This window comes from Nocardioides hwasunensis, assembly GCF_014779665.1.
GTDB lineage: Bacteria > Actinomycetota > Actinomycetes > Propionibacteriales > Nocardioidaceae > Nocardioides > Nocardioides hwasunensis.
Genome location: NZ_JACXYY010000004.1, coordinates 1 through 112744, shown reverse-complemented (window position 1 = coordinate 112744; position 112744 = coordinate 1). Strand labels below are relative to the sequence as shown.

The 112744-nt window shown below is 71.7% G+C and carries 111 protein-coding genes and 1 other RNA gene (1 of these 112 cut by a window edge); 84 read left to right on the top strand and 28 right to left on the bottom strand.

The window, feature by feature from the left end; translation table 11 throughout:
- A protein-coding gene (locus IEZ25_RS10490) for a hypothetical protein (protein ID WP_191199380.1) crosses the window boundary here: on the bottom strand, positions 1–188 show its start. 793 nt of this gene lie to the left of the window's left edge; the window shows 188 of its 981 coding nt (coding positions 1–188); the start codon lies at positions 186–188; its stop codon lies off the left edge, out of view.
- 170 nt (positions 189–358) lie between these two features.
- On the opposite strand from IEZ25_RS10490, the gene IEZ25_RS10485 reads away from it, so the two are divergent.
- From IEZ25_RS10485 to IEZ25_RS10470, 4 genes are all read left to right on the top strand, one after another.
- A complete protein-coding gene (locus IEZ25_RS10485; RefSeq protein WP_191199379.1) occupies positions 359–1975 on the top strand; it encodes a CHAP domain-containing protein in 1617 nt (538 codons plus the stop codon).
- 31 nt (positions 1976–2006) lie between these two features.
- Positions 2007–3383, top strand: a complete 1377-nt coding sequence (locus IEZ25_RS10480) for a ferredoxin reductase family protein (protein WP_191199378.1) — start codon at positions 2007–2009, stop codon at positions 3381–3383.
- 90 nt (positions 3384–3473) lie between these two features.
- Positions 3474–4100, top strand: coding sequence for an NADPH-dependent F420 reductase (locus IEZ25_RS10475; protein WP_191199377.1), 627 nt, complete (start codon positions 3474–3476; stop codon positions 4098–4100).
- 55 nt (positions 4101–4155) lie between these two features.
- The gene (locus IEZ25_RS10470; protein WP_191199376.1) at positions 4156–5001 is read left to right on the top strand and encodes an alpha/beta fold hydrolase; all 846 of its coding nucleotides are present in this window, start codon (positions 4156–4158) and stop codon (positions 4999–5001) included.
- A gap of 40 nt (positions 5002–5041) precedes the next feature.
- On the opposite strand, the gene IEZ25_RS10465 is transcribed toward IEZ25_RS10470, so the two are convergent.
- Genes IEZ25_RS10465 through IEZ25_RS10455 form a run of 3 tightly spaced genes read right to left on the bottom strand, consistent with a single transcriptional unit; the run spans position 5042 to position 6704 of the window.
- Entirely contained in the window at positions 5042–5719 is a 678-nt protein-coding gene (locus IEZ25_RS10465) for a class I SAM-dependent methyltransferase (RefSeq protein ID WP_224748834.1), read from the bottom strand.
- A complete protein-coding gene (locus IEZ25_RS10460) occupies positions 5716–6288 on the bottom strand; it encodes a GNAT family N-acetyltransferase (protein WP_318152162.1) in 573 nt (190 codons plus the stop codon). The genes IEZ25_RS10465 and IEZ25_RS10460 overlap by 4 nt, the downstream gene beginning before the upstream one ends.
- Complete coding sequence (locus IEZ25_RS10455; protein WP_191199375.1) at positions 6285–6704, bottom strand: VOC family protein; 420 nt, start codon at positions 6702–6704, stop codon at positions 6285–6287. The genes IEZ25_RS10460 and IEZ25_RS10455 overlap by 4 nt, the downstream gene beginning before the upstream one ends.
- On the opposite strand from IEZ25_RS10455, the gene IEZ25_RS10450 reads away from it, so the two are divergent.
- Positions 6703–7146 (top strand): YccF domain-containing protein, encoded by a 444-nt coding sequence (locus tag IEZ25_RS10450; protein ID WP_224748833.1) that lies wholly within the window; start codon positions 6703–6705, stop codon positions 7144–7146. The genes IEZ25_RS10455 and IEZ25_RS10450 overlap by 2 nt on opposite strands.
- A gap of 10 nt (positions 7147–7156) precedes the next feature.
- On the opposite strand, the gene IEZ25_RS10445 is transcribed toward IEZ25_RS10450, so the two are convergent.
- Genes IEZ25_RS10445 through IEZ25_RS10430 form a run of 4 tightly spaced genes read right to left on the bottom strand, consistent with a single transcriptional unit; the run spans position 7157 to position 10561 of the window.
- Entirely contained in the window at positions 7157–8059 is a 903-nt protein-coding gene (locus tag IEZ25_RS10445) for a pseudouridine-5'-phosphate glycosidase (RefSeq protein WP_191199374.1), read from the bottom strand.
- Positions 8043–8981, bottom strand: a complete 939-nt coding sequence (locus IEZ25_RS10440) for a carbohydrate kinase family protein (protein WP_191199373.1) — start codon at positions 8979–8981, stop codon at positions 8043–8045. The genes IEZ25_RS10445 and IEZ25_RS10440 overlap by 17 nt, the downstream gene beginning before the upstream one ends.
- A 34-nt stretch (positions 8982–9015) precedes the next feature.
- On the bottom strand, positions 9016–10242 hold the full coding sequence (locus tag IEZ25_RS10435; RefSeq protein ID WP_318152161.1) for an MFS transporter: 1227 nt from the start codon (positions 10240–10242) through the stop codon (positions 9016–9018).
- Positions 10229–10561 carry a DUF3054 domain-containing protein gene (locus tag IEZ25_RS10430; RefSeq protein WP_191199372.1) on the bottom strand — a complete coding sequence of 111 codons (333 nt, stop codon included), beginning with the start codon at positions 10559–10561 and terminating at the stop codon, positions 10229–10231. The genes IEZ25_RS10435 and IEZ25_RS10430 overlap by 14 nt, the downstream gene beginning before the upstream one ends.
- A 33-nt stretch (positions 10562–10594) precedes the next feature.
- Here IEZ25_RS10430 and IEZ25_RS10425 point away from each other — a divergent pair, with 33 nt between their 5' ends.
- Genes IEZ25_RS10425 through IEZ25_RS10410 form a run of 4 tightly spaced genes read left to right on the top strand, consistent with a single transcriptional unit; the run spans position 10595 to position 14533 of the window.
- Positions 10595–11278, top strand: coding sequence for a lysoplasmalogenase (locus IEZ25_RS10425; RefSeq protein WP_191199371.1), 684 nt, complete (start codon positions 10595–10597; stop codon positions 11276–11278).
- Positions 11275–12618 (top strand): cytochrome P450, encoded by a 1344-nt coding sequence (locus IEZ25_RS10420; protein ID WP_191199370.1) that lies wholly within the window; start codon positions 11275–11277, stop codon positions 12616–12618. The genes IEZ25_RS10425 and IEZ25_RS10420 overlap by 4 nt, the downstream gene beginning before the upstream one ends.
- A 9-nt stretch (positions 12619–12627) precedes the next feature.
- Positions 12628–13677, top strand: coding sequence for a glycoside hydrolase family 43 protein (locus IEZ25_RS10415; RefSeq protein WP_191199369.1), 1050 nt, complete (start codon positions 12628–12630; stop codon positions 13675–13677).
- A 25-nt stretch (positions 13678–13702) separates the two neighbouring features.
- Complete coding sequence (locus IEZ25_RS10410) at positions 13703–14533, top strand: thioesterase family protein (protein WP_191199368.1); 831 nt, start codon at positions 13703–13705, stop codon at positions 14531–14533.
- A 1-nt stretch (position 14534) separates the two neighbouring features.
- Here the strand turns inward: IEZ25_RS10410 and IEZ25_RS10405 are convergent, their stop codons facing one another.
- Positions 14535–15638 (bottom strand): hypothetical protein, encoded by a 1104-nt coding sequence (locus tag IEZ25_RS10405; protein ID WP_191199367.1) that lies wholly within the window; start codon positions 15636–15638, stop codon positions 14535–14537.
- Positions 15639–15707: 69 nt separating this feature from the next.
- On the opposite strand from IEZ25_RS10405, the gene IEZ25_RS10400 reads away from it, so the two are divergent.
- From IEZ25_RS10400 to IEZ25_RS10380, 5 genes are read left to right on the top strand one after another with little or no spacing between them, the layout of a single operon-like run.
- Positions 15708–15998 (top strand): hypothetical protein, encoded by a 291-nt coding sequence (locus IEZ25_RS10400; RefSeq protein ID WP_318152160.1) that lies wholly within the window; start codon positions 15708–15710, stop codon positions 15996–15998.
- A gap of 5 nt (positions 15999–16003) precedes the next feature.
- Positions 16004–16915, top strand: coding sequence for an N-acetyl-1-D-myo-inositol-2-amino-2-deoxy-alpha-D-glucopyranoside deacetylase (gene mshB / locus IEZ25_RS10395; RefSeq protein WP_191199365.1), 912 nt, complete (start codon positions 16004–16006; stop codon positions 16913–16915).
- On the top strand, positions 16912–17262 hold the full coding sequence (locus IEZ25_RS10390; protein ID WP_191199364.1) for a hypothetical protein: 351 nt from the start codon (positions 16912–16914) through the stop codon (positions 17260–17262). The genes mshB and IEZ25_RS10390 overlap by 4 nt, the downstream gene beginning before the upstream one ends.
- 9 nt (positions 17263–17271) lie before the next feature.
- Positions 17272–19023, top strand: coding sequence for a VanW family protein (locus IEZ25_RS10385; protein WP_191199363.1), 1752 nt, complete (start codon positions 17272–17274; stop codon positions 19021–19023).
- Positions 19024–19075: 52 nt separating this feature from the next.
- Positions 19076–20080, top strand: coding sequence for a DUF389 domain-containing protein (locus IEZ25_RS10380; RefSeq protein WP_191199362.1), 1005 nt, complete (start codon positions 19076–19078; stop codon positions 20078–20080).
- Here the strand turns inward: IEZ25_RS10380 and IEZ25_RS22235 are convergent.
- Positions 20065–21003, bottom strand: coding sequence for a GNAT family N-acetyltransferase (locus tag IEZ25_RS22235; protein ID WP_191199361.1), 939 nt, complete (start codon positions 21001–21003; stop codon positions 20065–20067). The two genes, IEZ25_RS10380 and IEZ25_RS22235, sit on opposite strands and share 16 nt — an antisense overlap.
- Before the next feature lie 66 nt (positions 21004–21069).
- Between IEZ25_RS22235 and fdxA the strand changes: the two genes are divergently transcribed.
- The gene (gene fdxA, locus IEZ25_RS10370) at positions 21070–21396 is read left to right on the top strand and encodes a ferredoxin (protein WP_191199360.1); all 327 of its coding nucleotides are present in this window, start codon (positions 21070–21072) and stop codon (positions 21394–21396) included.
- Entirely contained in the window at positions 21396–22499 is a 1104-nt protein-coding gene (gene dapC, locus IEZ25_RS10365) for a succinyldiaminopimelate transaminase (protein ID WP_191199359.1), read from the top strand. Before fdxA ends, dapC begins: the two co-directional genes overlap by 1 nt.
- A 175-nt stretch (positions 22500–22674) precedes the next feature.
- Here the strand turns inward: dapC and IEZ25_RS10360 are convergent, their stop codons facing one another.
- Positions 22675–23643, bottom strand: coding sequence for a hypothetical protein (locus IEZ25_RS10360; RefSeq protein WP_191199358.1), 969 nt, complete (start codon positions 23641–23643; stop codon positions 22675–22677).
- Between the two features lie 251 nt (positions 23644–23894).
- Between IEZ25_RS10360 and IEZ25_RS10355 the strand changes: the two genes are divergently transcribed.
- Positions 23895–27311: a M14 family zinc carboxypeptidase gene (locus IEZ25_RS10355; protein WP_191199357.1), complete on the top strand. Its 3417-nt coding sequence runs from the start codon at positions 23895–23897 to the stop codon at positions 27309–27311.
- A gap of 87 nt (positions 27312–27398) precedes the next feature.
- On the opposite strand, the gene dapD is transcribed toward IEZ25_RS10355, so the two are convergent.
- On the bottom strand, positions 27399–28346 hold the full coding sequence (gene dapD / locus IEZ25_RS10350; protein WP_224748874.1) for a 2,3,4,5-tetrahydropyridine-2,6-dicarboxylate N-succinyltransferase: 948 nt from the start codon (positions 28344–28346) through the stop codon (positions 27399–27401).
- 134 nt (positions 28347–28480) lie between these two features.
- Between dapD and IEZ25_RS10345 the strand changes: the two genes are divergently transcribed.
- Entirely contained in the window at positions 28481–29668 is a 1188-nt protein-coding gene (locus IEZ25_RS10345) for a hypothetical protein (RefSeq protein WP_191199355.1), read from the top strand.
- The gene (locus IEZ25_RS10340) at positions 29665–30879 is read left to right on the top strand and encodes a hypothetical protein (protein ID WP_191199354.1); all 1215 of its coding nucleotides are present in this window, start codon (positions 29665–29667) and stop codon (positions 30877–30879) included. Before IEZ25_RS10345 ends, IEZ25_RS10340 begins: the two co-directional genes overlap by 4 nt.
- A gap of 10 nt (positions 30880–30889) precedes the next feature.
- On the opposite strand, the gene IEZ25_RS10335 is transcribed toward IEZ25_RS10340, so the two are convergent.
- Positions 30890–31420: a DinB family protein gene (locus IEZ25_RS10335; RefSeq protein WP_224748832.1), complete on the bottom strand. Its 531-nt coding sequence runs from the start codon at positions 31418–31420 to the stop codon at positions 30890–30892.
- Positions 31421–31660: 240 nt separating this feature from the next.
- Between IEZ25_RS10335 and IEZ25_RS10330 the strand changes: the two genes are divergently transcribed.
- Entirely contained in the window at positions 31661–32698 is a 1038-nt protein-coding gene (locus IEZ25_RS10330; RefSeq protein ID WP_191199353.1) for a hypothetical protein, read from the top strand.
- 175 nt (positions 32699–32873) lie between these two features.
- Here the strand turns inward: IEZ25_RS10330 and IEZ25_RS10325 are convergent, their stop codons facing one another.
- On the bottom strand, positions 32874–33071 hold the full coding sequence (locus IEZ25_RS10325; protein ID WP_191199352.1) for a helix-turn-helix transcriptional regulator: 198 nt from the start codon (positions 33069–33071) through the stop codon (positions 32874–32876).
- Positions 33071–33478, bottom strand: a complete 408-nt coding sequence (locus IEZ25_RS10320) for a hypothetical protein (protein WP_191199351.1) — start codon at positions 33476–33478, stop codon at positions 33071–33073. Before IEZ25_RS10320 ends, IEZ25_RS10325 begins: the two co-directional genes overlap by 1 nt.
- 366 nt (positions 33479–33844) lie before the next feature.
- On the opposite strand from IEZ25_RS10320, the gene ileS reads away from it, so the two are divergent.
- The 8 genes from ileS to IEZ25_RS10280 are packed head-to-tail and all read left to right on the top strand — an operon-like array spanning position 33845 to position 42880.
- Positions 33845–37060, top strand: a complete 3216-nt coding sequence (gene ileS, locus IEZ25_RS10315) for an isoleucine--tRNA ligase (protein ID WP_191199350.1) — start codon at positions 33845–33847, stop codon at positions 37058–37060.
- Positions 37061–37079: 19 nt separating this feature from the next.
- Positions 37080–38348 carry a hypothetical protein gene (locus IEZ25_RS10310; RefSeq protein WP_191199349.1) on the top strand — a complete coding sequence of 423 codons (1269 nt, stop codon included), beginning with the start codon at positions 37080–37082 and terminating at the stop codon, positions 38346–38348.
- Positions 38345–39040 (top strand): hypothetical protein, encoded by a 696-nt coding sequence (locus tag IEZ25_RS10305; protein WP_191199348.1) that lies wholly within the window; start codon positions 38345–38347, stop codon positions 39038–39040. Before IEZ25_RS10310 ends, IEZ25_RS10305 begins: the two co-directional genes overlap by 4 nt.
- The gene (locus IEZ25_RS10300; RefSeq protein ID WP_191199347.1) at positions 39040–40236 is read left to right on the top strand and encodes a hypothetical protein; all 1197 of its coding nucleotides are present in this window, start codon (positions 39040–39042) and stop codon (positions 40234–40236) included. The genes IEZ25_RS10305 and IEZ25_RS10300 overlap by 1 nt, the downstream gene beginning before the upstream one ends.
- 50 nt (positions 40237–40286) lie before the next feature.
- The gene (gene dapE / locus IEZ25_RS10295; RefSeq protein ID WP_191199346.1) at positions 40287–41354 is read left to right on the top strand and encodes a succinyl-diaminopimelate desuccinylase; all 1068 of its coding nucleotides are present in this window, start codon (positions 40287–40289) and stop codon (positions 41352–41354) included.
- Entirely contained in the window at positions 41351–42121 is a 771-nt protein-coding gene (locus IEZ25_RS10290; RefSeq protein WP_191199345.1) for an LOG family protein, read from the top strand. Before dapE ends, IEZ25_RS10290 begins: the two co-directional genes overlap by 4 nt.
- A 5-nt stretch (positions 42122–42126) precedes the next feature.
- Complete coding sequence (locus IEZ25_RS10285; RefSeq protein WP_191199344.1) at positions 42127–42441, top strand: DivIVA domain-containing protein; 315 nt, start codon at positions 42127–42129, stop codon at positions 42439–42441.
- A gap of 16 nt (positions 42442–42457) precedes the next feature.
- The gene (locus tag IEZ25_RS10280; protein ID WP_191199343.1) at positions 42458–42880 is read left to right on the top strand and encodes a hypothetical protein; all 423 of its coding nucleotides are present in this window, start codon (positions 42458–42460) and stop codon (positions 42878–42880) included.
- Between the two features lie 19 nt (positions 42881–42899).
- Here IEZ25_RS10280 and IEZ25_RS10275 read toward each other — a convergent pair whose 3' ends face one another.
- Positions 42900–43691: an enoyl-CoA hydratase/isomerase family protein gene (locus tag IEZ25_RS10275; protein ID WP_191199342.1), complete on the bottom strand. Its 792-nt coding sequence runs from the start codon at positions 43689–43691 to the stop codon at positions 42900–42902.
- A gap of 181 nt (positions 43692–43872) precedes the next feature.
- Between IEZ25_RS10275 and IEZ25_RS10270 the strand changes: the two genes are divergently transcribed.
- From IEZ25_RS10270 to IEZ25_RS10260, 3 genes are read left to right on the top strand one after another with little or no spacing between them, the layout of a single operon-like run.
- Positions 43873–44040 (top strand): DUF3117 domain-containing protein, encoded by a 168-nt coding sequence (locus tag IEZ25_RS10270; protein ID WP_090967556.1) that lies wholly within the window; start codon positions 43873–43875, stop codon positions 44038–44040.
- A gap of 2 nt (positions 44041–44042) precedes the next feature.
- Positions 44043–45581: a leucyl aminopeptidase family protein gene (locus IEZ25_RS10265; protein ID WP_191199341.1), complete on the top strand. Its 1539-nt coding sequence runs from the start codon at positions 44043–44045 to the stop codon at positions 45579–45581.
- Positions 45581–45919 carry a hypothetical protein gene (locus tag IEZ25_RS10260; RefSeq protein ID WP_191199340.1) on the top strand — a complete coding sequence of 113 codons (339 nt, stop codon included), beginning with the start codon at positions 45581–45583 and terminating at the stop codon, positions 45917–45919. The genes IEZ25_RS10265 and IEZ25_RS10260 overlap by 1 nt, the downstream gene beginning before the upstream one ends.
- Before the next feature lie 43 nt (positions 45920–45962).
- Here the strand turns inward: IEZ25_RS10260 and IEZ25_RS10255 are convergent, their stop codons facing one another.
- Positions 45963–46628: an O-methyltransferase gene (locus tag IEZ25_RS10255; protein WP_318152159.1), complete on the bottom strand. Its 666-nt coding sequence runs from the start codon at positions 46626–46628 to the stop codon at positions 45963–45965.
- Between the two features lie 203 nt (positions 46629–46831).
- Here IEZ25_RS10255 and sigE point away from each other — a divergent pair, with 203 nt between their 5' ends.
- Genes sigE through IEZ25_RS10240 form a run of 3 tightly spaced genes read left to right on the top strand, consistent with a single transcriptional unit; the run spans position 46832 to position 49562 of the window.
- Positions 46832–47413, top strand: a complete 582-nt coding sequence (gene sigE / locus IEZ25_RS10250) for an RNA polymerase sigma factor SigE (protein WP_318152158.1) — start codon at positions 46832–46834, stop codon at positions 47411–47413.
- A complete protein-coding gene (locus tag IEZ25_RS10245; protein ID WP_191199339.1) occupies positions 47413–47940 on the top strand; it encodes an anti-sigma factor family protein in 528 nt (175 codons plus the stop codon). Before sigE ends, IEZ25_RS10245 begins: the two co-directional genes overlap by 1 nt.
- Complete coding sequence (locus tag IEZ25_RS10240) at positions 47937–49562, top strand: S1C family serine protease (protein ID WP_191199338.1); 1626 nt, start codon at positions 47937–47939, stop codon at positions 49560–49562. The genes IEZ25_RS10245 and IEZ25_RS10240 overlap by 4 nt, the downstream gene beginning before the upstream one ends.
- Before the next feature lie 8 nt (positions 49563–49570).
- Here the strand turns inward: IEZ25_RS10240 and IEZ25_RS10235 are convergent, their stop codons facing one another.
- Positions 49571–49810 (bottom strand): helix-turn-helix domain-containing protein, encoded by a 240-nt coding sequence (locus tag IEZ25_RS10235; RefSeq protein ID WP_191199337.1) that lies wholly within the window; start codon positions 49808–49810, stop codon positions 49571–49573.
- A gap of 102 nt (positions 49811–49912) precedes the next feature.
- On the opposite strand from IEZ25_RS10235, the gene IEZ25_RS10230 reads away from it, so the two are divergent.
- The 3 genes from IEZ25_RS10230 (at position 49913) to IEZ25_RS10220 (ending at position 52888) form a co-directional block, all read left to right on the top strand.
- Positions 49913–50602: a CpaB family protein gene (locus IEZ25_RS10230; protein ID WP_191199336.1), complete on the top strand. Its 690-nt coding sequence runs from the start codon at positions 49913–49915 to the stop codon at positions 50600–50602.
- Between the two features lie 3 nt (positions 50603–50605).
- Positions 50606–51859, top strand: a complete 1254-nt coding sequence (locus IEZ25_RS10225; protein ID WP_191199335.1) for an AAA family ATPase — start codon at positions 50606–50608, stop codon at positions 51857–51859.
- A 114-nt stretch (positions 51860–51973) separates the two neighbouring features.
- Positions 51974–52888: a calcium-binding protein gene (locus tag IEZ25_RS10220; RefSeq protein WP_191199334.1), complete on the top strand. Its 915-nt coding sequence runs from the start codon at positions 51974–51976 to the stop codon at positions 52886–52888.
- Here IEZ25_RS10220 and IEZ25_RS10215 read toward each other — a convergent pair.
- Both IEZ25_RS10215 and IEZ25_RS10210 read right to left on the bottom strand, forming a co-directional pair.
- Positions 52851–54188, bottom strand: a complete 1338-nt coding sequence (locus tag IEZ25_RS10215) for a hypothetical protein (RefSeq protein WP_224748830.1) — start codon at positions 54186–54188, stop codon at positions 52851–52853. The genes IEZ25_RS10220 and IEZ25_RS10215 overlap by 38 nt on opposite strands.
- Entirely contained in the window at positions 54185–54571 is a 387-nt protein-coding gene (locus IEZ25_RS10210) for a hypothetical protein (protein ID WP_191199333.1), read from the bottom strand. Before IEZ25_RS10210 ends, IEZ25_RS10215 begins: the two co-directional genes overlap by 4 nt.
- 236 nt (positions 54572–54807) lie before the next feature.
- On the opposite strand from IEZ25_RS10210, the gene IEZ25_RS10205 reads away from it, so the two are divergent.
- From IEZ25_RS10205 to IEZ25_RS10190, 4 genes are read left to right on the top strand one after another with little or no spacing between them, the layout of a single operon-like run.
- Entirely contained in the window at positions 54808–56265 is a 1458-nt protein-coding gene (locus tag IEZ25_RS10205) for a wax ester/triacylglycerol synthase family O-acyltransferase (RefSeq protein ID WP_191199332.1), read from the top strand.
- Positions 56262–56603, top strand: a complete 342-nt coding sequence (locus IEZ25_RS10200; RefSeq protein ID WP_191199331.1) for a DUF6912 family protein — start codon at positions 56262–56264, stop codon at positions 56601–56603. Before IEZ25_RS10205 ends, IEZ25_RS10200 begins: the two co-directional genes overlap by 4 nt.
- Positions 56604–56652: 49 nt before the next feature.
- Positions 56653–58293, top strand: a complete 1641-nt coding sequence (gene pruA, locus IEZ25_RS10195) for an L-glutamate gamma-semialdehyde dehydrogenase (protein ID WP_191199330.1) — start codon at positions 56653–56655, stop codon at positions 58291–58293.
- Between the two features lie 36 nt (positions 58294–58329).
- Positions 58330–58551, top strand: a complete 222-nt coding sequence (locus tag IEZ25_RS10190) for a hypothetical protein (RefSeq protein ID WP_191199329.1) — start codon at positions 58330–58332, stop codon at positions 58549–58551.
- On the opposite strand, the gene IEZ25_RS10185 is transcribed toward IEZ25_RS10190, so the two are convergent.
- Positions 58548–59015 carry a DUF2505 domain-containing protein gene (locus IEZ25_RS10185; RefSeq protein ID WP_191199328.1) on the bottom strand — a complete coding sequence of 156 codons (468 nt, stop codon included), beginning with the start codon at positions 59013–59015 and terminating at the stop codon, positions 58548–58550. The genes IEZ25_RS10190 and IEZ25_RS10185 overlap by 4 nt on opposite strands.
- Positions 59016–59088: 73 nt before the next feature.
- Between IEZ25_RS10185 and IEZ25_RS10180 the strand changes: the two genes are divergently transcribed.
- A complete protein-coding gene (locus IEZ25_RS10180; RefSeq protein ID WP_191199327.1) occupies positions 59089–63942 on the top strand; it encodes an NAD-glutamate dehydrogenase in 4854 nt (1617 codons plus the stop codon).
- Positions 63943–64058: 116 nt separating this feature from the next.
- On the opposite strand, the gene IEZ25_RS10175 is transcribed toward IEZ25_RS10180, so the two are convergent.
- Both IEZ25_RS10175 and IEZ25_RS10170 read right to left on the bottom strand, forming a co-directional pair.
- A complete protein-coding gene (locus tag IEZ25_RS10175; RefSeq protein WP_191199326.1) occupies positions 64059–64829 on the bottom strand; it encodes a sulfite exporter TauE/SafE family protein in 771 nt (256 codons plus the stop codon).
- Entirely contained in the window at positions 64826–65527 is a 702-nt protein-coding gene (locus IEZ25_RS10170) for a FadR/GntR family transcriptional regulator (RefSeq protein ID WP_191199325.1), read from the bottom strand. The genes IEZ25_RS10175 and IEZ25_RS10170 overlap by 4 nt, the downstream gene beginning before the upstream one ends.
- A 117-nt stretch (positions 65528–65644) precedes the next feature.
- Here IEZ25_RS10170 and IEZ25_RS10165 point away from each other — a divergent pair, with 117 nt between their 5' ends.
- Genes IEZ25_RS10165 through IEZ25_RS10155 form a run of 3 tightly spaced genes read left to right on the top strand, consistent with a single transcriptional unit; the run spans position 65645 to position 69617 of the window.
- On the top strand, positions 65645–67006 hold the full coding sequence (locus tag IEZ25_RS10165) for an SLC13 family permease (RefSeq protein ID WP_191199324.1): 1362 nt from the start codon (positions 65645–65647) through the stop codon (positions 67004–67006).
- Positions 67007–67014: 8 nt separating this feature from the next.
- Complete coding sequence (locus IEZ25_RS10160; RefSeq protein WP_191199323.1) at positions 67015–68196, top strand: CaiB/BaiF CoA transferase family protein; 1182 nt, start codon at positions 67015–67017, stop codon at positions 68194–68196.
- On the top strand, positions 68193–69617 hold the full coding sequence (locus IEZ25_RS10155; RefSeq protein WP_191199322.1) for a carboxyl transferase domain-containing protein: 1425 nt from the start codon (positions 68193–68195) through the stop codon (positions 69615–69617). The genes IEZ25_RS10160 and IEZ25_RS10155 overlap by 4 nt, the downstream gene beginning before the upstream one ends.
- A 165-nt stretch (positions 69618–69782) precedes the next feature.
- Here the strand turns inward: IEZ25_RS10155 and ku are convergent, their stop codons facing one another.
- Positions 69783–70727 (bottom strand): non-homologous end joining protein Ku, encoded by a 945-nt coding sequence (ku, locus tag IEZ25_RS10150; RefSeq protein WP_191199321.1) that lies wholly within the window; start codon positions 70725–70727, stop codon positions 69783–69785.
- Positions 70728–70800: 73 nt separating this feature from the next.
- On the opposite strand from ku, the gene ligD (IEZ25_RS10145) reads away from it, so the two are divergent.
- The 5 genes from ligD (IEZ25_RS10145) to IEZ25_RS10125 all read left to right on the top strand — a co-directional run bounded on the left by ligD (IEZ25_RS10145) (position 70801) and on the right by IEZ25_RS10125 (position 74382).
- A complete protein-coding gene (gene ligD, locus IEZ25_RS10145) occupies positions 70801–71715 on the top strand; it encodes a non-homologous end-joining DNA ligase (RefSeq protein ID WP_191199743.1) in 915 nt (304 codons plus the stop codon).
- Entirely contained in the window at positions 71712–72632 is a 921-nt protein-coding gene (ligD, locus tag IEZ25_RS10140; RefSeq protein ID WP_191199320.1) for a non-homologous end-joining DNA ligase, read from the top strand. Before ligD (IEZ25_RS10145) ends, ligD (IEZ25_RS10140) begins: the two co-directional genes overlap by 4 nt.
- Positions 72633–72786: 154 nt before the next feature.
- Positions 72787–72933 (top strand): hypothetical protein, encoded by a 147-nt coding sequence (locus tag IEZ25_RS10135; RefSeq protein WP_191199319.1) that lies wholly within the window; start codon positions 72787–72789, stop codon positions 72931–72933.
- Positions 72934–72955: 22 nt separating this feature from the next.
- Positions 72956–73645 (top strand): response regulator transcription factor, encoded by a 690-nt coding sequence (locus IEZ25_RS10130; protein WP_191199318.1) that lies wholly within the window; start codon positions 72956–72958, stop codon positions 73643–73645.
- Between the two features lie 14 nt (positions 73646–73659).
- Positions 73660–74382, top strand: coding sequence for a DUF6891 domain-containing protein (locus IEZ25_RS10125; RefSeq protein WP_191199317.1), 723 nt, complete (start codon positions 73660–73662; stop codon positions 74380–74382).
- A gap of 13 nt (positions 74383–74395) precedes the next feature.
- Here the strand turns inward: IEZ25_RS10125 and IEZ25_RS10120 are convergent, their stop codons facing one another.
- Positions 74396–75253, bottom strand: a complete 858-nt coding sequence (locus IEZ25_RS10120; RefSeq protein WP_191199316.1) for an NmrA family NAD(P)-binding protein — start codon at positions 75251–75253, stop codon at positions 74396–74398.
- Between the two features lie 81 nt (positions 75254–75334).
- Between IEZ25_RS10120 and IEZ25_RS10115 the strand changes: the two genes are divergently transcribed.
- From IEZ25_RS10115 to IEZ25_RS10060, 12 genes are all read left to right on the top strand, one after another.
- Positions 75335–76060, top strand: coding sequence for a TetR/AcrR family transcriptional regulator (locus IEZ25_RS10115; protein ID WP_191199315.1), 726 nt, complete (start codon positions 75335–75337; stop codon positions 76058–76060).
- A gap of 711 nt (positions 76061–76771) precedes the next feature.
- Positions 76772–77188, top strand: coding sequence for a hypothetical protein (locus tag IEZ25_RS10110; protein WP_191199314.1), 417 nt, complete (start codon positions 76772–76774; stop codon positions 77186–77188).
- Positions 77189–77225: 37 nt separating this feature from the next.
- Positions 77226–78518: a CpaF family protein gene (locus IEZ25_RS10105; protein ID WP_191199313.1), complete on the top strand. Its 1293-nt coding sequence runs from the start codon at positions 77226–77228 to the stop codon at positions 78516–78518.
- On the top strand, positions 78518–79372 hold the full coding sequence (locus IEZ25_RS10100) for a type II secretion system F family protein (RefSeq protein WP_191199312.1): 855 nt from the start codon (positions 78518–78520) through the stop codon (positions 79370–79372). Before IEZ25_RS10105 ends, IEZ25_RS10100 begins: the two co-directional genes overlap by 1 nt.
- A complete protein-coding gene (locus IEZ25_RS10095) occupies positions 79369–80310 on the top strand; it encodes a type II secretion system F family protein (RefSeq protein ID WP_191199311.1) in 942 nt (313 codons plus the stop codon). The genes IEZ25_RS10100 and IEZ25_RS10095 overlap by 4 nt, the downstream gene beginning before the upstream one ends.
- A gap of 37 nt (positions 80311–80347) precedes the next feature.
- Positions 80348–80548, top strand: a complete 201-nt coding sequence (locus tag IEZ25_RS10090; RefSeq protein WP_224748829.1) for a hypothetical protein — start codon at positions 80348–80350, stop codon at positions 80546–80548.
- A gap of 8 nt (positions 80549–80556) precedes the next feature.
- Positions 80557–80955: a TadE/TadG family type IV pilus assembly protein gene (locus IEZ25_RS10085; protein WP_318152157.1), complete on the top strand. Its 399-nt coding sequence runs from the start codon at positions 80557–80559 to the stop codon at positions 80953–80955.
- Positions 80952–81410: a hypothetical protein gene (locus IEZ25_RS10080; protein ID WP_191199310.1), complete on the top strand. Its 459-nt coding sequence runs from the start codon at positions 80952–80954 to the stop codon at positions 81408–81410. Before IEZ25_RS10085 ends, IEZ25_RS10080 begins: the two co-directional genes overlap by 4 nt.
- Positions 81407–81862 carry a Tad domain-containing protein gene (locus tag IEZ25_RS10075; protein WP_191199309.1) on the top strand — a complete coding sequence of 152 codons (456 nt, stop codon included), beginning with the start codon at positions 81407–81409 and terminating at the stop codon, positions 81860–81862. The genes IEZ25_RS10080 and IEZ25_RS10075 overlap by 4 nt, the downstream gene beginning before the upstream one ends.
- Positions 81863–81909: 47 nt before the next feature.
- The gene (locus IEZ25_RS10070; RefSeq protein ID WP_191199308.1) at positions 81910–83007 is read left to right on the top strand and encodes a hypothetical protein; all 1098 of its coding nucleotides are present in this window, start codon (positions 81910–81912) and stop codon (positions 83005–83007) included.
- Complete coding sequence (locus IEZ25_RS10065; protein WP_224748828.1) at positions 83004–83993, top strand: ABC transporter ATP-binding protein; 990 nt, start codon at positions 83004–83006, stop codon at positions 83991–83993. The genes IEZ25_RS10070 and IEZ25_RS10065 overlap by 4 nt, the downstream gene beginning before the upstream one ends.
- Positions 83990–84811 (top strand): ABC transporter permease, encoded by an 822-nt coding sequence (locus tag IEZ25_RS10060; RefSeq protein ID WP_191199307.1) that lies wholly within the window; start codon positions 83990–83992, stop codon positions 84809–84811. Before IEZ25_RS10065 ends, IEZ25_RS10060 begins: the two co-directional genes overlap by 4 nt.
- Before the next feature lie 3 nt (positions 84812–84814).
- Here the strand turns inward: IEZ25_RS10060 and IEZ25_RS10055 are convergent, their stop codons facing one another.
- On the bottom strand, positions 84815–85621 hold the full coding sequence (locus tag IEZ25_RS10055; RefSeq protein WP_318152156.1) for a lipase family alpha/beta hydrolase: 807 nt from the start codon (positions 85619–85621) through the stop codon (positions 84815–84817).
- A gap of 122 nt (positions 85622–85743) precedes the next feature.
- On the opposite strand from IEZ25_RS10055, the gene glgX reads away from it, so the two are divergent.
- The 7 genes from glgX (at position 85744) to IEZ25_RS10020 (ending at position 96688) form a co-directional block, all read left to right on the top strand.
- Positions 85744–87924 (top strand): glycogen debranching protein GlgX, encoded by a 2181-nt coding sequence (glgX, locus tag IEZ25_RS10050; protein WP_191199306.1) that lies wholly within the window; start codon positions 85744–85746, stop codon positions 87922–87924.
- The gene (gene treY, locus IEZ25_RS10045) at positions 87924–90203 is read left to right on the top strand and encodes a malto-oligosyltrehalose synthase (protein ID WP_191199305.1); all 2280 of its coding nucleotides are present in this window, start codon (positions 87924–87926) and stop codon (positions 90201–90203) included. The genes glgX and treY overlap by 1 nt, the downstream gene beginning before the upstream one ends.
- A gap of 5 nt (positions 90204–90208) precedes the next feature.
- A complete protein-coding gene (gene treZ, locus IEZ25_RS10040) occupies positions 90209–91981 on the top strand; it encodes a malto-oligosyltrehalose trehalohydrolase (protein WP_191199304.1) in 1773 nt (590 codons plus the stop codon).
- A 64-nt stretch (positions 91982–92045) separates the two neighbouring features.
- Positions 92046–92828 (top strand): NPCBM/NEW2 domain-containing protein, encoded by a 783-nt coding sequence (locus tag IEZ25_RS10035; protein WP_191199303.1) that lies wholly within the window; start codon positions 92046–92048, stop codon positions 92826–92828.
- 119 nt (positions 92829–92947) lie between these two features.
- A complete protein-coding gene (locus IEZ25_RS10030; RefSeq protein WP_191199302.1) occupies positions 92948–94006 on the top strand; it encodes a hypothetical protein in 1059 nt (352 codons plus the stop codon).
- 1245 nt (positions 94007–95251) lie between these two features.
- Positions 95252–96367, top strand: a complete 1116-nt coding sequence (gene prfB / locus IEZ25_RS10025) for a peptide chain release factor 2 (protein ID WP_191199301.1) — start codon at positions 95252–95254, stop codon at positions 96365–96367.
- A gap of 18 nt (positions 96368–96385) precedes the next feature.
- Entirely contained in the window at positions 96386–96688 is a 303-nt protein-coding gene (locus IEZ25_RS10020) for a hypothetical protein (protein ID WP_191199300.1), read from the top strand.
- A gap of 40 nt (positions 96689–96728) precedes the next feature.
- On the opposite strand, the gene IEZ25_RS10015 is transcribed toward IEZ25_RS10020, so the two are convergent.
- Both IEZ25_RS10015 and IEZ25_RS10010 read right to left on the bottom strand, forming a co-directional pair.
- On the bottom strand, positions 96729–97469 hold the full coding sequence (locus tag IEZ25_RS10015; protein ID WP_191199299.1) for a hypothetical protein: 741 nt from the start codon (positions 97467–97469) through the stop codon (positions 96729–96731).
- On the bottom strand, positions 97462–97980 hold the full coding sequence (locus IEZ25_RS10010; protein ID WP_191199298.1) for a SigE family RNA polymerase sigma factor: 519 nt from the start codon (positions 97978–97980) through the stop codon (positions 97462–97464). The genes IEZ25_RS10015 and IEZ25_RS10010 overlap by 8 nt, the downstream gene beginning before the upstream one ends.
- Before the next feature lie 125 nt (positions 97981–98105).
- Here IEZ25_RS10010 and ftsE point away from each other — a divergent pair, with 125 nt between their 5' ends.
- From ftsE to ssrA, 15 genes are all read left to right on the top strand, one after another.
- Positions 98106–98795: a cell division ATP-binding protein FtsE gene (ftsE, locus tag IEZ25_RS10005; RefSeq protein ID WP_191199297.1), complete on the top strand. Its 690-nt coding sequence runs from the start codon at positions 98106–98108 to the stop codon at positions 98793–98795.
- A gap of 54 nt (positions 98796–98849) precedes the next feature.
- Positions 98850–99761 carry a permease-like cell division protein FtsX gene (ftsX, locus tag IEZ25_RS10000; RefSeq protein ID WP_191199296.1) on the top strand — a complete coding sequence of 304 codons (912 nt, stop codon included), beginning with the start codon at positions 98850–98852 and terminating at the stop codon, positions 99759–99761.
- 89 nt (positions 99762–99850) lie between these two features.
- Complete coding sequence (locus IEZ25_RS22230) at positions 99851–101113, top strand: peptidoglycan DD-metalloendopeptidase family protein (protein WP_191199295.1); 1263 nt, start codon at positions 99851–99853, stop codon at positions 101111–101113.
- Between the two features lie 27 nt (positions 101114–101140).
- Complete coding sequence (gene smpB / locus IEZ25_RS09990) at positions 101141–101620, top strand: SsrA-binding protein SmpB (RefSeq protein WP_191199294.1); 480 nt, start codon at positions 101141–101143, stop codon at positions 101618–101620.
- Between the two features lies 1 nt (position 101621).
- Positions 101622–102491 carry an amidohydrolase family protein gene (locus IEZ25_RS09985; protein ID WP_318152155.1) on the top strand — a complete coding sequence of 290 codons (870 nt, stop codon included), beginning with the start codon at positions 101622–101624 and terminating at the stop codon, positions 102489–102491.
- 5 nt (positions 102492–102496) lie between these two features.
- Positions 102497–103033: a VanZ family protein gene (locus IEZ25_RS22225; RefSeq protein ID WP_191199293.1), complete on the top strand. Its 537-nt coding sequence runs from the start codon at positions 102497–102499 to the stop codon at positions 103031–103033.
- 111 nt (positions 103034–103144) lie between these two features.
- Positions 103145–104278, top strand: a complete 1134-nt coding sequence (locus IEZ25_RS09975) for an ROK family transcriptional regulator (RefSeq protein WP_191199292.1) — start codon at positions 103145–103147, stop codon at positions 104276–104278.
- Between the two features lie 106 nt (positions 104279–104384).
- On the top strand, positions 104385–105677 hold the full coding sequence (locus tag IEZ25_RS09970; RefSeq protein WP_318152154.1) for an extracellular solute-binding protein: 1293 nt from the start codon (positions 104385–104387) through the stop codon (positions 105675–105677).
- A gap of 101 nt (positions 105678–105778) precedes the next feature.
- Positions 105779–106687, top strand: a complete 909-nt coding sequence (locus IEZ25_RS09965; RefSeq protein ID WP_191199290.1) for a carbohydrate ABC transporter permease — start codon at positions 105779–105781, stop codon at positions 106685–106687.
- Between the two features lies 1 nt (position 106688).
- On the top strand, positions 106689–107528 hold the full coding sequence (locus IEZ25_RS09960) for a carbohydrate ABC transporter permease (RefSeq protein ID WP_191199289.1): 840 nt from the start codon (positions 106689–106691) through the stop codon (positions 107526–107528).
- Positions 107525–108973 carry a glycoside hydrolase family 3 protein gene (locus IEZ25_RS09955; RefSeq protein WP_191199288.1) on the top strand — a complete coding sequence of 483 codons (1449 nt, stop codon included), beginning with the start codon at positions 107525–107527 and terminating at the stop codon, positions 108971–108973. Before IEZ25_RS09960 ends, IEZ25_RS09955 begins: the two co-directional genes overlap by 4 nt.
- Positions 108970–109887, top strand: a complete 918-nt coding sequence (locus IEZ25_RS09950; protein WP_191199287.1) for an ROK family protein — start codon at positions 108970–108972, stop codon at positions 109885–109887. The genes IEZ25_RS09955 and IEZ25_RS09950 overlap by 4 nt, the downstream gene beginning before the upstream one ends.
- Positions 109887–110672 carry a glucosamine-6-phosphate deaminase gene (locus tag IEZ25_RS09945; protein ID WP_191199286.1) on the top strand — a complete coding sequence of 262 codons (786 nt, stop codon included), beginning with the start codon at positions 109887–109889 and terminating at the stop codon, positions 110670–110672. Before IEZ25_RS09950 ends, IEZ25_RS09945 begins: the two co-directional genes overlap by 1 nt.
- Positions 110673–110716: 44 nt before the next feature.
- On the top strand, positions 110717–112036 hold the full coding sequence (locus tag IEZ25_RS09940) for a hemolysin family protein (RefSeq protein WP_191199285.1): 1320 nt from the start codon (positions 110717–110719) through the stop codon (positions 112034–112036).
- Positions 112037–112228: 192 nt separating this feature from the next.
- Positions 112229–112599: a transfer-messenger RNA gene (gene ssrA / locus IEZ25_RS09935) on the top strand.
- Positions 112600–112744: the final 145 nt, after the last annotated feature.

Sequence of the window (112744 nt, the reverse complement as noted above, 5' to 3'; positions counted from 1 at the left end):
TCGAACCAGCCCTCGAGCGACACGAGTCCGAAGACCGGCCCGAGCACCCGGCTCCCGGGGTACGCCGTGAGGTGCGGCCGGCTGTCGCCCCCGCCATGACCCTGAGCCTCCATCCAGGTCCACGCAGCCTCGAGCTCGCGCGGAATGGCGACCGGGTGCGGAGGCAGCGAATCGTGCAGACGAGACATGCGAGCAGCGTACGGGCGACGTAGCCGTCGGAATTACACAATTGTTCTTCACTCATCGGCGTGGCGGGCTTGACTGAAGGCCCATACGATCACTCATCGTGCAACATCAGCCTCAGCGGTCACTGCCGTCACAGCATCCCCGGACGCCTCGGCGCGCGCGCGAGCGTGCGGTGCGTCGTGCCGGTCACCTGGTCAAGCTGGTCGTCGGCGCCCTGGCGCTCGTCCTGCTCGTCACGCCGACGACGGTCGAGCGGATCAACCTCTCCACCTCGACCTACTTGTGCTCGGGCTATGCCGGGTGCCAGGCGGCCGGGTACGGGAACTACGGCTACCGCCAGGCGTCGGGGACGTCGTACTGGCAGATGTACGTCGGCCACAACTGCACCAACTACGTGGCCTACCGGCTGATCCAGACCGGCATGCCGGACCTCCGGCCGTGGAAGGGCAGCGGCAACGCGTCGAACTGGGGCGTGGCCATGGCGAGCATCACCGACCAGACGCCCACGGTCGGGTCCGTCGCCTGGTACGGGTCGAGGGTGGCGCCGGCGGGGGCGAACGGCCACGTCGCCATCGTGGAGCAGGTCATCTCCGACACCGAGATCGTCGTCTCGGAGGACTACTGGGGCGGCGACTTCCACTGGCGGCGCGTCACGAAGACGGGCGGAGGCTGGCCCTCGGGGTTCATCCACTTCAACGACCGCGTGGTCGCGCCCACCACGGCCCCGGCCATCGTCGGGTCTCCCGCGGTCGGTGCACCGCTGGAGGTGGCGGCCGGCGCCTGGACGCCGACGCCCACCAGCGTCACCGTCCGCTGGCTGGCCGACGGTGCAGCCATCCCCGGTGCCACCTCGGCCGCCTACGTCCCCACGCCCGACGTGAAGGGCAAGGCGCTCGCCGCCGAGGTGACGGCGTCGTTGGACGGCTACACCGCAGGGCGGGCGGTCGTGGCCACGGCTCCAGTGGCGCCGGGGGTGTTCCAGCCCGCCGCGCCACCGACGATCCAGGGGACTCCCGAGGTCGGCCAGACCCTGACGCTCGGCGCCCCCTCGTGGTCGCCGCAACCCGCGAAGGTCGCGACCCAGTGGTACGCCGACGGCAAGGCTCTGCCGAAGGCCACCGGGGGCTCCCTCGTCCTGACGCGCGACCACATCGGCGCGCTCATCAGCGCGCGCACCACCGCGAGCGCGAGCGGCTACAAGAAGTCGCGCACGACCGCGTCCGCGCCCGCGGTCGTCGCCGCCAAGGCCATCGCGATCACCAGCCCGTCCCGCATCAAGGGCACACCACAGGTGGGGAGTCGGCTCGTCGCCCGGGTCGGGACCGTCCGACCGGGTGATGCGAAGGCGACCTTCACCTGGCTGCGCGACGGCCGGCGCATCGCCAAGGCGACGAAGCCGACCTACACGGTCCGCAAGGGCGACGTCGGTCGCCACCTGTCCGTCCGGATCACCCTGGCTCGGCGCCACTTCCGCGACACCACGCAGGACGTCGCCGTGGCGACACCCGTGACGACCGTGCCCGAGGTGAAGGTGCGCTCCGACGCCTCGCGCAAGCGCGTCGCGGTGGACGTGCGCGTCCGTGCTCCCGGAGTGCCGCGGCCCGAGGGGACGGTGACGGTCACCGTGGGACGACGTACGGTCGAGGTCCAGCTGGTCAAGGGCAAGGCCCGCGCCGTCGTGCGCGGTCTCCGCCCGGGGACGAAGCCGGTCGTCGTGCGCTACGCGGGCACGGACGTCGTGCAGGCCAAGGTCGCGCGCTCGCGCGTGACGGTGCCCTCGCGCCGCTAGCCCCCTCGCCCCGCCGTGGCAGACTCGCGCGGTGGGACAGCCGATCGATCGCGTCTCGGCGTCTCCGAGCCTGGACAGGGCCGTCGCGCGGGTGCTCGTCCTGGCCGGCGTGGCGACGATGGTCTTCACGACCGCCATCGCCTATCGCTCGATCGACGAGGTGATGGGCTACCTGGCGAACCCCCTGACCCTGAGGATCCAGGAGGCGGATGCCGCCGGCCTGTGGTCGGCGAACCTGATGCTGCTCCAGGTGATGCTCCTGGCCCGGTTGCCGTGGCTCGAGCGGGCCTGGGGTCGTCAGGTCCTGACCCGCTGGCACCGGCGCCTCGGGTCGTGGTCGGTCTGGCTGATGCTGCTGCACGTGCTGCTGTTCGTGGTCCAGCGCGTCTCCCGCGAGCCCGAGGCCGTGGGCCCGGCGCTGTACCGCCTCTTCGTCGCGGAGCCGTGGATGTGGGCCGCCAGCCTCGGCACCGTGATGGTCGTCCTGGTCGTGGTCTCCTCGATCATCGAGGTCCGGCGCTGGCTGCGCTACGAGACCTGGCACCTGGTCCACCTGTGGGCCTACGTCGGCATGGCGCTCGCGCTGCCGCACCAGCTGGTCGAGGAGCTGGGCCGAGGCGCGAGCGGCGTCTACTGGTGGAGCCTGTACGTCGTCACGCTGGCCGCGATCGTGTGGTTCCGCGTCTTGGTCCCACTGCGCCGGACCCGGCGTTCGGCCCTGCGGGTAGACCGGGTCCACGAGGAGCAGCCGGGTGTCGTGTCGATCGAGGTGACCGGCCGACATCTCGACGAGCTGGGCGCCCGGCCCGGTCAGTTCCTGGTCTGGCGCTTCCTCGCAGGTCGCGCGGGCCTGCGGGGCCACCCCTACTCGCTGTCGGCTGCCCCGAGCGAGGACCGCCTGCGGGTGACCGTCTCCACCGCCGGTGACGGAGGTCGCCACGCCGCCGCACTCCTGCCGGGGACCAGGGTGGCCATCGAGGGACCGTACGGCGCACTCGGCGATCTTCCCCGCCGGCACCCGCGGCTGCTGCTGATCGCCGCGGGTGTCGGGATCACCCCGTTCCGGGCACTCGTCGAGGGCGGCGGGTTCGCGCCGGACGAGGTGAGGCTGCTCTACCGCGTCGCGGACGCGGAGCAGGTCCTCTTCGGAGACGAGCTGCGCGAGCTCGCAGCGGACAAGGGGATCGCCGTGGAGATCATGGCCGGCCACCGGCGCGCCACCGGCTCCTGGCTTCCCGAGGGCACCGACGGGTCCGACCACGACGTGCTGCTGGAGCTGGTGCCGGACCTGCTCGAGCGTGACGTGGTCGTCTGCGGACCGTGGGGATGGTCGGCGGCAGTGCGTCGCGCCGCACACGCGGCGGGGGTCGTCGGTCGCGACGTGCACACCGAGGAGTTCGGCTGGTGAGGCACCGAGGACGAGTCCGTCGACCCCTGTGAGTGTCCGCACAATGACCCCGCTGGGGGAACACGGCGCAGCCCCAGGCGTTCCACCATCATGACGACCATCGGACTCATCGGCAGTGGACACATCGGCACGGCGATCGCTCGGCGCGCCATCGAGCAGGGACACGACGTCGTGCTCAGCAACTCGCGCGGCCCGGAGACGCTGGTCGAGCTGGTGGCGGAGCTCGGCGACCATGCGAGGGCGGCGACGGCGCAGGAGGCGGCCGCGGCAGGCGACCTGGTCGTGGTGACCGTTCCGTTCAAGGCCTACCTCGACGTCCCGGTCGAGCCCCTCGCCGGCAAGGTGGTCATCGACACCAACAACTACTACTTCGAGCGCGACGGTCGATACCCCGAGCTCGACGAGGGCCGCACCAGCGTGAGCGAGATGCTGGCCGCCCACCTGCCGACCTCGAAGGTCGTCAAGGCGTTCAACGCCATCCAGGCCGCGCACATCGTCACCGAGGGTGCCCCTGCCGGCGCCGGTCGGCGTGCGCTGGCGATCGCCGGCGACGACGCGGAGGCCAAGCAGGTCGTCACCGACCTGATCGACTCCTTCGGCTTCGACGTCGTCGACGCCGGGCCGCTGGCCGAGGGCAAGCGCTTCGACCGCGACAAGCCTGCCTACGGCGCCGAGGTCGACGCCGAGGGCATGCGCGCCGCCCTCGCCGCGGGCTGACCCGGCCCACCGTGACGCGACCACCTCCCCACCCACTGCGGCAAGGATGACGACCATGACCCGGCTGACCCCGCAGACGGTCGAGCTCCACGGGCACGAGCTGTCGTACGTCGACAGGGGCACCGGGCCGGTGGTGCTGTTCATCCACGGCATCCTGGGGTCGCAGCGGCAGTGGTCGCACCTCGTGGACCGCATCGACGACGACCAGCGTGTCGTCGTGCCGGACCTGTTCGGGCACGGCGACTCGGCCAAGCCGACCGGCGACTACTCGCTGAGCTCGCACGCCGCGACCCTGCGCGACCTGCTCGACCACCTCGGCATCGAGCGGGTCACGCTGGTCGGACACTCGCTCGGCGGTGGGATCGCGATGCAGTTCTACTACCTGTTCCCCGACCGGGTGGACCGACTCGTCCTCGTCTCCAGCGGCGGCCTCGGACGTGAGGTCAGCCTCGCGCTGCGCTCGGCCACCCTGCCGGGCGCCCAGCAGGTGCTCGGAGTGATCGCCTCCGCTCCGGTCCTGGGACGGGTCGAGGCGCTCGGCCGGGGTGCGCAGAGGGTCGGGTGGAAGCCCGGGGCCGACATCGGCGCGACGTGGCGCGGCTTCACCTCGCTCGGCGACCGCGCGAGCCGCCGGGCGTTCCTCGCCACCACCCGTGCGGTGATCGACTTCGGTGGCCAGAGCATCAGCGCCCACGACCACCTCGCCGGCGCGACGGCGCCGCCGACGCTGATCGTGTGGGGCTCGAAGGACCGGGTCATCCCGGCCTGGCACGCCCTCAGCGCCCAGCAGGCGCTGCCGGACTGCACGGTCGAGCTCTTCGAGGGTGCCGGCCACTTCCCGCACCTCGACGATCCGGACCGCTTCGCCCGGGTGCTGCGGGACTTCATGACGAAGGACTGACCCCGGCCCCGGGCATGGTGCGCCCGTGTCGGGGCCGAGGTCAGGTCGTGGGCTTCGTCCACGCGATCGTGTGACGGAAGCCGAGCCGGCGGCGCATCGAGGCGCCGGGCATGGCGACCTCGACACGCCGGCGCAGGTCGTCGTAGGCCAAGGTCGGGTCCTGCACCGGGTACGCCGGTGGCTGCACGCCGCCCCGGTCCCGCCGCGGGTGCTTGGCGAGGCCGATGACGGGGTTCGTGACGATCGAGGCGGCGTCCCAGAGGTGGTCCGCCAACGACACCGGCGGCGCGAGCCCGACCGCGAGGAATCGGCCGCCGGGCGCCAGGACCTCACGCACGTGCGCGAGGGCGGCGTCGACATCGAGGTGGTGGAGGACGGCGATCATCGTGACGAGGTCGAACGGACCGTCGAGGTCGCTCCAGTCGCTGCCGTCGATCACGACGTTCGCGAGACCCGCGCACCGGTCGGCCGCCTGCCGCTGCATCGTGCGGTCGGCGTCGTTTCCGAGCACGGAGCCGAAGTGCGGCGCCAGCGACTCGACCAGCGCGCCCTGACCGCAGCCGACGTCGAGGGCCGTACGCCGCCGGGCGGGGAGGTTGGCCAGGATCCAGCGGTGGAAGTGGTCGTTGTGGCTCCACGGGTGGCGGGCGTTGAGCCGTGCCATCGCCGTCGACAGGGCGCCCCCGGCACAGGTGCGAGCAAAGGTCCGGAGGGTCATGTGGTCGGGTCGCCGGCGGAGCGCCACTCGTCCTCGAGCATCGCGAAGACCAGCTGGGTGGCCCACTCGCCCTTGAAGACGACGTTGTCGACGAGGCGGGCCTCCTGGCGGAGCCCGAGTCGTGCCAGGAGCCGGGCCGAGGCGTCGTTCTCCGCGATGCAGACCGCGGTGATGCGGTGGAAGCCGAGGTCGTCGAAACCGAGCCGGAGCACCGCGGTGGCGGCCTCGGCGGCGTACCCCTGCCCCTGGGCGTCCCGGGCGAACGCGAAGCCGACCTCGCCCTGCCGGTCCGAGGCCCACTTCAGCAGCACCTCGCCGATGACGGCCCCGCTCGAGCGCAGCTCCACGGCGAGCACGAGCCACTGGCCGGGTGCGACGAGCTCGGTCTGCGTCAGCTTGACCCGGAGCGTCTCCTCGGTGGCCTCCCGGTCGCGCACCGGCCAGGGGACGTAGCGCACGACCTCGGGGTCGCCGTGGAACCGGGCGAGGTCGTCGAGGTCGTCCATCCGGTGCGCGCGCAGCACCAGCCGCTCGGTCTCGATCGGCAGCTCGACGGGCAGTGCGCTCACAGCGAGAAGTGACCGGGCGCGAGGCTGCGGAGCACGCAGAACTCGTTGCCCTCCGGGTCGGCGAGCACGACCCACGACTCCTCGCCGCTCTGGCCGACGTCGGCTCGCGTCGCACCGAGCGCGAGCAGCCGCTCGACCTCCTCGTCGCGCGAGCGGTCGACGGGGGAGAGGTCGAAGTGGATGCGGTTCTTGGCGACCTTGTCCTCGGGCACCCGGGCGAGGAAGAGGGTCGGTGGCACGGGTCCGGACCGCACCGCGTCGAGCAGTGCCTGGTCGTTCTCCCGCGCCGGCCCGATCTCGACGAGGCCGTCCGCCTCGCGGTCGAGCACCACCCAGTCGAGGGCGGCGGTCCAGAAGTCGGCCAGCAGGTCGGGGTCGTGACAGTCGATCGAGAGCTCGGTGATGCGAGAGGCCATGAACCGATCCAAGCACGGCTCGACGGGACTCTGGTTGGATCGACGGGTGCGACTCCTGCTCAACGTCATCTGGCTGGTCTTCGGCGGGTTCTGGCTCTTCCTCGGCTACCTGCTCGCAGGCGTGCTGCTGTGCATCCCGATCATCACGATCCCGTGGGCCATCGCGTCGTTCCGGATCGCCACCTTCGCGATCTGGCCCTTCGGTCGCACTGTCGTCGCCAAGCCGTCGGCCGGCGTGGGCTCGTTCCTCGGCAACGTGATCTGGTTCGTGCTGGCCGGCTGGTGGCTGGTGATCGCCCACGTGCTCTCGGCGATCGCCCTGGCCATCACGATCATCGGCATCCCGCTGGCGCTCGCCGACCTGAAGCTGATCCCGGTCTCGCTCGCGCCGCTGGGCAAAGACATCGTCCCGACCCGCCGCGGCGAGTTCGACGTCCGGTAGCCGACGGCGCTCAGCCGGCGGCGTACTCCCGCGCGATCGCCGCACCGAGGCGTGCGTTGTGCTCGACGAGCGCGATGTTGGCCGTCAGCGACTCACCGTCGGTGATCTCGACGATGCGACCGAGGAGGTACGGCGTCGCGTCCTTGCCGCGGATGCCGAGACGGTCCATGTCGCCGAGCGCCCGGTCGATGATCGCGCCGATCTCGTCGGCGGGGATCTCGGCGTCGGCGGGGATCGGGTTGGCGACGACGACACCGCCGTCGAGCCCGAGGTCCCACTTGGCTCGCATCAGCGCGGCCACGTCGGCGGGGGTGTCGACGCGCATCGGCGCGCCGAAGCCCGAGGACCGGGAGAAGAAGGACGGGAACTCGTCGGTGCCGTAGCCCAGCACCGGGACGCCGAGGGTCTCCAGCTTCTCGAGCGTCAGGCCGATGTCGAGGATGCTCTTCACGCCGGCGCAGACCACGGCCACCGAGGTGGTGGAGAGCTCGGTGAGGTCCGCCGATACGTCGTACGTCGTCTCGGCGCCGCGGTGCACCCCGCCCAGCCCGCCGGTGACGAACACGCCGATCCCGGCGAGGGCGGCCAGGCGCATCGTCGATGCGACGGTCGTCGCGCCGTGGAGACCGCGGGAGACGACGTAGGGCAGGTCGCGGATGGAGACCTTGATGACCGAGGTGTCGGAGGCGAGCAGCTCGAGGTCGTCGGGGGAGAGGCCGATGGTCGGCCGGCCGTGGAGCACCGCGATCGTGGCAGGCACGGCGCCGCCCTCGCGGACGATGTCCTCGACCGTGCGCGCCATCTCGACGTTGGCCGGGTAGGGCATGCCGTGGCTGATGATCGTGCTCTCCAGCGCGACGACGGGCCGGCCGGACGCGAGCGCGTCGCGCACCTCGTCAGTGATCGTGAGCATCTCTCACCTCTCGGGGGATCGGGGACTCGAAGGTGGCCATCGCCTCGGCCAGGTCCGGACGGACGGTGTGGCGGCTGGTGATCGTGGCGGCGGCGGCGCGGTGGCCGTCACGCGCGGCCTCGACCGGATCGGCGCCGCCGAGCCAGGCGGCGACCCAGGCGGCGAGCATCGCGTCGCCCGCGCCTGTGACGTCGACGACCTCGACCGGGATCGCCGGCAGGTGGTGGGTGGGCCGGCCCGCGCTGCAGACGTAGGACCCGCGGACACCCTCGCGCAGCCAGACGTGCTCGACGCCGCGCGCGTGCAGGTCGCGGATGCCGCTCCACGGGTCGCGGAGGCGGCCGGTGAGGGCGTCGACCTCGTCGGAGTTCGGCGTCACGAGGAACAGGTCGCGGACGAGGTCGTGGAGCCGACCGCCCTTCGCGACCGAGACCGGCTCGAAGGCCACCGGGACGTCGGCCGCGGACGCGGCGGCGAGGACCTTCTTCACCTGCGCGCGCGAGAGGTTCCCGTCGACGACGACCAGCGCCACGTCGTCGAGGTGGAGGGTGTCGAGCTCGAGCTCGTCGATGATCGCCATGTCGGACACGGCCGAGACCAGCTCGCCGCGCTCGTCGAGCACGGCCGTGTAGGTGCCGGTCCGACCCGGCGCACGGCGTACGGCCGACACGTCGGCGCCACAGCCGGCGGTCAGCCGCAGCACCTCGTCGCCGAAAGCGTCGTCACCGACCGCCGAGACCAGTCGCACCGGAGCGCCGAGCAGGCCGAGGCACGCCGCGATGTTGCGGCCGACGCCGCCGGGCGAGATCCGGGTGCGACCCGGGTTGCTGGTCGCGGCGACGAGCGGCGCGGAGGTCCGCGCGACGACGTCCATGTTGGTCCCGCCGACGACCACCACCCACTGTCTTCCCTGCCGTCTCACGGGGCAGATCCTGACAGAGGCCAGTCGGTCATCGTCAGAGCTCGTCATCGACGTACGTCGGGCGTGCGACGCGCAGCGCCGCCAGGGTCAGCGGCACCGAGGTCAGCGCGAGCAGCACCAGGATGAGCGACCAGCCGCCGGTGGCGTCGTGGATGAGGCCCACTGCGAAGGGCCCCAGGGCGGCGAGCGCGTAGCCGACCGACTGCACGAGGCCGGAGAGCTGTGCGGTCACCGACGGGTGGCGCGTGCGAGCCGTGATGAGCGCGATGGCGGTCGGGAAGGCCAGCCCGGCGATGCCGAGCATCAGCGCCCAGAGCCAGGGCACCGTGGCCGGTGCGGCGAGCAGCCCGGCGTAGCCCAGGGCGAGCATCACCCCGAAGGAGATCATCAGCGCAGGAAGGCCGCGCCCGCGCGCGATCACGGTCGGCATGACCAGCGCACCGACGATGCCGACGCTGGAGAGCAGCGCCTGGAGCGCGCCGGCCGAGGAGGCTGAGATCCCCGCGTCGCGATAGATCGAGGGCAGCCAACCGAACTGCACGTAGGCGTGCATCGACTGCACGCCGAACAGGACGGTGAGCGCGACGGCCGTCGGGGACTTCACGATGCGTCCGGTGGGGGCAGGCCCGTCTCCCACCTGGCGCTCGACGGGGGAGCGACGCTCCCGCAGTGCGAGCCAGGCCCACAGGGGCACGGCGGCCAGCATCAGCAGGCCCCACATGCCCAGGCCGGCACGCCACGTCCCGGACGCCTCGGTGACGGGTGCGGTGGCCGCCGAGCCGAGGGTGCCGCCGACCACCAGCCCGGTCCCGTAGACCGTCATCAGCACGACGGTGTGCCCCCGTGCCTTGATCCACGCGGGCGCGACGACGTTGCCCACAGCCATGCCGGCGAGTGTGACGACGGTGAGGAACAGGAAGAGGGGGACGCTGTCGGTCACCGCGCGGAGCAGCAGCCCGACGGCGGCCACCGCGAGACCGAGTGCGATCGCGGCGGTCGCGCCGACCTTGCGTGCGAACCAGACCGAGAGCGCGCCGAACAGGCCGAAGCACAGACCCGGCAGACCCGTCATCGCTCCTGCCACACCCGCGCTCATGCCGAGGCCGTCGCGGATCTCCTCCAGGATCGGACCGGGCGACGAGGCCGCCGGGCGCAGGTTGACCGAGACGAGGACGACCGCGGCGACCAGGATGCCGAGAGGGGCGGCGGCTCCCGCGGCGGCGCGGATCGGGGGCTGCTCAGGGGGTTCAGCGTCGGACACGTGCACCGACTCTAGGGAGCACGAGCAGCGCACCGAGGACGAGGGTGGCCACGACGACGAAGGCCGTCGCGGTGCCCTGCCCGCTGAGGTGACGCAGCACCATGCCGCCCGCGAGCGCGCCGAGCCAGACCAGCACCCCGGAGGTGACCGCGGCCGGTGGGCGCCTCGTGGCCGTCAGGACGGCCCAGGCGAGGAGCGTCCCGACCAGGAACGGCCAGGCGGTGGTCCACCAGCCACCCGCCGTCAGCGTGCCGTAGTGACTGAGCCGGCCGATCACCGCGAAGACGCCGACGAGCACCAGGTCGACCACGAGCCACATGGTCGCGAGCCTAGATCGTGGCAGGCTGCGCCCATGGTGGTGCCCCGCGCGGTGTCGTACGCCGTCCTCGTCGTGCTCGGTCTCGTCCACCTCGCCGCCCAGCTCGCCGCCCCCGACGGCACCGTCGCGTCGATCACCCAGCCGCTGCTGATGCCCGCCCTGGCGACGGTGCTGCTCACCGGCACCGCGGCGCCGCGCTCGCTCCTGGTGAGGTGGGTGCTGGTCGCGCTGTTCTTCTCGTGGCTCGGCGACACGGTGCCGCGCTTCGTCGGTGGGGACGGTGGCTTCCTGGCGCTGGTCGGCTGCTTCCTGATCGCGCAGGCGGCGTACGTCGTGGGGTTCTGGTCCCTGCGCGACCGCTCGCTCCTGGCGCGACCGGTGCTCGTGTGGCCCTATCTCGTGGCGCTGGTCGTCCTCGTGCTGCTGTGCCGCCGAGGTGCCGGCGGCCTGCTCCTGCCGGTCGTCGTCTACGGCGTGGCCCTGGCGGCGATGGCGATCCTGGCCACCGGGCTGGGGCTCCTCGCGGGCATCGGGGGTGCGGTCTTCATGCTCTCCGACTCCCTGATCGCGCTGCATGCCTTCGCCGGCGTGGAGCTCCCCGCGCAGGCGTTCTGGGTGATGCTGACCTACGTCGTCGGGCAGACGCTGCTCGTCGTCGCGGTCCGGGCCCAGGCCGATGTCGCGGTGGGTAAACCGGGGTTACAGTCGACGCCATGACGTCGATCGCCGACCTCCCGGTCGGTCGCACCCTGGGTGACGAGGCGCGCGCGGGCGTCCACTGGGGCGTGGCCCACGCCCTCCCCACGCTCGTCCTGCGCCGCGCCGCCGGCCGCGGCGACCTGCAGGCCCGGCTGATCCGCGTCGGCTCGATGGGCACCGAGGAGGTCTTCGACCTGGTCGAGCAGATCCGCTCGAGCGGGCCGCTCTACCGCTCGCGCCTCGGTCACGTCGCCACCAGCCACGCCGCCGTGCGCCACGTCCTCACCAGTGACGACTTCCGCACCGGGTTGCCGACCGCCGACGGGCCCCTCGGCCGGATCTCGCGGTGGTCGGCGCCGAGCACCCTCCACCCGGTCGAGCCGCCGTCCCTGCTGGTGACCGAGCCGCCCGACCACACGCGCTACCGCAAGCTGGTCACCCGGGTCTTCACCATGCGGGCCGTCGAGAGGCTGCGCGAGCGGACCGAGGAGATCGCCTCGGACCTGCTGGACCGGATGGGGCCACGGGCGGGCCGTCCCGTCGACCTCGTCGAGGCCTACTGCGCAGCCCTGCCGGTCACGGTCATCGCCGAGATCCTCGGGGTGCCGGAGTCGGACCGCGGGCAGGTGCTCGACTTCGGTCAGGCGGCGGCGCCGAGCCTCGACCTCGGACTCGGCTTCCGGCGCTACCGCTCGGTCAACCGGGCGCTCACCCGGTTCGACGCATGGCTGGGTGAGCACCTCGACCACCTGCGCCGCAACCCGGGCGACGACCTCCTGAGCCAGCTGGTCGCGGTGCGCGAGGACGGTCAGGGGTTGAGCGAGACCGAGCTGCGGGCGACCGCCGGGCTGGTGCTCGCCGCAGGATTCGAGACGACGGTCAATCTGCTCGGCAACGGCATCGCCCTGCTGCACGCCCACCCGGGCGAGCGGGCGCGCGTGGACGCTGATCCGAGCCTCTGGGCCAACGTCGTCGAGGAGACCCTCCGGCTCGACCCTCCGGTCCTGCTCACCGGACGGATGGCGGTGCGCGACACCACGCTCGCGGACCAGCCCGTGCGGGCCGGGGCGATGGTCACCGCCATCCTCGGTGGCGCCAACCGCGACCCGGCGGTCTTCGAGGACCCGCTCCGCTTCGACGTCGGCCGGTCCAACGCCCGTGACCACATCTCCTTCTCGGCCGGCCGGCACCACTGCCTCGGCGCGCAGCTGGCCCGGATGGAGGGCGAGGTCGGGCTGCGCGCGATCTGGCAGCGCTACCCCGACCTCCGGCTCGAGCCCGGCGCGCGCCGCCGCGAGACCCGCATCCTCCGGGGATTCCAGGCGCTTCCGGCGACGCTGGGGCCCGGGAGCCGATAGGTTCCCCCGGTGCCGAACCGGGGAGCCCTGCGCCTGCTCGTCCTCGTGCTGTGCGCGGGGGCGTTCGCCGTCGTGGCGCCGGCATCCGCCACCGACCAGGTCCCGCGACCCGTGCTCAACCTCGACTTCCCCGACCCTGCGGTCGTGTCGACGCCTCGCGGCCTGGTCGCCTACGCCACCGGCGACCGGGTGCCGCACGCCTGGTCGCAGCGCGCCGACGGGCCGTGGCGACGCGGACCCGGCCTGCTGACCCACCGACCGAAGTGGTCGCGCGACGGAGGGGTCTGGGCCGTCGACGTGGCGCGCGTGCGCGGGCGCTGGCTGCTCTACTACGCCTCGCCGGTGCGCGGGATGGGCGAGCACGGACGGTGCATCGGCGTCGCGCGATCCTCCTCGGCGCGGGGACCGTTCCGACCGGTCGGCAGCCGACCGCTGGTGTGCCCGGCGTACGCCAACGCCCCCACCGCAGGGGATCCGCTGCTGCCGCGCGACCCGACGCTGCCGCGGGCCGGGGTGATCGACCCGTCCTGGTTCCGCGACACCGACGGGTCGTCGTACCTGCTCTACAAGACCGACCGCACCCCGTCGACGATCCGCGTGGTGGCGCTGACCCGCGACGGCCAGGCGGTGAAGCGTGGGGCGACGAGCATCGAGCTGCTGCGGTCCGCGGGGGTCCTCGAGAACCCGGTGCTGACCCGACGCCCGGAGGGCTACGTCATGCTCGCCTCCGAGGGCGACTGGACCCGGTGCGGCTACCGCACCACCTGGCTGCGCTCCCCGAGCCTGCTGGACTGGACGGCCGCGGTGTCGGGGCCGCTGCTCGACGCCGACAGCACGCGGCTGTGCGGTCCCGGTGGCGCTGACCTGGTCGAGGGTCGCGGCGGCCGCACCCTCGTCTTCCTGCACGGTTGGACCTGTCGTGCCACGCCCCTGCCCTGCTCGGGCACGGGGAAGTGGGACCACAAGCCGCGGGAGCGGGGCCGACGGGCCATGTACGCCGCCCGGCTGCGCTGGGTCGACGGTGTGCCGGAGGTCACCGGCTGGCTCCCGTCGCGCTGAGACCGCTCACGCCTAGGCTCGCGGCATGGCTTCCGAGAGGTCTTCCGAGAAGGTGTCCGAATGGGACGCACACACCGCGATCGACGAGATCGGCGACGGCCTCTTCGGAGCCGAGCTCGACCCGGGCTGGGTGGTCGGCGGTGGGGTGAACGGCGGCTACGTCCTCGGGGTCGCCGGCCGAGCGATCGCCGCCGCGGTGCCGACCAAGCCGCACCCGCTCGCGGTCAGCGCCCACTACCTCTCGGCCTCACGGCCCGGCCCCGCCCGGGTCGCCACCCGGGTCCTGCGCGAGGGCGGCACGGTGGCGACCGTCGCCGCCGACGTCTCGCAGGAGGGCACCACCCGGATCTCCGTGCTGGCGACGTACGGCGACCTCGCCGCGATGCCGTCCGACGTGGAGACCACGGCGGTCGAGCCGACGCTGCCCCCGCTGTCGGAGTGCGTGGCGGGCTCGCTCGCGCCCGAGGACTTCCGTCGGATCGCGCCGGTGATGGAGCGCTTCGACATGCGCTTCGACCCGGCCTGCATCGGCTGGGCGACGGGGGAGCCGAGCGGCAACGGCCACATCCAGGCGTGGATGAGGATGGCGGACGGCCACGAGCTCGACCCCGTCGGCCTGCTGATGGCCTGCGACGCGCTGCCGCCGGTGACCTTCGACCTCGGGCGCCCGGGCTGGGCGCCGACCCTCGAGCTCACCGTGCACGTCCGGGCGGTCCCGGCCCCGGGGTGGCTCAGGCTCTCGCACCGCACGCGCAACGTCGCCGGCGGGATGTTCGAGGAGGACTGCGAGGTCTGGGACTCGGCCGGTCGGCTCGTCGCCCAGAGTCGTCAGCTGGCCATGCAGCCGCGCGCCTGAGTCAGGAGAAGAAGGCCCGGTCCATCGACACGATCCAGCGCCGGCGGGGGTGCTCCGTGATCGACCAGAGACGGTCCGTCGAGGGCCAGTAGGACAGGTCCTCCGGACCCATCGGCAGCGCCCAGCGGTGCCTCTTCATCGAGCCGGGGCGACCGGCGTACACCGTGCCCGGTCCCCAGGGGCCGTTGGACACCGTGACGTGGTAGCGGCCCGCGGCGATGACCGCGCCCTGCATCCGGCGTACGCCGCCGTCGTCGAGGGCCAGCGGCCGGGAGAAGCCGTCGTCGCCGACCGACAGCTGCCACGTCGACGGGTCGAGGCGGTAGCGGGCCAGCCGGGTCGTCGCGTCGGGGTTGGCGGCGTACTCGCCCGCGACCAGCCCGGGCGGGTCCGAGCTGCGGTCGAGCGACATGAAGGAGTAGCGCAGCTTCTCGTGGCCCTCGTCGGTGTGGGCCTGGTAGGTGAACCGCACCGGCAGCACGTAGCGGTGCCCGAAGGAGTGGAGCAGCCGCCCCTCGATGCCCAGCTGGTCGGGGTGGTCGTCGTCGCCGGGGACACGCATGATGTCGTCGACCCGCGCGGTCACGAAGCCGCGGTTGGTCGCGGCGACGTGGAGGTAGGGGCCGGCCCAGACGATGCCGCCGGCGTGGATGTTCATCGGCTTCAGCACCAGCTGACCGGTCTTGTCCAGGACCGGGACCACGAGCAGGACGTGGCGGTAGTTTCCCGCGTCGAGGTCGACGAAGGTGACCCGGGACCCGCGCTTGATGCCGTCCTTGCCGGTGGAGTACCACGTCGTCACGACGACGCGGCGGCCCTGGATGTCGCCGGTGTCAGAGGAGTCGGCGCTGGTGGAGATGCCTTGGGGGTACCAGAGCTCGTCACGCTCGTCGTAGTCGTCCCAGCGCCAGGCCTCGCGCACGGCCCGGCCGAGCAGCCGCGGCGCCCGCGAGCGGCGCGCGGGCCACTTGAGGTCGTCGAGCAGCCCGCCGATCCCCGCCGGCTCTCCCAGCACCCCCGCGAGGGCGGCGATCTCGCGGACGTTCTCGTCGGTGCGCTCCAGGTGGACACCCTGCACGTACGGCGACTCCGAGGCTGTCGACATGCTCCGACAGTAGCCACCGCGCCCCGTCGACCCCGCGGGGGACGGGAGGGCCCGCGGCACAATGTGGGCGTGAGGGCGATCTTCTTCGACGAGGACGACGCGCGGGCGGTCGTGGCACGGTTGCAGGCCGACGGCTTCGAGGCGCGCACGGAGCGCGAGCGGCTGTCCGGCGAGGACGACGACGAGGACCACCCGTGGGCGGTCGTCAGCGACGCGCCGGCCTTCATGCTGGAGGTGCTCGTCGACACCCACGACGGGTGGCTGGACGAGGAGCCGGATGCCGGGGAACAGGAAGCACCCCTGCCGCCGTTGGACCTGCCGATGGCGCCCAAGCGGATCAAGCGCCCCGACCTAGGCTGAGGTACATGTCCCACACCCCCGAGCACCGCATCCTGCTCGTCCACGCCCACCCCGACGACGAGTGCATCGGCACCGGCGCGACGATGGCGCGCTACGTCGACGAGGGCGTCGGCGTCACCCTGGTGACGTGCACCGCCGGCGAGATGGGAGAGGTGCTGGTCCCCGCGCTCGAGCACCTCGCCTACGAGAAGGACGGCGGCCTCGGCGAGCACCGTCGCGGCGAGCTCGACGAGGCGATGAAGGTCCTCGGCGTCACCGACCACCGCTTCCTCGGCGGCTTCGGCAGGTTCCACGACTCGGGCATGGCCTGGCACGAGGAAGGGCATGCCGTCGCCGCCGAGAGCATCCCCGACAACGCCTTCTGGACCGCCGACCTCAACGAGGCCGCCGACGAGCTGGTCTCCGTCATCCGCGAGGTCCGCCCGCAGGTGCTGGTGACCTACGACCAGTTCGGCGGCTACGGCCACCCCGACCACATCCAGGCCCACCGCGTCGCGATGTACGCCGCCCAGCTGGCCGCCGTGCCGTCCTACAAGCGCGAGCTCGGCGAGCCCCACGACATCGCGAAGATCTACTGGACCGCGATGAGCGAGTCCCGGATGCGCGCGAGCCTGCGCCAGCTGCGTGAGTCGGGCGACACCGAGACGTTCAAGGGCATGGAGCCCGACGGCAAGCTGCCGCCCTTCGTCACGCCCGACGAGCTGATCAGTGCCCGGGTCGACGGCAAGGCCACGGTCGACCGCAAGATGGCCGCGCTGGCCAAGCACGACACCCAGGTCGAGCAGGACGGTCACTTCTTCTCCGGTGCCGAGAGCGGGCACTCCTGGTGGTCCGACGAGTACTACCGCCTGGTCAAGGGGCACGCCGGGAAGATCGGTGCCGACGGGTTCGAGGAGGACCTCTTCGCCGGGCTGTGACCGCGCTGCTCGCCCTGCTCGCCGGGGTGGTCGGCATGCTGTCCGGCGCCGCCGGCACCCTGCTGCACCACTACTGGTGGGGGCTGCTGCTCGCGCTGGTCGCCGGTCTCGGCGCGCTGGCCTGGCTGCCGCCCGGCGGCGTACGCCTCGGCTTCGCGATCGGGTGGTGCCTGCCCGTCGTGCGAGGTGCCGTCGAGCGTGCGGGCGGGGGTTTCCTGATCGCGTCGGACGCGCAGGGGTGGTCGTTCCTCGCCGGCTCGTTCGTGCTGCTGGTGGCGGCGCTGGTCACGGTGGCGTCCGGCCGGGGACGCGCCGGGGATCCCGGAGTTCGACCGCCCGCCACCTAAACTCGCCGCGTGCCGAAGAAGCCGCGCAGTGACGACCAGCCCCGCGACAAGGTGGGTGCCAAGGTCGTCCTGTGGCTGCTCTTCGGCCTCGCGGCCCTGTTCGGCGGGCTCTACGTCGGTGCGCACTACGCCGCCGGCGACAAGGTGCCGCGCAACACCACCGTGTCCGGCGTCCGGATCGGCGGGCACTCCCAGGCCGAGGCAGCGCAGCGCCTCGAGGCCGGGCTGGCCGACAAGGTGAACCGCGGGATCGCGGTCACCGTCGACGGCGACGACACGACGCTCGACCCGGCGGCCAGCGGCCTGTCGGTCGACTACGAGGCGTCGGTCGCCGAGGCCGGCGGCGAGGAGAGCTGGGACCCGGTCCGGCTCTGGAACTACTTCACCGGCGGCAGCTCCTCCGAGGCCCAGGTGCAGGTCGACAACGACGCCTTCAACGCCTCGCTGCTCGCCCTCGACGACCAGTTCGGCACCCAGGCGGTCAACGGCACGGTCGGCTTCGACGGCGCCGAGATCACCCGGACGGACCCGGTCACCGGGCAGGCGCTCGACCCGGCCGACACGCTGGCCGCGCTGCGCTCGGCGTACCTCCAGGACGACCCCGCGCCGGTCGCGCTCGAGATGAGCGACGTCGTGCCCGACATCGACTCCTCCGACGTGCAGGAGGCGCTCGACTCGTTCGCCTCCCCGGCCGTCGCAGCACCGGTGACGCTCGGCTTCGAGGGCTCGAACGTCAAGGTCTTCCCGGCCGACTACACCCCCGCGCTGAGCCTGGTCGCGACCGACGGCGAGCTGGTGCCGACGCTCGACGCGGCCACCCTCACCGAGGTCGTCGGCTCGAAGGTCACCACGGGAGCTGCCGTGGACGCGACCGTCCAGCTGGTCGATGGCAAGCCGCAGGTCGTGCCGGCCAAGCCCGGTGTCACCTTCGACGCGGCCGAGCTCGAGGCCGGCTTCCTCGCCGCGGTCGCCAAGCCGCAGGGGGAGCGGACGCTCGCGCTGTCCTCCCAGGTCTCCCAGCCCGAGTTCACCACGAAGGACGCCCGCGCGCTGAAGATCAAGGAGCGGGTCTCGACGTTCCCGACCTACTTCCCCTACGCGGAGTACCGCAACATCAACATCGGTCGCGCCGCCGAGCTGATCAACGGCACCGTGCTCAAGCCGGGCGAGACCTTCTCGCTCAACGACACCGTCGGCGAGCGCACCAAGGCCAACGGCTTCACCGAGGGCTTCATCATCAGTGACGGCATCCTCGTCCGGGACCTGGGCGGTGGCGTGTCCCAGATGGCGACGACGACGTTCAACGCGATGTTCTTCGCCGGGCTGCAGGACGTCGAGCACAAGCCGCACTCGTTCTACATCGACCGCTACCCGATCGGCCGTGAGGCGACCGTCGCGTGGGGCGCGGTCGACCTGCGCTTCACGAACGACACCCCCTACGGCGTCCTCATCCAGGCCAACGTGACCCCGTCGACCCCGTCCTCGTCCGGTGTCGCGACCGTGAGCATGTGGTCCACCAAGTACTGGGACATCACCACCACCACGGGCAACCGCTACAACCCCACCAAGCCCAAGACCCGCGAGATCGACACCGTCGAGTGCCACCCGAACACCGGCTTCGACGGCTTCGACATCGACGTCGTCCGCTACTTCAAGCCGGTGAACGGCAACACCGAGACCCGCGACGACGAGGTCTTCCACACGACCTACATCCCCAGCGACACGGTCGTGTGCACCAACCCGAACGCCACCGACGGCTGAGCCGGGTCGACGCCAAGGCCACCGAGGAAGTCCTCAGGACTAGGGTCGCGCCATGCTGGTGCACCTGCGGCTCACCGTGCCCGCCGCGCTGACCGACGACGTCCTCGACCTCCTCGCCGACGACGACCGCACGGCCAACCTCACGCGGTGCCGCGGCGCGTCGATCTCGCCCGAGGGCGACCTCGTGGAGTGCGACGTCGCACGCGAGCTCGCCGGCGAGGTGATCGGCCGGCTCAAGGAGCTCGGCCTGCACCAGTCCGGCGGGATCGTCGTCACCACCCCGACCAGCACGCCGTTCGCGGCAGCTCGACGCCTCGGCGAGATCGCACCCGGCGACCCGGACGACGCGGTCATCTGGGACATGGTCGTCGAGCAGTGCTGGGCGGCCAGTCGGCCGACGATCTCCTACCTGCTGTTCTTCGTGCTCGCGACCCTCCTGGCAGCGATCGCGGTCATCACGGACTCGGCCGTCCTCGTGATCGGGGCGATGGTCGTGGGTCCGGAGTTCGGCACGGTGGCGGCCATCGCCGCCGGGCTGGTCCTGCGCAGGCCCCGCCTCGCACGTCGTGCCGTGGCGGTGCTCGTCGGGGGGATCGTCGTGTCCGTGACGGTGGTGGCCGTCCTCTCGCTCGTGGGCGGGCTGACCGGGCTGGTCACCCAGGACATGGTCACCCGGGCCCGGCCGCAGACCGGCTTCATCTGGCACCCGGACCGGTGGTCGTTCATCGTCGCCCTCATCGCGGGCGCTGCCGGTGTCCTCGCGCTCACCACCTCGCGCGCCAACGCGATGGTCGGGGTGTTCATCTCCGTCACCACGATCCCGGCGGTGGGCAACCTGGCCCTCGCGCTCGGGCTGGGTGCTCCCTCGGAGATCCGGGGCTCTGCGGCGCAGCTCGCGGTCAACCTCGGCGGCATGGTGCTCGCCGGGGTGCTGGTCCTCGTGCTGCAGCGACTGCTGTGGGTGCCGACGCTCGCAGCCTCCCAGAGGCTGTTCAACCGTCGCGAGATGGACCGCCGCCGGGCGCGGGACGACGACCCGGCTCAGCCGACCAGGTAGCGGTTGGTGTGGTGCGTGACGAACCCGTGCCGCTCGTAGAGCGCGATCGCACCTGTGTTGACGGTCTCCACGTGCAGCATCGCGGTGGTCGCCCCGCGCGACGCCCCCCAGTCGAGCAGCTCGGCCAGGACCGCGGTGGCCAGACCGCGGCGCCGGTGCGCGGGGTCGACGAGGAGGCCCTCGACCAGCAGCCAGTCGCCGGACAGCACGGCGCGCCCGGTCGCCGTACCCCCGTCGAGGGTGGCCGTCGCGTCGGTGTCCGACTCCTCCACCTGGGCCGGTGCGTCGGGCGCGACAGCGCGCAGGGACCGAAGCGCACGGGAGACCGGCGCGAGCTGCGCGTGGGCGTCGCCGTCGCCCGTGGAGACGAAGCCGAGAGGTGCGAGCAGGCGCTCGACCTCCTGGCCGAGCTGGACCTGGACGTACGGCGTCTGCTCCCGCGCGGCGTAGAACTCCCGCACCGCGTAGGCCGCGTCGACCAGGCCGATCCCCGGCTCGTCCACGGCCAGGGCGGAGTTGCCGCGACGACGCAGCCGCCCGCCGTGCGGGGGAGAGGCACGGAGCAGCCAGTCGCCGAGCGGCTCCGTCTCGAGCGAGGTCCACAGCGCGCCGACGTGCTGCTCGACGTCGCGCGCCGACACCCGCGCGCGCACGGACGCGCGTGGCGGCACCGGCTTGCCGGTGACGACGTCGGCCAGGGCGATCTCGACCGGCCCGGCCCGGTCCGGGGGACCGTCGCGGTCGATGGTGAGAGAGTGCGCGCCCCAGGCCGTGCAGGTGCCGAGGACGTCGCTCGCGCGGCCGTCGGGGAGCAGGTGGCGGACCACGACGCGCAGGCCGACGACGTGGGGGCCGAGGGTGTGGCTGCCCACGGTCGTCGCGCCACGTGTCTCGCCGTGGTGGGGTTCTGACGTCTCGGGCACGGTCCGGATACTAGAGTGGCGACGTTCCACCCCCTTCGTTCCCCGTTGTGCTTCCAGGAGGATCTGGTGACCTACGTCATCGCCCAGCCGTGCGTCGACCTCAAGGACCGCGCGTGCGTCGACGAGTGTCCTGTCGACTGCATCTACGAGGGCAAGCGGATGCTCTACATCCACCCCGACGAGTGCGTCGACTGCGGCGCCTGTGAGCCGGTCTGCCCGGTCGAGGCGATCTTCTACGAGGACGACACCCCGGAGGAGTGGAAGGGCTTCTACGACGCCAACGTCCACTTCTTCGACGACCTCGGCTCGCCCGGCGGTGCCGCGAAGATGGGCGTCATCGACGCCGACCACGAGCTCGTCGCCGCGCTGCCCCCGCAGGAGCACGACGAGTGATGTCGCAGCCGGTCTCCGGCCGGCTCCCCGACTTCCCGTGGGACAAGCTCACGACGTACGCCAGGACGGCGCGCGCGCACGCCGACGGGGTCTGTGACCTCTCGGTCGGCACGCCCGTCGACGCGACGCCCGCCGTCGTCCAGGACGCGCTGCGGGCCGCGGCCGACTCGCCGGGGTATCCGACGACGATCGGCCTCGAGGCCACCCGCCAGGCGGCGATCGACTGGCTGGCGCGCCGCCACGGCGTGAGCGGCCTCGGCCTCGACGGCGTGCTGCCCGTCACCGGGTCCAAGGAGCTCATCGGCTCCATGGCCCTGCACCTCGGGATCGGCGCGGGCGACCTCGTCGGCTATCCCGCGCTGGCCTACCCGACCTACGAGGTCGGCGCGGCCCTGGCCGGGGCCGACAGCCTGGCCACCGACTCGCTCACCGCCTTCGGCCCGCGCACGCCACGACTCCTGTGGCTCAACAGCCCGGCCAACCCCAGCGGCCGGGTGCTGCCGCCCAACCACCTGCGCAAGGTCGTCGACTGGTGCCGCGAGCGCGGCACGATCCTAGTCTCCGACGAGTGCTACATCGAATGCGCGTGGGAGGGCGAGGCCCCGCTGTCGATCCTCGACCCGCAGGTCAACGGTGGCTCGCTCGACGGCATCCTCGCCGTGCACTCGCTGTCCAAGCGCTCCAACCTCGCCGGCTACCGCTGCGCCTTCGTCGCCGGCGACCCCACGCTCGTCGGCGAGCTGCTCGCGGTCCGCAAGAACCTCGGTCTCCAGATGCCCGGTCCGCAGCAGCGCGCGATGATCGCGGCGCTCGAGGACGACGTGCACGTCGAGGAGCAGCGCACGAGGTACGCCGCGCGCCGGGCGCTGCTCAAGGACGCGCTGGAGGGAGCCGGCTTCCGCATCGACCACTCCGAGGCCTCCCTCTACCTCTGGGCGACCCGGGGCGAGGACTGCTGGACGACCGTGGGCGACCTCGCCGAGCGCGGCATCCTCGTCGCGCCGGGGGAGTTCTACGGCGCCGCGGGGCGCGAGCACGTCCGCGTGGCGTTCACCGCCACCGACGAGCGGGTCGCTGCCGCGGTCGCGCGCCTCGAGGGCTGAGCCCCGCCGCGTCGGCGTACTCCCGTGTCACGGGTGCTCCGTCCACACGTCGGCATCCCCGCGAACGGGCCGGGGAGGGCTCTGCACCCGAGTCTCCCGCTTGTCGTACGAGATCTGGTGTGACAAGCGGGGCGGTCACCGGATATCCGGTGACTCCAGCCGAAGAGATGCCCGCTCAGCGGAGCACGTCGACGTGCACGTGGTCGCGGTGCTCGAGGATCGCCCGGTCGCCACGTGAGGACGACGGCACGCGGTAGTCGCGCCACCCGTCGCCTGCGCGCCGTCCGGCCTGCCAGATGCGGTCGTCGAAGATGATCGTGGAGACCGCGAGCCGATCGGCGTTGGCGACGAGGTAGCTCGCCATCGCCCAGCCCCGCTTGCGGTTCTCGGCGTTGACCGGCCGGAAGAACACGTCGATCGCGCGGCCCTCGTAGTGCGCGGAGCCCTCCATGTGGCCGGTCGAGACGCCGGCCGGCTCGAACCCCCCGAGCGACAGGCTCCCGAAGCGGGCCTCGAGGTCCTCGCGCACGACGACCGCGCGGGGGACCAGTCCGGACGGGTCGAGCTCGTCGCTCGCCTCGTCGGCGTCGCCCCGCACGTCGCACCACAGGGCCTCCGGCGAGTTGCCGGTGAGGGCCGAGGCCAGGGCGCGGCCGTCGCGCTCGTGGTCGGCGTAGGCGTCGGGGAAGGCGGAGCGCTGCACGGTCTGGGCGGCGACGGTGATCTCCATCGCCTCGTAGCCGTCGACCTTGGCGAGCGCGTCGTAGAAGGCGTTGGTCGCGAAGACCGGGTCCATCAGCTGCGGCACGGTGCCCCAGCCCTGCGACGGCCGCTGCTGGAAGAGACCGACGGAGTCACGATCGCCGTAGTCGATGTTGTAGAGCTTCGACTCCTGGTAGGCCGTGGCCAGGGCGATGCTCGCCGCCCGCGCCGGCATCCCGCGCTGGATCGACACCGCGGTGATGAGCGAGGCGTTCTCGGCCTGCTCGAGGTCGAGCTCCACCCGGTGGCCGTCGACCTCCGCGGTGCACCCGCTGGTGTCGAGGATCGTGGTGACGCCGCCGCGGTCGAGCAGCACGAACGACGTCACGGCCACGGCGAGCACGCCGAGGACCACGAACACCCCAGTCCACGCCCGCCGCACCGCGTCAGCCTCTCAAACCAGTGGTGACGACGGGGTGCTGCGGCACCGCTCGGCGCGCTGGACAACCGCCACACTTATCGCATGCGTCGGTCGAAAGTCGACGGATCGGCAACGGATCTCGCCATCCGGTCGGTTCCGTCCCACGTGTCGCGATTTCCTTGACGGGACCCGAGTGGTGCCGCTTCTGTTCGCGCAGGGACGTGATCCGGGTCACGTCCCTTCTGTCGCCCCCGAGATGAAGGAAGTCGCGCATGCACAGATCCGTGTTCAGGACCAGGGTCGCGGTCGTGACCCTGGCCTTCGGGCTGCCTGGCCTGGTGGCCACCGCAGTGCCCTGGTCGGCCACCGCCAGCCAGCCGTCCGCCGCCACTGCCGCCCCCGCCGTCGCCTCCGACGAGGGCCCCACCCTCGTCCGCGATGCCGACGAGGTCCCCGACGTCGTCGAGATCGTCGTCCCGGGGACGAAGGAGCTCGACCGGCTGGTGGCCACGGGGGTCGACCTCGACCACGGAGTGCACCAGGAGGCCGACGGACTCGCGGTCCGCGCGATCGTCACGCCCGGTGAGGTGGCCCAGCTCGAGCGGATGGGATTCACGGTCGGCGAGACCCTCTACACCGCGAAGGACTCCGAGGCGGCGCTCGCCGAGCGCGACCGCTCGATCGCGCAGCAGCGCCAGGCCAACCGGACGTTCGCGCAGCAGGCCGAGACCAACCCGGACGTCTCCGACATCAAGATCATCCGCGCCGACTACTACACGTCGTACGGCGTGCCGGTGCTGTCGGTGGAGGCGAAGTACGCCGACGGACAGACCGTCACGACGCCGCTGACCGTCGAGCGCGACAGTGGCCCCGGCACCGCCTTCGGCTCCGGCGGCACGCAGACCATCACCCGCTTCGTGGACGCGGGCGTCTACATGTACCACCGCGGGGCGTCGCCGACGACCGGCGCGAGCGCCGTCACCACCCGCCCCGACCGCATCCGGATCATCAGCCCGGGTGGGGACGAGGCGATCGTCAAGGTGAAGGACTGGCTGCCCACCGGAGACGAGGCCGACCCGTTCAAGGGCGACGGCTACCAGCAGGACTTCGTCTACCGCTACATGGACCCGACCGACCTCTACACCCGGATCAAGCTGCTCGCCCGACAGTTCCCCGACATCTCCGAGATCGTCGAGCTGCCCCACCAGACCAACGGCTACCAGCGCAGGTCCCAGGCGCTGATCGGCATGGTCGGCACCAACGGCGACGCCGCCGTCGGCGTCGACTCGGTCGCGTGGGGACACCAGGGGGGCAACCGCACGCGTCTCGCCGTCGTACGCCCGAGCACTCCCGACGCTCCGCTGACCGTCGGTGTCGGCACCACGGGCACCGGCACCACCGCGATCACGACCGTCACCGTGACCTCGGCCACCGACGCCACGGGAGCGGCGACGAGCACCGCGGCGCAGGTGGTCGCGGCGATCAACGGTGACTCCGCGGCGAGCGCCGTCATGTCCGCCTACACCTACCGCGGCAACGCAGGTGCGGGCGTCGTACCGGCGACCGCCGCGACGACGCTCACCGACGGGCTGAACGCACCCAGCACGATCGCCCGTGGGCCGTCGAAGGTCTACGCCCTCAAGATCGGCAAGGTCCGCGACGGGTCCAAGCCCGGCGTCTTCTTCTACGCCCAGGAGCACGCCCGCGAGTGGGTGCCGCCGCTGGTGACGATCGAGACGGCGGAGCGCCTGCTGCGGAACTACTCCTCGCACGCCGGCACGCGCGACCTGGTCGACAACCTGGAGATCTGGATCCTCCCGTCGGTCAACCCGGACGGTGGTCACTACTCGTTCTACGACTTCGCCTCGCAGCGCAAGAACATGGTCAACTACTGCCCCGCCGGATCGACCAACGACTACAACAGCCGCAACAGCTGGGGTGTCGACGTCAACCGCAACTACACCGAGTACAGCGTCTACGACGGCTTCTCCGGTGCGAGCGCGACGTCGTGCACCAGCGGCACGTACGCCGGTCCGGGGGAGCTCACCGAGCCCGAGGCGAAGAACGTCGACTGGGTCGCGGCGCGTCCCAACATGAAGTGGTCGATGAACGTGCACTCCTCGGGCAACTACTTCATGTGGTCGCCCGGTGCCTACAAGGACGGGACCCGCGAGACGGCGCCCTACCCGACCCTCGACGAGGAGCAGCTCTTCTGGGGCGCGTCGTCTCGGATCCTGACGTCGATCAAGCGCTACCGAGGACTCTCGGTGACACCGGCACGCACCGGACCGGTCATCGACGTCCTCTACTCCGCGGCCGGGAACTCCGGTGACATGCTCTGGTACAAGTACGGCATCTACGCCTGGGACTTCGAGGTCGGATCGACCTTCCAGCCGCCGTTCCTGGCCGACGACCCCAACGCCGCCCAGGCACACTCGGAGACGATGGAGTTCGCCAACGGCCTCATCGAGATGGCCCGGATCGCCCGGGACCACGACACCGACACGGTGCCGCCCACCTCGAAGGTGGTCGTCAGCGAGAGCGCCCAGGCAGGCAAGGTCGCCGTGCAGTTCGAGACCAACGAGCCCGCGGCGGTCTTCTACACGACCGACGGCTCCGTGCCGGACCTCGAGTCCACCCGCTACGAGGCCGAGGGCGTGCGTGAGGGTGGCAAGCGGGTCCTCGTCGACAGCGGCACCGAGATCAGGTGGCTCGCGGTCGACAGCAAGGGCAACGTCGAGCGGCACTTCGTGCCCGGCGAGCCGGGCAACTTCCGCACCTGGATCGCGGAGATCGGCTGGGAGGCACCGCTGGAGGGTTCGGCCACCACGGTGACCCTCGACCGCACCACCGTCACGGTCGGCAAGGCCGGTGCGACGGCCGCGATCGTGGTCAAGGGCACCGGCGCCGGCACGCCGCCCGTCGCGAGCGGCGTCGTCGACGTGCTCGTCGACGGAGCGCGGGTCGGCTCGGCCGAGCTCGGCGACGACGGGACCGCCGCGATCGCCCTGCCGGCGATCGCCACGGCGGGCGCCACGTCCGTCACGGCTGCGTACGGCGGCGACGCCGACCTCGCGCCGAGCAGCTCGGCGCCGACCACGCTGACCGTGTCGGCCCTGCCGGCCTCGACCACTGCGGTGAGCCTCGACCGCGCCTCGGTCGGTATCGGCGAGAGCGGAGTCAACGCCGACGTGACCGTCGGGGGCACCGGCGCGGCGGGCAGCTCGGTCGACGTGCTCGTCGACGGGGTCAAGGCCGCGACCGCCACTCTGGCGGCGAACGGCAAGGCCTCGGTGGCCCTGCCGGCCTTCTCCAGCGCCGGGACCAAGCAGGTCACCGCGGTCTTCGCGGGCAACGGTGACCTCGCGGGCAGCAGCTCGGCGGCAGCGACGCTGAGGGTCGCGAAGGCGGGCTCGACCGTGAAGGCCAGGGCCGGCAAGGTCAAGGTCGGCAAGCGGGCCAAGGTCACGGTGCGAGTCCGCTCGAGCGGACCGCTGACCGGGAAGGTCGAGATCCGACGCGGCAAGAAGGTGATCGGCACCGGTCGGGTGGACGCCGCGGGCAAGGTGACGATCAGGCTAAAGAAGATCGCCAGGCCCGGGAAGGTGAAGCTCAAGATCCGCTACCTCGGCTCCGCCGACGTGGCCGCCTCCTCGGCGAAGGTGAGGCTCACGGTGACGCGCCGCTGACGCGATCAGTCAGTGACGTACGACAGCCGCCCGCGGCGCCCGGATCACCGGGTGTCGCGGGCGGCTCGTCCGTGAGGCGCGCAGCCGTCAGTTGGCGTGCAGCGCGGCGTTGAGGGCGATCCCGTCACCCTTCCACGGCGTCGCCTCGATGGCGCCGCTGACCGAGTTGCGACGGAAGAGGACGTTGTCGACGCCGGACAGGGTGGCGGCCTTGACGACCTTCGGCTTGCCGTCGATGTCGGCGACGGTGACCTTCGTGCCGGCGGTGACGTAGCAGCCGGCCTCCACCACGCAGTCGTCGCCGAGCGAGATGCCGATGCCGGCGTTGGCGCCGAGCAGGCAGCGCTCGCCGATCGAGATGACCTGCTTGCCGCCGCCGGAGAGAGTGCCCATGATCGAGGCGCCGCCGCCGACGTCGGAGCCGTCGCCGACCACCACGCCGGCCGAGATCCGGCCCTCGACCATGGACGCGCCGAGCGTGCCGGCGTTGAAGTTCACGAAGCCCTCGTGCATGACGGTGGTGCCCTCCGCCAGGTGGGCACCCAGGCGGACCCGGTCGGCATCGGCGATGCGTACTCCCGTGGGCAGGACGTAGTCGGTCATCCTCGGGAACTTGTCGACCCCGAAGACCTGCACGACGTGGCCCGGCACGACCGTGCGCAGCTTGGCCCGGACCTGCTCGAAACCCTCGACGGCACACGGGCCGGCGGAGGTCCACACCACGTTGGCGAGCAGGCCGAAGATGCCGTCGAGGTTGACGCCGTGCGGCGTCACGAGGCGGTGGGAGAGCAGGTGGAGCCGGAGCCAGACGTCCTCGGTGGAGGCGGGCGCGGCGTCGAGGTCGGCGATCTCGACCAGGCGTACGACGCGAGCCACGCCGCGCAGGTCGTCCTCGCCGCCGTCGAGGTGGGCGAGCTCCTCGGACGGTCCGCCCTCCGTCGCGCCGAGCACGGGGGAGGGGAACCACGCGTCGAGGACGGTGTCGCCGTGGAGGGTCAGCAGGCCGTATCCGGAAGCAGCAGTCACGGGGACCAGCCTACGGACGTCGGTCGCCGGGACTGCTGGCGGAACCTTCCTGAGCGAACGAAAGTAGGGTTTCGACCGAAGATGATCCGGGGCATAGTGACCGGGCCGGCAGGGGGTGCCGGCGTCACACGGGAGGATCACCCATGCGCAGGAACGTCTCGATCGCGGCCTCCGTCGCCCTGGCCGCAGGTCTGCTCGCCGGGGTCACTGCGGCCCCGGCCTCGGCCTCGACGAGCGACCTCGTGGCACGCGACGGCACCCTGACCATCCGACCACCCGGGACGCCGTCAGGCTCCAGCCAGCCGTCGCAGCGCCTCGAGTCGGCCGTCGTCCGGCAGGACGTCGACAACTGGCGCGTGTCGGCCATCGTGGTCCTCCAGGCCGCGCCCGGGCCCGACGCGCGGCTCAACATCGGGTTCGGCACCGGCAGCCCCGAGAGCTGTGTCATCGACACCATCTTCTCCACCTCGACCGCGAGTGACCTGTCGGCCGGCTTCACGCGCTCGGACCGCACGATCACGCTCGACACCGACTCGACCCGTGCCTTCACCGAGGACTGGACCTGTGCCGGGGTCGCGACCGGAAGTGCTGCGGACGGCACCTACGACCAGCTGACGGGGGCCCTCTCCGACGTCTACGGGCAGCCGGAGCTCTCGATCGACGCCGTTCAGCTCCTCGACGAGCCGGTCCGGAGGCTCTCGCTGGTCCGGGGTGTCTGGACCACGCTCGAGGTGACCGTCAGCAACGCGGCGAGGTTCACCGCACCCGAGGTGCAGGTCGGCGGAGGCGGGGCGGGCCTGCAGGTGAAGCCCGCGACCTACGAGGTGATCAACCGCAACGGAGGCCAGGGGACGGTCCGGATCCCCGTGCGGCTGACGGGGAAGAAGAAGCAGACGACCCTGCGGCTGTCCGCGTCCAGCCGGGACACGACCACCACCCGCGACGTGGCGGTCAAGCAGGTCGCTGCGGCGAAGAGGCCGGTCGACGGTCGCTATCGCGTCACGGTGCGGGGGAGCAAGGCCCAGGTGGGCTTCCGGATCAAGAAGGGCGCCGTCACGGGTTTCAAGGGCACCGGCTTCCGGATGCGCTGCCAACCCCCCGGCGACTACGCCACCTACCGCACGGTCGGACTCCGCTTCCCGAAGAAGGTCAAGGTCTCGAAGGCCGGCCTGGTGGATGCCACGCACCGCTGGCAGAAGGGCAACGCCTCCTACCACGCCGACCTGCGGATGCGGGTGACAGGTAGCAAGGTCACCCAGGGCAGCTTCACCTACGTCACCGGCTGGTGCGTCGTGGACGCGGACTTCGCCGCCAAGCGGGTGGGCCGATGATGCCGGGTCGCGTGCTGGCCGCCGCGACCGGAGCCGCGGTGGCGCTCGCCCTGCTGTCGGCACCCGCCACGGCCCGGGCGTACGACAAGCCCGGCCGCGCGTCGACGTTCGACCTGGGCGCGCCGATCGCGCGCAGCACGAACGGATCCGGCGTCCTGGTTGCGCAGAGCGCGGTCCCGACCGTCCGTCCAGCGGGTTACCCGCTCCCCGGTGCCACGCCGGGGCAGACGCTGGCGGGTGCGACGGTCGCGGTCAGCGTCGCCGGCGAGACACCGACCTACTTCCCGTCGGCGAGCGTGACCCTGGCGGGGGCGCCCGGCTCGTACGACGGCCGTGTCCGCCTCGGGATGGGACTGGCCAACGGCACGTCGTGCGACGTCGTCTGGACGGGTGACACCCGGCTCTACCCGGACACGACGACGTACTCCCTCAACGGGGGCTACAACCCCGACTACTTCCCGACGCCCGCCCGGCCGTTCGAGTGCGCGGTCGTCGAGCTGCGCGACGGGGAGACGAGCCTCGACGCCCTCATCGGCACCGTCACGAGCACCTACGAGTCGCCCGCGCTGTCGATCGGTGATCTCGAGCTGCTCGGCGGCACGCAACGACAGCTCAAGCTGGTGCGCGGGGTTCCGACCAAGGTCAGCCTGGAGATCCACAACACCGGGAAGGTGGCGGCGCGTGACGTGGTCGTCGGGGGTGCCGGCAAGGGGATCAAGGTCAGCTCGGAGACGATCGAGTCCGTCGCGCCCGGCACGAGCGCGAGCGTGGGGCTGACGGTGCGCCTGACCGGCAAGAAGGCGGGTCGGCTGACCCTCACCGCCGCCGGAGGCGAGGTCAGCGCGAGCCGCCGGATGAAGGTGAAGCAGGTCAGGCCACCGGCGCCGCCACGCGCCGGGACGTACCGCGACAAGTCCGGCTCGGTGCGGTTCAGCATCCGGAAGGGCAGGATCGTCGGCTGGAGCGGCACGATGCAGACGACGTGTGGTGGCTACGGGACGCCCCCGACCTACACCCAGAACACCTACGACTTCCCGCGCACGAGGATCCCACGCAACGGCATCGTGCAGGCGACCGAGAAGGGCAGCAACTACACGACCCACCTGCAGCTCAAGGTGGCCGGCGCCCGTGTGACCAAGGGCAGCTTCAGCTACTTCGGGCCCGCGGGCTGCCGGGCGTCCACGTCGTTCACGGCCAAGCCCGGGCGCTAGGCGTACGTCCTCACTGGCCGGTGCGGCCGTCGATGCACTCGCGCACCAGGTCGGCGTGCCCGCAGTGGCGGGCGTACTCCTCGATCATGTGCACGATGATGTCGCGCACCTCGGCGGGGTCGCCCTTGGCATCGACGACCGTGTCGAGGTCGGTGCGCTTGAGGACCTCCCGCGCATAGGCGATCTCCGACTCCCAGATGTCGTGGGACTCCCGCACCAGGTCGTCGTCGACGTCGGGGAGGGCGAAGCCGCCGTCCTCGTCCTGGAAGAGCCGGGGGAGCTCCATGTGCTCCTCGATCACCCGGCGGAACCAGCTCTGCTCCACCCGGGCCATGTGTCGCACGAGCCCGAGCAGCGAGATGTTCGACGGCGGCACCGCCCTCGTCGCCAGCTGCTCGGCGCTCAGCCCGTCGCACTTGAGCGCGAGCGTCTGGCGGTAGTGCTCGAGGTAGCCCACCAGGCAGGCCTTCTCGCCCTTCGTGGGGCCCTCCTGCATCCGTGGGTCCTGGTCGTGGGGCAGCCACATGCCGTCGAAGTTCATGGGCGTCAGCCAACCCCAGCGCCCTGCCGCCGGTCCACCGGGTTCTGTGCGGTGGGACGCCGGCCCCCACGCGCGGTAGTCCAGTGGCAGATGGTCGTCCGGCCGGGGTAGTCCAGTGGCAGGTGGCGGTCTCATCGGCGTTCCGGCAGCCATCTGCCACTGGACTACCCCGACGGGCGGCGGCTGAATTTCCCCTGTGGACCGCCGGTACGAGCTCTGGGGAGCGGGCACACCTCACGCATGTTCGTCCCGCCGCCTTTCCACGAGCGCCGACCGGACCTCGTCGCACCGGTGCGCGTCGACCCCGCCGGCGTCGACGGCCCGACGCGCGGACAGGCGCGCGGCCCGCGATGGCGTACGACCACCTACGGACTCCGGGTGCCGGCCGACGTGCCCGTCACCGCCCACCAGCGAACCGTCGAGGCCGCGGCGGTCCTGCGCGACGACGAGGCCGTCACGGGGTGGGCGGCGCTGGCCTGGGAACGGGCGAGGTGGTTCGACGGCACCTCGGAAGGGCTCGCCGAGCGGCCGGTGCCACTGGTCGTACGCCGTCACGTCGTCCCGCAGCGCGGCGCCGCCATCAGTCAGGAGTTCCTCAACCCGGCGGACGTCGTGGTGGTCGACGGCCTTCCAGTCACCAGCCACGTCAGGTCGGTGACGTTCGAGATGCGGTACGCCGATGGACTGGCCGACGCGATCGAGACGATCGACATGGCGTGCTATTCCGACCTCGTGTCGATCGCCGAGATGACCGCGTACGTCGGTCAGCTCGGGCCGGTCACGGGGATCCAGCAGGCCCGCGACGCCCTCGCCGAGGCCCACGAGAACTCGTGGTCACCCCGGGAGACGCGGATGCGCGGGGTGTGGACGCGGCTTGCCGGTCTGCCACGTCCGCTGTGCAACCGGCCGGTGTTCACGCTCGACGGCAAGCTCGTCGCGACGCCGGACCTCATCGATCCCGGGACGGGACTCGTCGGGCTCTACCACGGTGACTCCCACCTGACCCTCGTCGGAGCTTCGAAGGACAACAGGCAGGACTCCGACTACCGCGACCTCGGGCTGGAACCTGTGGCGATGTTCGCCACTGACTGGCGCGACCTCGGCGGCTTCACCCGCAGGCTCCGGACCGCCGCGCGTCGCGCCAGGGCGCACCGCGGCCCTCGGGCCTGGACGCTCGAGCCACCGCCCTGGTGGACACCCACCGACACGGTTGCCCGCCGGCGCGCACTCGCCGACTGGCAGCGAGCGCGCTACCTCCGCTACCGCCGCGCAGCCTGAGGGTGACGTCGGCCGCCGGGGTTCGTACGCCCACGCGGGGTAGTCCAGTGGCAGATGGCTGTCCGAAGGGCCTTTCCGCAGCCATCTGCCACTGGACTACCCCGCGCGGACGACCACTTGCCACTGGACTACCCCAAGTGGGACAGGAGGCGCCCTCGATGCCCGGCGGGGCGCCTCAGTCGTCCTCCGGCACGAAGACCTCGTCGACCCGGACCTCGAAGAGCCGGCTGATCCGGAAGGCGAGCGAGAGACGGGGGTCGAAGTGGCCCTTCTCGATGGAGATGACCGTCTGCCGGGAGACGCCCAGGGCGGTCGCGCACTCGCCCTGGGACATGCCCGCCTGCTCGCGCAGGAACTTGAGCGTGTTGTGCATCAGGCCTCCCGGCGGCGGATCACGGCGAGCCGGACCGCGAAGTCGCCGAGCGCGAGGATGACGAAGAGCCACAGCGGGGCTCCCCGGGTGTCGAGCACCGAGGTGGCGAAGACCGTCAGGCCCATGGCGACCACCGTGTCGAAGAACGCGCCGCTGCTGGCGCGGGTGGTCCACTGCCTCTCGATCGAGTCCTCGTGCTCCTCGGGGTGCTCGGTGCGGTCGAGCAGCACCGCACCGAGCGCGAGGGCGAAGGGGAACGTGAGCGAGGCGAAGACGGCGAAGACGACGCCGGCCGGAGCATCGGTGCGTACGGCGGCCGCGCCGGCGCCGACGGCGAGGGCGACGACGAGGGCCGGCACGGAGGCCTTCAGCCAGGGGTTCAGCGATGCCTGCGCGGCGGTGGTCATGGGCCTGCTCCTCGATGTGTAAGACTTCTTTGACACCGACGACCATGCGCGACCGAGTGACGCATGTCAAGTTTCTTTGACACACGTCGACGGAACCGATTGGCAGCAACCCGCGCGGGCGCCGTACGATCACGGCAGGCGTCTGAGCCGTCATCAGCGGCGAGCCACGGGAAGAACGGGTACGGCGATCCGGCCGCGGCCCCACTAGAACCCGACGGGTCCGGCCCGACACAGCCTGAACGAAGCGGGGATCCCCGGATCCCAAGCGAGGTGGTACCGCGGCAACCTCCGCCGGAGGTGGTCGTCCTCGTGGGTTTCGAGACGGGCCCTGGCGGCCCTCCTCAACCAGCGAGGACAGACAGCCCCATGACGTACCCCAAGGTCAGCCACACCGCCGCAGAAGAAGGCGCCACGACCGTGGCCAGCAGCCCGCGCTTCCCGGCGATCGAGGAGGCGGTGCTCGCCTACTGGGAGTCCGACGACACCTTCCGCGCAAGCGTCGAGCAGCGCGACGCGGGCGCGAACGGCGAGAACGAGTTCGTCTTCTACGACGGTCCGCCGTTCGCCAACGGCCTGCCGCACTACGGCCACCTGCTCACCGGCTACGTCAAGGACCTCATCCCGCGCTACCAGACGATGCGCGGGCACAAGGTCGAGCGTCGCTTCGGCTGGGACACCCACGGCCTGCCGGCCGAGCTGGAGGCGATGCGACTCAACGGCATCAAGACCACCGACGAGATCGTCGAGCTGGGCATCGAGAAGTTCAACGAGGCGTGCCGCCAGTCGGTCCTGAAGTACACCGGTGAGTGGCGCGACTACGTCACCCGCCAGGCGCGCTGGGTCGACTTCGACCACGACTACCGCACCATGAACCCGGAGTTCATGGAGTCGGTCATCTGGGCCTTCAAGCAGCTGCACGACAAGGGCCTGGTCTACGAGGGCTTCCGGGTGCTGCCCTACTGCTGGCAGGACGAGACGCCGCTGTCCAACCACGAGCTGCGGATGGACGACGACGTCTACCAGATGCGCCAGGACCCGGCCGTCACCGTCGGCTACGACGTCACGACCGAGGGCCCGTTCCGGGGCGTCAAGGTCCTCGTCTGGACGACGACCCCCTGGACCCTGCCGTCCAACCTCGCGGTCATGGTCGGTGAGGACATCGACTACGTCGTCGTCGAGTCCGACGGCCCCACCGGCAGCACCGAGCGCTACCTGATCGCCGAGGCCCGCCTGGCGTCGTACGCCCGTGAGCTGGGCGAGGACCCGCAGGTGACCTGGCGCGGCACGGGCAGCGACCTCCTCGGCCTGGAGTACGCCCCGCCGTTCAGCTACTACGCCGGTCACGAGCGCGCCTTCCGCCTCGTGCCCGCCGAGTTCGTGACGACCACGGACGGCACCGGGCTGGTGCACACCGCCGGTGCCTTCGGTGAGGACGACAAGGTCGTCACCGACCGCGAGGGCATCGAGGCCGTCATGCCGGTCGGCAAGGACGGGCGCTTCACCTTCCCCGTCGTCGACTACGAGGGCATGCAGGTCTTCGACGCCAACCTCCACGTCATCGACCACCTCAAGGCCGCCACCCGCGGCGAGGGCGAGACGGGCAGCGTCACGCCCGGCACCGTCCTCGTGCGCCGCGAGACCTACGACCACTCCTACCCGCACTGCTGGCGCTGCCGGCAGCCGCTGATCTACAAGGGCGTCTCGTCGTGGTTCGTCGAGGTGACCAAGGTCAAGGAGCGCCTGATGGCGCTCAACCAGGAGATCCGCTGGGTCCCCGACCACATCAAGGACGGCCAGTTCGGCAAGTGGCTGGAGAACGCCCGCGACTGGTCGATCACCCGCAACCGCTTCTGGGGCAGCCCGGTGCCGGTGTGGAAGTCCGACGACGAGCAGTACCCCCGCGTCGACGTCTACGGCTCCTTCGAGGAGATCGAGCGCGACTTCGGAACGCTGCCGCTCGACGTGGACGGCAACCCCGACCTGCACCGGCCGTACGTCGACGAGCTGACCCGCCCGAACCCCGACGACCCGACCGGGAAGTCCACGATGCGCCGCGTCACTGACGTCCTCGACGTGTGGTTCGACTCGGGCTCGATGAGCTTCGCCCAGGTGCACTACCCGTTCGAGAACAAGGACTGGTTCGACCACCACTTCCCGGGCGACTTCATCGTCGAGTACATCGGCCAGACCCGCGGCTGGTTCTACACGATGCACGTCCTGGCCGGCGCGATCTTCGACCGCCCGGCGTTCTCGACGTGCCTGAGCCACGGCATCGTGCTCGGCAACGACGGCCAGAAGATGTCGAAGTCGTTGCGCAACTACCCCGACGTCCGCGAGGTCTTCGACCGCGACGGTGCCGACGCAATGCGCTGGTTCCTCATGTCGAGCCCGATCCTGCGCGGTGGCAACCTCGTGGTGACCGAGCAGGGCATCCGCGACTCCGTGCGCCAGGTGCTGATCCCGCTGTGGAACAGCTGGTCCTTCTTCAGCCTGTACGCCAACGCGGCGGGCGACGGAGCCGGCCACGACGCCACCTGGCGCACCGACAGCGCCCATCCGATGGACCGCTACGTCCTGGCCAAGCTGCGCGACTACGTCGCCGCGATGACCGACCAGCTCGACAACTACGAGGTGGCCGCGGCGTGCGACTCGACGCGCAGCTTCCTCGACGTGCTCACCAACTGGTACATCCGTCGCTCGCGCGAGCGCTTCTGGGACGAGGACGCGGACGCGTTCGACACCCTCTACACGGTGCTCGAGGTCGTCTGCCGGGTCACCGCGCCGCTGATGCCGCTGACGACGGAGGAGGTCTGGCGCGGCCTCACCGGCGAGCGTTCGGTCCACCTCACCGACTGGCCGTCCGCCGACGACCTGCCGTCCGACGACGGGCTGGTCGCGTCGATGGACACCGTCCGCGACGTCTGCTCGGCCGGCTCGGCGCTGCGCAAGGCCGCCAACCTCCGCAACCGGCTGCCGCTGTCGCGGCTCACGGTGGTCTCCGAGGCCGACCTCACCGGCTTCGCGTCGCTGGTGGCCGACGAGCTCAACCTCAAGGCGGTCGACCTCCTCGCGGCGGACGCGGCCGAGGCGGCGGCGTACGGCGTCTCGCAGCGGCTCACGGTCAACGCACGCGCCGCGGGACCGCGGCTGGGCAAGGACGTCCAGCTCGCGATCAGGGGCTCGAAGTCCGGCGACTGGTCGGTCGCCGAGGACGGCACCGTGACCGCGGGTGGGCTCGCGCTGGTCGAGGGGGAGTACACCCTCGAGACGGTCGCCGGGTCCTCCGACGACGACACTGCCATCGGCATGCTGCCGCGCGGTGGCTTCGTGGTGCTCGACACCGCGGTGACGCCCGAGCTCGAGGCCGAGGGCACCGCCCGCGACCTGGTGCGGGCGGTGCAGCAGGCCCGCAAGGACGCGGGTCTGCAGGTCAGCGACCGGATCGCGCTGACGGTGGCCGGCCCGGAGTCGACGCTCGCCGCTGCCCGCACCCACGAGACGCTGATCGCCGACGAGACCCTCGCCACCTCGGTGGCGTACGCCGACGCGGCAGAGGTCGACGTACGTGTGACCCGCGCCTGATCGGGGTAGACACCGCGCCATGGACGGACCGACCGACATCGACGCCCTCGCGGACGCCCTCCGCGAGGACGGCGTGGTGATCGACCGCGTGATGGGCTCGGGTGAGGCCGAGCAGGCGCACGACCGGATCGCAGCGCTGGTCCGCGAGGTGCCGTTCCCCGTCTACGTGGCGCTCGTCGAGCAGCCGCAGGAGTTGCCGAGCGGGGACCGGATCGCCGCCACCGAGGCGTTCGCCGGGCTGCTCAACCGCCGTCTGGGCGACGGCCTCTACGTCGTCGACACGACCGGCGGTATCCAGCAGGTCTTCGCCTTCGGCCTCGACGCGGACGCAGCGCGCGTGAGCCTCGGTGCGTCGAGCAACAAGGACCTGCTCGACGAGACCATGCAGGAGGTGGGCGGCTACGCCCGGGGGTCGGAGCGCTACCTCTCCCCGCCCGCCGTCGCCACCGCGGAGGCGCAGGTGCTGGCAGCCGAGGAGCTGGTCGAGATGGCACGCGACGGCGCGGGGTCGGACTATCCGGCGACCCTGACCGACGCCGACGCCGAGCAGCTGGCCACCTATGCGGTGGGAGTGCAGGCGGCAGCCCAGTGGCGTCCGCGCACCGGTTCCTACGTCGAGGTGCGCAACGCTCAGCGTGGCCTCTCGGCACTGGTCGGCGGCCTCGCCGCGCTGGCGGTCGCCCTGCTGCTCGGCCAGACCCTGCGGGGCTGGCCGCGGCGGGCCAGGCCCGGTCCGGACCGCTCCCCGGGCAAGGCGGTCGCTGCGCCGCCACCGGACCCGGAGACCGAGCGACGCCGTGCCACCGAGCTGTCCGACGAGCTCGCCGCCGCGCTGGAGCGCACCGACTGGGAGGCCCTGGAGGACCGCGACGTCGCCGGCCGTGCACTCACCGCGCGCGACGCCGTGGAGCGGCTCCTGTCCTCGCGGGACGTCGCCGACCTCATCGGGGCGCAGGTCGTCGCCCGCGGTGGCGCCCGCGACCTCGCCCGCGGCCGGCGCGGCAGGAGCGGCGCACCGCTGCGGACGTGCTTCTTCGATCCCCGCCACCCGGAGAGCAGGGCCACGGTGTCGTGGCGGCTGGGTGACGGCGCGGTGGAGGTGCCGTGCTGCACCGCGTGTGCCACGACCGTGCGCAAGGGCCGCGTGCCCGAGCACCTGCAGCTGAAGGCACGCCGCGGCACGGTGCCCTACTGGGAGCGCGACGACGTCTGGGCGCGCGCCGGCTTCGGCGCGATCTCCGACGACCTGGCGCGCGACGTGCTCGCTGATCGGGCGGGGAAGCGATGAGAGCCCTGCCACCGCTCGTCGCCTGGAGCGTCGGTGCCGTCATCGGCATCGCGGCCGGCACCGGCCTGGCCCTCTCGGTCCAGGACTGGCAGGAGGAGCGTGAGGCGGCCGACGTCCAGCGACGGGCAGAGGTGTTCGGCCAGGTCGACGACGTGCCCGCCCCGGTCGACGCCGTGCGCGACCTCCTCGACCAGGACACCCTCGTCGCGGTCGATCCGCTCCTCGCGGACCGGGTCCCCGAGGATGACCTCCAGCGGGCCGAGGAGGTCCTCAGCGGCTCGCGCGTGCCCGCCCGGATCGCCTACCTCGACTACCCCGACGGCAACGAGGTCGGCTACACGCCGTCCGGCGCGGCCGCCCAGTGGCGAGCAGCGGTGGGACAGGAGGGGCACTACGTCGTCCTCTGGAGCAACGGCGGCACCGACTCCGACGCTGTCGGGCTCGAGCCCCACTACCTCGACGCCCGCTCCCAGGGCCAGCCAGGCCCGGCGCTGGTCCGGATCGCCGAGGAGATGGCGACCTGGGAGGCGGAGCCGCTGCCCACCGAGCCCGCCGAGCCCAGTGACTTCGACTACTGGGGTGGGGTCGGCGGCGGGCTCGCCGCGGCCGCGCTCATGGGTGCACTCGGGATCGCGCCCCTCTTCCTGCTGCTGCGCTGGTACGTCGGATCCCGCCGTCGAGAGGTCTCGTGATGTCGCACGTCCCATCCATGGCCGACGCGATCAGTGACGCCACGATCGCCGCGATCGAGCAGGAGATGAGCGGTGACGGCGTCTGGATCGACCCGGCGTTCGCGAAGAGCCACGGCATCTCGGCCGGGGACGAGGCACGGATCGAGGAGGCGGTGGCCTCCTCGCAGCAGGCGAACCTCAAGGTGGTGCTGATCGAGGTCGCTCCCGACGACGCTCGGTTCCAGGGCAACTTCGCCAACCTGAGCGCGTGGCTGCACGACGACGCCGGCGGCGATGCCACCTACGTCGGCTGGGCCAGGTACAGCGAGCCGCAGCTCAAGGTCCAGTCCTACGGTGAGCAGCCGAGCACCATGTCGGTCGCGAACGTCGCCAACCACCAGAACCCCGACGACATCGTCGCCCAGGTCGTGCAGGTCCAGGAGCTGCTCGACGACGGCAACGCCGAGCAGCTCTGGTTCGACGTCCCGCGCGACGAGCGCTACTCGTGGACCGCCGACGAGGGGATCCAGACCTCCGAGGTGGTCGGCGGGATCGGCGTCGTCTTCGCCCTCGGTGCCGTGGTGGCCGGTCTGGTCATGTGGCGGCGGCGCCGTCGGTCCCGGACCGCGCGCTTCACGCTGCCGAGCACCGTGCTGCACACCGTCCGGGCCGCCGAGGACCGACGGCTGCGTCAGGAGGCCGATGCCGAGGTGCTCGCCCTGGGCGAGGCGATCGGCGCCGGCGAGCCCGGTGGCAGCGCGAACGCGCTCGACGCCTGGCAGCAGGCCCTCGACCACTACGCAGCGGCCCGCTCGATCCTGTCGCAGGAGGCCGCGCCCGCGGACGTGGTGGGCGCGCTCGTCCTGGCTCGCCGCGGGCAGGACGCCCGGGCAGCGGCCCAGTCGCGCAAGCCCTCCGCGTGGAGACCACCGGTGCGCTGCTGGTTCAACCCCCTGCACGACGGCTCCACCACCGAGGTCACCTGGCGCGACGACGACCGCGCGGTCGACGTACCCGCGTGCAAGGACTGCGCCGCCGACGTCCGGGCCGGACGTGAGCCCGACGACATCCTCGACTTCATCGAGGGGGAGCGGACGGTGCACTACTACCGCCTCGACCTCGGAGCCTGGAGCACCACCGGCTACGGCACGCTCGACCGTGACCTGCTGGGTGCGCTCCGCACGAGCAGCACGAAGCGGCGTGCGCTGAGGCGCTGATCCTGCGTGGCAGGGGCGGGCCGCCACACGACGGCTGGTTGAATCGGGGCATGTCACTCGACCTGTCCGCCGACGTCGCCTCCCTGACCGAGCAGCTGGTTAACATCTCCTCGGTCAGCCACGACGAGCAGCAGATCGCCGACGCCGTCGAGGCCGCGCTGCTGTCCCTCCCGCACCTCACCGTCACCCGCCGTGGCCACACCGTGGTCGCTCGCACGGACCTCGGCCTGGGCGAGCGGGTCGTGATCGCCGGTCACCTCGACACCGTGCCGCTCAACGCGAACCTGCCCGCCCGCCTCGAGGAAGGCATCCTCCACGGCCTCGGCAGCTGCGACATGAAGGGGGGCGACGCGGTGATGCTCAAGCTCGCCCGCGACGTCACCGAGCCGCTGCGCGACCTCACCTTCATCTTCTACGAGGCCGAGGAGGTCGACTCGGTCCACAACGGCCTGCGCAAGCTCACCGTCAGCGACCCCGATCTGGTCGAGGCCGACTTCGCGATCCTCATGGAGCCGAGCAACGCCGCGATCGAGGCGGGCTGCCAGGGCACGATGCGCGTCGACGTGCGCACCACCGGTGAGCGGTCGCACAGCGCGCGCAGCTGGAAGGGCGTCAACGCGATCCACCTCGCGGGCCCGGTGCTCGCCCGGCTGAGCGACTACGTCGCCCGCGAGCCCGAGATCGACGGGCTGACCTACCACGAGGGCCTCAACGCCACCGGCATCCGCGGCGGGGTCGCCGGCAACGTCATCCCCGACGAGTGCGTGGTCGAGGTCAACTTCCGCTTCGCCCCCGACCGCAGCGAGGACGACGCCGAGGCCTTTGTCCGCGACTTCTTCGAGGGCTACGACGTCACAGTGACCGACATGGCGGCCGGCGCGCTCCCCGGCCTCGACCGGCCGGCGGCGAAGGCGTTCGTCGACGCCGTCGGGGGAGAGCCCCAGCCGAAGTTCGGCTGGACCGACGTCGCCCAGTTCACCAAGCTCGGCATCCCGGCGGTCAACTTCGGCCCCGGTGACCCGATGTTCGCGCACAAGCAGGACGAGCACGTGCCGATCGAGCACATCGAGCGCTGCGAGCGCATCCTCAAGGACTGGCTGACGGGGGAGAGCGCATGACGGACCGGACCCACGACCGCATGACGGGCCCCGTCGTCGAGCGCCGCGGGCAGGTCACTGAGGGCAGCACGACCGACCAGCGCCTCCTCGACAGCCGCGGTCCGACGGACTGGGTGCACACCGACCCGTGGCGGGTGCTGCGGATCCAGGCCGAGTTCGTCGAGGGCTTCGGCGCGCTGGCCGAGCTCGGGCCCGCGATCGCGGTCTTCGGCTCAGCGCGCACGCCTGCCGACCACCCGCACCACGCCGTCGCGGAGGAGGCGGGACGCAAGCTCGCCGAGGCCGGGTTCGCGGTCATCACCGGCGGCGGCCCCGGCACGATGGAGGGCGCCAACAAGGGTGCCTGCCAGGCTGGTGGAGTGAGCGTCGGTCTCGGCATCGAGCTGCCCTTCGAGTCCGGCCTCAACCAGTGGGTCGACAAGGGGATCAACTTCCGCTACTTCTTCGCTCGCAAGACGATGTTCGTGAAGTACTCGCAAGGCTTCATCGTGCTCCCCGGCGGTCTCGGCACCCTCGACGAGCTGTTCGAGGCGCTCACCCTCGTGCAGACGCAGAAGGTCACGTCCTTCCCGATCGTCCTGATCGGCAAGGACTACTGGTCCGGCCTGCTCGGCTGGCTGCGCGAGACCGTGCTCGCCGACGGCAAGATCAACGCCGCCGACCTCGACATGATGGTCCTCACCGACGACGTCGACGAGGCCGTACGACTCATGGTCGACGCCCGCGACGACCGCTGGCCGACGCCCGCCCCGAAGCGGCCGGAGTAGCCGCGATGACCTGGCTCTTCGCGATCCTCGTCGTCCTCGCCATGGGCGGCGTCGCGATGGTCGCGTCCGGTCGCGGCGGGTCGATGGCACCGGCGTACGACGACCGCCCCGACCTGGCGCTGCCCGACGACCGGCCGATCGCGGCCGCGGACCTGCGCACCGTCCGGTTCCCCCTCGCGGTGCGGGGCTACCGCATGTCCGACGTCGACGCGCTCCTCGCGCGGCTGGCGACCGAGCTGGAGGACGAGCGCCACGACGAGCCGGGGGAGGGCCGTCGAGGCGTCGCCGAGGACTCGTCTGGCGACTCGCCTCGCGACTAGGGCAGACTGCCCGGTCATGTCGTTCCAGATCGTCGTGTGGATCCTCACGGCCCTCGCGGCCGTGGTGATCGTGCTGACCCGTCTGCGCCTGCGGGCCGACGGTGCGGCGGGCCAGTTCTCCATCAGCCGTCGCCTGCCCACGGTCCACTTCGTGGCCGGCGTCGTCGCGCTCGTGCTCTGGATCGGCGTCCTGGTGTCGCCCGAGGACACCTTCCTCGGCGGACCGCTCTTCGGGATCCTGGCCGTGGCGTGCTGGTGGGTCGTGGCGATCTGTGGGCTGCTGGTCCTGGCCCGCTGGCTGCCCTCGCGCGGTCGTCACGTCCCGGCTGCGACCGGGGACGGCTGGAGCGACGGACCCGGCCTCTCGCTGCTGGCACACCTCGGCATGGTCGCGGCTGTGCTGGTCTTCACCTACGCCTACCTCACCGCCGCCGTCTGACACCCCGCGAGGGGGACCGTCAGCGACCCCGGAAGACCGGCTTGTCCTTCGCCATGAACGCATCGACCGCCGCGAGGTGGTCCTCGGTGCCGCCGGTCAGCGCCATCTTGTCGGCCTCGAAGGCGAGGGACTCCTCGAGCGAGTGGGAGGCGGAGTACGCCGCTGCCTGCCGGATGGAGCCGAAGGCGACGGTCGGGCCGGCGGCCAGCCGGGCGGCCAGCTCGCCGACGGCGGAGGGCAGCTCCTCGGCGGTGACGACCTGGTGGGCCAGGCCGAGCTCGAGCGCCTCCTGCGCGGAGACGGTGCGCGGGAAGTAGAGCAGCTCCATCGCCTTGGCGGTGCCGACCAGGCGCGGCAGCGTCCAGCTCGAGCCGGTGTCGCACGACAGGGCCACGCCGGCGAACGAGGTGTTGTAGCCCGCGGAGTCGACCAGGATCCGGAAGTCGGCGGCGAAGGCCAGGCTGGCCCCCGCGCCCGCTGCCACCCCGTTGACGGCGGCGATGACGGGCTTCGGCATCGTGGCCAGCGCCAGCACGATCGGGTTGTAGTGACGCTCCACGGTGTCCGAGAGCGGGACGTCGGACTCACCCTTGAGGCCGGCCAGGTGCTCCTTGAGGTCCTGGCCCACGCAGAACGCTCGGCCGCTGCCGGTCAGCACGACGCAGCGCACCTCGGCGTCCTCCGCGACCTGTTCGACCGTGTCGCGCAGGAGCTCCTTGGTGGCCGTGTCGAGCCCGTTCATCGCATCAGGTCGGTTCAGGGTGATGGTGGCGACCGAGTCGGTGACGTCGAGGAGGACCGGGGTAGTCATGAGGGCAGTCTGCCGGACTCTTGACGCAGATCCGCGTGACCTGTGGTGCCGATCACGCGGCACATAGGGGATAATGGACGTCGTACGACGCCGATCGGGGCGGCCCGAAACATCCACGCCGCCTCGATTCGCATGTGACAACGAATCCACAAGAGCTGGTTGAACAGGAAGAGGTGCGCCGATGGCCGCCATGAAGCCCCGCACGGGCGACGGACCGCTCGAGGTCACCAAGGAGGGGCGCGGCATCGTCATGCGCGTCCCGCTCGAGGGCGGTGGACGTCTGGTGGTCGAGCTGAACGCCGATGAGGCCACGGCTCTCGGGGACGCCCTCAAGGACGTCGTCGGCTGATCGTGGCCATCGCACAGCTGCCGACGCAGGTCTCTCCTCCCGAGTTCGCCCTCAGCTCCGCGCTGCCGCACCAGATCGGCGGCGCCGAGGTCTGGGCGTTCCCGGTCCTCCCGGGTGAGGACGGTCCCCTCCTCGGGCCGGGTGCGGACGAGGCCTCCGAGGCTCTCGGGACCGACCTGCTCGCAGCCCTCGAGGCCGCTCGCGCCACCGGGCGCACCGGTGAGGTCACCACCGTCCCGGTCTCCGCGCCCGACGACGACGTGAGCCTGGTGCTGCTCGTCGGGGTCGGCGACGCATCGACCACCGACTTCCGGCGCGCCGGAGCGGCGCTCGCGCGGGCCACGAAGGACCGCGTCAGCGTGGTGACGTCCCTCGCCGCGATCGCACCCGAGGAGGGCCTCGGCGCCTTCGTCGTCGGCGCGATGCTCGGTTCGTTCGCCTTCCACTGGCGCTCGACCGGCCCGAAGGAGCAGCCGGTCGGCCGCGTCGTGCTGGCCGACATCAGCGACGACGGTGCGGACGACGAGCTGGCCCGTGCTCTCGCGCTCGGCGGTGCCGGCTGGCGCTCACGCACCCTCGCCACCGTCCCGTCCAACCTCAAGACGCCGGCCTGGCTGGCCGACCAGGCGGTCGAGGTCGGCGAGGCGGCGGGACTCGACGTGACCGTGTGGGACGAGGCCCGACTCGTCGCCGAGGGCTTCGGTGGCCTGCTGGCCGTCGGGAGCGCCTCGGTGCACGAGCCGCGACTGATCAGGATGGACTACACGCCGCGCGGCGCCGGCAAGGGAGCCGGGAAGAACGTGCCGACGGTGGTGCTCGTCGGCAAGGGCATCACCTTCGACACCGGTGGCCTCGACATCAAGCCCAGCGAGGGCATGCTGACGATGAAGCGCGACATGAGCGGTGGCGCCGCGGTGATCGCCACGATGGCAGCGCTGCGCGACGTCGACTGCCCGGTGCGCGTGATCGGGCTGGTCCCCGCTGCGGAGAACGCCGTCAGCGGTTCCGCGATGCGTCCCGGCGACGTCATCACGCACGTCGGTGGTCGCACCTCCGAGGTCAACAACACCGACGCCGAGGGCCGTCTGGTGCTCGCCGACGCCATGGCCTACGCCGTGGCCGAGCTGAAGCCGAGCGTGATCCTCGACATCGCCACCCTCACCGGTGCGATGAAGGTGTCGCTGGGCCAGTGGACCGGCGGCTACTTCGCGAACGACGAGGCCCTGGCCGGACACGTCGAGACGGCCGCCGCCGCCTCCGGTGAGCGGGTCTGGCGGATGCCCCTGGTCACCGACTACGAGGACAAGGTCACCTCCAAGATCGCCGACGGTGACAACGCAGCGGGTGGGGCGGGCGCGATCACCGCGGCTCTCTTCCTCCAGCACTTCGCCGGCGACGTCCCCTGGGCACACGTCGACTTCGCGTCTGCCGCCGAGTCGCCCACCGACCGACACGAGTGGACTGCGGGGCCCAGCGGTTGGGGCCCACGACTGCTGCTGTCGTGGCTCGGGTCCGACGATCCCCTCGAGGGCATCGCCTGATGCTCGGCCTCACCATCCGGTGGTCCCTCGCCGACGCGGACCCCGGGGTCGAGCAACGCCTCGCCACGTTCGTGGCGGAGACGTCCCACGCCCGCTTCACCGACATGGCCGGTCTGCGCCACAAGACCTGGCGGTGCGTGCCGGGGCAGTGGTTCGAGGGGAGCTACGTCTTCGCCAGCGACGAGGCGCGCGAGGAGTTCCAGCGCACCTTCACCGAGACCGCCGACCAGTCACCGGGCACGCGGATCATCGGCTGCTCGCCGATCCTCGTCGAGGCGTGCGACATCGTCGCCGTCGCCGAGGGACGCGACGGCTTCGTCGCAGTCGCCCGCGCCTGACGTCCGACGCTCGGCGGTGAGTCTCGGAGAGACTCGAGGCGCCTCAGGCGCCCTCGACCTCGGGCGCCCACTCCTTCTTGGCAGCGAGCAGACCGTCGCCGACCGGCAGCAGCACCGGCACCAGGGCCTCGTGCTCGAGGACCGCGCGGCCGAGGTCGCGCACCGAGACGGTCTCCTCGTCGCGCTGTGCGGGGTCGGCGACCCGGTCGTGCCAGAGAGCGTTGTCGAACACCACCACGCCGCCGGGACGCAGCAGCCGCAGCGCCTCCTTGAGGTAGGCGGCGTACTCACGCTTGTCGCCGTCGCAGAACACGAGGTCGTAGTGGCCATCGGTGAGGCGGGGGAGCACGTCGAGCCCGGCGCCGGCGATGGTGCGGGCGCGGTTGGGCGGGATGCCGGCCTCGCTGAAGGTCTCCTTCGCCAGGCGCTGGTGCTCGGCTTCGATGTCGACCGTGGTGAGCACGCCGTCGGCGCGCATGCCGCGCAGCAGCCACAGCCCCGAGACGCCGGTGCCCGTCCCGATCTCGACGACCGCGCGGGCGTCGAGGACCGAGGCGAGGAAGCGCAGGGCCGCACCGCCACCGGAGCCGATCGGCGTGACGCCGACCTCGTCGGCACGGCTCCGGGCGGCTGCGAGGATCTCGTCCTCGGCCACGAACGACTCGGCGTAGGACCAGCTCGCGGGCTTGATCGGGGTGGTGGTGGGCACGGGCGCGACTCTATCGCGCACCGACCGGTGCACGTGGCCGGGAACACACGCGGCACCTCGGTCGTTGGACGCAGTACTCCGCCGCTGGTTTCTTGGGTGGAGCGCATGAGGTTCACAGGGAACTCTCAGGCGGGCTACCTAGCGTCAGGAAGGACAGCGAACCGTTGCAGCTGCGGTCGAGAAGGACGAGCCAGGGAGCCTCCGTGGGCGAGCAGGTCGACACCACCGGATCGGCGGAGGCCGCCGTCGTGCCGACGTGGGACGAGGTCGTCGAGCAGCACTCCGACCGGGTGTTCCGCCTGGCCTACCGGCTCACCGGCAACCGACCTGATGCCGAGGACCTGACCCAGGAGGTCTTCGTCCGGGTCTTCCGCTCGCTCGACACCTACACGCCCGGGACGTTCGAGGGCTGGCTGCACCGCATCACCACCAACCTGTTCCTCGACGGCGCGCGTCGCAAGCAGCGCATCCGCTTCGACCCGCTCTCCGACGAGCGCGCCGCCCGGCTCACCAGTGCCGCCCCGGCGCCCGAGCTCGCGTTCGCCGACCGGACGTTCGACGACGACATCGAGACCGCGCTCGCCACCCTTCCCCCCGACTTCCGCGCCGCGGTGGTGCTGTGCGACGTCGAGGGGCTCAGCTACGAAGAGATCGCCGAGATCATGGACGCCAAGCTCGGCACCGTGCGCTCGCGGATCCACCGGGGCCGGAGCATGCTCCGCAAGGCACTCGCCCATCGCGAGCCCGCCGCCGGTCGTGAGCGCTACCGGGGCGTGATGTCGTGATGAGCCATCTCGGATCACGTGTCAGTGCCCTCCTCGACGGTCGCCTCGCGCCCGAGGAGGAGGAGCGCTGCTGGAACCACGTCCACGCCTGCCACGCCTGCCGTGACCTCGTGGAGGAGGAGGGCTGGGTCAAGACCCAGCTCGCCCAGCTGTCCTGCGGGACCTCCGGAGGACAGCAGACCTCCCATGACTTCAAGTCCTCGCTCATCGGGCGTTGCTCGTCGACCACCGGTGGGGCTGCCCTGGCGGCGCCGCCGTTCCCCACTGCCGGTCACCGTCCCCGGCGCGGCCTCGTCGCCATCGGCGGCGGAGCTGCGAGCGCGTGCGTCGTCGGCGTGCTCGCGCTCGGGGTCGCGGGTGCGCCGCGCGTCGAGCCGCGCCCGCCGGTCACCGACCTGACCCGCCCGATGGGACCTGTCGCACCCGCGCTCAACGTCGAGGACCGCTCCACCCGCGGTCCCGTCTCACCCTCCCGGACGCCCCTGGCCGAGCGGCTCGTGGCGATCCGGGAGAAGATTGCTCCGTGAGCGACGAGCACCAGCCTGACGAGCACCCCTCCGACGAGCACGCGTCCGACGAGCCCACCCAGCCGCTCGCCGGATGGCGAGCCAGCGCCCCCGAGCCTGCCCCGGACGACGAGCAGCTCCCCGAACCCCTGAGCGAGACGGGCAGTGACGCGCCCGCGATCCAGCCGCAGGGCCGGCCCTACGGCAGCCCCGACGTCCCAGAGGCAGCGCCACCCGAGTCGGACCCGGAGATCGTGGAGTCCGGTCCGGAGCCTCGTCGCGACACCGAGGACGGCTTCCTCGCCGGCCCGCCGCCGTACGCCGCCCGCTTCGGCGACACGTCGGGTGCCGAAGGTGCGGACTCCCCGACGCAGGCGCTCCCCCAGGACCCGCCACCGACGATTCCCCTGGGACCACCGCCCGGCCTGCAGGGTCCCGGCGGGCCGTACGGCCAGCAGACCCAGCAGGGGCAGCAGGCTCCGGGCTGGTTCGGCCCCGGCCCCTACCCGCAGCGCCCGATGTACGCCCTGCCCGCGCCGACTCGCCGACCGCCGATGTGGGTGTGGCCCGCGGTCGCGGCGGTGGCACTGGTGGTGGGCGTCCTCGGCGGTCTCGCCGGGGGAGCGCTCCAGGACGAGCTGGCCTCCCATCGCGGCACCAACAGCAACGGCCTCGGCGGTGTGCGCACGCAGACGGCTGCACCGCTGGAGGCGGACAACGGCTCCGTCGCGGCGGTGGCGCAGGCGCTCCTGCCCAGCACGGTGCAGATCGTCGCCGAGTTCGGCGGCCAGGCACGTGGCGCCACCGGCTCCGGGTTCGTGCTCGACCGTGACGGCCACGTCGTCACCAACAACCACGTCGTCGCCTCGGCAGCCGACGACGACGGTCCGATCGTGGTCATCGACCAGGCCGGCAAGCGCCACGACGCAACCGTCGTGGGGCGCAGCGCCGTCTACGACCTCGCCGTCCTCGACGTCGAGTCGGCGGCCGACCTCGAGCCTGCCGCCCTGGGCGCCTCGCAGGTCCTGCGGGTCGGCGACGCCGTCGTCGCCTTCGGCGCCCCGCTCGGCCTGAGCCAGACCGTGACCTCCGGCATCGTGAGCGCCCTGAACCGTCCGGTCACCACCTCGGGCGAGTCCGACGACGAGTCGTCGTACATCAACGCCGTGCAGACCGACGCCGCCATCAACCCGGGCAACTCCGGCGGTCCGCTGGTCAACCTCGCCGGCGAGGTCGTCGGCGTGAACTCTGCCATCGCCACCACCGGTGGCGCGACCGGGGAGTCCGGCAACATCGGGGTGGGATTCGCGATCCCGATCGAGCAGGTGCGCACCACGGTCGACCAGATCCTGCGCACGGGCAAGGCGGAGTACCCGGTGATCGGCGCCAGCGTCCGGACCGGCGGCGAGACCGATGTGCAGGGAGCCACCATCACCGAGGTGATGGCGGACACGCCCGCGGAGCGCGCAGGTCTGCAGCAGGACGACGTGATCACGGCGGTCGACGACCAGCCGGTGTCGGACGGCATCGCCCTGATCGTCGCGATCCGCACGCACCTGCCCGGTGACACCGTCGAGATGACGGTCAGGCGCGGGAGCGACGAGAGCGTCGTCGAGGTCGTGCTCGACGGCAACGTCGGCTGACCGCCGGCTCAGTCGGCCTCGACGTCGGCGTCGACGAACGGGTGCTGGTCGACGAACGCCTTGGTGTCGGCGTACATCCGCTGGATGAACTCCTCGAGCTGGATGCGCTCGACGCGCCACTGGCCCCGGCCACCGATCTTGATCGCCGGGAGGTCGCCGCGGCGGACGAGCGCGTAGACCTGCGCGCTGGAGGTGTTGAGCACCTCGGCGACGTCGGCGAGCGTCAGGAAGCGGGGGTCGTCGGCCATGGCTCCATCGTGCCACCGACCCACACGGGTCCGTCGCGCCCGCCCACCCGACCTGTGGAGAAGCACGTGTCAATTCCGTCTTGACGGGCCATGATGTCCCGCGTGCCCCGCATCGCTCCTCGGAAGACCTCGCGCGCGCCGCGCGACCCCGACGTCCCTGCCGCCGCGCGCCTCCGCTCGCCCGGGTGGCGTGACCCCCGGCTGTGGGTCGGGGTCGCACTGGTCACCGGCTCGGTCGTGGCCGGGGCGCGGATCCTGTCCACCGCCGACGACATGACCCCGGTCTGGTCGGCGACCTCCGACCTCGCGGCGGGCCAGACGCTCACCGCCGACGACCTGCGGGCGACGCGGGTGCGCTTCGACGAGGGCGCTGACCGCGATCACTACCTCGCGGTCGACCGCGAGCTCCCGGCGGCGCTCACCCTCACCCGGCCGCTGGCCGCCGGGGAGCTCGTCCCGGCGGGCGCGCTGGGGGAGGCCGCCGACGAGGACACCGTCGAGGTCTCGATCGCCGTCGCGACCGAGCACGTGCCCACCAGGCTGACCCGCGGCTCGCGCGTCGACGTGTGGGTGATCAACGACCGCAGCCTCGGCGGGGACGACGCACGATCGGCGGCGGAGCTGGTCCTCGGCGACGTCGCGGTGCTCGACGCGCCACTCGTGAGCGACACCTTCGCCTCCGCCGCGGCACGGCAGCTCGTGCTCGCGGTCCCGCAGGCCGACGAGGAGTCACTGGGGCGGGTGCTGGCGGCGAGCGGCGACAACCGTGTCCGCGTCGTCGGAAGGGGCTGACCCGTGATCTGCGTGCTGCTCCTGGCCGCGGGCGAGGCCTGGGAGTCGCCCGCGCTCGCCGACCTCGAGTCGCACCCCGGTGTGGTGGTGCTCAAGCGCTGCGTGGACGTCGACGACCTGCTCGCCTCGGTGACGAGCGGCCAGGCCGACGTCGCGGTGGTCTCGCTGGACGCGCCCGGACTCGACCCGACGAGCACCGCTCACCTGCGTCGCCACGCCGTGCGGCCCGTTGCGGTGACGGCTGCGCGGTCGGACGACCTCGATGTCCGCGAGCACGCGCAGCGCCTCGGCATCACCGCCGTCGTCGGTGCGGGTGAGCTCGCGTCGCTGCCTGACGTGGTGGTGAGGGTGGAGGACGTCGCCGACACCCGGTTCCGTGACGCGGGCGTCGAGGAGGCGCCACCCCCGGTGGAGCGGCCGGGCAGCGGGCGAGTGGTGGTGGTGTGGGGGCCGACCGGGGCGCCGGGTCGGACGACCGTGGCGACCAACCTGGCTGCCGAGGTCGCCCTGCGGGAGGTCGACGTCGTGCTCGCCGACCTCGATCCCTACGGTGGCGCGGTCGCCCAGCAGCTCGGCATCCTCGACGAGGTCTCGGGCCTGCTCTCGGCCTCCCGGCTGGCGGCCTCCGGCCAGCTCGACGAGCGGTTCGCCTCGGTGTGCCGCGGCGTCGGCGACCACCTGGCCGTCGTGACCGGTCTGCCACGAGCCGATCGCTGGCGCGAGGTGCGCTCCGCCCAGGTCGAGCAGCTCCTGGACCGCGCGCGGGCGAGCAGCCATGTCGTGGCCGACACCGGGTTCTCGATCGAGGACGATGGCGGCCACGACCTCGGTGGGCGCCCGGGACGCAACGCGCTCACCCTCGCAGCCCTGGAGCGGGCCGACGAGATCGTCGTCGTGGGCTCGGCGGACCCGGTCGGACTGGCCCGGCTGGCCCGCGGGCTGGTCGACCTCCGCGAGCGGGTCGGCGGCGCGCCCGTGCGGGTCGTGGTCAACCGCATGCGCAGCTCCATCGGGTGGTCGGAGAAGGAGATCGCCGGGATGGTCGAGGGGTTCAGCCGGGTCGCCGGTCTCCACTTCCTCCCCGACGACCGCGCCTCGGTCGACAGGGCACTGGTCTCCGGACGCCCCCTCCACGAGGTGGGTGACTCCCCGGTCGGTCATGGACTCGAGGCGCTCGCAGATGCGGTGTTCCCGTCCAGCGTCGTGCCGGCGGCGCACCGTCGCGCACGTCGGGGGATGCGCAGGCGCGCCGGCTGAGCCGGCACCCGGCCGATGCCGGGGCCACTCATCGATTCCTCAGCTCGCGGGTACGGATCGTCGTACGCTGCATCCGTCCGACGAACGGAGATCTCGGTGACGTCCCCAGTCAGAGTGAGCGCCCTCGCGCTCGCCGTCCTGCTGCTCGGCTCGACCCCCGCCCACGCCGCGGGGCGCCAGATGCGCGGCACGCCCGCCAACGACGTGATCAACGGCAACGCCAAGCCCAACCGGATCATGAGCCTGGGCGGCCGCGACACGGTGCGCGGTCGCAGCGGCGACGACACCATCTTCGCCGGCTCCGGCAACGACACGGTCTACGGCGACGACGGCAACGACTGGATCACCGCCCAGCCCGGCAACGACTGGGTGGCCGGCGGTCTCGGCAACGACAGGATCGACGGCGGCAAGGGGGATGACACCCTCTACGGTGGCGAGGGCGACGACATCGTCACCGCCAACGACGGCAACGACATCGTCTACGGCGAGGCCGGCAACGACACCCTCGGTGGCGGCACGGGCGACGACCGGATCTTCGGCGGCGACGGGTCCGACAAGCACATCGGCAACGACGGCAACGACTACATCGACGCCGGTCCGGGCGACGACGGTGCGATCCAGGGCGGCCCGGGCGACGACGTGCTCATCGACGGCACCGGCCACGACTGGCTGATCAAGGGCGACGAGGGCGACGACACGATCTTCCTCGGTCCCGGTGCCGACAAGGTGTTCGGGGAGCAGGGCAACGACACGATCTACGTGCTCCCCGACGGCTACGAGGACCGGATCCACTGCGACGACCGGTCCCAGGGCGACAGCGGGAACGCCGACCGGGTGATCTACGTCGGCTGGCGCGATCCGCACGACGTCATCGACTACCGCGGCTCGTGCGAGAGCGTCACCGTGACCCAGGAGCTGCCTCCCGGCTGGCCCTACGGCCCGGTTGCGCCGCAACCGGCGGAGAAGGTCACGCCGAAGTACTTCGGCTACGTCATGCCGCGAACAACAGGTACAGGCCTCCGACCGTGAAGCCCACCATCGCCACGAGCAGCGGGAGCTGACCGGTCAGCTGGTGTCGCTTCGGCAGCAGCTTGATCGCGCGGTCGTGGGCTGCGACCACCCCGACGACGTGCCCGAGCGCCACGGCGACCACCTTGGTCACGGCCAGGAACGTCGGGTGCGACGAGAGCCAGTAGTTGATCTGGAGGTCGGCGGTGCCGAGGTAGTCGTCGCCGCGACTGAAGGGGTCGCTCAGCTGGATCAGCGTCTGCTGTCCGTACTCCACGAAGTAGGTCAGGTAGTGGGCCACGATGTAGCCGACGATGATCGGCACCACTGAGTGCGCGAAGAGGTCGGGCAGCGCGCGGCGCGGTGTCTGGCTGCTCACCCCGGTCGCCATGGTGGCCACGGTGAGGATCAGCGCGACGCCCACCGAGAAGCCGACCAGGGCGACCGTGTCGGGCAGGATCCGCGTGGTGGACAACGACTGCACCAGCTTGAGCCAGACCGTCGACTCCCGGAACGAGTCGAACGCCGTGCTGCCGAACAGCACGCCGACCACGGCCACGAGCCCGGGCCGTGCGACGAGGGTGTCCAGGTTGGCCAGCGGGCTCCGCAGGACCAGCACGCCGTCACGGCGACCCCACACGGAGAGCTTGGCGACCAGCGAGGAGTAGACCTCGAACGGGTCGGCGCGCTCGAGGAAGGTCGTCCCCCAGATCGCGGAGCCGATCAGCATGATGCCGAGGTAGGCCGCGCACCACAGTCGCACCGGGCCGATCTCGGTCGAGTAGGGGTAGACCAGCTCGAGCCACACGAAAGCGAACAGTCCGACGGCGGCCGGCCAGTAGCCGAGGCGGGCGGGATAGGCGTACATCCCCTCGCCCTCCGAAACTCCGGAGATCCTCGCGAAGAGCATGCTGATCGTGCGGGCGGGGCTGATCGCCTTGAAGAACCGGCCGAACAGCAGCGACGCAGGCACGATGCCGACCCACAGCAGGACGTAGAACGTCCCGAGGAACGGGTTGACCAGGCTGTCCTTGCCGAAGACCGCGGCCGCGGCGACGTAGAGGAAGAACACCATCCCGAAGGTGCGGGCGGCGATGGCCAGCGCGGGTGATGACACGAACCGGTCCAGCCACGCCGGTGCCTCGCGGCCGCTGGTCGCGGCGTCGTAGCGCGGCTCGCGCCACGCCACGGCGAGCACGGTGAACGAGATGACCAGCGCGGCGACCGCGCCGGCGATCGCCAGCTCGGACGGGATCGGCAGGTCCTTGGCGCCGCCCAGGCCGTGGGCCTCGATCGAGCTGCCCGGCAGGCCGCCGCTCAACGGACTTCGAGCTGCAGCACGACGGAGGCCGGGTCGTGGCTCTCGACCTCGACCACACCGGGCCGGCCGACGGTGATCTCGTGCTCGGAGGTGCCCTCCTCGTACTCGATCTCCTGCTCCGGCGTGCTGTGCACGTGGAACTCACCGGCCTCGTCGGCGGTCACGGTCAGCTTGAGGGTCTGGCCGATCCCCAGCTCGACGCGCTCGCCGTTGGGCGTGAAGGCGTCGTCCTTGCGGGTGACGGTGATCGCGACGGCGTCGCCGTCGGTGGTGGGGGAGGAGGTGGTGGCCGGCGGGTCGGCGTCGCTGCCACCGCAGGCGCTGAGCCCGGCGGCGAGGACGAGGACGACAGGGGCGAGGCGCGCGAGACCGCGACCGGACACAGGCTTCTCCTTCGATGGTGCTGGGGGCTCTGCCAGAATCCCATGCGGGAGCAAGACATCGACGAGAGGGCACCTTGTGAGCGAGCGCAGCGAGCGAACCGGTCAGTGCTGCGCGACTTGTGCCTCATCCGCGCACGGAGCGAAGCGAGTACGTGGATGAGCGAGCGCAGCGAGCGAACCGGTCAGTGCTGCGCGACTTGTGCCTCATCGGCGCACGGAGCGAAGCGAGTACGTGGATGAGCGAGCGGTTGCGGCCGCGGGACCTGGCCATCCTGGCCGCCGAGTCCCCCACGACGCCCATGCACAACGCGACCGTCGAGATCTTCGACCCCGGCGAGTCCGGCTTCGACCACGACCGGCTCGTCGACCTGATCGCCGACCGGATCGCGTTCGTCCCGCGCTACCGGCAACGACTGCAGAGCGTGCCGGGCCGGTTGGCCAACCCGGCCTGGGTCGACGACGACACGTTCGACCTCGGCTACCACGTGCGTCGCTCGGCGCTGCCGCGCCCCGGCACCATGGACCAGCTCCGCGAGCTCGTCGCCCGCATCGCCTCGCGGCCGCTCGACCGCAGCCGGCCGCTGTGGGAGTGCTACTTCGTCGAGGGCCTCGAGCACGGCCACGTCGCCCTCCTGACCAAGAGCCACCAGATCCTCGTCGACGGCCGGGAGACCGTCGACATCGGCCAGGTCCTGCTCGACACCTCGGCCGACCGCTCGACCCTGGGCCACGACGACGACTGGCACCCCCGGCGTACGGCCGGCCCGGTCGCGGCGGCGGTCAACGCGGTCACCGACACCTTCGAGCGACCCGGCACCCTCTGGCTGACCGCCCGCGCCAACGCCGAGTCGATCGCCCGGCAGGCCTCGGCGACGAGTGCCCGGGTCGCCGAGGTCGCTCACGCGCTCGCCGGTCGGGGCCCTGTCCACTCCACCCCCGTGCATCGCCGGCTCTCGCAGCAGCGGCGCTTCGTGACAGTGCGCACCGAGCTCTCCGACTACCGCTCGATCCGTGAGGTCCACGGCGGGACGGTCAACGACGTCATCCTCGCCACCCTCACCGGCGGCCTGCGCGGCTGGCTGATGACGCGTGCGGAGTCGATGGGGGGCCTCCGGACGATCAAGGCCATCGTCCCGATGTCGGTCATCGACGACGAGCTCGAGACCACCTCCCTCGGCACGCAGATCACCGGGCACCTCGTGCACCTGCCGATCAGCGAGACCAACCCCGTCCTCCGGCTCCACCAGGTCAGCTACGACCTCAAGGCCCACCGCGACAACGGCCGCAACGTCTCCGCCCGCCGTCTCTCGGGCATCGCCGGGTTCGCCCCGACGACGTTCCACGCGCTCGGGTCGCGGGTCGCCGCAGCCGAGATGCGGCACGGCTTCCACGTCTCCATCACCAACGTGCCCGGGCCGCAGTTCCCGCTCTGGGCCGACGGTGCCCGGATGCTCGAGTCCTACCCCGTGCACCCGCTCCTGCCCGACCACCCGGTGGCGATCGGGGTGACGTCCTACGACGGCGGGGTGTTCTACGGCATTACCGCCGACCGCGACGCCGTGCCCGACGCCGACGTGCTGGGCCAGTGCGTGCTGGAGGCGCTCGAGGAGCTCAAGGACTCCGCGTCCGACTCCCGACCGCGCGCGCCCCGCGGGCGCAAGAAGACCTCCCGATCGAAGGCAGGCAAGACATGACCCGCCGCTACCTCCCGACCACGCTGCTCCTCCTCGCCGAGGACCATGACGCCGACGGACCCCGCGTGGTCGACCCGGTGGTGGCAGCCGACGACGGAGAGGAGACGGAGTACGTCGCCCTCATGACCGCCGCGGACGCCTCGGCCGAGCTGCTGGCGGGCCTCCCGGACGGCCGGCGCCGCCGGGTGGTGGTGGTCGTGGAGACCGCGACCGGCGACGCGCCCGTGCGGTGGCGCGACGTGGTGGCCGTGCACGTCGACAGCGACGACGACGCCGATCCGGACGACGACCTCGCGTGGTGGGCCACGCAGGAGATCGACGACCTGCTCGGGGCCTGAGGCTCCTGCGCCTTTGAGGCCCTCCACGGTCTCTGACACCATCGGGCGCATGGACGCCATCACCTTTCCTCCGGCTCCGGTCAACGAGCCGAACCTGACGTACGCCCCCGGCAGCGCGGAGCGGGAGACCCTCGTCGCCGAGCTGGCGCGGCTGGAGAAGAAGCAGCAGTCGTTCCGTGCTGTCATCGGCGGGAAGCGCCGCAACGGGGGCGGGGCCGAGATGAAGGTGGTCCAGCCGCACGACCACGCCCACGTGCTGGGCACGCTGAAGAACTCCACGGTCAAGGACGCCGAGGCGGCGATCAAGGCTGCCAACGACGCCGCCCCGGCCTGGCGGGCGATGGGTTTCGACGAGCGGTGCGCGATCATCCTCAAGGCCGCGGACCTGCTGGCGGGTCCGTGGCGTCAGAGGTTGAACGCGGCGACGATGCTGGGTCAGTCGAAGACGGCGTTCCAGGCCGAGATCGATGCGGCGTGTGAGCTGATCGACTTCTGGCGCTTCAACGTGCACTACGCCAAGCAGATGCTCACCGACCAGCCGATCGCGAACAGTCCGGGCATCTGGAACCGTACGGACCACCGTCCGCTCGAGGGGTTCGTGTATGCGATCACGCCGTTCAACTTCACCGCGATCGCCGGCAACCTGCCCACCGCCCCGGCGTTGATGGGCAACACGGTGATCTGGAAGCCGTCGCCGACCCAGCAGCTGGCCGCGTCGTTGACGATGGAGCTGTTGGAGGAGGCAGGGATGCCGCCCGGCGTCATCAACATGCTCCCCGGTGACGGCCTCGAGGTGTCGAAGGTGGCGCTGGCGCACCGTGACCTCGCGGGGATCCACTTCACCGGCTCGACGCCGACGTTCCAGCACCTGTGGGCCACGGTGGGGCAGAACATCTCCGGTTACCGGACCTATCCGCGGATCGTGGGCGAGACCGGCGGCAAGGACTTCATCGTCGCGCACCCCTCGGCCGACCCCGACGTGCTGCGGGTCGCGATGATCCGCGGTGCGTTCGAGTTCCAGGGTCAGAAGTGCTCGGCCGCCTCGCGGGCCTACATCCCTCGTTCGGTGTGGGTGAGGATCAAGGACCAGCTGATCGCCGACACCGAGGCGCTCACCATGGGTGATGTCACCGACCTGACGAACTTCATGGGTGCGGTGATCGATGAGCGCGCGTTCGCCAAGCACAAGGCCGCGATCGCGCGCGCGAAGCGGGCCAAGCACCTCACGGTGCTGGCCGGCGGGCAGGTCGACGACTCGGTGGGCTGGTTCGTGCGCCCGACGATCATCGAGTCCAGCGACCCGACCGACCAGATGTTCTCCGAGGAGTACTTCGGCCCGATCCTCGCGGTCCACGTCTACGACGACTCCTCGATGCCGGGCAGCTTCGAGAGGGTCGTGGAGCAGATGGAGTCGTTCGCGCCGTACGCGTTGACCGGCGCGATCATCTCGCAGGACCGCGCCGCGGTCGCGTGGGCCCAGGAGACGCTGCGGTTCGCGGCGGGGAACTTCTACATCAACGACAAGCCCACCGGTGCTGTGGTGGGGCAGCAGCCCTTCGGTGGTGGCCGGGCCTCGGGCACCAACGACAAGGCCGGTGCCGCGGTCAACCTGCTGCGCTGGACCAGCCCGCGCTCGATCAAGGAGACCTTCGTCCCGCCCACGGACCACCTCTACCCCCACCAGGGCTGAGGACGCACCGCGCGTCGGGGGTGGGAGGATGACGGGGTGATCCTGCTCCGCCCACCCCTGCACATGGGCGCGCTGCACCCGTTCGAGCAGCTGCTGACCGTGCTGCTCGCCTTCGGCCCCGTCGTGGTGCTGGCGATCGTGGTGTGGCGGCGCACCCGGGCCGACGCCGCCGCCGACGCGGCGACGGTGGCCCAGGAGGAGTCCGACGCACGGGAGTCCCCCTCCCGCACCGATCGAGAGGGCCAGCCGGCCGACTAGCGGCCGAGCCACTCCACGCCGACGCGGTGCTCGACGTCGAGCGCCCGGGCGAGCAGGTCGGTGATCATGGTCTCGACCTTCCCGCCGACGAGCGGGATCTTGATGCTGACCTCGAGGTCGATGGTCTCGGTCGTGCGCCCCCCGGCGTCGGTGAGCGCGAGGGTGCCCTGCGCGTGGCCGGGCTTGCCCGGGATCGAGAGCTCGATGTCGGCGGTGGTCGCCGAGGTCCAGGTGTCCTGCTGGACGATGGCGATCTCGTCCCCGACGAACGAGCGGGCGAAGGACGGCACGCCGTCGGCGGAGCGCACCTGCTCGACGGTGACCACGTCGCCGTCGACCGTGGCCGAGCCGCGTACGACGTGCTGCCGCTCGAGCACCTCCTCGCGGAAGGCGGGGTCGGCGAGCATGGCTGCCACCGCCTCGGTGGTGGCGTCGTAGGTCAGCTTCTTCGTCAGCTTCTTCATGGCCCCATCATGGCCCGACGACACTCCCCACCCCTTGTTGTGACGCTCACACGCCGGGTTCTAGTGTCGGAGCGTGGCGACGCCGGAGGAGATCAAGGACCAACAGCTCGACGCCGCGACGCAGGCCCGCCCCGAGTGGGGCGACCTGCTGCGCAGCTACTACCGACACGTGGCTCCCGAGGAGGTCGACGAACGATCACCCGAGGACCTGTTCGGCGCCCTGGCCTCGCACCGCGAGCTCGGTGTCTCGCGCCCGCAGGGCACGGCGGCGGTCCGGGTGGTGACGCCCACCAGCGCCGAGTCCGGCTGGTCCGCGGCGGGTCGCTCGGTCGTCGAGGTCGTCACCGACGACATGCCCTTCCTCGTCGACTCGGTGACGATGGAGCTCAACCGGCTCGGTCACAACGTGCACTCGGTGATCCACCCGCAGTTCAACGTCGAGCGCGACATCACCGGCGAGCTCCAGCACGTCCACGCCCAGGAGCCCGACGACGATGACCGGGACGGCGCCGAGTCGTGGATGCACGTCGAGATCGACCGCACCGACGAGGAGGAGGCCGCGGCCGTCACGGAGGGCCTCCAGCGGGTGCTGCGCGACGTCCGCGAGTCGGTCGAGGACTGGGAGAAGATGCACGCCCAGGCCCTCTCGGTGGTGGCCGAGCTCGACGAGAGCCCCCCGCCGCTGCCGGCTGCCGAGCTGCGGCAGGGTCGCGACTTCCTCACCTGGCTGGCCAACGACCACTTCACCTTCCTCGGCTACCGCGAGTACGCGCTGGAGACCGACGAGGGTGACCCCGACGAGTGCGGGCTGCGCGCCGTTCCCGGCTCCGGCCTGGGCATCCTGCGCCACGACCAGGACCTGTCCAGCGCCTTCGCCAAGCTGCCTCCGCTGGTGAAGGCCAAGGCACGGGAGAAGACGCTGCTGGTGCTGGCGAAGGCCAACTCCCGCGCCACGGTCCACCGCCCGGCGTACCTCGACTACGTCGGGGTCAAGACGTTCGGCCCCGACGGTGAGGTCGTCGGCGAGCGCCGGTTCCTCGGCCTCTTCTCCAGCGCTGCCTACACCGAGTCGGTGACCCGCATCCCGGTCCTGCGCGAGAAGGTCCACGAGGTCGTACGACGTGCGGGCTCCGACCCGCGCAGCCACGCCGGCAAGGCGCTGATGGACACCCTCGAGAACTACCCGCGCGACGAGCTCTTCCACACCTCGCCGGCCGACCTCGCCCCGGTGGTGCAGGACGTCATGTTCGCGCGCCAGCGCCGACAGCTGCGGGCGTTCGTGCGCCGCGACACCTACGGTCGCTACGTCTCCGTGCTCGTCTACCTCCCGCGCGATCGCTACAGCACCGCGGTGCGTGAGCGCTTCTCCGCGATCCTGCGCGACGACCTCGGGGGCGAGCACGTTGAGTTCACCGCGCGGGTCAACGAGTCGACCAGCGCGCGCGTGCACTTCGTGGTGCACCCGCCCAAGGGCCAGCAGATCCCCGAGATCGACGTCGCCGACCTCGAGCGCCGCCTCATCGAGGCCTCGCGCTCCTGGCGCGAGGACTTCATGGCCACCGTCGTGTCCGACTGGGGCGAGGACCGCGGTGCCCAGCTCGCGCGCGCCTGGGCCGACGCGTGGCCGGAGGCCTACAAGGAGGACTACAACCCCCAGCGTGCCTCCGCCGACCTCGGTCGGATCGAGGCCATCGAGGGCGAGGAGGGGATCGACCTCGCGCTCTTCGACCAGGACGAGCAGCGCGGGCGCTACCGACGTGGCGAGTCGCGGCTCAAGGTCTTCCGGGTCGGCGAGCCGCTGTCGCTCTCGACCATGCTCCCCATGCTGACCTCGATGGGCGTCGAGGTCGTCGACGAGCGGCCCTACGAGCTCACGGGTCTGTCCCGACCGTCGTTCATCTACGAGTTCGGGCTGCGCCACGGGCGGGTCCTGCCGCCGCGCGAGCGGACGCTGTTCGCCGAGGCGCTGGCGGCGGTCTGGAACGGCTTCAACGAGATCGACGGGTTCAACAACCTGGTCCTGGCCGCGGGGCTGACCTGGCGCCAGGCCACGGTGTTGCGGGCCTACGCGAAGTATCTCAAGCAGGGCAACTCGCCCTTCGCCCTCGACTACATCGAGGAGGCGCTGCGCAGCAACGTCGACATCACGCGCCTGCTCGTCGACCTGTTCGAGTCGCGCTTCGACCCGGGCCGCGACGACCGCGCGCTCGAGGCCGACGCCGAGGCCCGGGTGGCACGGGTCGAGGCGATCGAGGACAAGCTGGCCAAGGCGCTCGACGAGGTCGTCAGCCTCGACCACGACCGCATCCTGCGGTCCTACCGGACGCTGGTCCGCGCGACCCTGCGCACCAACTTCTTCCAGCGCGACGCCGACGGAGACGTCCACCCCTACATCTCGTTCAAGCTCGAGCCGTCGGCCATCCCCGACCTGCCCGAGCCGCGCCCGCGGTTCGAGATCTTCGTCTACAGCCCTCGTGTCGAGGGATCACACCTGAGGTTCGGTCCGGTCGCCCGCGGCGGCCTGCGCTGGTCGGACCGACGCGACGACTTCCGCACCGAGGTGCTCGGCCTGGTCAAGGCGCAGATGGTGAAGAACACCGTCATCGTGCCGGTCGGGTCGAAGGGGGCGTTCTTCTGCAAGCAGCTGCCCGACCCCGCGGAGCGCGACGCGTGGCTGGCCGAGGGCGTGGCCTGCTACAAGACCTTCATCTCGGGCCTGCTCGACATCACCGACAACCTCGTCGACGGCGAGACCGTGCCGCCGCGCGAGGTGGTCCGCCACGACGGCGACGACTCCTACCTGGTGGTCGCCGCGGACAAGGGCACCGCGACCTTCTCCGACATCGCCAACGGTGTGGCCAAGGACTACGGCTTCTGGCTCGGCGACGCCTTCGCGTCCGGCGGCTCGGTCGGCTACGACCACAAGGCGATGGGCATCACGGCCAAGGGTGCATGGGTCTCGGTGCAGCGACACTTCCGGGAGATGGGGGTCGACTGCCAGACCGAGGACTTCACGGCCGTCGGCATCGGCGACATGTCCGGCGACGTCTTCGGCAACGGGATGCTGTGCTCGGAGCACACCCGGCTGGTCGCCGCCTTCGACCACCGCGACATCTTCATCGACCCGGCGCCCGACGCCGCGACGTCGTACGCCGAGCGGCGCCGGCTCTTCGAGCTGCCGAGATCGAGCTGGAAGGACTACGACACCTCGCTGATCTCCGACGGTGGTGGGGTCTGGCCGCGCTCGGCCAAGTCGATCCCGGTGTCGCCGCAGGTGTGCGAGGCGCTCGGGCTGCCGTCGTCGACCACGGCCATGACGCCGGCCGAGCTGATGAGGGCGATCCTCCTCGCGCCCGTCGACCTGCTCTGGAACGGCGGCATCGGCACCTATGTCAAGGCCTCGGAGGAGACCGACGCCCACGCAGGTGACAAGGCCAACGACGCCATCCGCGTCAACGGCGGGGACCTCCGCGCCCGGTGCATCGGCGAGGGCGGCAACCTCGGATTCACCCAGCTCGGCCGCGTGGAGTACGCCCGCGAGGGTGTCGGCGGCAGCGGTGGGCGGATGAACACCGACTTCATCGACAACTCGGCCGGTGTCGACACCTCCGACCACGAGGTCAACATCAAGATCCTGCTCGACCGGGTCGTGCGCGCCGGTGGGATGGACGAGGAGGCACGCAACGCCCTGCTCGCCGCGATGACCGACGAGGTCGGCGAGCTGGTGCTGAAGGACAACTACGAGCAGAACCTCGCTCTCGCCAACGCCGAGGCACACGCCCCCTCGCTGCTCCACGTCCACGAGGACTGGATGCGTGCGCTGGAGAAGCGGGGCGTGCTCAACCGCGACCTCGAGGCACTGCCGACCACCCGGCAGGTCAAGCGCCGGCTCGACCGCAAGCAGGCGCTGTCCGGACCCGAGCTGTCGGTGCTGATGGCGTGGACCAAGATCGTGCTCGCCGACGAGCTCGTCGAGTCCGACCTGCCCGACGACCCCTACCTCAGCGAGGACCTCCTCGGCTACTTCCCCAGCCGGATGAAGCCGGACCTGGTGGCGGCGATGGAGGACCACCCGCTGCGACGCGAGATCATCGTGACCCAGGTCGTCAACGACCTGGTCAACGGCGCCGGCATGACCTTCTGGCCACGCCTGGCGGGGGAGACGGGCGCCAGCGCGGCCGACCTCACCCGCGCCAACTTCGTGGCTCGCGAGATCTTCGGGTCGCTCTCGCTGCGCCAGGAGATCGCCGCGCTCGACAACCAGGTCCCGGCCGAGCGCCAGACCCGGATGCGGATCGAGATGCGTACGCTCGTCGAGCGGGCCTCACGCTGGCTGGTGACCACCCGTCGGCCTCCGCTCGACTCCCGGGCGACCGTCGACTTCTTCCGCGAGCGGGTCCAGTCGGTGCTGGGCGAGCTGCCCGGCATCATGAGCGGTCGCGAGCTCGACGACTACCGCGCGCGCGAGAAGCGGCTCACCGACCACGGCATCGGCGCGGACCTCGCCTCACGCGTGGCGGCCCTCGCGCCGGCGTACGCCCTGCTCGGGATCGTGGAGACCGCCGACCGTCTCGACCTCGACCCGGTCGAGGTGGCACGCGTCCACTTCGCGCTGGGGGAGCGGCTGGGCCTGCCCGCCCTCGTGGAGCGGATCTTCGCGCTGCCGCGCGACGACCGCTGGCAGACCATGGCGCGGGCCGCCGTGCGCGACGACCTCTACGGCGTCCACCAGCAGCTCACGGCGCAGGTGCTGGAGTCGACCAGCGCGGACGACTCCGCCCCGGCCCGGGTCGCTGCGTGGGAGAACGCCGACGAGGAGCTGGTCGGCCGCTCGGCCGCCACCCTCGAGGAGATCTGCCGCGAGGAGACCGCCGAGCTGGCTCGCCTGTCCGTCGGGCTGCGGGTGGTGCGCGGCCTGCTGTCGTGACCGGCGTACGTCATGGCGACCGGTCGCCCGCGCGGCCACCTGCCATGACGTACGTCGACGACGTCATGGTTGCCGGTCGTCTGCGCGACCGTCGGCCATGACGTCCCGGTCGAGGCTCAGAACAGCAGGATCGCGGCCACGACACCGGCCGCGACGACCGACCAGCGGAACACTCCGTCGGGGAGCCGTCTGCCGATGACGGCACCGAGGTAGCCGCCGATCATCGAGCCCGCGGCGAGGAGGCCGACCACGTCCCAGCGGGGCTCGGCCACGAAGACGAAGATCAGGCCCGCCACGATGTTGCCGACCATCAGCGACAGCGTCTTGAGGCCGTTGACGATGCGCAGCTCGAGGTCGGTGCCAAGGCCCAGGACCGCCACCATCATCACCCCCGCGCCGGCGCCGAAGTAGCCGCCGTAGACCCCCGTGACGGTGGCGAAGAAGGTCGTCAGCGGCGACATGCTGCGTCGCTCGGAGAGCTGCTCGCCGTGGCGTCGCTCGTGCCGGGCCCGCAGCCACCGCGCGACCCGGGGCTGGACGCCGACCAGCAGGCAGGTGAAGAGGATGAGGAAGGGCACGACCGCCTCGAAGACGCCCGGCGGCAGCCCGAGCAGCAGCGCCGCTCCGAGCACCGCCCCGATCGCGCACACCAGCGCGATGACCCACGCCAGTCGGCCGGCCTCCCGCACCTCCTGGCGGTAGCCCGCCACGCCACCGAGCCCGGCGGGGATGAGGCCGAGGGTGTTGGAGACGTTGGCGACCACCGGCGGCAGGCCCAGCCCGACGAGGATCGGGAAGCTCAGCAGGGACGCGACGCCGACCGTCGAGGAGAGCACGCCGGCGCCGAGCCCGGCCGCGACGACCAGGAGGATGTCGGTCGGACTCACGGCCGGTCGCGCAGGAGTGCGACGTCGCTGACCATCTCGACGTGGGCGTGCATGGCAGCGGCAGCGGCCGCGGGATCGCCGGCGCGGATCGCCTCGGCGATGGCGCGGTGTCCGGCCAGCGAGTCCTGGGGACGCCCGGGCTGACCCAGTGACTCCAGCCGGGTCTCCTTGACCAGGTCGCCGATCTCGTCCATCAGCCGGGCCAGCAGCAGCGAGTGGGACGCCGCCGTGACGGCGCCGTGGAAGCGCTCGTCACCCTCGACCCCGCGACCGCCGGCGTCGATGTCGGCCGCCATGAAGTCCAGCGCGTCGTCGATGCGGGCCAGGTCGTCGTCGGTGCGCCGGATCGCGGCGAGCGAGGCGATCTTGGTCTCCAGCGCGTCCCGGGTCTCGATGATCTCCGGGAGCCGGTCGGCGTGGCTGCGGATCGCCTCGACGATGCGGGTCGACTGGCCGTGACGTGCGGTGACCGCCGTCCCGTCGCCGTGGCGGACCTCCACGACGCCGACCACCTCGAGCGCCACGAGGGCCTGGCTCAGGGTCGCGCGGCTCACGCCCAGCCGCTGGGCGAGCTCGCGCTCCGGCGGCAGCCTGTCGCCGGTGGTGAGGCCGTTGTCGGAGATCCACGAGGAGATCTGTTCGGCGACCTGCTCGTAGAGGCGCGTGCGCAGTAACCGTGGTGGAAACGACTCGGACATGACGACACCCTATTGACGATCGGCTCATTGTCCTATTGGCTAGGCCACTGAGCCAACCTCGTGACGAGGGTCACCCCGGGACCCAGCCGAGCGGTTCTCGAATCGGAGGTCTCGACTATGGGTCCGGAATGGATCGCGATCCTCGCGCTGGTCGCGTTGTTCGTGATCGGCACCTTGCTGCCGATCAACATGGGAGCGCTGGCCTACGTCGCCGCGTGGCTCGTCGGGATGTACTCCCTCGGCCTCGACGAGAAGGAGATCCTGGGCGGCATCAGCGCCGACCTGGTGCTCACCCTCATCGGCGTCACCTACCTCTTCGCCATCGCCAGGCAGAACGGCACGGTCGACCTGATCGTGAGGACGGCCGTCTCGTCCGTGGGTGGCCGGGTGGCACTGATCCCGTGGGTGATGTTCGCCGTCACCGCCGTGATCACCGCGATCGGCGCCGCGAGCCCTGCCGCGTGCGCCATCATCGGCCCGATCGCCCTCGGCTTCGCCGGGCGCTACCGCATCAGCCCGCTGATGATGGGCATGATGGTCGTGCACGGCGCCCAGGCGGGTGGCTTCTCGCCGATCTCGATCTACGGCACGATCACCAACTCCGTGATGGAGGACGCCGGTCTCGGCTCCTCCCCGATGATCGTGTTCCTCTCCAGCCTCGCGGTGAACACCGTGATGGCTGCGATCCTCTTCGTCGTCCTCGGTGGGCGCAAGCTGATGACGCTGCGCATGGACGCCGACGGCGAGCTCGTCCCGGCCGGTGGCGGCACCGCGGCCGAGGGCGGCGCGGGCGGCGTGGCGAAGCGCCCCGACCACTCCGACGCCCGCTCGGCCACCGGCGCGAGCCCGACGACCGGCACGCCCAACGCCGACGACGCCGGCTCCACCCTGGAGCACGCCCTGACGCTGGTCGCGTTCGTCGCCGTCGCCGTCGTGGCGCTGGTCTTTGACAAGAACATCGGCTTCGCCGCCATCACCGCGGCCGTCGTGCTGTCGATCCTGACGCCGAAGGCCTACAAGGACACCGTCAAGCAGATCGCGTGGCCGACCGTCCTGCTGGTCGCCGGCGTGAGCACGTACGCCACGATCCTCACCGCCGCGGGCTCGCCGGAGTTCGTCGGCAAGTGGGCCGCCGGGCTGGGCGCGGCCGCCATCGGCGCGCTGATCCTCTGCTACGTCGGCGGCATCGTCTCGGCGTTCGCGTCCTCGACGGCACTGCTCCCGGTGATCATCCCGATCGCCATCCCGCTCATCGGCGAGGGCGGCCTCTCCGCAGGCCTCTTCGTCGCGGCGCTCGCGGTCAGCTCGACGATCGTCGACGTGAGCCCCTTCTCCACCAACGGCGCGCTGATGCTCGCCAACAAGCCCGACACCGTCGACGAGACCAGCTACTACAAGCAGATCCTCGGCTACGGCGTCATCGTCACCCTGGTCGGGCCACTGCTCGTCTGGGCCGCCCTCGTCCTCCCTGGATGGTGAACCCCCTCATGACCGGACCCCTCTCCGACCTCCTCGTCGTCGACCTCACCCGCGCCCTCGCGGGCCCGCACGCCACCCAGATGCTCGGCGACCTCGGCGCCCGCGTGGTCAAGGTGGAGGCGCCCGGCAGCGGCGACGACACCCGCGGCTGGGGGCCGCCGTTCGTCGGCGAGCCCGACGCCCGCCAGTCGACGTACTTCCTCTGCACCAACCGCAACAAGGAGTCCATCGCGCTGGACCTCAAGGACGAGTCCGACCGGGACGTCCTGCTGGGGCTGGTCGACCGCGCCGACGTGCTGGTGGAGAACTTCCGCACCGGCGTGCTCGAGCGGCTCGGCCTCGGCATCGAGGAGCTGATGCGCCGCAACCCACGGCTGGTCGTCCTCTCGATCACCGGTTTCGGCCACGACGGCCCCGAGGGCGGTCGCGCCGGCTACGACCAGATCGCGCAGGGCGAGGCCGGCCTGATGTCGCTGACCGGGTCGGGGCCCGACGACCCGCAGCGCGTCGGCGTGCCGATCGCGGACCTGCTGTCCGGGATGTACGGCGCCTACGGCATCCTCGCCGCCCTCCACGAGCGGCACGAGACCGGCAAGGGACAGGTCGTGCGTACGTCGCTGCTGGCCTCCGTCGTCGGGGTGCACGCCTTCCAGGGCACGCGCTGGACCGTCGCCGGCGAGGTCGGGCGGGCGCAGGGGAACCACCACCCGTCGATCGCGCCCTACGGGCTGTTCCGCTGCCGCGACGGCGCGGTGCAGATCGCGCTCGGCAGCGAGGGACTCTGGAAGAAGTTCTGCGCGGGCTTCGGCCTCGACCCCGACGCCGACGGGCTCGCCACCAACGGCGAGCGGGTCGGTGAGCGCGAGCGGGTGATCGAGGTGGTCGAGGCGGTGTTCGCCGACTGGGACGCCGAGCCGCTGCTGGCCCGGCTGGCCGAGGTCGGCGTGCCCGCCGGCAAGGTGCGCAGCCTCGACGAGGTCTACGAGTGGGACCAGGTCGCCAGCCAGGGCCTGCTCGTCGACGTCGAGCACCCGACGCTGGGCGGGATCACGCTGCCCGGACCGCCGCTGCGGTTCTTCGACGCCGAGGGCGCCGAGGTCACCCGTCGCGATCACGCCGCGCCGCCGCTGCTCGACCAGCACGCCGACGAGATCCGTGCCTGGGTGGCCTCCGAGGAGGAGGCTCGGTGACGAAGCGCTGGACCGCAGCAGAGCTGCTCGACCTGGTGCTGGACGAGGGCACGTTCGTCTCGTGGGACGAGCCGATCGACACCTCGTACGCCGATCCCGACTACCGCGCGGCCCTCGAGGCGGCGGCCGAGAAGGCGGGCACCGACGAGTCCGTGCTGACCGGACGCGGCGAGGTCCGCGGCCGCCCGGTGGCGGTCGTGGTCAACGAGTTCCGCTTCCTCGCCGGCTCGATCGGTCGGGTCGCGGCCGACCGGATCACCGCCGCGGTGCGCCGTGCCACCGCCGAGGGGCTGCCGCTGATGGCCAGCACGGCGTCCGGCGGGACCCGGATGCAGGAGGGCACGCCCGCCTTCGTGCGGATGGTCGAGATCTCCCGCGCGCTGATGGACCACCGCGCGGCGGGCCTGCCCTACCTCGTCCACCTGCGCCACCCCACGACCGGAGGCGTCTACGCCTCGTGGGGATCCCTCGGCCACGTGACCGTCGCCGAGCCGGGCGCGCTGGTCGGCTTCCTCGGTCCGAAGGTCTACGAGGGTCTCAACGGTCGCCCGTTCCGGCCCGGGGTGCAGGTGGCGGAGAACCTCGCCGCCACCGGCGTCATCGACGGAGTCGTCGACGCCGAGCACCTCCCCGAGATGGTCGACTCCGCGCTCGCGGTGCTCGTCGACGGCCCCGGCCCGGGCCGGCTGCCCGCGCGGGAGGCGCACACGATCGGCGACCACACCGCGTGGGACAGCGTCGAGCGCACCCGACGTACGGACCGGGCGGGCGTGCGCGACCTCCTCGCGCACGGAGCCACCGGGACGCTCCAGCTGCGTGGCACCGACGAGGGCGAGCGCGACTCCAGCGTCCTGGTGGCGCTGACCCGGCTCGACGACCAGCCCTGCGTGCTGATCGGCCAGGACCGCTCCCGTCAGACGCCCGGCCACGCGATGGGTCCCGGCGCGCTGCGCGAGGCACGCCGCGGGATGCGGCTGGCGCAGGAGCTCGGCCTGCCGCTCGTCAGCGTCATCGACACCCCGGGCGCCGAGCTCTCGCCCGAGGCCGAGGAGCGTGCGATCGCCGGCGAGATCGCCCGGTGCATCGCCACCCTGACGACGATGACGGTCCCGACGGTGTCGGTGATCCTGGGGCAGGGCTGCGGGGGAGGGGCGCTCGCCTTCCTCCCCGCCCGGGTGGTCGTGGCGACCGAGCACGCGTGGCTCTCGCCGCTGCCTCCCGAGGGTGCCAGCCTCATCGTGCACGGCGACGTCACCCATGCAGCCGACATGGCCACGCGTCAGCGCGTCCGGGCGGCCGACCTGCTCGCCGACGGTGTCGTCCAGCACGTCGTGCCCGAGGTCGACGGGGAGACGCCGGCCGACCTCGCCGTCGCGGTGGCCGCCGAGATCGGCGCCAGGCTGCGGGCCATGACGTCCTGAGCGGGCGGTGAGTGAGACATCTTCCGCACGTCCGGAACATGTCTCACTCACCGCCGATCGCCCTGCGCCCTAGCCAGCGGTGCGTGACGCAGGTTCTGCAGAGGCAGAACATGTCTCACTCACCGCCCACGGCACGGGTATGACGACCGCGCGCCGGCGGCAGGCTCAGCTGGCCTTCTTCGCCGCGGCCTTCTTGGTGGTGGACTTCTTCGCTGCCGACTTCTTGGCGGCGGCCTTCTTCGCTGGAGCCTTCTTGGTCGAGGTCTTCTTGGCAGCCGACTTCTTCGCCGCGGGCGTGGACCCCGACTCCGAGTCGGCGTCCTCGCCGCGGGCGTTCTTCGCTGCAGCCACCGACTTCTGCAGCGCGGCCAGCAGGTCGACGACCTCGCCGGAGGTCTTGGTCGAGGTCTCGGTGCGCTTGATCTCGCCACCCTCGATCTTCGACTTCACCAGGGCCTCGACGGCTCCGGCGTAGTCGTCCTCGAACTCGCTGGCGTCGAAGTCGCCCGCGAGGGTCTCGACGAGCATGTGGGCCATCTTGACCTCCGACGGCTTGGCGTCGTCGACCTCGACCTTGAAGTCGGGGACACGGACCTCGTCGGGCCACATCATCGTCTGGAGCACGATGACCTCGCCGGCCTCGGTCTCGCGCACCCGGAGCACCGCGATGGTCGTGCGTTGGCGCAGGGCGACGGTCACGACGGCCATCCGGTCGGCGTCCTTGAGCGCCTGGCGCAGCAGCGCGTAGGGCTTGGCGCCCTGGCCCTCGGGCTCGAGGTAGTAGGACTTCTCGAACAGCAGCGGGTCGATCTGCTCGCGCGGCACGAACTTCTCCACGGCGATCTCTCGCGACGACGTCGACGGCAGCTCGGCCATGTCGTCGTCGGTCAGGATGACCATCTCGCCGTCCTCGGTCTCGTAGCCCTTCGCGATGTCGGCGTAGGCCACCTCCTCGCCGTCGAGGGAGCAGATCCGCTGGTACTTCACGCGGCCGCCGTCCTTGGCGTGCACCTGTCGGAAGGACACGTCGTGGCTCTCGGTCGCGGCGTACAGCTTGACCGGGACGCTCACCAGGCCGAAGGAGACCGCACCCTTCCAGATCGCTCTCATGCGACGACGATATCCCTCCGCGCCGACACAGGGGACCGGCCGACCGACCTGATTGACTGCAGTCGTGCGCCCGATGCTCGCCAGCAAGACCGACCGCGTGCCCACGGGCGCGCAGTGGCTGCACGAGGTCAAGTGGGACGGCGTACGCGTGCTGGTCGACGTCCGCGACGGCGTGGCGCGGATGACCAGCCGCAACGACAACGACGTCACCGCTGCGTGGCCCGAGCTGAGCGCCGCCCCGCTGGGTGAGCGCGACCTGATGGTCGACGGAGAGGTGATCGCGCTCAACGAGCGCGGCGTCCCCGACTTCCGCGTGCTCCAGCACCGCATGCACCTGCGCAACGCCACGGAGGTCGCGCGGCTGGTGAGGACCGTGCCCGCGACGCTGATGGTCTTCGACCTGCTGCGCCTCGACGGCGAGGACCTCACCGGTCGCCCCCTCGAGGAGCGACGCGCAGTCCTCGAGGAGCTCCCGCTCGCCGAGTCGACCTGGCAGGTGCCACCGGCGTACCACGACGGCGAGATGCTGTTCGCTGCCACCCTGCAGCAGGGGCTCGAGGGCGTGGTCAGCAAACGGCGCTCCTCGCGCTACCGCTTCGACCACCGCAGCGAGGACTGGCGCAAGCTGGCCCACCGCCATCGAGGCTCGTTCGTCGTCGGTGGCTGGCGCCCCCAGGTCGGGACGACGGACCGGTTGGCCGCGCTGCTCGTCGGCGAGCAGACCCCCGACGGCCTGCTCTACCGCGGTCGTGTGGGCAGCGGGATCGCCGGCGCCACCAGCAAGCGGCTCGCAGACCTGCTGGCTCCGCTGGCCCGGGACACCGCCCCGTTCGCCGACCAGGTGCCGCGCGTCGACGCCGCCGGCACGTTCTGGGTCGAGCCGCGCGTCGTCGTCGACGTCGACACCCACGGCCTCGGCTACGAGCGGCTGCGCCAGCCGTCGTTCCAGGGCGTGCGCGACGACCTCGACCCAGAGGACCTCCCATGAGCCCGGCCACGGGCAACGAGGTCCATGTCGACGTCGAGGGCCGCACCCTGACGATCAGCAACCTCGACAAGGTCCTCTACCCGCGCACCGGGACCACCAAGGGCGAGGTGCTCAACTACTACGCCCAGGTCTCGCCGGTGCTGCTGCCGCACCTGAAGGACCGCGCCGTCACCCGGATCCGCTGGCCCCACGGCGTGGAGGGGTCGAGCTTCTTCGAGAAGAACGCACCTGCCGGCACGCCGTCGTGGGTGCGTACGGCCACCGTCTCCACCACCGGCTCGCGCACCGGCACGGGCGACGGCACCCTGCGCTTCCCGATCTGCGACGACCTCGCCACGCTGACCTGGCTGGCCAACCTCGCGGCGCTCGAGCTGCACGTGCACCAGTGGACGGTCGACGCGAAGGGCCGCCCGCGCAAGCCCGACCGCCTCGTCATCGACCTCGACCCGGGCGAGCCGGCCGGGCTGCACGAGTGCGCGCAGGTGGCGCTGCTGGTGCGCGCCGCCCTCGCCGAGCGCGACCTGGGCTGTACGCCGGTCATGAGCGGTAGCAAGGGCCTGCACCTCTACGCTCCGCTCCCCGCGACCGGCCGCAGCAGCCTCGACAGCGACGGCACCACCGCGCTGGCCAAGGAGGTCGCCGAGGTGCTTCAGCAGGAGCACGCCGACCTGGTGACCGCCACCATGACCAAGGCCAAGCGGCCGGGGAAGGTCTTCTTGGACTGGTCGCAGAACTCGGGCTCGAAGACGACCGTGTCGCCCTACTCCCTGCGCGGGCGCGAGCGACCGACCGTGGCCGCGCCGCTGACGTGGGACGAGGTCGAGGCCGGTGCCGACGACGAGCTGGCGCTCGCGCAGCTCAGCCTCGACCAGGTGCTCGAGCGGGTTGCGGAGCTCGGCGACGTCTTCGAGGCCTGACGACGTCCCGGCACGCCCAAGGGGTGGACAGATTTCTTGAGCGATTCTTGATCCCCCGAACGTGCCCGCTCGTGCCCGTCCTCTTCCGAAACATTTCCGTCCTGTGACCACGACGAGGGTCCCGTGTGGATCGCGCGGACGCATGATTTTCCACATGTCCCGCTTCCTGCTGATTCCCATCGCCGTGGCCTTGGCCGCCGGTGGCGTCATGCTCGGCCCCGGTGAGGACGCGCCCGCCGCGCCGACCTACACCGCGGTCGCCCCGGTGTCCGACTCGGGGATTCACGTCACCATCCGCTGACCCGCCCTCTATGCTCGTCGGCATGGTGCACGACGTGCTGGTGGTGGAGGACGAGGAAGACATCGCCCTTCCGCTGATGCGCACCCTGGAACGTGAGGGCTACCAGGTCACTCGGGTCTCGGGTGGGGCAGAAGCGGTCTCGCTCGCGATCGGCGAAGGACCGGCCGTGGTCATCCTCGATCTCGGCCTTCCCGACATGGACGGCATCGACGTCTGTCGCCAGATGAGATCTGGTGGATACCTCGGCGGAATCATCATGGTCACCGCCCGCGCCGGCGAGCTCGACCGGGTCGTGGGCCTCGACGTCGGAGCCGACGACTACCTCGCCAAGCCCTTCGGCCTCGCCGAGCTCCTGGCGCGTGTGCGGGCGCTGCTGCGACGCAGCACGGTCGCCCCGCAGGACGACACCACCGTCACCACCTCGTCCGGGCTGAAGATCGACGCCGCCTCGCGCCGCGTGCACCTCGGCGAGCGGGAGATCGCGCTGACGGCCAAGGAGTTCGACGTCCTGGCCGTGCTCGCGTCGAACCACGACAAGGTCGTGCCACGCGAGACCCTGATGAACCAGGTCTGGGACCAGAACTGGTACGGCTCGACCAAGACCCTCGACGTCACCATCGGTCGGCTGCGCAGCAAGCTCGAGGCCGCCGAGGCCGGCGAGCGTGTCGTCGCCATCCGGGGCGTCGGGTTCCGGCTCGAGACCGGCAGCTGACGCCGCGACCTCCCGTGAGATTCCTCGACCGCTTCCGTCGTACGCCGAGCGAGCCCGACGGGCCGGCCGGCGTGGTGCTGCTCGACGACGATATCAGCGACGACGAGGTGCGTGAGGCCGTGCGAGCCAGGGTCCTCCCTGGGTTCATGGACCGTTCCGACGTCCTGGTGGCCGTCGGCGACTACTTCGAGGCCGAGGGCGACCCCCGTGTCGAGCGGATCGTCGGCGAGGTGTGGGACGGGCGGCTCGCGGAGCAGGCCGGTTGGACGGGGCCCGGTCAGTACGACCAGGTGGAGGCCGCGTTCGCCGACCTGGCCCAGCAGGGCGTGGTGGCCCGGATGGACTTCACCTGCTGCCAGACCTGCGGGACCACCGAGATCGACGACGAGCGCACGCCGCTCACCGACGCGCCCGCGGGCGAGTACCCCTTCCGTGAGTGGGGCTACACGTTCTTTCATCAGCAGGACGCGGAGCGTCTGGCCGACGACTCCTCCACGCTCTACCTCAGCTACAGCACCTTCGTGCCCGCCCCTGAGGTCGATGCGTCGGTGGTGCAGCGGTGGCGCGACGGCGACGCCTCGCTGCGCGACGAGGTCGTCGCCGCCAGCGACACCACCGTCGGTCGGCTCGTCGCGGATGCCCTGCGTGCGCGGGGCCTCGACGTCCAGTGGGACGGCAGCCCCGCGGCGCGGATCGCGGTCACCATCACGGACTGGCGCAAGCCCCTCCCCGCCTGACCCGACGTCGGCGCTACCGCTCGGCCGCGACGGCCAGCGCGTCGCGAGCGCTGCGCGGCTCGCGGCCGAGGAGCTCCCCGAGCAGGGGCGTGGCGCCGGCGAAGAACCCGTCGCGCGCAGCGTCGTACATCCCGACGCTGAACCGGGCGGCCGGCTCGGGCTGCCCGGCCTCGACCTGGGCCGTGACCCAGTCCTCGGCGTCCACGACCTCGAGGGTGATGGGGCGACCGGCCAGCTGTGAGGCGGTCTCCGCGAGCTCGGCGAACGTCGGCGCCGCCGGAGCGGTGAGCGTGGTGGGCCCGTCGTACGCACCGGGCGCTAGGAGGACGGCCGCCGCAGCCTCGGCGACGTCCTCGCGTGCCGTCCACGAGACCTGGCCGTCGGCAGGCACGGTGACCACCCCGGTTTTGCGCCACGGACCGAGGGCCCACTCGAGGGTGTGCGCGTAGAACCCGTTGCGGAGCGAGGTCCACGGCAGCCCGGACGCGGCCAGCAGGTCCTCGGTGGTGGCGTGCACCCGAGCGGGAGCGAACGGCGACTCGTGCGCCGCGCCTTGGTGGCTGGTGTAGAGGATCCGGCCGACGCCGGCCGTCACCGCAGCAGTGATCGCGGCCTCGTGCAGCGCGACCGTGTCGACCTGACGGTCGTTCGAGGAGACCAGCAGCAGCTGGTCGGCGCCGGCGAACGCCGCCGGCAGCGAGGCGTTGTCGGCGTAGCCACCCTCGCGCACCTCGACTCCCCGGTCGGCGAAGCGCTGGGCGCGGGCGCGATCCCGCACGACGACGGCAACGTCCGTGGCAAGGAGGCGCTCCAGCAGGTGGTCGACGGTCGCCCCGTTGAGGGCTCCGGTGGCTCCAGTCACGATGATCATGGGAACTCCTGTTATCGATGGAAGGCGAGTGTCGATATCAATGGAATCACACCGATAACAGATTTGCGATACCGTTGATCCATGCCACGTGGGACCACTGCTCGCGACGATGCCCGCACCCGGATCGTGGAGGTGGCCGCGCGGCGGCTCCAGGAGCACGGCACGAGCGCGGTCACCACGCGCGGCGTCGCCGACGACGCCGGCGTCCAGCCGCCGTCGATCTACCGCTTGTTCGGCGACAAGGACGGCCTGCTCGACGCGGTCCTTGAGCACGTCATGACGACGTACGCCACCCAGAAGGCGGCTGCCGTGGCCGCGCAGGCCGACGACGTCGACCCGGTGGACGACCTTCGTCGAAGTTGGGCGCGACAGATCGAGTTCGGTCTCGCCAACCCCGCGGTGTTCGCGCTGCTGAGCGATCCGGGGAGGGTCCGGGACTCGCCCGGGATCCGGCTCGGACGTCAGGTGCTCGAGGGCAGGGTGCACCGCATCGCGGCCGCGGGGCTGCTGGCCGTCGATGAGCCGCACGCCGTCGAGATGATCCACGCCGCCGGGACCGGCGCGGTGCAGGCGCTGCTCGCCACTGACCCCGACGGGCGCGACGTACGCCTGCCCGACGCGATGCTCTCCGCAGTGCTCGCACAGATCCTGGTGGACGGGGCGCCGTCGCGGGAGTCCGGTCCGATCGCCGCGATCGCCGCGGTCGTTGCGGTGCGGGCCGTGCTGCCGGACCTCCCCGGCCTTAGCGACGCCGAGCGCGAGCTCATGGGGGAGTGGCTCGACCGGGTGGCGACCGCCGGGCCGTAGGCCAGCGACCGCGGAGCTCGCGTCACGGCTCGGTCACGGTTGTGCCGCGCCGCTGGGCGCAACCGCCCAGTGCGGCGACCATCGACTCATGGCGTGGCAGTGGCGGACGTACGTCGCACTCGTGCTCTCGTGCACGGTGGTGGCCTGCCCGTCGCCGTCTGGCGAACCCGTTTACGTGGACCGGCAGGATCCTCGGCAGCTGGACGTGCCCGTGGTCGACCCGGCGACGGTGCCGCCGTGCCCGGCGTGGGATGCGAGGCCAGACTACCCCCAAGGCGACCTTCCGTCCGGCGCCGTCAGCCTGCGGGTCTGCCCGGGCGACGATCCCGTCTCGCAGGGTCCGCAGTGGCTGGAGGGCATCGCGGCCCCGGACGACCCGCTGGTCCAGGGCGTCGCGGCCCTCGTCGACGAGGTCAACGCGCGACCCGGCTGGCCCGACGACCCGGCCCTCTTTTGCACGCAGGAGGGCCGGCCCCGCATCAAGTACGTCTTCGGATATCCCGACGGCTCGACGTCGACCATCACCCACGGATACGGCGAGTGCCACGTGCGGGAGCTGGCCGAGGCCGGCGGCTTCCCGACCGCGGGCTCGCTGGTGAAGGCGGACGCCCCCGGGTTCCGCGACCTGGTCGCGGCGGCGATCGTGGACCAGCGGCGGACCCGGCGACCCCCGTCCACCGTGGACCCGGCCCCGGGTACCTGCCCAACGTCGTGCCGCGACCGATCGTGCCGACGACCAACCTCGACCTGGCGACCGCAGCGCTGTGCCTCCTGCCCGACGGACGTCGTTGCCGACGGGTGGACCTCGACCGGTCCTTCGTGGCCAGGATCGAGGACGTACGCCACGGCGACGAGGGCGCGTACGAGGAGTGTGAGGAGATCCCGTTCGCCAAGCTGGTCGGCACCAGCACCTGGAACGACCCCGTGGAGCTGGCGATCAGCGACTGCGCGATCGAGCGCTTCGGCACGGACTGCTCCCCCACGCCGGACCATCTGCCGCTCGGACAGGCGCCGCCGATGACGTGCTCGCCCTTGCTCGCCGACCGGGGAGCGGCAGCCGCAGGTCGATGCGCGAGTTCTCCACAGTCTTTACCGAGGGGATGGTTCGCGACGGTCTGTCATGGGTAACTTGACGCCCAGCACTCGCTCCGGGAGGTAGGGCGCCATGGCAGTTGACCGCATCGAGCGGGGGTCGGTGCGCTCGCGCCCGGACGGCGACGCCGACCTCGTGGAGCGGCTCGACGGGCGGGTGCGCGAGCAGGTGCGGCGCGAGGGCGTCGACCCGCAGCGCGAGGCGCTGCTCGTGCGACGGATCGCCGAGGACGTCGTGCGGGCGCACGACGAGCTCAGCCTGACCGGGGCGGTGGCGCCGGTCGCCGACGCGGACGCCCTGGTCGGGCAGCTGGTGGCCCGCGTGTCCGGCTTCGGCCCGCTGCAGCCGTTCCTCGAGGACCCCGAGGTCGAGGAGGTGTGGATCAACTCACCCGAGCGCGTGTTCATCGCCCGTCGAGGCCGCCACGAGCTGACCAACCTCCGCCTCGACAAGGAGCAGGTCGACGAGCTGGTCGAGCGGATGCTCAAGTCCAGCGGGCGCCGTCTCGACGTCAGCACCCCGTTCGTCGACGCGATGCTGCCCGAGGGCCACCGCCTCCACGTGGTCCTCGAGGGGATCACCCGTGGCTTCACCGCGGTCAACATCCGCAAGTTCCTGCTCCGCGCGCACCGGCTCGCCGACCTCGTCGCGCTGGGCAGCCTGACGCCGCAGGCGGCCCGCTTCCTCGAGGCCTCGGTGCGTGCCGGGATGAACATCCTGGTCGCCGGCGGCACCCAGGCGGGCAAGACCACGATGCTCAACTGCCTGGCCGCGTCGGTGCCCGGCGGCGAGCGGGTGGTCAGCGCGGAGGAGGTCTTCGAGCTGCGGTTCAGCCACCCGGACTGGGTGGCCATGCAGACCCGGCAGGCGGGCCTCGAGCAGACCGGCGAGATCGTGCTGCGCGACCTCGTCAAGGAGGCGCTGCGGATGCGTCCGAGCCGGATCATCGTCGGCGAGGTCCGCGCCGCCGAGTGCCTCGACCTGCTGCTGGCCCTCAACTCCGGGCTGCCGGGGATGTGCACCCTCCACGCCAACTCCGCGCGCGAGGCGCTGGTCAAGATGTGCACCCTGCCGCTGCTCGCGGGCGACAACATCTCCGCCCGCTTCGTGGTGCCCACGGTCGCCGCGTCCGTCGATCTCGTCGTCCACCTGGGCGTCGGCGCCGACGGCGTGCGCCGGGTCAACGAGATCGTCTCGGTCCCGGGCCGGGTCGAGGCCGACGTCATCGAGGTCGAGCCGATCTTCGTCCGTCACGGCGCGGAGCTGCGGCGCACGGGGGGAGTGCCCGCCCAGGTCGAGCGCTACGAGCGCGTGGGGATCGACGTCCACCAGGTGCTCGCCGTCGAGAGCGCGGGTGGGCGCTGATGGGCGCGCTCGTCGGGCTCGGGGTCGGCGTCGGCCTGCTCCTGGTCTGGTCGGCGTTCGCCCTGCCGCGCACGTCGGCGCCGACGACGCCCACGTCCTCGGCCCTGCGCCGGCTCCTCGGGCGAGCCGGCCTCGGTGACGTCACTCCTGCGAGCGTCCTGTCGTTGTCGGCGGTGCTGTTCGCGGTGGTCTTCACCCTCGTGCAGGCGGTCTCGCGCACGGTCCCGGTCGCATGCGTCTTCGCCGTGATGGCGGCCTACCTCCCGATCGCCGTGCTCCGTCAGCGAGCCACGCGCCGACTCCGTGAGTTCGCCGAGGTCTGGCCGGAGGCGGTCGACAACCTCGCGAGCGCCGTGCGCGCGGGCCTCTCCCTGCCGGACGCCGTCGCCGCGCTCGGCTCGAACGGGCCGGAGGCCCTGCGTGGCGACTTCGCCCAGTTCGCCCTCGACTACCAGGTCACCGGACGCTTCGGGGAGTGCCTCGACCGGCTCAAGGACCGCCTCGCCGACCCCGTCGGCGACCGTGTCGTCGAGGGCCTCCGGCTGGCGCGGGAGGTCGGCGGCGGGGACCTCGGTCGCCTGCTGCGCAACCTCTCCGGCTTCCTGCGCGACGATGCCCGCACGCGATCCGAGCTCGAGTCACGACAGGCCTGGACGGTGAACGGCGCGCGCCTGGCCGTCTCGGCGCCATGGATCGTGCTGCTGCTGATGTCCTTCCAGACCACGGCGATCCGCCGCTACGCCTCGTCCGGGGGTGTGCTCGTGCTGGGCATCGGCTTCGGGGTCTGCCTGCTCGCCTACACCGCGATGATGCGGATCGGCCGGCTGCCCGTCGAGAAGCGGATCCTGTCGTGAGCGCGACCGTCTGGGGAGCCGTCCTCGGTGCAGTCGCGGGCGTCGGGCTGCTGCTCGTGGTCGCGCGGGTCAGCGTGCTGCGCCGGCCACAGCTCGCCGACCGGGTGCTGCCCTACCTGCGTGACCTCCCGATGGAGGACCGGAGCCCGAGCCTGCGTCCGGCGTCGTCGTCTCCGACGTCGGCCGCGGCCGGCATCTTCGGACCGGTCCTCGACTCGACCGCCGAGCTGGTCGAGCGGGTGCTCGGCGGCAGCTCGTCCGTACGCCGCCGACTGGAGCGCGCCGGCCTGGACCACACTGTGCAGGACTTCCGCATCGAGCAGGTCGTCTGGGGCCTGGTCGGCTTCGGCGCCGCCTCGGCGATCACCCTGCTGCGGGCGCTGAGCGGGGTCGGCGGGATCGCCTCGGCCATCGTGTTCTGCGGCCTCGGGTTCGTCTGCGGCGTCCTCCTGCGCGACAACCGGCTGAGCTCGCAGGTGAAGGATCGCGAGCGCCAGATCCTCGTCGAGTTCCCCACGATCGCGGAGCTCCTCGCGCTGTCGGTCGCCGCCGGTGAGAGCCCGGTGTCGGCGCTGGACCGGGTCGTGCGCCGCAGCCGGGGCGCGCTGTCCCAGGAGCTCGGCCACGTCCTCGCCCGGATCCGCACCGGAGAGCCGGTGGGCGCGGCCTTCGAGTCGCTCGCCCGGACGACGGGCCTGCCGATCGTGGCCCGCTTCGCCACCGGCGTCACCGTCGCCACCGAGCGCGGCACCCCGCTGGCCGACGTCCTGCACGCCCAGGCGGCCGACGTACGCGAGGCCGGGCGACGCCTGCTCATCGAGACCGCGGCGCGCAAGGAGATCGCGATGATGGCGCCGGTCGTGTTCTTCGTCCTCCCCGTGACGATCCTGTTCGCCTTCTATCCCGGCGTGCTCGGGCTGCGCCTCGCGACGCCCTGACCCGCCACCGACCTGCACGACTCGAAAGGACACCTCCATGCACCTTCCGCTCGCGGGACTGCTGCTCCTCATCGGATTCCTCGCCGCTCCACATCGTCGGCGCGACGAACGCGGGGACGTCCCCGGCTGGGTGATGGTCACCCTGATGACCGCGATCGTGGTCGCGGCGCTGACCCCGTTCGTGCGCGACCAGCTGCAGGCGCTGCTGTCCCAGGCGTTCGCGATGGTGCGGGGCTGAGGGACGCGGTGCGACGTCGCGCTCGCACCGGCGAACGTGGGGCGGCGGTCGTCGACTTCGTGCTGATCCTGCTGGTCCTGCTGCCGCTGGTGCTCGGCATCCTCCAGCTGGCACTGGTCCTCCACGTCCGCAACACGCTCGCGTCGGCGGCCTCCGAGGGCGCGCGGCACGCCGCGGTGGCCGGCTCGTCCGCGCCCGCGGGCCAGGCCAAGACGCAGGAGCTCATCAGCGGCGCGCTGTCGCGGCAGTTCGTGCGGTCGGTGAGCGTGCGACCCGCCCTCGTCGGTGGTGCGCCCGGCTACGTCGCCGTCGTGGAGGCCGACGTCGACGTGCTGGGCCTCGGCGGACCTCGCATCCACGTCCGGGTCGCGGGCCACGCGGTCGCCGAGGTCGAGGTCGCGCCGTGACCCGCCGCCGCGACGACCGGGGCTCCGCCCTCATCGAGTTCAGCTGGCTCGCGATCATCTTGCTGGTGCCGATCATCTGGATCGTGATGTCGGTCTTCGAGGTGCAGCGCGGCGCCTTCGCGGCCAGTGCCGCTGCGCGGGCCGCGGGCCGGGCGTACGCCCTCGCACCCGACGACGCGACCGGCGATGCCCGCGCCCGGGCCGCCGTCCGGCAGGTGCTGGCCGACCAGGGCTCCCCGGGGCAGGTCGCGCAGGTGCGGATCACCTGCGACGCACCGGCGGGGAGCTGCCACGTCGGCACGTCGGTGATCACGGTCCGGGTCGACTCTGGCGTGGACCTCCCGTTCTTCCCGACCATCCTCGGTCGCGGCTCCGCGAGCTTCGGCCTCGATGCCACGCACGTCGTGCCCATCGGGCAGTACGTCGAGAGCGCGCCAGGAGCGCAGGAGCGATGAGACGGCGACGGCCCGAGACCGACGACGGGGGTCAGGTCACGCTGCTGATCATCGGCTTCGCCGGCATCCTGCTGATGGCGGTCGTGGTCGTCATCGACGCCTCGGCGGCGTACCTCCAGCGGCAGGGGTTGGACAACCTCGCCGACGGAGCAGCCCTCTACGGCGCCGACCTCGGCTCGGCGGGGATCTACGAGCAGGGCCTCGACGCCGAGCGGCTGACCCAGCAGGAGGCAGCCGTCACCGCGGCCGTGCGCGACTACCTGGGTCGAGCCGGCGCCGGCCGGAGGTTCCCCGGCATCGACGTCGCGGTGCGGGTGGACCCGGTCGGCCGGTCGGTCACCGTCCGGCTGCAGGCTCCGCTCGACCTGCCGCTCACCATCCCCGGATCGCCGAGCAGGCCGATGGTCGGCGCCAGCAGCACCGCCGCCGTGACCATCCGGCCGGGTGGCTGAGCAGCTTCGGGCCGTGCGGTTGGAGGGCGGCGCGTACTGTCCGGAGGATGACTCGAGTCTCCCGCTGGTGCGTGGTGGCGCTGGCAGCGGGACTGCTCGTCGTCGCGCCACTCGTGGGGCGGTGGCTGCCGGCCGGGGAGGCGGACGTCGGCCCGACCGAGCTGCTGGAGCAGACCCGCGCCGCGGTGGACGAGCCGTGGTCGGGGACCGTCGAGACCGAGGGCACCCTGCAGCTCCCGGACGCCGACCGGTTCGGTGGCGTGGCGGCGCTCTTCGGCGAGCGCACCACCCTGCGTGCCTGGTGGCGCGACCCCGAGCACTGGCGTGTCGACCGGCTCCTGACCACCGGTGAGACCGACATCCGCCGCAACGGCGACACGACGCTGGAGTGGAGCTTCGAGCGCGCCGAGGCGACCTACAGTCGCGACCCGGCCATCCGGCTGCCCCGTCCCGCCGACCTGGTGCCACCGGTGCTGGCCGAACGGCTGCTCCGCGGCGTGAGCGACGCCGACGTGTCCCCGCTGCCGACGCGTCGGCTGGCCGGCGAGAGTGCCGCGGGACTGCGCGTCCGGCCGCCGTCGGACCTGTCGAGCATCGGTCGGGTCGACATCTGGACCGGCCAGGACTCGCACCTGCCCCTCCTGGTCGAGGTCTACGCCACCGGGCAGGCCACGCCGTCGTTCACCAGCAGCCTCACCGACGTCTCGACCGAGCCGCCCACCGACGACGTCCTCGCCTTCGAGCCCACCGCGCGCACGGACGTCAGCGTCGACGACGTGCTCGACATCGCCGATGCGGCCAACCAGTACGCCCCCGTCCGCCCGCCCGCCACCGCGGCGGGTCTCGACCTCGGGCCGGCGTCCGACGGCGCGGTCGGGGTCTACGGCGAAGGGACCGCCCAGCTGATCGCCATCCCGCTGCGCGACCGTGAGGCCGACGCGCTCCGCACCCAGATGGCGATCACCCCCGGCGTCGAGCAGGACACGGAGCGCACGGTCGTCTCCGTCGGGCCGCTCGGGGTGTTGCTGACCGGAGGGGACGGTGACGGCGGCTGGCTGCTGGCGGGCACCCTGACCCGGGACGCCTTGGAGCGAGCCGGGCGTGACGTGGTCGCCGGCTTCGTCTTCGTGGACGAGGCGCGATGAGCGCGACACCGACGAGCGCCACCGCCGACGACGTACGCCGCGTGATCCGCACCGACGCGCTCACCAAGCGCTTCGGCCGGGTGACCGCCGTCGACGCGGTCGCCCTCGACGTCCGCGAGGGTGACGTCTACGGGTTCCTCGGCGCGAACGGGTCGGGCAAGACCACGACGGTGAGGATGCTGCTCGGGCTGGTGCTCGCCACCTCGGGTGACATCGAGGTGCTCGGCGAGCCGATGCCCGGCTCGGCGAGGGCAGTGCTGCCGCGCGTGGGCGCCTTGGTCGAGGGGCCGGGCACCTATCCGCACCTCTCGGGACGCGCCAACCTCGCGCTCCTCGACGCCACCGGTGCCGACGGACCGCGCCGCACCCGCACGCGCCGCATCGACGAGGCACTGGAGCGCGTGGGCCTGGCCAGCGTCGACGGCCGGCCGGCGCGGGCGTACTCCCTGGGGATGCGCCAGCGCCTCGGCCTGGCCGCGGCACTGCTGCGCCGACCGGATCTACTGGTGCTCGACGAGCCGACCAACGGCCTCGACCCGCAGGGGATCCACGAGATCCGCACCCTCCTGCTCGAGCTCAACCGCGAGGGCACCACCGTCTTCCTCTCCAGCCACCTGCTCGCGGAGATCGAGCAGATGTGCACCCGGGTGGGCGTGCTGGACGGCGGACGGCTCGTCCTGCAGGACCAGATGGACGCGCTGCGCGGGCCCACCGGCCGGACCGAGGTGCGCACCCCCGACCTCGAGGAGGCGCGGCGCCTGCTCGCGACCATGCCCGACCTCGAGGTGGAGTCCACCGTGGACGAGCACGAGGGCGGCCGCCTCCTGGTGCGCGGCGCCGAGCCCGCCGACCTCAACGCCCGGCTGGTGGAGGCCGGCGTGCGCGTCACGCTGCTGAGCCCTGAGCGCCGGCACCTCGAGGACGTCGTGCTCGCCGCCACCACCTCCGGCACCGACCGGTTCGGACGAGCGGGGGCCAGCGCATGATCCACGCCGAGCTGTCCAAGCTGCTCCGCAACCGGCGCACGTGGGGCACCATCGCGATCATCGACGCGCTGCCGACGCTGGTGGCGGTGCTGCTCGCGATGACCGACCTCGGTCCGCGGCCCGGCACCGGCCCGGCGTTCCTCTCCGCGGTGCTCACCGACGGCACGCTCTTCCCGCTGGCCGCGCTGGCCATGGTGCTGCCGCTCTTCCTCCCGATCGCCGTCGCCCTCGTCGCGGGGGAGGCCGTCGCGGGCGAGGCGCAGCAGGGCACGCTGCGCTACCTGCTCATCCGCCCGGTGGGCCGGACCCGCCTGCTGGTGGCCAAGCTGGTGGCCGTCATGGCGTTCGTCGTCGTCACCGTGCTCGTCGTGGCCGTGACGTCGTACGTCGTCGGGGTGCTGCTGCTGGGCGACCAGACCGTCACCGTCACCGGGCCGACCACCAGCATCTCGGGCTCGCCCATGTCCACCCCGGAGCTGGTCGGACGCACCGGCCTGGCCTTCGCCTACGCGATGCTGTGCATGCTCGGCGTCGCCGCCGTCGCGCTGTTCCTCTCGACCGTGGCCCGCTCACCGCTCGGCGCGGCGATGGGTGCGATGACCCTGCTGGTCGCGTCCACGCTGCTGCTCACCCTCGATGCCGCGCAGGCGCTGCACCCCTACCTCCTCACGCGTCACTGGCTGGCCTTCGTCGACCTGTTCCGCGACCCGATCCGGTGGGACGAGGTCGTGCGCGGGGTGCTGGTGCAGGGGGCGTACGTCGTGGTCTTCCTCGGCGCGGCCTGGGCCAGCTTCACGACCAAGGACATCACCGACTGACACTCAGCCCGAGCAGACCTCGCTGCCGGGTCGCGTCGGCGCGGCGGGCCCGAGGGCCGACTCGACCATCGCGATGACCGCCGGCGTGCGGGGGACGTCGGGATGGCCGACGACCAGGTCGGGACACACGCTCTGCACCGGATAGTCGAGCGCGCCCTCGAGCTCGCCGGAGGTCGGCGGCACGACGGTCTTGTCGTCCGCGGTCCACAGCGCGACCCAGACCGGGCCGGGCGGGGTCTCGTCACCGGCGTTGAGGTCGCGGAGCAGGTCGGAGTCCGGCGCGAGCTGCTGACAGGCCTCCGGACAGGTCTCGGAGCCGAAGGACGAGGCCAGGCCCGCGAGGTCGGTGCCGTGGTGCGGGGAGGAGAGGGTCACCGCCCGGCGGACCTTCGAGCCGCCACCGAGGTCGGCGACGTAGAGCCGCAGCACCACCCCGCCCGCGGAGTAGCCCACGATGTCGACCGACGGTGCGCCGGTCGCGTCGAGCACGTCGTCGACGACCCGCCCGAGGTCCTCGGCGCGCTCGCGCAGGTCACCGGTGCCGCCGCCGGTCGCCGGCACCACACGTGCGTCTCGGCCGACGGACTCGAGGTCGGCGGCGAGCACCTCGAGCGCGGTCGTCGAGCCGCCGAAGCCCGGCACCAGCAGCACGGGACCGGGCCGGTCCTGCGCCACGGGGTCGACGGTCGGTCCGCGTCCCACGACGACCGCGGCGACGATGCCCGCCACCGCGACGAGCGCCAGCACGACCACCCCGACCACCAGCCGCCGGCGCTGCGGGGACAGGGAGGCGAGCATGCGGGCGGTCACGCAGCCCAGTGTGCCCTCAGCCCCGCAGAGCCGACGTCGCCGTGGTGACGCTGGCCACCGTGTCCACCTCTACGGAGGGTCGCGCTTGAGGCGGGGACTCCCATCGCCGGTAGCGTCACAGCATGACCGAGATCTGGCCGGGCACGGCCTACCCCCTGGGTGCGACCTTCGACGGCAGCGGCACCAACTTCGCCCTCTTCAGCGAGGTGGCCGAGCGCGTCGAGCTGTGCCTCTTCGAGCCCGACCCGGACCAGCCCGGCAGCTTCGTCGAGACCAGGCTCGAGGTCACCGAGGTCGACGCCTACGTGTGGCACTGCTACCTGCCGACCGTCCAGCCCGGCCAGCACTACGGCTACCGCGTCCACGGCCCCTGGGACCCGACCCAGGGCCTGCGCTGCAACCCCCACAAGCTGCTGCTCGACCCCTACGCCAAGGCCACCGCCGGCGACATCGACTGGGACCAGTCCCTCTTCGGCTACGACTTCGGCGAGGAGGACTCGCGCAACGACGACGACTCGGCCGCGCACATGACGCACGGCGTCGTCATCAACCCGTTCTTCGACTGGGAGGGCGACCGCCGACTGGCGATCCCCTACAACGAGTCCTTCATCTACGAGGCGCACGTCAAGGGCCTCACCGAGCTGCACCCCGAGATCCCCGAGGAGCAGCGTGGGACGTACGCCGGCCTCGCGCACCCGGCGATCACCGCCCACCTGACCAAGCTCGGGGTCACCGCGATCGAGCTCATGCCGGTGCACCAGTTCGTCCAGGACTCCACGCTGCTCGCCCAGGGCCTGCGCAACTACTGGGGCTACAACACCCTCGGCTTCTTCGCCCCGCACGCCGACTACGCCTCCAGCCAGCACGGCCAGCAGGTGCAGGAGTTCAAGGCGATGGTGAAGGCGATGCACGTCGCCGGCATCGAGGTCATCCTCGACGTCGTCTACAACCACACCGCCGAGGGCAACCACCTCGGTCCGACGCTGAGCTTCAAGGGCATCGACAACCCGGCCTACTACCGGCTCGTCGAGGACGACCAGCGCTACTACATGGACTACACCGGCACCGGCAACAGCCTCAACGTGCGTCACCCGCACTCGGTGCAGCTGATCATGGACTCGCTGCGCTACTGGGTGACCGAGATGCACGTCGACGGATTCCGCTTCGACCTCGCCGCCACGCTGGCCCGCGAGTTCTACGACGTCGACAAGCTCTCCACCTTCTTCGAGATGGTGCAGCAGGACCCGGTCGTCAGCCAGGTGAAGCTGATCGCCGAGCCGTGGGACATCGGCCCCGGCGGCTACCAGGTCGGCGGCTTCCCGCCGCAGTGGACCGAGTGGAACGGCGACTACCGCGACACGGTCCGCGACTTCTGGCGCGGCGAGCCCTCGCTCGGCGACTTCGCCTCGCGTCTGTCCGGCTCCTCCGACCTCTACGAGCACTCCGGGCGTCGGCCGTTCGCCAGCATCAACTTCGTCACCGCCCACGACGGCTTCACGCTGCGCGACCTCGTGTCGTACAACGAGAAGCACAACGAGGCCAACGGCGAGGACAACAACGACGGCGAGAGCCACAACCGGTCGTGGAACCACGGCGTGGAGGGCCCGACCGAGGACGCCGAGATCCTCGAGGCGCGGGCCCGCGAGCAGCGCAACTTCATCGCGACGCTGCTGCTCAGCCAGGGCGTGCCGATGCTGCTGCACGGCGACGAGCTCAGCCGCACCCAGGACGGCAACAACAACACCTATGCCCAGGACAGCGAGATCAGCTGGGTGCACTGGGACGATGCCGACAAGCCGCTCATCGAGTTCACCGCCGCGGTCGCGAAGCTGCGCGCCGACCACCCGACCTTCCACCGCAAGCGCTTCTTCACCGGCAGCACCGTGCGCACCGGCGACGGCGAGCGGCTCAACGACATCGTCTGGCTCGGCCTCGACGGCGAGCCCATGGCCGACGGCGCGTGGGACGAGGGCGGCAAGGCGATCGGGATGTACCTCAACGGCAACGGCATCGCCGGCAAGGACGCCCGCGGGCGCACCATCACCGATGCCCACTTCCTGCTCTACTTCAACGCCGACGGGCCCGCGCAGGTGACCCTGCCGCCGGAGGAGTACGCCGGCGCCTGGGACGTGGTGATCGACACCGGGGGTGACGCCGACGCAGACCCGACGCTGGAGGCCGGTGCGACCTACGAGCTCGGCACCCACAGCCTCGTCGTGCTCCGCGAGCACAGCGAGCCCGAGGCCACGCCGGACCACTCGGTCGCGGCATCGCTCGCCGCCCGGACCACCACGGACGCCTGATGGCACCCCACCCGGACCAGCGGAGGCCGCACAGCACCTATCGGCTCCAGGTCAGCCAGGACTTCACGCTGCACGACGCGGCCGGCGTGCTGCCCTACCTGCACGACCTCGGTATCGACTGGGTCTACCTCTCGCCGCTGCTCGCCTCCGAGCCCGGCAGCACGCACGGCTACGACGTGGTCGCCTTCGACCACGTCGACCCCGAGCGCGGGGGAGAGGAGGGGCTCGCCGCCCTGTCCGCCGAGGCCCGTCGTCTCGGGATGGGCGTCCTCGTCGACATCGTCCCCAACCACGTCGGCGTCGCCACACCGTCGGAGGACCCGTGGTGGTGGGACGTGCTGCGGCTGGGCCGCGCGTCCGAGCACGCCAACGCCTTCGACGTCGACTGGGCCGCCGGTGACGGCCGCATCGTCATCCCGGTGGTCGGCGACGACGACGAGGACGCGATCCGCGTCGAGGGCGGAGAGGTCCGCTACCACGACCACCGCTTCCCGCTGGCTCCCGGGACGACCACCCTCGAGGAGCAGCACTACGACCTCGTCAGCTGGCGTGCGGCCGACGAGGACCTGAACTACCGGCGCTTCTTCGCCGTCAACACGCTCGCCGCGGTCCGGGTCGAGGACCCGGAGGTCTTCGCCGACACCCACGTCGAGATCAAGCGGTGGTTCGACGAGGGGCTCGTCGACGGCCTTCGGGTCGACCACCCCGACGGGTTGCGCGACCCCAAGCGCTACCTCGACGACCTGGCCGCCCTCACCGGCGGCGCGTACGTCCTGGTCGAGAAGATCCTCGAGCCCGGCGAGGAGCTCCCGCGCGAGTGGGCGACCGCCGGCACCACCGGCTACGACGCCCTCGCCCTGATCGACCGGGTCCTCACGGACCCGGCCGGCGAGGCCCCGCTGACCGCGCTGGAGAACCGCCTGCGCGGCGCACCCGTCGACTGGCCCCGGGTGGTCCACGACAACAAGCGCGCCGTCGCCGACGGGATCCTCCACTCGGAGGTCCTCCGGATCACCCGCGAGGTCGCCAAGGTGGTCGACACCGTGGACGAGGACGCCGTCGCCGACGCGGTCGCCGAGCTGCTGGCCTGCTTCCCGGTCTACCGCTCCTACCTCCCCGAGGGGCGCGACCACCTCGACCAGGCGTTCTTCGCCGCCCGGACCGCACGCCCCGACCTCGGCTCGACGTACGACGTGATCGAGCCGGTGCTCCACGACGAGTGGGGCCAGCCGGCGCGGCGCTTCCAGCAGACCTCCGGGATGGTCATGGCCAAGGGCGTCGAGGACTGCTCCTTCTACCGCTGGTCGCGGCTCACCTCGCTCAACGAGGTCGGCGCGGACCCGTCGATCTTCGCCGTCGACGTCGCCACCTTCCACGAGGCGATGGCCGCGCGCCAGCGCGACTGGCCCGACGCGATGGTCACCCTCTCGACCCACGACACCAAGCGCGGCGAGGACGTCCGCGCCCGCATCACGGTCCTCGCCGAGGAGCCCGGCCGCTGGGAGCAGGCCCTCGAGGAGCTGCTGCGCCTCGCGCCGGTGCCCGACCCGGCCTTCGGGTCGCTGCTGTGGCAGGCCGTCCTCGGTGCCTGGACGCCCGACCACCTGCCCGACCTCCGGGACCGGCTGCACGGCTATGCCGAGAAGGCGATGCGCGAGGCCGGCGACCGCACGACGTGGACCGAGCCCGACGAGGCGTACGAGACCCAGGTCCACGCCGCGGTCGACGCGGTCTTCGACGCAGACGGGGTGCGCGAGGTCCTGCGGGGTCTTGCCCACCGCATCGATGCCGCGGCCCAGGCCAACTCGCTGGCCGCCAAGCTGCTCGCCATCACGATCCCCGGTGTGCCCGACGTCTACCAGGGCAGCGAGCTCTGGGAGACCTCGCTGGTCGACCCCGACAACCGCCGACCGGTCGACTTCGAGCACCGCGTCGCGGTGCTGGCCGGCTCCGCCGAGGACGATGCGGCCGCGAAGCTGCACGTCACCTGCTCGGCCCTCACCCTGCGCCGCGAGCGACCCGAGCTGTTCTCGGGCTACACGCCTGTCAGCGCGACCGGTGTCACCGCTGACCACGTCGTGGCCTACGACCGGGGCGGGGCGATCACCGTCGTGACCCGCCTCCCGGTCGGGCTCGACGCCGACGGCGGCTGGGGTGAGACGGTGCTCGACCTGCCCGACGGCACCTGGCACGACGTGCTGACCGGTCTCGACACCGACGGCCGGCTGGCCGACCTGCTCGCGGTCCACCCGGTCGCGCTGCTGGTGAGGAAGGACTGATCGAGGTGAGCTTGAACGAGCGTGGACCCTTCGACGTCTGGGCGCCCCGTCCCGAGCGCGTCCGGCTGGTCATCGGCGGCGACGGCGGTGGGGTCGTCGAGATGCGACGGGGGAACGACGACTGGTGGACGCCCGCCGAGCCGATCCCCGTGCGGGGAGATGACGGCGACGTCGACTACGGCTACCTCCTCGACGACGACCCCGAGCCACGACCCGATCCGCGCTCGCGGCGTCAGCCCGGCGGCGTGCACGAGCTGTCGCGACGGGACCTGACGACGTACGAGTGGCAGGACGCCGGCTGGACCGGCCGGCAGCTCGCGGGGTCGGTCATCTACGAGCTCCACGTCGGGACGTTCACGCCGACGGGTGACCTCGACGCGGCGATCGGACGGCTCGACCACCTCGTGGGGCTCGGGATCGACTTCGTCGAGCTGATGCCGGTCAACGCCTTCAACGGCACGCACAACTGGGGCTACGACGGCGTCGGCTGGTTCGCCGTGCACGAGGGCTACGGCGGCTCGGAGGCCTACAAGCGCTTCGTCGACGCCTGCCACGCCCGCGGCCTCGGCGTCGTGCAGGACGTGGTCCACAACCACCTCGGGCCCTCGGGCAACTACCTGCCGCTCTTCGGCCCCTACCTCAAGGACGGGCGCAACACCTGGGGGGACCTGGTCAACCTCGACGGCGAGGGTTCGGCCGAGGTCCGCCGCTACATCCTCGACAACGTGCGGATGTGGTTCGAGGACCACCACGTCGACGCGCTGCGCCTCGACGCCGTGCACGCCCTGAGCGACACCTCCGAGGTCCACCTGCTCGAGGAGATGGCGATCGAGACCGCAGCGCTCTCGGCCCACCTGCGCCGGCCGCTGACGCTGATCGCCGAGTCCGACCTCAACGACACCCGCCTGGTCACGCCGCGCGAGGCCGGCGGGCACGGGCTCGACGCCCAGTGGAGCGACGACTTCCACCACGCGGTGCACGTAGCCCTGAGCGGTGAGACGACCGGCTACTACGCCGACTTCGAGCCGCTCGAGGCGCTCGCCAAGGTCTGCGAGAGGGGCTTCTTCCACGACGGCACGTTCTCCTCGTTCCGCGGGCGCGACCACGGCCGTCCGGTCGACACCGCGGCGATGCCGACGTGGCGACTCGTAGTGGCGAACCAGAACCACGACCAGATCGGCAACCGCGCGCGCGGCGACCGCCTCGCCGAGCACCTCGACGACGACCAGCTCGCCTGCGCGGCGCTGCTGACGCTCGCCGGCCCGTTCACGCCGATGCTGTTCATGGGGGAGGAGTGGGCGGCCTCGTCGCCGTTCCAGTTCTTCACCTCCCACCCGGAGCCCGAGCTCGGCAGGGCCACCGCCGAGGGACGGATCGCGGAGTTCGAGAAGATGGGCTGGGACCCCGACGAGGTGCCGGACCCTCAGGACCCTGCGACGTTCCATCGCTCGAGGCTCGACTGGGACGAGCTCGCCGAGGGCCGTCACGCCGTGGTGCTGGACTGCTACCGCCGGCTGCTGCGGCTGCGGCGTGAGCTGCCGCAGCTGAGCGACCCTGCCTTCGGCTCGGTCTCGTGCTCCGTCGAGGGTCGGATCTTCACGATGCGGCGCGGCGACCTCGTGGTCCTCGTCAACGCCGGCGAAGCCGAGGTCGTGGTGGAGACCGACGCGACCACGGTGCTCTTCGAGACGCCGTCGGGCGTGAGGCTCGACGGCGACCACGTCACCGTCCCTCCTCGCGCGGGAGCGCTTCTGCAGAGCGTCGCAACTTATCGCTGACCACCTGCGTCTCCCTTGCCGAACGGGGCCCCTCGGGCCCCACCGAAACATGGGGGAGAACCACATGAACCGCCTCACCACCTGCGCCGCCGCCGCTGCGGTCGCGCTCGGCTCGTTGTCCATCGCCGCGCCCACCCACGCCGCTCCGGCGAAGGCGCAGACCTACACGGTGACCGCCAAGGCCAACCTGTCCGAGGCCGTGGCCAAGGAGGACGTCGTCAAGGTGCGCGGCCGGGTCACGCCGAAGGCCGCCGGCGAGAAGGTCGTCCTGCAGCAGCGGGTCGGGAACAAGAAGAAGTGGACGGTCACCGGCAACGCGAAGGTCAAGCGCAACGGGACCTACCTGCTCACCGACAAGCCGTCGACCCCCGGGCCGCGGGAGTACCGCGTCCTGAAGCCGGGCTCGCGCGGCATCGCCAAGGGCTTCAGCAAGCCGGTCGAGGTGCAGGTGTACCGCTGGGAGAAGCTCGTCTCCCGGACCGCGGGCCCGCGGGTGAACCTCGACAGCACCGGCGTCCTCATCGGGGCCGAGTACTTCGGCCAGAGCCTGGCCACCTCCGTCGCCGGCACGCCGTCCTCCGTCGAGTACACCCTCGGCCGCAAGTGCACCGAGATGCGGGCGACGTACGCCCTCACCGACTCCTCGGCCACCGGCTCTTCCGGTGCGATCAACGTGACCGGTGACGGCAAGGTCCTGGCCAGCCACGCCCTGAGCGTCGGCACCGTGGTGGCCGACGAGGTCCTCGACCTCACCGACGTCTTCCGGCTCAAGCTCGATCTCACCACCAGCGAGACGCCGGCCGCCGTCGCGGCCGTCGCCACCCCCGAGGTGCTCTGCACGCGCTGAGCACCGCCCCGATCCAGCGCGGGCGTGATCCGGGAACAGGCCCCGGATCGCGCCCGCGTTGTTACTGTTGTGTGGCTATCAGGTATTTCTGTTAACAGCGCACGGCACGGGGGTCGGTCATGGAGCACCAGCGGGGGCGGGAGCCTGCGTCGCCGGGTGACGTCACCCGGCGCACCTTCACCCGCGGTGTGGCCTGGAGTGCGCCGGTGATCACGATCGCGACCGCTGCGCCCGCCTTCGCCGCGAGCTTCACCAACACCTACTCCACCCCCGGGACCTACGCCGTCACGATCCCCGCGGGCTACCTCTCGGTGCGCTTCGAGGTCAACGGTGCCGGTGGGGGTGGTGGTGCCGAGTCCTCCGGTGGGTCCGGAGCCCGGGTCACCGGCACCATCACGCTGCCGTCGTCGTCCTCGGGCACGCTGCTGACCGTCGTCGTCGGCGGCGGTGGCGGCGAGGGCAACGGGACCGCCGCCTCCGCAGGAGCGGCCGGGAGCGGCTACGGCGCCGGCGGGGCGGGAGGACGCGGGACGACCGTCGTCGCCGGCGGCGGCGGCGGTGGGAGCGCTGTCCTGCTGGGCACCACGACCCCGATCGTCGTGGCGGGAGGCGGTGGCGGGAAGGGCGCACTGTCCGGGCCGGCCAACACTCTCGCGTCGACGCACGGAGCCGGCGGGGCGTCCGCCGCCCAGGCCGGCAACGGAGGCGATGCTGCGGCGTCGTACGCCTTGGGCAGTGGCAGTGCCGGAGGTGGCGGCGGCGCCAGCGGCGCACCGACGGGTCCGACGACCGGGGGCGCGGCGGGCAGCAGCGGCACCACCACCGGGCTCGGCGCCAGCACTGTGGCGATGGCAGCCGGCACGGCCGGAGGAGGCAACGGCTCCGGCGCCAACCGCGGAGGCGACGGTGCGGCCGGTGCGGCCAGGGCCAACGCCGGCGCAGGAGGCGGTGGCGGAGGCTTCGCCGGGGGTGGCTCCGGAGGGACCCGCAGTGTCGACGTCCTCCTGACCGCCAACCTCCACCTGGGCGGCGCGGGCGGTGCCGGCTCCAGCTACGTCGGAGGCGCCACAGGCGTCTCGCTGAGCCTCGTGACGGGACCCGTCGCCGCCAACAACGGCGGCTCGGGGGCCGGGACTGCCGGAAAGGGTGGTGACGGCTCGGTCGTCCTGAAGTTCTGATCACCCCGGTCGACCGACGACCGGGATAGCCACGCAGGTCCGGGGATCCCGAGCTCCGGACCAGCTTCGACGTGTCCTTGGCCGAACCCGATATCCTTTACTTTGGCGATCCGATCTCGGGAAGGACATCGATGGACCACCGGCCGGGGGCTCCCAGTGGCCCAGGAATCTCACCGACCCGTCGATCCTTCACCCGAGGGGTGGCCTGGAGCGTCCCGGTCATCGCCGTGGGCGCCGCTGCTCCGGCGTTCGCCGCCAGCCTGACCTACAACCAGTCCACGCCGGGGCCTTTCTCGGTCGTTGTGCCTGCCGGGATCCGGCTCGTCAACTTCATTCTTGTCGGCGGTGGAGGTGGTGGCAGCGCCGCCTACTCGGGCGGCTCAGGCGCTCGAATCGCAGGGACGATCACGCTCTCGAGCAACTCTGGCGGCGTCGTCCTCACGGGAACTGTCGGTGCCGGGGGTGGCGAGGGCATCACCACCGCATCGACCGCCGGCGTGGGCGGAGCCGGATTCGGTGCCGGGGGTAACGGCGGCCGTGGATCGGCAGTGTTCGGCGGAGGGGGAGGCGGCGGCAGTGCCATTCTCGTCGAAGGTCTCGTGGCCGTCGTGGCAGGCGGCGGCGGCGGCAAGGGAACAGTCAGCGCGCCCAACACGAACACGAGCGACGCCGGGACCGGCGGATCCTCCGCTGGCACGGCAGGCAACGGAGGCGCTGCGACCTCTTCATCGGTGAGCCCGGGCTACTCCATCACTGCTGCAGGTGGTGGTGGCGCCGTTGGCCAACCCACCGGTGCGACCTCCGGGGGCGCGGCCGGCGGAGTCGGCAGCGCTACCGGTGTGGCCACCGCAGGGTCCGGCGGCGGCGGCAACGCCGGAGGATCGTTCAACGCGACATCGGGAGGCGCAGGTGCCGCCGGCGTCACACGAGGCTCGGGCGCAGCCGGATCCGGTGGCGGTGGCGGTGGCTACGCAGGCGGCGGCTCTGGTGGTTGGCGCACGTACACCTACACGTCTGGCACCAACACCGTGGTCGCCGACGCAGGGGGAGCCGGAGGTGCCGGCTCGTCCTTCACCGGGGGCACCCCCACGGCCACCGTCACGATCTCGAGTGGACCGTCGGCACCGGGCAACGGCGGACGGGGTGATGGTCCTGCCACCCAACGCGGTGGAAACGGCTCGGTCACCATCACCTACTGACGCTGCTTTCGACACCTCTCACGCCCGAGCCGTACTGTTGCGTCTTGTGGCAGGCATCGACTACGACGCAGAGATCAAGCAGCTCCAGGCGACCATGAAGACCGTGGGCCAGGTGCTCAACCTCGACCGGATGCGTGGCGAGATCGCCGACCTCAGCGAGCAGGTCGCCGCACCCGACCTCTGGGACGACGTCGAGAGCGCCACCCGCATCACCGGTCGCCTCTCCGCGCTCCAGGGCGAGCTCGACCGCTTCACCGGCCTCGAGTCCCGCATCGAGGACCTCGGCCTGATGGTCGAGATGGCGCAGGAGGAGGGCGACGCCGACACGCTCGCCGACTCCGAGGCCGAGCTGGCTCGCATCAAGAAGTCCGTCGAGTCCCTCGAGATCCGCACCCTGCTCTCCGGCGAGTACGACGAGCGCGAGGCGATCGTGACGATCCGCTCGGGTGCCGGCGGCGTCGACGCCGCTGACTTCGCCGAGATGCTGATGCGGATGTACACGCGCTGGGCCGAGCAGCACAAGTACGGCGTCGAGGTCTACGACGTCTCCTACGCCGAGGAGGCGGGCATCAAGTCCGCCGAGTTCGCGATCCACGCGCCCTACGCCTACGGCACCCTCTCCGTCGAGGCCGGCACGCACCGCCTGGTGCGGATCAGCCCGTTCGACAACCAGGGTCGTCGCCAGACCTCGTTCGCCGCCGTGGAGGTGGTCCCGGTGCTCGAGCAGACCGACGAGATCGAGGTCGACGAGAACGACATCCGCACCGACGTCTTCCGCTCCGGCGGCCCCGGCGGCCAGTCGGTCAACACCACCGACTCCGCGGTGCGTCTCACGCACATCCCGACGGGCATCGTCGTGTCCTGCCAGAACGAGAAGTCACAGCTGCAGAACAAGGCGTCCGCGATGGTCGTCCTCAAGGCCAAGCTGCTCGCGAAGAAGAAGGCCGAGGAGGCCGCGCTCAAGAAGGACCTCAAGGGCGACGTCGCCGCGAGCTGGGGCGACCAGATGCGCAACTACGTGCTCAACCCCTACCAGATCGTCAAGGACCTGCGGACCGGCCACGAGTCCGGCAACCCCAGCTCGGTCTTCGACGGCGACCTCGACGACTTCATGGAGGCCGGCATCCGCTGGCGCCGTGGAGCGGAGAAGGTCGACGCCTGACCCCCTAGGGTTCTGCCCATGGGACTCTTCAGCAAGCCCGAGGTCATCGGACCCGGCGGCACCAACGACGCCGAGCGCAACCGGGTCGCCGAGCTCGAGAGGCGCGTCGCGCGGCTCGAGGCACAGCTCGCCCAGCTGACCGCGACACCCGCGGGGGTGGTGGCGAGCGCGGCGGCCCACGCGACGCCGGATCCGTGGCTGGCCGAGGTCCAGGCGCTCCTCGCCGACGACAAGCTGATCCACGCGATCAAGCTCTACCGGGAGAAGACCGGCTGCGGCCTCCGGGAGGCCAAGGAAGCCGTGGAGGCCATGCAGCGCTGAGGCGGACGTCATGAGGATCCCCGGTCCGCACCGAGAACTCTCAAGACGTCGGGGGCTCACCCCACGGCAGGTGCAGGATCTCGAACAGCGCGTCCGCGACGTCGTCGCGCACTCCGGCCGGCAGCGGCCGATCGGTCCTCTCGACCGCGACCATCCCGGCTCGATCGCCGTTGGCGGCGATCCAGATGGCGTTGTCCGGCTCCGGCCCGCCGGTGTCGTACGTCGCCACGTGGACGCCGTTGGGCAAGGTCTCGATCCGGACGTCGGGGGACGAACAGGCGCGGAGCTGGTCGAGGACCAGCTCGACGTTGGCCTCGCCGCCTGCGGGGTCGTCGTAGGCCGAGACGCCGTAGGAGAGACCCCAGGGCGAGCCACCCCCACCGCTGATCCGCGCGGTCACACCGTTGAGGCGGTCGTGGAGGCACAGCAGGTTCGGGGAGGTGGTCGGCGCGCGCTTGGTCGGCGAGCGCCAACCGTCGAGGGCACCTTCCAGGTCGATCCCCGTCCACTCCGGGAGGGGGCCCTTGGCATCGACCGACGACACCTCGCGCGGACCGGACTCGGTCCAGCCGCCGCGGCCGCCGTCATCGGCGACCATCAGGGCAGGCACGGTCAGCCCGCCGCCCACGACGGCGAGCGCGGCGAACGCGACGGCGCCCACCCGCGTCCGCCGGCGCTTGCGCGCGGTCGCGAGGACGGCGCCCGCGCCGGGGCGCGGTGAGTGGGCCAGGTCGCGGGTGAGCGCCTCGAAGGCGCGGTCGAGGTGGTCGAGGTCAGGCATGGGTCTGGGCTCCGTTCGGCTCGTCTGCCGGGTGGTCGGTGAGCAGGAGGGCGAGCGCGGCGCGACCGCGGGAGAGCCGGGCCTTGACGGTCCCGGCGGGGCAGCGCTCGATGCGGGCGACCTCGTCGACCGGGAGGTCGGCGAGGTGGTGCAGGACGACCGCACGACGCTGGGCCTCGGGGATCCGGAGCAGCGCGTCGACCAGTGCGGTCGAGTTCACGTCCGGGGGAGGGGCGTGCGCCTCGCTCCGGTTCCGCGCGAGCCAGCCGGCCGCCACGCGCGCCCGCCGCCACCGGCTGACCGAGAGCCGGGTGGCCACCTGGCGGACCCACGCGCCCGGTTGCTCGTAGCGCGACACCTTGCTCCAGTGCTGCCACGCCTTGACGTAGGCCTCCTGGGCGACCTCCTCGGCAGCACCGCGGTCGCCGGTCAGGGCGTAGGTCACCGCGAGCGTGCGAGGCCACGTGGCCTCGTAGAACTCGGCGAAGTCCGACTCCGCTCCGTCGCGCATGTGTCCCCCTGTCAGGGCACCCCTGCCAGGAGCGCCGTCACCACCCAACACGCACCGGGCCACGCCCCGGTTGCACCGCGGCGCGCGTTTCCGGTTCGCGCGCACCCCTCACGTAGCCTCGATGCGTGATTCGCTTCGAGAAGGTCACCAAGAGCTATCCCGGCCACCCCCACCCCGCCCTCGACAACATCTCCGTCGACGTCGAGAAGGGGGAGTTCGTCTTCCTCGTGGGTTCCTCGGGGTCGGGCAAGTCGACCTTCCTCCGCCTCGTGCTCCGCGAGTACCGCCCCTCCCAGGGGCGCGTGTACGTCGCCGGCAAGGAGATCAACCGGCTGGCGGGCTGGAAGGTGCCGCGGCTCCGGCGCGACATCGGCACCGTCTTCCAGGACTTCCGGCTGCTGCCCAACAAGACCGTCACGGAGAACGTCGCCTTCGCCCTCCAGGTCATCGGCAAGTCCCGCAAGGAGATCAAGGACGTCGTCCCCGAGACACTCGAGCTCGTGGGGCTCAGCGGCAAGGGCGACCGGATGCCCGACGAGCTGTCCGGTGGCGAGCAGCAGCGCGTCGCGGTGGCGCGCGCGTTCGTCAACCGGCCGATGATCCTCATCGCCGACGAGCCCACCGGCAACCTCGACCCGACCACGTCCGTCGGGATCATGAAGCTGCTCGACCGCATCAACCGCACGGGTACGACGGTCGTGATGGCGACCCACGACTCGAGCATCGTCGACCAGATGCGCAAGCGCGTGATCGAGCTCGAGAACGGCCACGTCGTCCGCGACCAGGCGCAGGGCGTCTACGGCCACCAGAACTAGCCGGTCCCGGTCTCCCCACCGGATCGTCCCCCACAGATCGAGAGCCTCCACCCCATGCAGCTTCGTTACGTCTTCTCCGAGCTCGGCCAGGGCCTGCGACGCAACCTGTCCATGCACCTCGCCGTGGTGCTCACCCTGTTCGTCTCGCTGACGCTGGTCGGGGTCGGCGTGCTGTTCAACCAGCAGGCCGCCAGGGCCGCCGAGCACTGGGGCAACCAGCTCCAGATCACGGTCTACCTCTGCCGCGCCAACGACAGCGCCGCGGTGTGCCCCAACGCGGTCACCGACGCGCAGAAGACCGAGATCTCGCAGGTCGTCGACGACAACCCCGAGGTCGCCGACTTCCACTTCGAGTCCAGCGAGCAGGCGCTCGACAAGGCCCGCGAGCTCTACGGCGACGAGCTGTTCTCCGGCGACAACCCGGCGATCACCGCCGCCGACATGCCGCAGACGATCTGGATCACCCTCGACGACCCACAGCAGTACCAGGGCATCACCAGCGCCGTGCAGGGACTCGACGGCGTCTCCAAGGTCCGCGACATGCGAGAACAGGTGGCGCCGATCCTCGACTCGATCAACATGCTCCAGTGGGTCGCGCTCGGGACCGCCGCGTTCCTGGTGTTCGCCGCGCTGCTGCTGGTGGCCAACACGATCCGGCTCGCGGCCTTCGCCCGGCGCAAGGAGATCGGCATCATGCGGCTCGTGGGCGCCTCCACGCTCTACATCGCCCTGCCCTTCCTCCTCGAGGCGCTGGTCACCGCCCTCATCGGCGTCGCGCTCGCCGGCGCCGCACTCTGGGGGTTCATGTACTTCGGCATCGACGAGCTCTCCCAGAACCGGTTGAAGTTCGTCCCGTGGATCGGGTGGGACGAGTTCTGGCTCGCCGCAGGCACGGTCGCGATCCTCGGTCCGCTGCTGACCTTGCTCCCGACACTCGTGCTGACGCGCAAATACCTCAAAGTCTGACCGCCGGGGGTTAGCGTCTAGGCGTCTCCCCACGGCTGGCCCGCGGAGAGCCACCCTTCCCCGCTTCCCCAACGCAAAGGCTTCCCCCGGTGCGTACCTTCCCCCGTGCCGCTCAACGCCGCATGGCCGCAGCACTCGTCGCGGTCCTGGCACTGAGCGTGACCGCAGCCCACGCCGACGACCTCAAGGACAAGAAGAACAAGGTCGAGCGCCAGCTCAAGGGCGCCAAGAAGGACCTCGACGAGTCCAGCTCGCAGCTGTCCGACGCCAACGCGCGGCTCGAGGCGGCCAAGGAGCAGCTGGACACCGCGAAGACCCGGCTCGCCACTGCGCAGGGCAAGGTGGCCGTGGCGCAGGAGCGCGACGCCGAGATGCAGGCCGAGCTGGCCGCAGCCGAGCAGGCCCTCGTCGAGGCCGAGGCCGCGCTCACCCAGGGGGCCGCCGACCGGGAGGCGCAGCGCGAGCGGGTCGCGTCGACCGTCGCCGACATGTACTCCGAGGGAGACCCCGAGCTGATCGCCTTCTCCTCGCTCATCGACGCCGAGTCGACCGAGGAGCTCACCCGCCGCGACGGCGTGCGCGACGTGATCGTGGGACAGGAGGCACGCGCCTACGACGAGCTCCGGGCCGCCGAGGTGCTCCTCGAGGTGCAGGAGCAGCAGGTCGCCGCCGCCCGTGACGACGTGGCGACCAAGCGCGAGGAGGCCGCCGAGCACCTCACGCTGATGCAGGAGCTCGAGGCCGAGCAGCAGGCCGCCAAGGACTCGGTGGTGTCGCTGGTGCTCGAGCGCCGCGACGCCAAGGTCGAGGCGCGCGCGGCGCGCGAGGCCGACGTCGCCACGATCAAGAAGCTCGAGAAGGAGCAGAAGAAGCTCGAGGAGCAGCTGCGCAAGCGGGCGCTGGCCGCGCTCCGCAAGCGGCAGGCCAACGGTCGGTCCGTGGCCACCGGCCCGACGGGTGGCCTGCTGGCGTACCCGGTCGACGGCTACGTCACCTCGCCCTTCGGCTACCGCGAGCACCCGATCTACCACTACTGGGGCCTGCACGACGGCGTCGACTTCGGTGGCGGCTGCGGCACCCCGCTGCGCGCCGCGGCGCCCGGCAAGGTGATCTCGTCCTACTGGAGCGACGTCTACGGCAACCGGCTGGTGGTCGACGTCGGCGCCATCGCCGGCCGCGGCGTCGCCGTCATCTACAACCACGCCGAGAAGTACGACGTCGGGGTGGGCGACACCGTCCAGCAGGGCCAGGTCCTCGGCTACGAGGGCAGCACCGGCTGGTCCACGGGCTGCCACCTGCACTTCACGGTGATGGAGAACGGCAAGGCCGTCGACCCGATGGGCTACTTCTGATTGGACACCGCCTGAGACAATGGTGGGATGCCGAAGGAGCAGGGCCAGAAGATGGTCGCGCAGAACAAGAAGGCGCGCCACGACTACCACATCGAGGACACGTGGGAGGCCGGCCTCGTCCTCATGGGGACCGAGGTGAAGTCCCTGCGGCAGGGGCGCGCGTCCCTCGTCGACGGCTTCGCCGAGGTCGAGCGCGGCGAGGCCTGGCTCCTCGGTGTGCACATCCCCGAGTACAGCCAGGGCACGTGGACCAACCACGCCGCCCGCCGCCGTCGCAAGCTGCTGCTCAACCGCTCCGAGATCGACAAGATCGAGCGCAAGATCACCGACAAGGGCTACACGATCGTGCCGCTGTCGCTCTACTTCAAGGACGGCCGCGCGAAGGTCGAGATCGCCCTGGCGAAGGGCAAGAAGTCCTACGACAAGCGGCACACGCTGGCCGAGCGCACCGCCAACCGCGAGAAGGTCGAGGCGGTCCAGCGGAGGCTCAAGGGCCATCGCGACTGAGGTGACGACGGATCCTGTCGGCTTCGCCGAGCAGCTCGGGCTGCCCGGCCTGATGGACCTGCACACCCACTTCCTCCCGCCGCGGGTGATGGCCAAGGTCCGCGCGCAGTTCGACGAGGCCGGCCCGCTCATCGGGAGGGCGTGGCCGCTGCGCTACCGCGCCGACGACGACGTCCTGGTCGACGTGCTGCGCTCCTTCGGGGTCCGCCGGTTCACGGCGCTCCCCTACGCCCACAAGCCCGGCATGGCGGAGTTCCTCAACGACTGGGCGGCCGGCTTCGCCGAGCGGGTGCCCGAGGCGGCGGTCTGCGGCACCTTCTTCCCCGAGCCCGACGTGGCGACGTACGTCGCCTCCCGGTCCGCCACCGTCCGGGTCTGGAAGGTGCACGTGCAGGTCGGGGCCTTCACCGTCACCGACCCGTTGCTCGACGAGGCCTGGGGCCTCGTCGCCGAGACCGGCGCACCGGTCGTGCTCCACGCCGGCAGCGGCCCGGTCGCGACCGAGCACACGGGGCCGGGACCGGTCGCCGCGCTGCTCGCGCGTCACCCGCGGCTGCGGCTCGTGATCGCGCACGCGGGCGCGCCGGAGTACGCCGAGTTCCTCGCCCTCGCCGAGGCCCACGAGCGGGTCGCGCTGGACACGACGATGGCCTTCACGCCGTTCTTCGAGGAGATGGCAGGCCGCTACCCGGCCACGCTGCTCCCGCGGCTGCTCGACCTCGGTCTCGCCGGCAGGGTGCACCTGGGCAGCGACTTCCCGAACATCCCCTACGACTACGGCGTGCAGCTCGCCGGGCTCGCCGGCCTCGGGCTGGGCGAGGAATGGCTGCGCAAGGTCTGCTGGGACAACACCGCCGCGCTCGTGGGCTGACCGGCGTGTTTCGCGAGGTACCGGTGCTCCCGGTGGTCGTCCCCCTCGGTGCGGTGATCGTGCTGGTGCTCGGCTGGCGTCTGCGCCGCCGGGGTCTGTTCTCGCTCCCGCGGGCGTCGGTAGCGCTGGCCCTCGGTGTCTACGCCGCCGGGATCGTGGCCAACACGGTCTTCCCGATCTTCCTGGACAAGCCCGAACGGACCATGGAGTGGGACTCGGCGCTCTCCCTCACCCCGATTGCCGGCTACGAGGTCGCCGACGCGATCATGAACGTCGCGGTCTTCACACCGCTCGGGGTGCTCGTGGCGCTGCTCCTCGCCAGGCCGACCTGGTGGCGGGTGGTGGGGGTCTCGGCCGCGGCCAGCCTGGCGATCGAGGTCACGCAGTACGTCACCGCGCGCCTGCTCGGCGGCGGCCACGTCGCCGACGTCGACGACCTGCTCTTCAATGTGCTCGGGGGAGCGCTCGGCTTCGGCATCCTCGGTCTGGTGATGCGCGTGCCGGTGCTGGCGGGGCTGCTCGACAGGTTCCGCTGGCGCTGAGCCGGGGACGCACGGGTGGGTGCTCCCGATCATGGTCCGGAGAAGGTGGACGTGCATCTCGCGGGACGAAACTCTTGACGCGAGATAAGTAAGTGCGATGAACTAACTAATGTGACCCCGCACACACCGGTCGGCCGGCAGCTCCGCCCGCAGGGCAAGCTGCTCCAGGAGGACGCGCGCCGACACCACCGCTCGCTGCTGCTCCAGCAGCTCTTCCGCGAAGGCCCGGCGAGCCGCGCCGACCTGGCCCGCGCCAGCGGCCTGACCCGCGTCACCGTCTCGGACCTCGTGGGCCAGATGGTCACCGACGGGCTCGTCACCGAGCTCGGCGCGCCGGCCGGGAGCCGGGTCGGCAAGCCCCCGACGCTCGTCGGGCTCGCCGCCGACTCGCACCACATCATCGGCCTCGACCTGTCCGAGACCGACCGGATGTCGGGTGCCGTGGTCAACCTCGCCGGCACCGTCCAGGCCCGTCACGAGGTCCACGTCGACGGCGCGGAGGGCGAGCAGGCGGTGGAGCTGGTCCAGCGACTCGCCGCCGAGCTGATGGCGATGACCGACCGCCCGGTGCTCGGCATCGGCGTCGGCAGTCCCGGCATCGTCGACCCGGCCGGCACCGTGATCGAGGCCCCCAACCTGGCCTGGTCCGACACCCCGCTCGCCGCGCGCCTCGCCGCGGCCCTCGACGTCCCCGTCTACGTCGCCAACGACGCCAACACCGCCGTGATGGGCGAGCACACGTTCGGCGAGTCCGGCGACGGCGGCCTGATGGTGCTGCGCGTCGGCACCGGCGTGGGTGCCGGCTTCGTGCTCGGCGGGTCGTTGCTGCACGGTCACCTGGGAGCCGCCGGCGAGATCGGCCACGTCGTGGTCGACGACGACGGCGAGGCCTGCGCCTGCGGGCGTACGGGCTGCCTGGAGACCCTCCTGTCGGCGCCGCGCCTCCGGCGCCGCGTCGGGGAGCCCGGTGTGGACGCCCCCGCCGCGCTCTCCGGCGTCGGCACGAGGCTGGGGGAGGTGCTGGCGCCCATCGTGGCCGCCCTCAACCTGCACGAGATCGTGCTGAGCGGCCCCGCGGAGCTGCTCGACGGTCCGCTGCTCGACGCGGCCGACCGGTCCATCCGTGAGCGGACCATGCCGATCAGCTCCACCGGGCTGACCGTCCGCACCTCCAAGCTCGGGGAGGACGTGGTGGTCGTGGGAGCGGCCGTCCTCGTCCTGTCCGGAGAACTGGGCGTCTCGTGACGCTCTCCACCAGCTCGGGACCAGCCAGCACGCCCCAGTCGAGAACTCCCTGGGGAAGAACTCCCAGTCACAACTCCGAGCAACATCGATGAGAGGAACACCAGTGGTGCGCATCAAGAAGTCATTGACCGGTGTGGCGGTCGCCGCACTCGCGCTGACCACGCTCGCCGCGTGCGGCAGCGACGACGACGGCGGCTCGTCGAACGAGAGCGGGGGCCCGGAGTCGGCGGACATCCGCGTCTGGCTCAACGGGACCGACACTCCGCAGGAGGCCCGCGACTGGCTGAAGAAGACCTTCGAGGACGAGAACCCCGGCTCCACGCTCACGATCGAGCAGCAGGAGTGGGACGGTCTGGTGGAGAAGCTGACGACGTCGCTGTCCAGCGAGTCCGAGACGCCCGACGTCGTCGAGATCGGCAACACCCAGGCACCCACGTTCACCTCGGCCGGTGCGTTCTCCGACCTCACCGGCGAGCTGTCCGACTTCGGCGGCGACGACCTGCTGCCGGGCTTCGTCGAGGGTGCGACCGTCGACGGCAAGACCTACGCCGTGCCCTACTACGCGGGCTCGAAGTACATCTTCTACCGCAAGGACCTCCTCAAGAAGTCCGGCCTCGACGTGCCCACCAACCTCGACGAGTTCGTCCAGGCCGCGATCACGCTCAAGAAGGACAACCCCAAGCCGGGCAACTTCTCCGGGTTCTGGTTCCCCGGCCAGGACTGGCGCAACGGCGCCGCGTTCGTCTGGGCCGCGGGCGGCGACCTGGCGGTCGACGACGGTGGTGAGTGGACCGGCTCGCTGGCCTCGGACGACTCCGTCGCGGGCCTCGAGATGGCCCAGGAGCTCTTCACGCAGGCCTCGGGTGCCCCGAAGGACGGCAACGAGGCAGATCCGTGGACCCCGTTCTGCGCCGGTGAGGTCGGCATGATGTCGACGCCCGGCTGGGTCAAGGGCCTCATCGAGGCCGACGACACCGGCTGCCCGGACACCTTCGCCAAGGACATGGGCGTCTTCGCGCTCCCCGGTGACGACGGCTCGCCGGCGCCGGTCCTGCTCGGCGGGTCCGACATCGCGATCGCGTCCAAGTCGCCCAACCAGGCCCTCGCGCAGAAGGCCGTCGCCCTCATGCTGAGCGACGACTACCAGACGATCATGGCCGAGGCCGGGCTCACGCCGGCCAAGCAGTCGCTCGCCTCGCTGCTCGGCGACGACGAGTACGCGAAGGCCACCATCGAGGCCGCGTCGGACGCCAAGCTCACCCCGGCCGCGCCGGGCTGGGCCAACGTCGAGGGCTCGCGCGTGCTGGAGGACCTCTTCAGCGCCATCGCCCAGGGCGGTGACGTCCAGCAGCTCGCGGAGAAGGCGGACGACCAGATGAACGGTCAGCTCAACGGCTGACCCCGGATCCTCCTGACCCACCCGATCCGGCACCGGCGGGGGCGGCACCAGCCGCTGCCCCCGCCGCTGCCTGTCCCGCCCACGACGAGAAGGGAGCAGCGATGAGCGAGCGCACCGACCGTGCCCGCGCGGTGTCCCTGCCCTACCTCCTCCTGACCCCGGCCGTGCTGGCCCTGTGCCTCGCGCTCGGCTACCCGCTGGTGCGCCAGGTGGTCCTCTCCTTCCAGGAGTTCGGCCTGGCCCAGCAGTTCGGCACGCCACCGGAGTGGGTGGGGCTCGACAACTACCGCGAGCTCCTGACCGACGCCTACCTGTGGAAGGTCACGCTCCGCACGATCGTCTTCTGCCTGGTCAACGCCGCGGTGACGATGCTCATCGGCGTCGGCCTCGCGCTGGTCATGCGGACGATGTCGACGTGGGTGCGACTGCTCACCCAGACCGGCCTGCTGCTCGCCTGGGCGATGCCCGTCGTCGCCTCGCTGACCGTGTGGCAGTGGCTCTTCGACACCCAGTACGGCGTCGTCAACTACGTGCTGTCCGCGCTCGGCGGTGACTTCGAGGGCCACGGCTGGCTGCTGCGCCCGCTGTCGTTCTTCTTCGTCGCCACCGTGATCGTGGTCTGGATGAGCGTGCCGTTCGTCGCGTTCACCGTGTACGCCGCCCTCACCCAGCTGCCGGGGGAGCTGCTCGAGGCCTCCGAGATCGACGGCGCCGGCATGCTCCAGCGGCTGCGCTACGTCATCCTGCCGAGCATCCGCCCGGTCCTGCTCGTGGTCGGGCTGCTCCAGGTCATCTGGGACCTGCGCGTGTTCACCCAGATCTACATCCTGCAGCAGGCCGGCGGCAGCGCCCGCGAGACCAACCTGCTCGGCACCTACATCTACCGCCTGGGCATCGGAGGCGGTGACTTCGGCACGTCCGCCGCGGTCGCGATCTTCATGCTGGCGCTGACGGTCGTCCTGACCGCCCCCTACGTCCGCGCCATGCTGCGCCAGGAGAGGGAGGCCTGACATGGCCCGTACTGCATCTCGCCCCGCACGCCTGACCGCCAACGGCATCGGCCTGGTGGCCTTCGTCCTGGCGACCTTCCCGGTCTACTGGATGCTCAACAGCTCCTTCCTCGACCGCAACGAGATCCGCAACCCGGTCCCGACGTGGGTGCCGTTCGGTGGCGACCTCGACAACTTCCGCACCGTCTTCGAGACCGGTCAGTTCGTGAGCGCGCTCAAGATCAGCCTGATGGTCACCGGCCTGACCCTCCTGGTGGCGCTGAGCTTCGCGTTCGTCGCCGCCGTCGCGGTCTCGCGGTTCCGCTTCCGCGGCCGGATCTCCTTCATCGTCACGCTGCTGGTGATCCAGATGATCCCCGCCGAGGGGCTCTTCATCTCCCAGTACAAGATGCTCGAGACGATGGAGCTGCTCAACACCGTCGTGGGCCTCACGATCGTCTACGTCGCCGGTGTGCTGCCCTTCACCATCTGGACCCTGCGGGGCTTCGTCGAGGGCGTCCCCTACGAGCTCGAGGAGGCGGCGATGATGGACGGCTGCACCCGCACCGGGGCGTTCTTCAAGGTCACCTTCCCGCTGCTCGCGCCCGGCCTCGTCGCCACCGGCGTGTTCGGCTTCATCCAGGCGTGGAACGAGTTCACCCTCGCGCTGGTCGTGATGACCCGGGAGGACCAGCGCACGCTGCCGCTGTGGCTCTCGACGTTCACCGACGTCAACCGCGGCACGGACTGGGGCGGCATCATGGCCGGCTCGACGCTGATCGCGGTCCCGGTGATCATCTTCTTCCTGATCGTCCAGGGCCGCATGGTCAGCGGCCTCACCGCCGGGGCGGTCAAGGGATGAGCACCCACGACGTACGACGTCTGGCGCTGCAGGTGCTGCTGCCCGGCTTCGCGGGCACGTCGCTGCCCGACGACTACCGGGCGCTGCTCGAGGAGGGCCTCGGCGGCATCTGCTACTTCGGCAGCAACACCGCGGGCGGGTCCGCGAGCACCGCGGCGCTCAGTGCCGCGATCGCCGCCGCCAACCCGGGAGCCGTGATCGCCGTCGACGAGGAGGGTGGCGACGTCAGCCGCCTGCACACCCGGGTGCCGAGCCCGGTGCTGGGTGCGGCTGCGCTCGGCGGGGCGGGTGACCTCCGCCTGACCGAGGCCGTGGGCCGCTGGGTCGGACACGAGCTGGCCGCCGTCGGCGTCACCCTCGACCTCGCGCCCGACGCCGACGTCAACAGCAACCCCGACAATCCGGTCATCGGCACCCGCAGCTTCGGCACCGACCCCTCGGACGTCGCCGCCCACGTGGCCGCGTGGACCCGCGGACTGCAGTCGACCGGTGTCGGCGCCTGCGCCAAGCACTTCCCCGGCCACGGCGACACCGCGACCGACAGCCACCTCGCGCTGCCGCGGATCGACGTCGACGCCGCCACGCTCGCCGAGCGCGAGCTCGTGCCGTTCGCCACGGTCGTCCGGGCGGGCATCGCCTCGGTGATGACGTCGCACATCGTCGTCCCGGCGCTCGACCCCGACCGGCCCGCGACCCTCAGCCCGGTGGTGCTGCGCCTCCTGCGCGAGGACCTGGGCTTCGACGGCGTCATCGTCTCCGACGCGCTCGACATGGCCGGCGCGTCGGCCGAGCACGGCATCCCGGAGGCGGCCGTGCTCGCGCTCGTGGCGGGCTGCGACCTGCTCTGCATCGGACCCGACAAGCCGGCGGCGCTGGTCGAGGAGGTCGTCGATGCGGTCCTCCGGGCGGTCGAGGACGACCGGCTCACCCGGGACCGGCTCGCCGAGGCGGCCGCGCGCGTGGCGGCGCTGGGCGCGCTCGGGGCGGAGGTCGAGGTCACCGAGCCCGACGAGCGGTGGCTGGCCGAGGCCGCCGCCTGCGCCATGCACGTCGACGGCGACCTGCCCGACCTCAGCGGGGCCACCGTGCTCAGCGTCGAGACGACCGCCAACATCGCCGTCGGCGAGGTGGCGTGGGGCATGCCCGCCGACCACCGTCTCGACCCGGCCGGGCTCGCCCGCGGCCTGCCGGCCGAGGTGCCGGACGGCGTCCCCCTCGTCGTCCAGGTGCGCGACGCCGGCCGCCGACCCGAGGTGCTGGCCTTCCTGCGCTCGCTCGCCGACGCCGGACGCGTCGCGGTGGTGGTCGAGTGGGGCTGGCCGGCGACGTACGACGTGGGGCTCCCCACGATCAGCACCCGCGGCTCGTCTGCACCGGGCGCCGCCGCGGTGACCGAGCTGGTGCGAGAGGCTGGGCTCGTGCGCGAAGCAGGGTGGGCGACATGAGGGCCGCACTGGCGGGCACCCGCGCGGTGGGGCTCGACATCGGCGGGACCAAGACCCACGGGGTGGTGCTCGGCGAGGACGGCGAGATCATCGCCCAGAGCCGCAAGTCCACCCGATCCGGCGCGGAGGGCGTCGTCGAGAGCGCCGCCCGGGTGTTCGAGGCCCTGGCCCGCGAGACGGGAGAGCCACTGATCTGCCGGGTCGGGGTCGGTGTGCCGGGCCTGGTCGACACCGAGCGCGGGACGCTGCGGCACGCCGTCAACCTCGGCGTCGACGGCGACGACCTGCCCCTGCGCGACCTGCTCGCCGAGCGACTGGGCGTGCCGGTGGTCATCGAGAACGACGTGAACGCCGCCGCACTGGCCGCGCGAGCCCTGGTCGAGGCCGACGACGTGGTCTACCTCAGCGTCGGCACCGGACTGGCCGCGGGGCTCGTCGTCGACGGTCGGCTCCGGCGCGGCGAGCACGGAGCCGCGGGCGAGATCGGACACCTGCCCATCGACCCGACCGGCGCCGAGTGCGGCTGCGGCCAGATCGGCTGCCTGGAGACCATCGCGTCGGGGCGGGCGCTCGCCCGCGCCTGGCCGACGCCCGACGGACCGCCGGCCGCGGACCTGTTCGCGGCGGCCGCTGCGGGTGACGTCAAGGCGATCGACGTGCGTGACCACTTCTGCTGGGGCGTGGCGAGCGCGATCCGCGCCCTGGGCCTGGCGATCGATCCCGAGCAGATCGTGCTCGGCGGCGGCGTCAGCGAGGTCGGTGAGCCGCTGCGGGTCGAGGTGGTCCGCCAGCTGCGCTCGCTGGGGGAGGGGTCTCCCTTCCTCGCCTCGCTCGGCCTGGCCGACCGGCTCAGCATGGTCCCCTTGCACTACCCGGTGGCCACCGTCGGCGCCGCGATCCTGGGGAGGGACTGATGGAGGTCGTGCCGCTGGACAGCGCCGAGGCCGTCGGTGCGCTCGCCGCGGACACCATCGAGGCGCTGGTGCGACGCACGCCGGCCGCGGTGCTCGGACTGGCGACCGGGTCGAGCCCGCTGCCGACCTACCAGGAGCTCGTCCGCCGGCACCGGGCCGGCACCGCTCCGTCGTACGACCGGGTGCGCTGCTTCACCCTCGACGAGTACGTCGGCCTGCCGCCGGGGCACCCGCAGAGCTATCGCGAGGTGATCTTCGCCGAGGTGACCGACGGGCTCGGGATCGACCGTGAGCGGGTCACCAGCCCCGACGTGGACCCGGACGGGCTGCCCGAGGCGGGCGCCCGCTACGAGTCGGCGCTCGTCGCCGCCGGGGGAGTCGACGTGCAGGTCCTCGGGATCGGCGGCGACGGCCACCTCGCCTTCAACGAGCCCGGCTCGTCCCTCGTCTCGCTGACCCGCCTCAAGACGCTCACCGACCGCACCCGCCAGGACAACGCCCGCTTCTTCGACTCCATCGACGAGGTGCCGCGCCACGTGCTGACGCAGGGGCTCGGCACGATCGGTCGTGCGCGGCACCTGCTGCTCGTCGTCTCGGGCGAGGGCAAGGCGCAGGCGGTGGCGGACGCTGTGGAGGGCCCGGTCTCGGCGACGTGTCCCGCCTCCGTGCTGCAGCTGCACGCCCACGTCACCGTGCTGCTCGACCCCGCGGCTGCGTCGCGGCTCTCGCGCGTCGACTACTACCGCGAGGTCTACGACGGGAAGCCGGAGTGGCAGGGCCTGTGACGACGCGTTGCCGTCGCCGCACACGTCTTCTATAGGTTGTGCCCGTGGAATCGGGAACCTGGGTCGACGTCCTGCTCGTGCTCGGCTTCGTGCTGGTCGGCGGTGTCTTCGCCGCGACCGAGATCGCGCTGGTGTCGCTGCGCGCCGCGCAGGTCGACAAGCTGGAGGCGCAGGGCGGCCGCGGCCATGCCGTCGCCTCGCTCGCCCGGGACCCCAACCGCTTCCTGTCGGCGGTGCAGATCGGCGTCACCGTCGCGGGCTTCTTCTCCGCCGCGTTCGGCGCGTCGACGCTCGCGCCGGCCTTCGAGCCGGTCTTCGAGGGCCTCGGCACACCGGCCCCGGCCACCGTCTCGCTGGTCGTGACGACCCTCGTGGTGTCGTACCTCTCCCTGGTCCTCGGCGAGCTGGTGCCCAAGCGCCTCGCCCTGCAGCGCTCGGTCGGCGTCGCCAAGCTGTTCGCCCCGCCGCTGGGCAAGTTCGCCGTCGTCATGACTCCGGTCATCTGGCTGCTGTCGCTGTCCACCAACCTGCTGCTGCGCCTGCTCGGCGCGAACCCCGACGCGGGCAGCGACGAGGTCGACGAGGAGGAGCTGCGGATGATGATCTCCGGTCACGAGGAGATCCCCGAGGGCGAGCGCAAGCTGGTCGACGACGTCTTCGAGGCCGGCGACCGCTCCCTGAGCGAGGTGATGAAGCCGCGTGGCGACGTGGTGTTCCTCCGTGGTGACATGACCCTCGCCGAGGCGGTCGGTGTCATCGTCGACGAGCCCTACACCCGCTACCCGGCGACCGGTGAGTCGTTCGACGAGATCCTCGGCTACCTCCACCTGCGCGACGTGCTCGGCCGTGCCGACGACACGTCGAGCACGGTCGCCGACATCGTGCGCGAGCTCCCCGTGCTGCCACGCACCAACCGCGTGCTCCCCTCGATCGACCACCTGCGCAGCATCGGCGCCCACATCGCGCTCGTCGTCGACGAGTACGGCGGCACCGACGGCATCGTCACCCTCGAGGACCTGATGGAGGAGCTCGTCGGTGAGATCCACGACGAGTACGACCGCGACGCCGAGATCGCGGCGTCCGCCGATCCGGAGACCATCGAGGCCGGACTGACGATCGAGGAGTTCGGCGAGCGCACCGGCGTCGAGCTCGAGGACGGTCCCTACGAGACCGTCGCCGGCTTCGTGCTCCACCGCCTCGCCCGGATGGCCGAGACGGGCGACCGGGTGATGGTCGCGGACCGCGTCGTCGAGGTGGCCGAGGTCGACGGTCACCGCATCACCCGCGTACGTCTCCACGCACCCGTGCCGCCAGCTGAGCCGGCCGACTCGGCCGAGACCCCCCGATCGTCCACCTCGGAGTGACAAGCCGGCGGCGGCACGGTTGACCACGGCCCTCGCCTCCCTGCGCTGCTGCTCCCGAACTCGGCATCACCGTCGACCAGAGGGCCGACGTCGTCGCCGACGATCGGCTCACGGTGGGCTGACGGGGGAGCGAAGGGGAACGCGGGCGACGGCGGTCGGTGTCGGCACGTATGATCGAGTCATAACTCAAGAGGGGCTGATCGGTTTCGACTTGGGACGTTAGTTCCAGGGGAAGCGGGTCGAGAAGCCAGCGCCATCTCGTAAACGATCGCTGGAAACCTATAGTTGCCAATTCTGAGCGCAACGACTTCGCTCTCGCTGCCTGAGCAGTGACCGAAGGGTCTGACCGGGCATCCGTCTCCGTCCCGGACCCAGGCCTCATCTAGGAGACTTGCTGGTCACTCTCTGTCAGGAGGGGTGACCGGGACTCAATCCTGACTGAGCCTGTCGGCGACGTGTCTGTGCGAGCGCCGGGGCCGAGAAAAGCGACAACACGGACTGCACCCGGAGAAGACCTGGATCGACGCTCGAGGACCGGGGTTCGATTCCCCGCAGCTCCACCTGTGTGATCTCTCAGGAGATACCGGACAGGCCGGACCCAGATTCTGGGTCCGGCCTTCTGTGTTGTCCGGGCTTGGGGCCGGGCGGTCGGCCTAGTGGCTGGTAGTTGCGGGTGGGGTCGATGGTGAGCTCACGGAGCAGTTCGCC

Excerpts from the sequence above, each read along its gene's own strand:
- IEZ25_RS10445 (WP_191199374.1), bottom strand. The coding sequence starts at position 8,059 with ATGCTCACGATCACTGACGAGGTGCGCGACGCGCTCGCGTCCGGCCGG.
- pruA (WP_191199330.1), top strand. The coding sequence starts at position 56,653 with ATGGACGCCATCACCTTTCCTCCGGCTCCGGTCAACGAGCCGAACCTG.
- IEZ25_RS10425 (WP_191199371.1), top strand. The coding sequence starts at position 10,595 with ATGGTGGTGCCCCGCGCGGTGTCGTACGCCGTCCTCGTCGTGCTCGGT.
- IEZ25_RS10470 (WP_191199376.1), top strand. The coding sequence starts at position 4,156 with ATGACCCGGCTGACCCCGCAGACGGTCGAGCTCCACGGGCACGAGCTG.
- IEZ25_RS10200 (WP_191199331.1), top strand. The coding sequence starts at position 56,262 with ATGACCCGCCGCTACCTCCCGACCACGCTGCTCCTCCTCGCCGAGGAC.
- IEZ25_RS10170 (WP_191199325.1), bottom strand. The coding sequence starts at position 65,527 with ATGTCCGAGTCGTTTCCACCACGGTTACTGCGCACGCGCCTCTACGAG.
- IEZ25_RS10260 (WP_191199340.1), top strand. The coding sequence starts at position 45,581 with ATGCTCGGCCTCACCATCCGGTGGTCCCTCGCCGACGCGGACCCCGGG.
- IEZ25_RS10030 (WP_191199302.1), top strand. The coding sequence starts at position 92,948 with ATGGAGCACCAGCGGGGGCGGGAGCCTGCGTCGCCGGGTGACGTCACC.
- IEZ25_RS10325 (WP_191199352.1), bottom strand. The coding sequence starts at position 33,071 with ATGCACAACACGCTCAAGTTCCTGCGCGAGCAGGCGGGCATGTCCCAG.
- IEZ25_RS10100 (WP_191199312.1), top strand. The coding sequence starts at position 78,518 with ATGGGCGCGCTCGTCGGGCTCGGGGTCGGCGTCGGCCTGCTCCTGGTC.
- IEZ25_RS10010 (WP_191199298.1), bottom strand. The coding sequence starts at position 97,980 with ATGCGCGACGGAGCGGAGTCGGACTTCGCCGAGTTCTACGAGGCCACG.
- IEZ25_RS10450 (WP_224748833.1), top strand. The coding sequence starts at position 6,703 with ATGAACCGATCCAAGCACGGCTCGACGGGACTCTGGTTGGATCGACGG.
- IEZ25_RS10320 (WP_191199351.1), bottom strand. The coding sequence starts at position 33,478 with ATGACCACCGCCGCGCAGGCATCGCTGAACCCCTGGCTGAAGGCCTCC.
- IEZ25_RS10105 (WP_191199313.1), top strand. The coding sequence starts at position 77,226 with ATGGCAGTTGACCGCATCGAGCGGGGGTCGGTGCGCTCGCGCCCGGAC.
- IEZ25_RS09950 (WP_191199287.1), top strand. The coding sequence starts at position 108,970 with ATGAGGGCCGCACTGGCGGGCACCCGCGCGGTGGGGCTCGACATCGGC.
- IEZ25_RS10465 (WP_224748834.1), bottom strand. The coding sequence starts at position 5,719 with ATGACCCTCCGGACCTTTGCTCGCACCTGTGCCGGGGGCGCCCTGTCG.
- IEZ25_RS10430 (WP_191199372.1), bottom strand. The coding sequence starts at position 10,561 with ATGTGGCTCGTGGTCGACCTGGTGCTCGTCGGCGTCTTCGCGGTGATC.
- IEZ25_RS10135 (WP_191199319.1), top strand. The coding sequence starts at position 72,787 with ATGTCCCGCTTCCTGCTGATTCCCATCGCCGTGGCCTTGGCCGCCGGT.
- IEZ25_RS10115 (WP_191199315.1), top strand. The coding sequence starts at position 75,335 with ATGCCACGTGGGACCACTGCTCGCGACGATGCCCGCACCCGGATCGTG.
- ileS (WP_191199350.1), top strand. The coding sequence starts at position 33,845 with ATGACGTACCCCAAGGTCAGCCACACCGCCGCAGAAGAAGGCGCCACG.
- IEZ25_RS10035 (WP_191199303.1), top strand. The coding sequence starts at position 92,046 with ATGAACCGCCTCACCACCTGCGCCGCCGCCGCTGCGGTCGCGCTCGGC.
- ftsX (WP_191199296.1), top strand. The coding sequence starts at position 98,850 with ATGCAGCTTCGTTACGTCTTCTCCGAGCTCGGCCAGGGCCTGCGACGC.
- IEZ25_RS10290 (WP_191199345.1), top strand. The coding sequence starts at position 41,351 with ATGACGGACCGGACCCACGACCGCATGACGGGCCCCGTCGTCGAGCGC.
- IEZ25_RS10300 (WP_191199347.1), top strand. The coding sequence starts at position 39,040 with ATGTCGCACGTCCCATCCATGGCCGACGCGATCAGTGACGCCACGATC.
- IEZ25_RS10335 (WP_224748832.1), bottom strand. The coding sequence starts at position 31,420 with ATGAACTTCGACGGCATGTGGCTGCCCCACGACCAGGACCCACGGATG.
- IEZ25_RS10065 (WP_224748828.1), top strand. The coding sequence starts at position 83,004 with ATGAGCGCGACACCGACGAGCGCCACCGCCGACGACGTACGCCGCGTG.
- IEZ25_RS10245 (WP_191199339.1), top strand. The coding sequence starts at position 47,413 with ATGAGCCATCTCGGATCACGTGTCAGTGCCCTCCTCGACGGTCGCCTC.
- dapC (WP_191199359.1), top strand. The coding sequence starts at position 21,396 with ATGTCGCAGCCGGTCTCCGGCCGGCTCCCCGACTTCCCGTGGGACAAG.
- IEZ25_RS10160 (WP_191199323.1), top strand. The coding sequence starts at position 67,015 with ATGACCGGACCCCTCTCCGACCTCCTCGTCGTCGACCTCACCCGCGCC.
- IEZ25_RS10475 (WP_191199377.1), top strand. The coding sequence starts at position 3,474 with ATGACGACCATCGGACTCATCGGCAGTGGACACATCGGCACGGCGATC.
- ligD (WP_191199743.1), top strand. The coding sequence starts at position 70,801 with ATGCTCGCCAGCAAGACCGACCGCGTGCCCACGGGCGCGCAGTGGCTG.
- IEZ25_RS09955 (WP_191199288.1), top strand. The coding sequence starts at position 107,525 with ATGAGCACCCACGACGTACGACGTCTGGCGCTGCAGGTGCTGCTGCCC.
- IEZ25_RS10455 (WP_191199375.1), bottom strand. The coding sequence starts at position 6,704 with ATGGCCTCTCGCATCACCGAGCTCTCGATCGACTGTCACGACCCCGAC.
- IEZ25_RS10090 (WP_224748829.1), top strand. The coding sequence starts at position 80,348 with ATGCACCTTCCGCTCGCGGGACTGCTGCTCCTCATCGGATTCCTCGCC.
- IEZ25_RS10305 (WP_191199348.1), top strand. The coding sequence starts at position 38,345 with ATGAGAGCCCTGCCACCGCTCGTCGCCTGGAGCGTCGGTGCCGTCATC.
- IEZ25_RS10070 (WP_191199308.1), top strand. The coding sequence starts at position 81,910 with ATGACTCGAGTCTCCCGCTGGTGCGTGGTGGCGCTGGCAGCGGGACTG.
- IEZ25_RS10075 (WP_191199309.1), top strand. The coding sequence starts at position 81,407 with ATGAGACGGCGACGGCCCGAGACCGACGACGGGGGTCAGGTCACGCTG.
- glgX (WP_191199306.1), top strand. The coding sequence starts at position 85,744 with ATGACCGAGATCTGGCCGGGCACGGCCTACCCCCTGGGTGCGACCTTC.
- IEZ25_RS10310 (WP_191199349.1), top strand. The coding sequence starts at position 37,080 with ATGGACGGACCGACCGACATCGACGCCCTCGCGGACGCCCTCCGCGAG.
- ku (WP_191199321.1), bottom strand. The coding sequence starts at position 70,727 with ATGAGAGCGATCTGGAAGGGTGCGGTCTCCTTCGGCCTGGTGAGCGTC.
- IEZ25_RS10355 (WP_191199357.1), top strand. The coding sequence starts at position 23,895 with ATGCACAGATCCGTGTTCAGGACCAGGGTCGCGGTCGTGACCCTGGCC.
- smpB (WP_191199294.1), top strand. The coding sequence starts at position 101,141 with ATGCCGAAGGAGCAGGGCCAGAAGATGGTCGCGCAGAACAAGAAGGCG.
- mshB (WP_191199365.1), top strand. The coding sequence starts at position 16,004 with ATGTCCCACACCCCCGAGCACCGCATCCTGCTCGTCCACGCCCACCCC.
- IEZ25_RS10410 (WP_191199368.1), top strand. The coding sequence starts at position 13,703 with ATGGCTTCCGAGAGGTCTTCCGAGAAGGTGTCCGAATGGGACGCACAC.
- IEZ25_RS10275 (WP_191199342.1), bottom strand. The coding sequence starts at position 43,691 with ATGACTACCCCGGTCCTCCTCGACGTCACCGACTCGGTCGCCACCATC.
- IEZ25_RS10205 (WP_191199332.1), top strand. The coding sequence starts at position 54,808 with ATGAGCGAGCGGTTGCGGCCGCGGGACCTGGCCATCCTGGCCGCCGAG.
- ligD (WP_191199320.1), top strand. The coding sequence starts at position 71,712 with ATGAGCCCGGCCACGGGCAACGAGGTCCATGTCGACGTCGAGGGCCGC.
- IEZ25_RS10405 (WP_191199367.1), bottom strand. The coding sequence starts at position 15,638 with ATGTCGACAGCCTCGGAGTCGCCGTACGTGCAGGGTGTCCACCTGGAG.
- IEZ25_RS09960 (WP_191199289.1), top strand. The coding sequence starts at position 106,689 with ATGGCCCGTACTGCATCTCGCCCCGCACGCCTGACCGCCAACGGCATC.
- IEZ25_RS10060 (WP_191199307.1), top strand. The coding sequence starts at position 83,990 with ATGATCCACGCCGAGCTGTCCAAGCTGCTCCGCAACCGGCGCACGTGG.
- IEZ25_RS10185 (WP_191199328.1), bottom strand. The coding sequence starts at position 59,015 with ATGAAGAAGCTGACGAAGAAGCTGACCTACGACGCCACCACCGAGGCG.
- IEZ25_RS10285 (WP_191199344.1), top strand. The coding sequence starts at position 42,127 with ATGACCTGGCTCTTCGCGATCCTCGTCGTCCTCGCCATGGGCGGCGTC.
- IEZ25_RS10015 (WP_191199299.1), bottom strand. The coding sequence starts at position 97,469 with ATGCCTGACCTCGACCACCTCGACCGCGCCTTCGAGGCGCTCACCCGC.
- IEZ25_RS10345 (WP_191199355.1), top strand. The coding sequence starts at position 28,481 with ATGCGCAGGAACGTCTCGATCGCGGCCTCCGTCGCCCTGGCCGCAGGT.
- IEZ25_RS10235 (WP_191199337.1), bottom strand. The coding sequence starts at position 49,810 with ATGGCCGACGACCCCCGCTTCCTGACGCTCGCCGACGTCGCCGAGGTG.
- IEZ25_RS09945 (WP_191199286.1), top strand. The coding sequence starts at position 109,887 with ATGGAGGTCGTGCCGCTGGACAGCGCCGAGGCCGTCGGTGCGCTCGCC.
- IEZ25_RS10420 (WP_191199370.1), top strand. The coding sequence starts at position 11,275 with ATGACGTCGATCGCCGACCTCCCGGTCGGTCGCACCCTGGGTGACGAG.
- IEZ25_RS10020 (WP_191199300.1), top strand. The coding sequence starts at position 96,386 with ATGGGACTCTTCAGCAAGCCCGAGGTCATCGGACCCGGCGGCACCAAC.
- treY (WP_191199305.1), top strand. The coding sequence starts at position 87,924 with ATGGCACCCCACCCGGACCAGCGGAGGCCGCACAGCACCTATCGGCTC.
- IEZ25_RS09965 (WP_191199290.1), top strand. The coding sequence starts at position 105,779 with ATGAGCGAGCGCACCGACCGTGCCCGCGCGGTGTCCCTGCCCTACCTC.
- IEZ25_RS10330 (WP_191199353.1), top strand. The coding sequence starts at position 31,661 with ATGTTCGTCCCGCCGCCTTTCCACGAGCGCCGACCGGACCTCGTCGCA.
- IEZ25_RS10340 (WP_191199354.1), top strand. The coding sequence starts at position 29,665 with ATGATGCCGGGTCGCGTGCTGGCCGCCGCGACCGGAGCCGCGGTGGCG.
- IEZ25_RS10280 (WP_191199343.1), top strand. The coding sequence starts at position 42,458 with ATGTCGTTCCAGATCGTCGTGTGGATCCTCACGGCCCTCGCGGCCGTG.
- IEZ25_RS10130 (WP_191199318.1), top strand. The coding sequence starts at position 72,956 with ATGGTGCACGACGTGCTGGTGGTGGAGGACGAGGAAGACATCGCCCTT.
- IEZ25_RS10120 (WP_191199316.1), bottom strand. The coding sequence starts at position 75,253 with ATGATCATCGTGACTGGAGCCACCGGAGCCCTCAACGGGGCGACCGTC.
- IEZ25_RS10270 (WP_090967556.1), top strand. The coding sequence starts at position 43,873 with ATGGCCGCCATGAAGCCCCGCACGGGCGACGGACCGCTCGAGGTCACC.
- dapE (WP_191199346.1), top strand. The coding sequence starts at position 40,287 with ATGTCACTCGACCTGTCCGCCGACGTCGCCTCCCTGACCGAGCAGCTG.
- IEZ25_RS10380 (WP_191199362.1), top strand. The coding sequence starts at position 19,076 with ATGCTGGTGCACCTGCGGCTCACCGTGCCCGCCGCGCTGACCGACGAC.
- IEZ25_RS10165 (WP_191199324.1), top strand. The coding sequence starts at position 65,645 with ATGGGTCCGGAATGGATCGCGATCCTCGCGCTGGTCGCGTTGTTCGTG.